Annotated in this window: 101 protein-coding genes, 9 tRNA genes, 2 pseudogenes and 1 riboswitch (2 of these 113 cut by a window edge); of the genes and pseudogenes, 43 read left to right on the top strand and 69 right to left on the bottom strand. The window is 67.0% G+C overall.

Annotated features, from left to right (window positions below):
• Together HH110_RS05555 and HH110_RS05550 are read right to left on the bottom strand one after the other, a co-directional pair.
• A protein-coding gene (locus HH110_RS05555) for a hypothetical protein (protein WP_176988730.1) crosses the window boundary here: on the bottom strand, positions 1–281 show its 5' portion. 154 nt of this gene lie to the left of the window's left edge; 281 of the gene's 435 nt are visible here — the first part of the coding sequence; it begins with the start codon at positions 279–281; its stop codon lies beyond the left edge, outside the window.
• Positions 282–407: 126 nt separating this feature from the next.
• Positions 408–875, bottom strand: a complete 468-nt coding sequence (locus HH110_RS05550) for a GNAT family N-acetyltransferase (RefSeq protein ID WP_176988729.1) — start codon at positions 873–875, stop codon at positions 408–410.
• Between the two features lie 28 nt (positions 876–903).
• Here HH110_RS05550 and HH110_RS05545 point away from each other — a divergent pair, with 28 nt between their 5' ends.
• Entirely contained in the window at positions 904–1,752 is an 849-nt protein-coding gene (locus HH110_RS05545) for an AraC family transcriptional regulator (RefSeq protein WP_342589224.1), read from the top strand.
• A 100-nt stretch (positions 1,753–1,852) separates the two neighbouring features.
• A complete protein-coding gene (locus HH110_RS05540; protein ID WP_342589223.1) occupies positions 1,853–2,464 on the top strand; it encodes a LysE family transporter in 612 nt (203 codons plus the stop codon).
• A 60-nt stretch (positions 2,465–2,524) separates the two neighbouring features.
• Here the strand turns inward: HH110_RS05540 and HH110_RS05535 are convergent, their stop codons facing one another.
• The 5 genes from HH110_RS05535 to HH110_RS05515 form a co-directional block, all read right to left on the bottom strand.
• Positions 2,525–5,248 carry a TonB-dependent siderophore receptor gene (locus tag HH110_RS05535; RefSeq protein ID WP_176988727.1) on the bottom strand — a complete coding sequence of 908 codons (2,724 nt, stop codon included), beginning with the start codon at positions 5,246–5,248 and terminating at the stop codon, positions 2,525–2,527.
• A 198-nt stretch (positions 5,249–5,446) separates the two neighbouring features.
• The gene (locus HH110_RS05530) at positions 5,447–6,214 is read right to left on the bottom strand and encodes a SapC family protein (RefSeq protein WP_176988726.1); all 768 of its coding nucleotides are present in this window, start codon (positions 6,212–6,214) and stop codon (positions 5,447–5,449) included.
• A 119-nt stretch (positions 6,215–6,333) separates the two neighbouring features.
• Positions 6,334–7,122 carry a CDP-diacylglycerol diphosphatase gene (locus HH110_RS05525; RefSeq protein ID WP_176988725.1) on the bottom strand — a complete coding sequence of 263 codons (789 nt, stop codon included), beginning with the start codon at positions 7,120–7,122 and terminating at the stop codon, positions 6,334–6,336.
• A gap of 99 nt (positions 7,123–7,221) precedes the next feature.
• Positions 7,222–7,848 (bottom strand): decarboxylase, encoded by a 627-nt coding sequence (locus HH110_RS05520; protein WP_176988724.1) that lies wholly within the window; start codon positions 7,846–7,848, stop codon positions 7,222–7,224.
• A gap of 100 nt (positions 7,849–7,948) precedes the next feature.
• Complete coding sequence (locus tag HH110_RS05515; RefSeq protein WP_176988723.1) at positions 7,949–8,443, bottom strand: DUF1543 domain-containing protein; 495 nt, start codon at positions 8,441–8,443, stop codon at positions 7,949–7,951.
• A 170-nt stretch (positions 8,444–8,613) separates the two neighbouring features.
• Between HH110_RS05515 and HH110_RS05510 the strand changes: the two genes are divergently transcribed.
• Complete coding sequence (locus HH110_RS05510; RefSeq protein WP_176988722.1) at positions 8,614–8,919, top strand: hypothetical protein; 306 nt, start codon at positions 8,614–8,616, stop codon at positions 8,917–8,919.
• A 78-nt stretch (positions 8,920–8,997) separates the two neighbouring features.
• Here the strand turns inward: HH110_RS05510 and dld are convergent, their stop codons facing one another.
• The 7 genes from dld to HH110_RS05475 all read right to left on the bottom strand — a co-directional run bounded on the left by dld (position 8,998) and on the right by HH110_RS05475 (position 16,309).
• The gene (dld, locus tag HH110_RS05505) at positions 8,998–10,725 is read right to left on the bottom strand and encodes a D-lactate dehydrogenase (protein WP_176988721.1); all 1,728 of its coding nucleotides are present in this window, start codon (positions 10,723–10,725) and stop codon (positions 8,998–9,000) included.
• Positions 10,722–11,882: an FMN-dependent L-lactate dehydrogenase LldD gene (gene lldD / locus HH110_RS05500; RefSeq protein WP_176988720.1), complete on the bottom strand. Its 1,161-nt coding sequence runs from the start codon at positions 11,880–11,882 to the stop codon at positions 10,722–10,724. The genes dld and lldD overlap by 4 nt, the downstream gene beginning before the upstream one ends.
• 3 nt (positions 11,883–11,885) lie before the next feature.
• Positions 11,886–12,650, bottom strand: coding sequence for a transcriptional regulator LldR (gene lldR, locus HH110_RS05495; RefSeq protein WP_176989133.1), 765 nt, complete (start codon positions 12,648–12,650; stop codon positions 11,886–11,888).
• 67 nt (positions 12,651–12,717) lie between these two features.
• The gene (gene lldP / locus HH110_RS05490) at positions 12,718–14,376 is read right to left on the bottom strand and encodes an L-lactate permease (protein ID WP_176988719.1); all 1,659 of its coding nucleotides are present in this window, start codon (positions 14,374–14,376) and stop codon (positions 12,718–12,720) included.
• Positions 14,377–14,561: 185 nt separating this feature from the next.
• Positions 14,562–14,996 carry a VOC family protein gene (locus HH110_RS05485; RefSeq protein ID WP_176988718.1) on the bottom strand — a complete coding sequence of 145 codons (435 nt, stop codon included), beginning with the start codon at positions 14,994–14,996 and terminating at the stop codon, positions 14,562–14,564.
• Positions 14,993–15,451 carry an MgtC/SapB family protein gene (locus HH110_RS05480; protein WP_121037036.1) on the bottom strand — a complete coding sequence of 153 codons (459 nt, stop codon included), beginning with the start codon at positions 15,449–15,451 and terminating at the stop codon, positions 14,993–14,995. The genes HH110_RS05485 and HH110_RS05480 overlap by 4 nt, the downstream gene beginning before the upstream one ends.
• A gap of 99 nt (positions 15,452–15,550) precedes the next feature.
• The gene (locus tag HH110_RS05475) at positions 15,551–16,309 is read right to left on the bottom strand and encodes an SDR family NAD(P)-dependent oxidoreductase (RefSeq protein ID WP_176988717.1); all 759 of its coding nucleotides are present in this window, start codon (positions 16,307–16,309) and stop codon (positions 15,551–15,553) included.
• 208 nt (positions 16,310–16,517) lie between these two features.
• On the opposite strand from HH110_RS05475, the gene HH110_RS05470 reads away from it, so the two are divergent.
• Positions 16,518–17,612, top strand: coding sequence for an alkene reductase (locus HH110_RS05470; RefSeq protein WP_176988716.1), 1,095 nt, complete (start codon positions 16,518–16,520; stop codon positions 17,610–17,612).
• Positions 17,613–17,623: 11 nt separating this feature from the next.
• On the opposite strand, the gene HH110_RS05465 is transcribed toward HH110_RS05470, so the two are convergent.
• From HH110_RS05465 to HH110_RS05450, 4 genes are all read right to left on the bottom strand, one after another.
• Positions 17,624–19,486, bottom strand: a complete 1,863-nt coding sequence (locus HH110_RS05465; protein WP_176988715.1) for a hypothetical protein — start codon at positions 19,484–19,486, stop codon at positions 17,624–17,626.
• Between the two features lie 131 nt (positions 19,487–19,617).
• Positions 19,618–21,513, bottom strand: a complete 1,896-nt coding sequence (locus HH110_RS05460) for a CocE/NonD family hydrolase (RefSeq protein WP_176988714.1) — start codon at positions 21,511–21,513, stop codon at positions 19,618–19,620.
• A gap of 98 nt (positions 21,514–21,611) precedes the next feature.
• Entirely contained in the window at positions 21,612–22,007 is a 396-nt protein-coding gene (locus HH110_RS05455) for a DUF4440 domain-containing protein (RefSeq protein WP_176988713.1), read from the bottom strand.
• The gene (locus HH110_RS05450; RefSeq protein ID WP_176988712.1) at positions 22,004–23,359 is read right to left on the bottom strand and encodes an MFS transporter; all 1,356 of its coding nucleotides are present in this window, start codon (positions 23,357–23,359) and stop codon (positions 22,004–22,006) included. Before HH110_RS05450 ends, HH110_RS05455 begins: the two co-directional genes overlap by 4 nt.
• Positions 23,360–23,463: 104 nt before the next feature.
• On the opposite strand from HH110_RS05450, the gene HH110_RS05445 reads away from it, so the two are divergent.
• Positions 23,464–24,360 carry a LysR family transcriptional regulator gene (locus HH110_RS05445; protein WP_176988711.1) on the top strand — a complete coding sequence of 299 codons (897 nt, stop codon included), beginning with the start codon at positions 23,464–23,466 and terminating at the stop codon, positions 24,358–24,360.
• Between the two features lie 138 nt (positions 24,361–24,498).
• Here HH110_RS05445 and HH110_RS05440 read toward each other — a convergent pair whose 3' ends face one another.
• Together HH110_RS05440 and HH110_RS05435 are read right to left on the bottom strand one after the other, a co-directional pair.
• Complete coding sequence (locus HH110_RS05440; protein ID WP_176988710.1) at positions 24,499–27,318, bottom strand: beta-glucosidase; 2,820 nt, start codon at positions 27,316–27,318, stop codon at positions 24,499–24,501.
• A gap of 267 nt (positions 27,319–27,585) precedes the next feature.
• Positions 27,586–28,029: a helix-turn-helix domain-containing protein gene (locus HH110_RS05435; protein WP_176988709.1), complete on the bottom strand. Its 444-nt coding sequence runs from the start codon at positions 28,027–28,029 to the stop codon at positions 27,586–27,588.
• Between the two features lie 75 nt (positions 28,030–28,104).
• On the opposite strand from HH110_RS05435, the gene HH110_RS05430 reads away from it, so the two are divergent.
• From HH110_RS05430 to HH110_RS05400, 7 genes are all read left to right on the top strand, one after another.
• A complete protein-coding gene (locus tag HH110_RS05430) occupies positions 28,105–29,445 on the top strand; it encodes an MFS transporter (protein ID WP_241696419.1) in 1,341 nt (446 codons plus the stop codon).
• The gene (locus tag HH110_RS05425; protein WP_070425312.1) at positions 29,367–29,801 is read left to right on the top strand and encodes a VOC family protein; all 435 of its coding nucleotides are present in this window, start codon (positions 29,367–29,369) and stop codon (positions 29,799–29,801) included. Before HH110_RS05430 ends, HH110_RS05425 begins: the two co-directional genes overlap by 79 nt.
• 257 nt (positions 29,802–30,058) lie before the next feature.
• Positions 30,059–30,676, top strand: coding sequence for a translesion DNA synthesis-associated protein ImuA (gene imuA / locus HH110_RS05420; RefSeq protein WP_176988707.1), 618 nt, complete (start codon positions 30,059–30,061; stop codon positions 30,674–30,676).
• A gap of 9 nt (positions 30,677–30,685) precedes the next feature.
• Positions 30,686–32,101, top strand: a complete 1,416-nt coding sequence (locus HH110_RS05415) for a DNA polymerase Y family protein (protein ID WP_176988706.1) — start codon at positions 30,686–30,688, stop codon at positions 32,099–32,101.
• Positions 32,098–35,202: an error-prone DNA polymerase gene (locus tag HH110_RS05410; RefSeq protein WP_176988705.1), complete on the top strand. Its 3,105-nt coding sequence runs from the start codon at positions 32,098–32,100 to the stop codon at positions 35,200–35,202. The genes HH110_RS05415 and HH110_RS05410 overlap by 4 nt, the downstream gene beginning before the upstream one ends.
• Positions 35,203–35,312: 110 nt before the next feature.
• A complete protein-coding gene (locus tag HH110_RS05405) occupies positions 35,313–35,819 on the top strand; it encodes a hypothetical protein (RefSeq protein WP_176988704.1) in 507 nt (168 codons plus the stop codon).
• Positions 35,820–35,929: 110 nt separating this feature from the next.
• On the top strand, positions 35,930–36,697 hold the full coding sequence (locus HH110_RS05400) for a YggS family pyridoxal phosphate-dependent enzyme (protein WP_176988703.1): 768 nt from the start codon (positions 35,930–35,932) through the stop codon (positions 36,695–36,697).
• Between the two features lie 55 nt (positions 36,698–36,752).
• Here HH110_RS05400 and HH110_RS05395 read toward each other — a convergent pair whose 3' ends face one another.
• Positions 36,753–37,649, bottom strand: coding sequence for a LysR substrate-binding domain-containing protein (locus HH110_RS05395; protein WP_176988702.1), 897 nt, complete (start codon positions 37,647–37,649; stop codon positions 36,753–36,755).
• A gap of 98 nt (positions 37,650–37,747) precedes the next feature.
• Between HH110_RS05395 and HH110_RS05390 the strand changes: the two genes are divergently transcribed.
• On the top strand, positions 37,748–37,939 hold the full coding sequence (locus tag HH110_RS05390) for a hypothetical protein (protein WP_176988502.1): 192 nt from the start codon (positions 37,748–37,750) through the stop codon (positions 37,937–37,939).
• 313 nt (positions 37,940–38,252) lie between these two features.
• Here HH110_RS05390 and HH110_RS19380 read toward each other — a convergent pair.
• Positions 38,253–38,423: pseudogene (locus tag HH110_RS19380) on the bottom strand (AraC family transcriptional regulator); the annotation flags it as partial.
• A gap of 56 nt (positions 38,424–38,479) precedes the next feature.
• Here HH110_RS19380 and HH110_RS05385 point away from each other — a divergent pair.
• Positions 38,480–39,757, top strand: a pseudogene (locus HH110_RS05385) (chloride channel protein); the annotation flags it as partial.
• A gap of 90 nt (positions 39,758–39,847) precedes the next feature.
• Here the strand turns inward: HH110_RS05385 and HH110_RS05380 are convergent.
• On the bottom strand, positions 39,848–40,834 hold the full coding sequence (locus HH110_RS05380; RefSeq protein WP_176988700.1) for an MDR family oxidoreductase: 987 nt from the start codon (positions 40,832–40,834) through the stop codon (positions 39,848–39,850).
• Between the two features lie 155 nt (positions 40,835–40,989).
• Positions 40,990–41,631: a TetR/AcrR family transcriptional regulator gene (locus HH110_RS05375; protein ID WP_176988699.1), complete on the bottom strand. Its 642-nt coding sequence runs from the start codon at positions 41,629–41,631 to the stop codon at positions 40,990–40,992.
• A gap of 126 nt (positions 41,632–41,757) precedes the next feature.
• On the opposite strand from HH110_RS05375, the gene HH110_RS05370 reads away from it, so the two are divergent.
• Together HH110_RS05370 and HH110_RS05365 are read left to right on the top strand one after the other, a co-directional pair.
• Positions 41,758–44,040 carry a TonB-dependent receptor gene (locus HH110_RS05370; RefSeq protein ID WP_176988698.1) on the top strand — a complete coding sequence of 761 codons (2,283 nt, stop codon included), beginning with the start codon at positions 41,758–41,760 and terminating at the stop codon, positions 44,038–44,040.
• Between the two features lie 17 nt (positions 44,041–44,057).
• Positions 44,058–44,963 carry a tyrosine-protein phosphatase gene (locus HH110_RS05365; protein ID WP_176988697.1) on the top strand — a complete coding sequence of 302 codons (906 nt, stop codon included), beginning with the start codon at positions 44,058–44,060 and terminating at the stop codon, positions 44,961–44,963.
• A 109-nt stretch (positions 44,964–45,072) separates the two neighbouring features.
• Here the strand turns inward: HH110_RS05365 and HH110_RS05360 are convergent, their stop codons facing one another.
• Both HH110_RS05360 and HH110_RS05355 read right to left on the bottom strand, forming a co-directional pair.
• Positions 45,073–45,888 carry a trypsin-like serine protease gene (locus HH110_RS05360; RefSeq protein WP_176988696.1) on the bottom strand — a complete coding sequence of 272 codons (816 nt, stop codon included), beginning with the start codon at positions 45,886–45,888 and terminating at the stop codon, positions 45,073–45,075.
• A 73-nt stretch (positions 45,889–45,961) separates the two neighbouring features.
• Positions 45,962–46,429 (bottom strand): MarR family transcriptional regulator, encoded by a 468-nt coding sequence (locus HH110_RS05355; RefSeq protein WP_342589222.1) that lies wholly within the window; start codon positions 46,427–46,429, stop codon positions 45,962–45,964.
• 66 nt (positions 46,430–46,495) lie between these two features.
• Here HH110_RS05355 and HH110_RS05350 point away from each other — a divergent pair, with 66 nt between their 5' ends.
• Entirely contained in the window at positions 46,496–47,983 is a 1,488-nt protein-coding gene (locus HH110_RS05350; protein WP_176988694.1) for an FAD-dependent oxidoreductase, read from the top strand.
• Entirely contained in the window at positions 47,980–48,720 is a 741-nt protein-coding gene (locus HH110_RS05345; RefSeq protein ID WP_176988693.1) for a hypothetical protein, read from the top strand. Before HH110_RS05350 ends, HH110_RS05345 begins: the two co-directional genes overlap by 4 nt.
• A gap of 43 nt (positions 48,721–48,763) precedes the next feature.
• On the opposite strand, the gene HH110_RS05340 is transcribed toward HH110_RS05345, so the two are convergent.
• The 3 genes from HH110_RS05340 to HH110_RS05330 all read right to left on the bottom strand — a co-directional run bounded on the left by HH110_RS05340 (position 48,764) and on the right by HH110_RS05330 (position 50,844).
• Positions 48,764–49,450 carry a L,D-transpeptidase gene (locus HH110_RS05340; protein WP_176988692.1) on the bottom strand — a complete coding sequence of 229 codons (687 nt, stop codon included), beginning with the start codon at positions 49,448–49,450 and terminating at the stop codon, positions 48,764–48,766.
• A gap of 155 nt (positions 49,451–49,605) precedes the next feature.
• Positions 49,606–49,875, bottom strand: a complete 270-nt coding sequence (locus HH110_RS05335; protein ID WP_088433391.1) for a hypothetical protein — start codon at positions 49,873–49,875, stop codon at positions 49,606–49,608.
• Between the two features lie 135 nt (positions 49,876–50,010).
• Positions 50,011–50,844: a helix-turn-helix transcriptional regulator gene (locus tag HH110_RS05330; protein ID WP_206677531.1), complete on the bottom strand. Its 834-nt coding sequence runs from the start codon at positions 50,842–50,844 to the stop codon at positions 50,011–50,013.
• A 39-nt stretch (positions 50,845–50,883) separates the two neighbouring features.
• Between HH110_RS05330 and HH110_RS05325 the strand changes: the two genes are divergently transcribed.
• From HH110_RS05325 to HH110_RS05315, 3 genes are read left to right on the top strand one after another with little or no spacing between them, the layout of a single operon-like run.
• Positions 50,884–52,350, top strand: coding sequence for an efflux transporter outer membrane subunit (locus HH110_RS05325; RefSeq protein ID WP_176988691.1), 1,467 nt, complete (start codon positions 50,884–50,886; stop codon positions 52,348–52,350).
• A 29-nt stretch (positions 52,351–52,379) separates the two neighbouring features.
• Positions 52,380–53,516, top strand: a complete 1,137-nt coding sequence (locus tag HH110_RS05320) for an HlyD family secretion protein (protein ID WP_176988690.1) — start codon at positions 52,380–52,382, stop codon at positions 53,514–53,516.
• Positions 53,513–55,111, top strand: coding sequence for a DHA2 family efflux MFS transporter permease subunit (locus HH110_RS05315; protein WP_176988689.1), 1,599 nt, complete (start codon positions 53,513–53,515; stop codon positions 55,109–55,111). Before HH110_RS05320 ends, HH110_RS05315 begins: the two co-directional genes overlap by 4 nt.
• Positions 55,112–55,190: 79 nt before the next feature.
• Here the strand turns inward: HH110_RS05315 and HH110_RS05310 are convergent, their stop codons facing one another.
• The 6 genes from HH110_RS05310 to HH110_RS05285 all read right to left on the bottom strand — a co-directional run bounded on the left by HH110_RS05310 (position 55,191) and on the right by HH110_RS05285 (position 62,887).
• Positions 55,191–56,045, bottom strand: a complete 855-nt coding sequence (locus tag HH110_RS05310) for a hypothetical protein (RefSeq protein ID WP_176988688.1) — start codon at positions 56,043–56,045, stop codon at positions 55,191–55,193.
• A 26-nt stretch (positions 56,046–56,071) separates the two neighbouring features.
• Complete coding sequence (locus tag HH110_RS05305; protein ID WP_342589221.1) at positions 56,072–56,344, bottom strand: heavy-metal-associated domain-containing protein; 273 nt, start codon at positions 56,342–56,344, stop codon at positions 56,072–56,074.
• Positions 56,345–56,505: 161 nt separating this feature from the next.
• Positions 56,506–57,972, bottom strand: a complete 1,467-nt coding sequence (locus tag HH110_RS05300) for a TolC family protein (RefSeq protein ID WP_342589220.1) — start codon at positions 57,970–57,972, stop codon at positions 56,506–56,508.
• The gene (locus HH110_RS05295) at positions 57,969–61,145 is read right to left on the bottom strand and encodes a multidrug efflux RND transporter permease subunit (RefSeq protein WP_176988687.1); all 3,177 of its coding nucleotides are present in this window, start codon (positions 61,143–61,145) and stop codon (positions 57,969–57,971) included. The genes HH110_RS05300 and HH110_RS05295 overlap by 4 nt, the downstream gene beginning before the upstream one ends.
• Positions 61,142–62,308 (bottom strand): efflux RND transporter periplasmic adaptor subunit, encoded by a 1,167-nt coding sequence (locus HH110_RS05290; RefSeq protein ID WP_176988686.1) that lies wholly within the window; start codon positions 62,306–62,308, stop codon positions 61,142–61,144. Before HH110_RS05290 ends, HH110_RS05295 begins: the two co-directional genes overlap by 4 nt.
• A gap of 306 nt (positions 62,309–62,614) precedes the next feature.
• The gene (locus HH110_RS05285) at positions 62,615–62,887 is read right to left on the bottom strand and encodes a hypothetical protein (RefSeq protein WP_176988685.1); all 273 of its coding nucleotides are present in this window, start codon (positions 62,885–62,887) and stop codon (positions 62,615–62,617) included.
• 289 nt (positions 62,888–63,176) lie between these two features.
• Between HH110_RS05285 and HH110_RS19375 the strand changes: the two genes are divergently transcribed.
• A complete protein-coding gene (locus tag HH110_RS19375; RefSeq protein ID WP_241696418.1) occupies positions 63,177–63,983 on the top strand; it encodes a hypothetical protein in 807 nt (268 codons plus the stop codon).
• Positions 63,984–64,251: 268 nt separating this feature from the next.
• On the opposite strand, the gene HH110_RS05275 is transcribed toward HH110_RS19375, so the two are convergent.
• The 4 genes from HH110_RS05275 to HH110_RS05260 all read right to left on the bottom strand — a co-directional run bounded on the left by HH110_RS05275 (position 64,252) and on the right by HH110_RS05260 (position 67,708).
• The gene (locus HH110_RS05275) at positions 64,252–65,589 is read right to left on the bottom strand and encodes a hypothetical protein (RefSeq protein ID WP_176988684.1); all 1,338 of its coding nucleotides are present in this window, start codon (positions 65,587–65,589) and stop codon (positions 64,252–64,254) included.
• A gap of 61 nt (positions 65,590–65,650) precedes the next feature.
• Positions 65,651–66,442 carry an alpha/beta fold hydrolase gene (locus tag HH110_RS05270; protein WP_176988683.1) on the bottom strand — a complete coding sequence of 264 codons (792 nt, stop codon included), beginning with the start codon at positions 66,440–66,442 and terminating at the stop codon, positions 65,651–65,653.
• A 158-nt stretch (positions 66,443–66,600) separates the two neighbouring features.
• Entirely contained in the window at positions 66,601–67,260 is a 660-nt protein-coding gene (locus HH110_RS05265; protein WP_342589230.1) for an SDR family oxidoreductase, read from the bottom strand.
• Positions 67,261–67,378: 118 nt separating this feature from the next.
• Positions 67,379–67,708 (bottom strand): nuclear transport factor 2 family protein, encoded by a 330-nt coding sequence (locus tag HH110_RS05260; protein WP_176988682.1) that lies wholly within the window; start codon positions 67,706–67,708, stop codon positions 67,379–67,381.
• Between the two features lie 98 nt (positions 67,709–67,806).
• Here HH110_RS05260 and HH110_RS05255 point away from each other — a divergent pair, with 98 nt between their 5' ends.
• Positions 67,807–68,706, top strand: coding sequence for a LysR family transcriptional regulator (locus tag HH110_RS05255; RefSeq protein ID WP_176988681.1), 900 nt, complete (start codon positions 67,807–67,809; stop codon positions 68,704–68,706).
• Between the two features lie 52 nt (positions 68,707–68,758).
• Here the strand turns inward: HH110_RS05255 and HH110_RS05250 are convergent, their stop codons facing one another.
• Positions 68,759–69,133: a glycine zipper 2TM domain-containing protein gene (locus HH110_RS05250; RefSeq protein ID WP_176988680.1), complete on the bottom strand. Its 375-nt coding sequence runs from the start codon at positions 69,131–69,133 to the stop codon at positions 68,759–68,761.
• Positions 69,134–69,329: 196 nt separating this feature from the next.
• Between HH110_RS05250 and HH110_RS05245 the strand changes: the two genes are divergently transcribed.
• The 4 genes from HH110_RS05245 to HH110_RS05230 all read left to right on the top strand — a co-directional run bounded on the left by HH110_RS05245 (position 69,330) and on the right by HH110_RS05230 (position 73,320).
• Complete coding sequence (locus tag HH110_RS05245) at positions 69,330–69,737, top strand: H-NS family nucleoid-associated regulatory protein (RefSeq protein ID WP_194243620.1); 408 nt, start codon at positions 69,330–69,332, stop codon at positions 69,735–69,737.
• A gap of 11 nt (positions 69,738–69,748) precedes the next feature.
• On the top strand, positions 69,749–70,105 hold the full coding sequence (locus tag HH110_RS05240) for a VOC family protein (protein WP_176988679.1): 357 nt from the start codon (positions 69,749–69,751) through the stop codon (positions 70,103–70,105).
• A 14-nt stretch (positions 70,106–70,119) separates the two neighbouring features.
• Complete coding sequence (locus HH110_RS05235) at positions 70,120–71,085, top strand: hypothetical protein (protein WP_241696417.1); 966 nt, start codon at positions 70,120–70,122, stop codon at positions 71,083–71,085.
• Positions 71,086–71,265: 180 nt separating this feature from the next.
• The gene (locus HH110_RS05230; RefSeq protein WP_176988678.1) at positions 71,266–73,320 is read left to right on the top strand and encodes a TonB-dependent receptor; all 2,055 of its coding nucleotides are present in this window, start codon (positions 71,266–71,268) and stop codon (positions 73,318–73,320) included.
• 48 nt (positions 73,321–73,368) lie between these two features.
• Here the strand turns inward: HH110_RS05230 and pnuC are convergent, their stop codons facing one another.
• The 5 genes from pnuC to HH110_RS05205 all read right to left on the bottom strand — a co-directional run bounded on the left by pnuC (position 73,369) and on the right by HH110_RS05205 (position 80,229).
• The gene (gene pnuC, locus HH110_RS05225; protein WP_176988677.1) at positions 73,369–73,965 is read right to left on the bottom strand and encodes a nicotinamide riboside transporter PnuC; all 597 of its coding nucleotides are present in this window, start codon (positions 73,963–73,965) and stop codon (positions 73,369–73,371) included.
• A complete protein-coding gene (locus tag HH110_RS05220; protein WP_176988676.1) occupies positions 73,962–76,127 on the bottom strand; it encodes a TonB-dependent siderophore receptor in 2,166 nt (721 codons plus the stop codon). The genes pnuC and HH110_RS05220 overlap by 4 nt, the downstream gene beginning before the upstream one ends.
• A gap of 67 nt (positions 76,128–76,194) precedes the next feature.
• Positions 76,195–76,290, bottom strand: a riboswitch (TPP riboswitch).
• Positions 76,291–76,329: 39 nt separating this feature from the next.
• Complete coding sequence (locus tag HH110_RS05215) at positions 76,330–77,466, bottom strand: phosphotransferase enzyme family protein (RefSeq protein WP_176988675.1); 1,137 nt, start codon at positions 77,464–77,466, stop codon at positions 76,330–76,332.
• 102 nt (positions 77,467–77,568) lie between these two features.
• Entirely contained in the window at positions 77,569–79,767 is a 2,199-nt protein-coding gene (locus HH110_RS05210) for a hypothetical protein (RefSeq protein WP_176988674.1), read from the bottom strand.
• A 72-nt stretch (positions 79,768–79,839) separates the two neighbouring features.
• Entirely contained in the window at positions 79,840–80,229 is a 390-nt protein-coding gene (locus HH110_RS05205; protein WP_176988673.1) for a RidA family protein, read from the bottom strand.
• Positions 80,230–80,368: 139 nt separating this feature from the next.
• On the opposite strand from HH110_RS05205, the gene HH110_RS05200 reads away from it, so the two are divergent.
• Entirely contained in the window at positions 80,369–81,283 is a 915-nt protein-coding gene (locus tag HH110_RS05200) for a LysR family transcriptional regulator (protein ID WP_176988672.1), read from the top strand.
• Between the two features lie 29 nt (positions 81,284–81,312).
• On the opposite strand, the gene HH110_RS05195 is transcribed toward HH110_RS05200, so the two are convergent.
• Positions 81,313–81,690, bottom strand: coding sequence for a hypothetical protein (locus tag HH110_RS05195; protein WP_176988671.1), 378 nt, complete (start codon positions 81,688–81,690; stop codon positions 81,313–81,315).
• A 184-nt stretch (positions 81,691–81,874) separates the two neighbouring features.
• On the opposite strand from HH110_RS05195, the gene HH110_RS05190 reads away from it, so the two are divergent.
• Positions 81,875–83,011 (top strand): sensor histidine kinase, encoded by a 1,137-nt coding sequence (locus HH110_RS05190; protein ID WP_176988670.1) that lies wholly within the window; start codon positions 81,875–81,877, stop codon positions 83,009–83,011.
• Positions 83,008–83,784 carry a LytTR family DNA-binding domain-containing protein gene (locus HH110_RS05185; RefSeq protein WP_176988669.1) on the top strand — a complete coding sequence of 259 codons (777 nt, stop codon included), beginning with the start codon at positions 83,008–83,010 and terminating at the stop codon, positions 83,782–83,784. The genes HH110_RS05190 and HH110_RS05185 overlap by 4 nt, the downstream gene beginning before the upstream one ends.
• A gap of 4 nt (positions 83,785–83,788) precedes the next feature.
• Here HH110_RS05185 and map read toward each other — a convergent pair whose 3' ends face one another.
• The 9 genes from map to HH110_RS05140 all read right to left on the bottom strand — a co-directional run bounded on the left by map (position 83,789) and on the right by HH110_RS05140 (position 94,187).
• Positions 83,789–84,556 (bottom strand): type I methionyl aminopeptidase, encoded by a 768-nt coding sequence (map, locus tag HH110_RS05180; protein WP_176988668.1) that lies wholly within the window; start codon positions 84,554–84,556, stop codon positions 83,789–83,791.
• Complete coding sequence (locus tag HH110_RS05175) at positions 84,553–84,765, bottom strand: ParD-like family protein (RefSeq protein ID WP_088433419.1); 213 nt, start codon at positions 84,763–84,765, stop codon at positions 84,553–84,555. Before HH110_RS05175 ends, map begins: the two co-directional genes overlap by 4 nt.
• Before the next feature lie 71 nt (positions 84,766–84,836).
• Positions 84,837–85,739: a cation diffusion facilitator family transporter gene (locus tag HH110_RS05170; protein ID WP_176988667.1), complete on the bottom strand. Its 903-nt coding sequence runs from the start codon at positions 85,737–85,739 to the stop codon at positions 84,837–84,839.
• Between the two features lie 28 nt (positions 85,740–85,767).
• A complete protein-coding gene (locus tag HH110_RS05165; protein ID WP_176988666.1) occupies positions 85,768–88,056 on the bottom strand; it encodes an Orn/Lys/Arg decarboxylase N-terminal domain-containing protein in 2,289 nt (762 codons plus the stop codon).
• A gap of 21 nt (positions 88,057–88,077) precedes the next feature.
• A complete protein-coding gene (gene adiC / locus HH110_RS05160; protein WP_176988665.1) occupies positions 88,078–89,427 on the bottom strand; it encodes an arginine/agmatine antiporter in 1,350 nt (449 codons plus the stop codon).
• A gap of 51 nt (positions 89,428–89,478) precedes the next feature.
• Positions 89,479–90,912, bottom strand: a complete 1,434-nt coding sequence (locus HH110_RS05155; RefSeq protein WP_176988664.1) for a DcaP family trimeric outer membrane transporter — start codon at positions 90,910–90,912, stop codon at positions 89,479–89,481.
• A gap of 432 nt (positions 90,913–91,344) precedes the next feature.
• The gene (dsbG, locus tag HH110_RS05150; RefSeq protein ID WP_176988663.1) at positions 91,345–92,166 is read right to left on the bottom strand and encodes a thiol:disulfide interchange protein DsbG; all 822 of its coding nucleotides are present in this window, start codon (positions 92,164–92,166) and stop codon (positions 91,345–91,347) included.
• A gap of 41 nt (positions 92,167–92,207) precedes the next feature.
• On the bottom strand, positions 92,208–93,008 hold the full coding sequence (locus HH110_RS05145) for a TlpA disulfide reductase family protein (protein WP_176988662.1): 801 nt from the start codon (positions 93,006–93,008) through the stop codon (positions 92,208–92,210).
• A gap of 114 nt (positions 93,009–93,122) precedes the next feature.
• Complete coding sequence (locus tag HH110_RS05140; protein WP_176988661.1) at positions 93,123–94,187, bottom strand: helix-turn-helix domain-containing protein; 1,065 nt, start codon at positions 94,185–94,187, stop codon at positions 93,123–93,125.
• Between the two features lie 210 nt (positions 94,188–94,397).
• On the opposite strand from HH110_RS05140, the gene HH110_RS05135 reads away from it, so the two are divergent.
• The 10 genes from HH110_RS05135 (at position 94,398) to HH110_RS05090 (ending at position 98,505) form a co-directional block, all read left to right on the top strand.
• Positions 94,398–94,796 (top strand): heavy metal-responsive transcriptional regulator, encoded by a 399-nt coding sequence (locus tag HH110_RS05135; RefSeq protein WP_176988660.1) that lies wholly within the window; start codon positions 94,398–94,400, stop codon positions 94,794–94,796.
• Between the two features lie 92 nt (positions 94,797–94,888).
• Positions 94,889–97,150, top strand: a complete 2,262-nt coding sequence (locus HH110_RS05130) for a heavy metal translocating P-type ATPase (RefSeq protein WP_176989126.1) — start codon at positions 94,889–94,891, stop codon at positions 97,148–97,150.
• Between the two features lie 81 nt (positions 97,151–97,231).
• Positions 97,232–97,307, top strand: a tRNA-Ala gene (locus tag HH110_RS05125).
• A 53-nt stretch (positions 97,308–97,360) separates the two neighbouring features.
• Positions 97,361–97,436, top strand: a tRNA-Glu gene (locus HH110_RS05120).
• A gap of 224 nt (positions 97,437–97,660) precedes the next feature.
• Positions 97,661–97,736: transfer RNA gene (locus tag HH110_RS05115), tRNA-Ala, on the top strand.
• A 52-nt stretch (positions 97,737–97,788) separates the two neighbouring features.
• Positions 97,789–97,864, top strand: a tRNA-Glu gene (locus HH110_RS05110).
• 133 nt (positions 97,865–97,997) lie between these two features.
• Positions 97,998–98,073, top strand: a tRNA-Ala gene (locus HH110_RS05105).
• Positions 98,074–98,123: 50 nt separating this feature from the next.
• Positions 98,124–98,199 (top strand) — tRNA-Glu (locus tag HH110_RS05100).
• Between the two features lie 105 nt (positions 98,200–98,304).
• A tRNA-Ala gene (locus tag HH110_RS05095) sits at positions 98,305–98,380 on the top strand.
• A gap of 49 nt (positions 98,381–98,429) precedes the next feature.
• Positions 98,430–98,505: transfer RNA gene (locus HH110_RS05090), tRNA-Glu, on the top strand.
• 49 nt (positions 98,506–98,554) lie between these two features.
• On the opposite strand, the gene HH110_RS05085 is transcribed toward HH110_RS05090, so the two are convergent.
• The gene (locus tag HH110_RS05085) at positions 98,555–98,971 is read right to left on the bottom strand and encodes a GNAT family N-acetyltransferase (protein ID WP_176988659.1); all 417 of its coding nucleotides are present in this window, start codon (positions 98,969–98,971) and stop codon (positions 98,555–98,557) included.
• 105 nt (positions 98,972–99,076) lie between these two features.
• Between HH110_RS05085 and HH110_RS05080 the strand changes: the two genes are divergently transcribed.
• Positions 99,077–100,033: an SOS response-associated peptidase family protein gene (locus tag HH110_RS05080; RefSeq protein ID WP_176988658.1), complete on the top strand. Its 957-nt coding sequence runs from the start codon at positions 99,077–99,079 to the stop codon at positions 100,031–100,033.
• 9 nt (positions 100,034–100,042) lie between these two features.
• Here HH110_RS05080 and HH110_RS05075 read toward each other — a convergent pair whose 3' ends face one another.
• On the bottom strand, positions 100,043–100,423 hold the full coding sequence (locus HH110_RS05075; protein ID WP_176988657.1) for a response regulator: 381 nt from the start codon (positions 100,421–100,423) through the stop codon (positions 100,043–100,045).
• A gap of 124 nt (positions 100,424–100,547) precedes the next feature.
• On the opposite strand from HH110_RS05075, the gene HH110_RS05070 reads away from it, so the two are divergent.
• Positions 100,548–100,634: transfer RNA gene (locus tag HH110_RS05070), tRNA-Leu, on the top strand.
• Between the two features lie 93 nt (positions 100,635–100,727).
• Here the strand turns inward: HH110_RS05070 and HH110_RS05065 are convergent.
• The 11 genes from HH110_RS05065 to HH110_RS05015 all read right to left on the bottom strand — a co-directional run bounded on the left by HH110_RS05065 (position 100,728) and on the right by HH110_RS05015 (position 112,667).
• Positions 100,728–101,138 (bottom strand): DUF4189 domain-containing protein, encoded by a 411-nt coding sequence (locus tag HH110_RS05065; protein WP_176988656.1) that lies wholly within the window; start codon positions 101,136–101,138, stop codon positions 100,728–100,730.
• A 129-nt stretch (positions 101,139–101,267) separates the two neighbouring features.
• Complete coding sequence (locus HH110_RS05060) at positions 101,268–103,124, bottom strand: methyl-accepting chemotaxis protein (protein WP_241696416.1); 1,857 nt, start codon at positions 103,122–103,124, stop codon at positions 101,268–101,270.
• Between the two features lie 281 nt (positions 103,125–103,405).
• Positions 103,406–105,553: a PAS domain-containing protein gene (locus HH110_RS05055; RefSeq protein WP_176989124.1), complete on the bottom strand. Its 2,148-nt coding sequence runs from the start codon at positions 105,551–105,553 to the stop codon at positions 103,406–103,408.
• Positions 105,554–105,781: 228 nt separating this feature from the next.
• Positions 105,782–108,157, bottom strand: a complete 2,376-nt coding sequence (locus HH110_RS05050; protein ID WP_176988655.1) for a Tex family protein — start codon at positions 108,155–108,157, stop codon at positions 105,782–105,784.
• A gap of 206 nt (positions 108,158–108,363) precedes the next feature.
• Positions 108,364–108,579 (bottom strand): hypothetical protein, encoded by a 216-nt coding sequence (locus tag HH110_RS05045; protein WP_176988654.1) that lies wholly within the window; start codon positions 108,577–108,579, stop codon positions 108,364–108,366.
• A 134-nt stretch (positions 108,580–108,713) separates the two neighbouring features.
• Entirely contained in the window at positions 108,714–109,178 is a 465-nt protein-coding gene (locus tag HH110_RS05040) for a hypothetical protein (RefSeq protein ID WP_176988653.1), read from the bottom strand.
• The gene (locus tag HH110_RS05035; RefSeq protein WP_123729552.1) at positions 109,175–109,378 is read right to left on the bottom strand and encodes a PspC domain-containing protein; all 204 of its coding nucleotides are present in this window, start codon (positions 109,376–109,378) and stop codon (positions 109,175–109,177) included. The genes HH110_RS05040 and HH110_RS05035 overlap by 4 nt, the downstream gene beginning before the upstream one ends.
• Positions 109,379–109,425: 47 nt before the next feature.
• Positions 109,426–109,797, bottom strand: a complete 372-nt coding sequence (locus HH110_RS05030) for a YfeK family protein (RefSeq protein ID WP_176988652.1) — start codon at positions 109,795–109,797, stop codon at positions 109,426–109,428.
• Positions 109,794–110,864, bottom strand: coding sequence for a class III poly(R)-hydroxyalkanoic acid synthase subunit PhaC (locus HH110_RS05025; RefSeq protein ID WP_176988651.1), 1,071 nt, complete (start codon positions 110,862–110,864; stop codon positions 109,794–109,796). The genes HH110_RS05030 and HH110_RS05025 overlap by 4 nt, the downstream gene beginning before the upstream one ends.
• Complete coding sequence (phaE, locus tag HH110_RS05020) at positions 110,861–112,000, bottom strand: class III poly(R)-hydroxyalkanoic acid synthase subunit PhaE (protein WP_176988650.1); 1,140 nt, start codon at positions 111,998–112,000, stop codon at positions 110,861–110,863. Before phaE ends, HH110_RS05025 begins: the two co-directional genes overlap by 4 nt.
• A 52-nt stretch (positions 112,001–112,052) precedes the next feature.
• On the bottom strand, positions 112,053–112,667 hold the full coding sequence (locus HH110_RS05015; protein WP_176988649.1) for a phosphatidylcholine/phosphatidylserine synthase: 615 nt from the start codon (positions 112,665–112,667) through the stop codon (positions 112,053–112,055).
• Between the two features lie 376 nt (positions 112,668–113,043).
• Here HH110_RS05015 and HH110_RS05010 point away from each other — a divergent pair, with 376 nt between their 5' ends.
• The gene (locus HH110_RS05010) at positions 113,044–113,694 is read left to right on the top strand and encodes a class I SAM-dependent methyltransferase (RefSeq protein ID WP_241696415.1); all 651 of its coding nucleotides are present in this window, start codon (positions 113,044–113,046) and stop codon (positions 113,692–113,694) included.
• A 19-nt stretch (positions 113,695–113,713) separates the two neighbouring features.
• On the opposite strand, the gene HH110_RS05005 is transcribed toward HH110_RS05010, so the two are convergent.
• Positions 113,714–114,036 carry the 3' portion of an 8-oxo-dGTP diphosphatase gene (locus HH110_RS05005; protein ID WP_088435401.1) on the bottom strand. 166 nt of this gene lie beyond the right edge of the window, so 323 of the gene's 489 nt are visible here — the last part of the coding sequence; its start codon lies beyond the right edge, outside the window — the gene reads right to left on this strand; its stop codon occupies positions 113,714–113,716.

Raw genomic sequence — 114,036 nt, 5'->3', positions numbered from 1 at the left:
CCGGAAGCCGGTGCCCCGCGGGGGCGCTGCGCGCGCTTCTGACGCGTGGGTGCAGCGTCCGCGCGCCGCCTGGCCTGGAGCTCCTGCCGCAGCGACTCGATATGCATGTCATTGGCCCAGGTGTCGGCAGGCGGCGGCATCTCGCGGATGCGTTCGGTGGGACCCTGGCACGGGGTGGACTGGTAGTGGCGCGCGCCGTCCACCAGGCAGGTGTGAACCTGTCGAGTGGGCGGCTCCACCGTGGTGGCACTCATCATCAGGGTCAGCAACCACGCAGGCATCGCATCGCTCCGTGCAGAGGCATCCAGCATGTCCCGGTGCCGGTACCGCTGTCGTGACCGGCTGCACAATGACCCACCCATGCGCATGAACCCGACACGGAATCACTGGCACGCCCTACCACGATCCTACGGTGTGGCGCCCACGTGCAGCTCGAGCACCTCATCGCCCAGCGCATCGATCTCGCCGGTCGGCCGCCAGCCGAGGTAACGATAGAACCCGTGCGAGCGAACCGCCGGATCCGCTGCACACCCCAGGATCAGCCGCGAATGACCCGCCTCGACCAGATCGGCAATGGCCAGATCCAGCAAGTGCCGACCGATGCCCCGCCCTTCATAGGCCGGCAGCAACGCCAGGACCAAGATCTCGCCGCCTTCGCGATCGCCAAAGCAGTAGCCGACCATCCGCTCACCTTCGAGTGCGATATGCCCCGGCAGTGCATCGTCACGGATACCGGCCGCCCAGCTGTCTTCCGTGATGCCGAGCTCGACGAGCTGGGCGGCGGAGAACGCGTTCTCGCGGGTGCGACCGCGCAGGTCGATGCAGGCCGCGGCATCGTCGGGTACGGCGCGGCGGTAATGGATGTGATTTACCATGGCTCATGGATTGCAGTGAGTTCAGGCGGTGAGCATACGCGAGCGCGACCCTTCCGGCCGCATGGCCTCGGATAACGCGTTCTGGCGCGATCCCCAGCTGCCGTGGGTCGAGTCACGCCGCGCGTGCAACAGCCGGGCCTGTTACCGCCCGCACAGTCATCCCACCTGGTCGATCGGCGCCGTGGATGCCGGTGAGAGCATTTTCAGCGGCGCACCGGGTGGACAGCACCGCCTTCAGCCAGGCACGTTGGTCATCGTGCCAGCGCACCGTGTCCATGCCTGCAATCCAGCGCCCGACACCGCCTGGAGCTATCAGATGCTGCATCTGGATGCGGCATGGATGGCGGCGGTCATGGCTGACAGGCAACCCATCGAGGCAGGGGCTGCAACGGCGCCGCCGATCCGCATTGACGGCAGCGTGGCGCGCTACCGGACGTTCTGCGACATGAATGACCTGCTGTTCTCCGGCGCCGATCCCGCAGAGAAAGAAGCCGCCGTGGTCGCTTTCATCGACGATCTCGAGGTCGCTGCCGGGATTCCGATCCCCGCCCCGCACACAAGCCCGGAGCTGCGCAGGCGACTGCAGCCGGCCTTCGCCCTGCTGGATGCCGCGCCTGTGTCAGGCGTATCGCTGGCCGACCTGGCTACATGCACCGGGATGAACCGCTACGCGGTGATCCGTGCGTTTCGCAGCGCCACCGGACTCACCCCGCATGCCTGGCAGCTCAATCGACGGGTCAATGCCGCGCGGGAGCGACTGGGCCGGGGGCAAGCGCTGGCCGACGTCGCCCACGCACTCGGCTTTGCAGACCAGAGCCATTTTCAACGCCTGTTCAAGGCACACGCCGGCATTACCCCAGGTCGCTATCGCCGCTGAGCGCTGCGCAATATCGTGCAATACAGCATCACGCAGGACCGGCACAGTCACGCGCCCCGTTGACGCCTGCCCCATGGAACAGTTTCTGCTCGTTGCTGCTGTGCACTTCCTGGCGCTGTTGTCGCCCGGGCCGGACTTCTTCCTGATCGCGCGCACGGCGATCCATCAGGGCTGGCGCATTGCCAGCGGCGCGTGCATCGGCGTTGCCCTCGCCAACGGCATTTACATTGCGCTGGCTTTCTCCGGGGTGGCAGAGCTGCAGTCCGGCAGCGTGCTGTTTCAGGTGATCCAGGTGGCGGGCTGCGTCTTCCTGCTGTACGTAGGCGCGCTGTTCGTGCGCCATGCGGGTGCGGCAGCGCTACCATCGATGGCAGAACAGCCGACATCAGCGTCCGCCCATCGCGCCTCATCCAGGTGGGCCCGTGCCTTCGCGCTGGGCGGAATGTCAGCCCTGTTGAATCCCAAGAATGCCCTGTTCTACGCCAGCCTCGCGGCGATGTTGAGCGTACCCGGCACTACTGCGGGTACGCGGGTGTTCTATGGGCTGTGGATGTTCTCGGTGGTGCTGGGCTGGGATCTACTGGTCGCGGGCCTGGTCGGCCGTGCCTCCGTGATGCGACGATTCAGCAGCGCATTGCCGTGGATCGAGCGCCTGTCCGGTGTCCTGCTCATCGCACTGGCCCTGGCGGTGCTGGGCGGGATGATGCTCTGAGCGCCAGCGATACCTGCATCCAAACGCAGCGGGCCCGGCATTGCCGGGCCCGCGAGGCGATTACAGGAAGCGGTAGTCGAACTCCAGCCACAACTGGCGGCCGTACGGATCGTAGTTGCCGACCGGATAGAACGGCCAGCCACCGCCGTTCTTGTCCGCGGGCGGACGGCTGTCGCGCAGGTTGTTGACGATCAGGCCGAGCGTGGCGTTGTCGTTGAGCTTGCGATACAGGCTGGCGTTGTAGGTCATGTACGGGGCGATGCGGCCGCTGCCGTCGGTCTTCGGCAACGAGCCGTAGCGCATGCCGTACAGCGTGGCGGTCCAGTCATTGATCGCCCAGGTCACGCTGCCGTTGACCTTGCTGCGCCACTGGTAGGAATCCAGCGAGTTGCGCTGGTCCTGGACCTCGTCACCGGCGAACTGGCGGTAGCTGTGATCGATCACCAGCGAGTACGCCGCTCGCGCGGAGAAGCGACCGTAGCGACCGGCATCCCAGCGCAGGTTCGACTTCAGGTCGATGCCGCGCACGGTTTCGGAAGCGGCGTTGATCGGGTTGATCAGCACGCGCACCACCTGGTTCGGCTGCACCGCGGCATCGGCCGGGTTGCGGATCACCCGGCGCAGCGCGTCCTGGCACTGCGCCGAGCCGATATCGCGCGCGTCGCCGCCCACGGTCTGGCCGAGACGGCAATCTGCTTCATCCTTGAGGATGCGCGTGGCGTCGAGGTTGGTGACCTCGTCGTCGATGCGGATGTCGTAGTAGTCGGCAGTGAAATCCAGATTCGCCGACGGCGACCACACGAAGCCCAGGCCATAGGACTTCGCGGTCTCCGGCTGCAGCTGCGGGTTGGCGCCGCTGGTGTAGTCGATCGCCAGTCCGCTGAAGTCGCAGTCGTCATAGGCCTGGCCGGCACTGCGGCAGCGCCAGTAGTCGGTCATGCCGGGGTTGTAGCCGCGCGTTTCGGTCGCGAACACATAGTTCATGTCCGGCGCACGGAAGCTGGTCGCCGCACTGGCGCGCAGCAGCAACGTATCGAACGGGCGGAACTCCAGGCCGGTGCTCCAGGTCGCCTTGCCCAGGTGGTCCCCGGCCGCGCGGTACTGGTCGTAGCGGCCGGCGACAGTCGCGGTCAGGCGCTCCAGCAACGGCAGCTGCAGCTCCACGCCGGCCGCATAGCGATCACGTTCGCCACCGGCGGGAATGCCGGCATTGAGGTTCCAGAACACGCCCTGGCCCAATGCCGGGTCCGGGCGGTTGCTGTAGCCCTGGCTGCCGGCCTCGACCACCGCTGCCAGCGCGGCACGGCCGCCGGGCAGATCGAACAGCTGGCCGTTGACGCTGACGCTGGCGGTCTGCAGCCACGCCGCGTTGCGGCTCTCGTAACGGTCCGACAGACCGTCGTACTCACCCGGGGTCAGCGGCTGGTACAGACGTGACGGATCGGGTGCATACACCTCCACCCCGTTGCGGGTGCCCAGCTGCGGGCCGAGCAGATACTCGTTGATGCCGACCAGCAGGCCCGGACGCTGCGTCCTGTTCTCATAGCGCGAGCGGCTGTAGGCCGCTTCGTAGTCCCAGTCCGAGCCGCCGATGCTGCCGCGCGCACCAACGTTGAACGACCACGACTGCTCCAGGAAGCGGTTGGCGTTGCGCTGTACGCCGCCGATCTCTTCCGGCGCGAACCGCCGGTACCAGCTTTCCAGCTGACCGCTGTTCTGGTTGTAGAAGTAGTTGCGCGAAGAGGTCCAGCTCGGCGCACGCGTGTTGTTGTAGATGCGCGCAGTGCCGATGGCCGCATCGGCGAACAGTTCCTGGCGATCGTTCAAACGCCAGGTCACGGCGCTGTAGGCATCGATGTTGCGCTTCTCGGTCTGCACGGTCCAGAACGTCGGCGAGGCTTCATTGCTGCCGCAGTACCAGCCCTGGCGCGGGTTCTGCGCGCGGAACACACTGCCGCCGTAGAGCGTGCTGGAGGCATCGCAACCGTCGGTGCCGGGATCGATGTAGTTGTTGGTGGACGCGTTGCGGCGATAGACCACCGCCGTTGCCAGCGGGTCCACGCCACGCGGGTCGTCGGTCAGCGAGTCCATGAAATCGCGCTGCGAGCCGTAGATGGCCTTGCGGTTGGCGATCTCCAGGCCGAAGATCGCGTCCCACTGCTCGCCCGAACCGCCGCCCACGGCCTGCAGGCGCTGGTTGTCACCGCCGCCCTGCTCGGTGGTACCGGCACGGACATTGATGCCGACGCCGTCATAGGTTTTCTTGAGGATGATGTTGACCACGCCGGCGATCGCATCCGAGCCGTACACCGCCGACGCACCACCGGCCAGCACTTCGATCCGGTCGATCAGCGCACTCGGGATGTTGGCCAGGTTGACCACGTTGACCGAGCCTTCGTAAGCCAGCGGGTAATCGGACTGGCGGCGGCCGTTGACCAGCACCAGCGTGCGGTTCGGGCCCAGGCCACGCAGATTGATCGTATTGGCTGCCGGGGTGAAGGTGTTGCCGAAGTCCTCGCCCTGCACGTTGCCGGTGTTCTCGGTCAGCGCGCTGAGTGCTTCGAATGCGCTGCGATAGCCCTGCGCCTCGATCTGCTCCTGGGTGATCACCGTTACCGGGGAGGGGCCTTCCACGCTGGCGCGGGGGATGCGCGAGCCGGTGACCGTGACCGCATCGAGCTGGGTCGGCGCATCGGCGGCGTGGACCAGGGAGCCTGCGCCAAGCAGGGGCAACAACGACAGAACCAGGGCCCGCCGACGCAGCGGGCGATACAGCACAGACATGCAGAATTCCGGTAAAGAGCTACGTCCCGTCGCGGGCAGGCCCGTGCCGGAGCGTAGTGAGGAAGGGGCCGTGATTCTGCTGAACAGGCGGAAAAGGGGGAAATGACCGCCCGGGATATGCTTATCGATATTTCGCCTAAGCAACGAAAAACGGCGGCCCTGCGGCCGCCGTCTGCGTGACTTCGCGTGCGCCTGGGCTCAGGCGTCGGCAGGCAGTGCGCTCTGGCGGTTCACCAGCGCGCTGAAGCGTGCGAGCGAGCTCAGGTGGTGATGCACCAGCGCCAGCCAGCCGTTGCGGTGCCAGGCCACCACGGTGGCATCCGGCAACGCGGCGAATTTCTCCACGTCCACGACCTGGAAACCGTTGATCGACATCTGCCGGCCATCGGCCAGGGTGACGTCGATATTGCGGTCGATCAGCAGGCTGTTCTCGATCAGGGCTGCAGTGAAGCGACGGGTCGCATCATGCTCGCGGGTGTAATCGCCGCAGAAGCGCATGGCGTTGTCGACCACCTCGGTCGCCTTGCCATCCTGGAACAGCGGCAGGCCGTCCTCGCTCTGGCCCTGGTTGACCTGCCGGGCGGCCGAGTCCAGCGCGAGCACGTACTCGTCCTGCTCGCCGGCCTGCATGAACACGAACGGGTAGCGACGCACGTAGGCGGGCACGTAGCTCTGCTCATCCCACAGGTCATTGGCAACGAACAGATTGCGCTGGGCCAGACCCACGGCCACCAGCGGCATCGCATCCTTGCCGGTGAAGATGATCGGGTAATGCTGGGCCAGCGAGCCGAACTCGCCGATCACGGCGGGGATCGCATTGGTATCCGCAGCAAAATGCGCGGTGTCGGGCACCAGGCGCCAGGCGGCATGCAGATCCGAGCGCAGCGGCACGGGCGCTTGGTAGAACAGCGGACCGGTGGCCTGGGACGGCGCAGCGGCGGGCGGAGTCGTGGTTTCAGCAGTCATGGAATCAGTCGGATACGACGCGCCAGTCAGCCCGGGCGCGAAAGCGGGAACCGCATTGAACGGCCACTATAACGTGCCACGTCCGCGGTTTTTGTTTCAATCGTGCGATCTGCCACGCCTCACAGCACGCCATCCAGCGGACCAGCCGCGCCGGTCAGCACGGCGCACGCATGGTCCTGAAGTTCCTCGCCGCTGGCCTTGTTGCCGGCTGCCAGGTCAAGCCGGGTGGCCAGCAACACGAAGCCAGGCGCGCCGGCTGCATCGGTCCGTCCCGCCACCACCAGCGACCAGTTGCCGATATCGGCGGGGTCGGCCAGGTGGGCCGCCAGCAGGCGCACCGGATTGGCGGTGAGCTCGGCACCCGGCAGCTGTCGGGCCAGATAGGCATGTCCGCGCAGCGGCTCCGGCAACGGCTGCCAGTCGCTGCCGATGGCAGGCTGCAGCCGGCGCAGCTGGCCCAGGACATCGGCACGCAGGCAATCCACGTGGATGTGCAACTGGTGCTGGGAGCGGCCATGCGGGGAGTTCAAGGCCAGGCTGGCCACATCGCGCGGCAGCGCCCGGCCCAGTGCCTGCTCGGTGTGGCTGCGGGCGGCCCAGGCGGCGGCGAAGTAGTTCGGCGCACCGGCCCTCAGCAGCGCCGGGCTTTCGATGCCCGAGACCCGGTCCAGGGGCAGCAGCAGAAATTGATAGTGGCCATGCGAGTCCTTCAGCAGTACATCGCGGCGATGCGCCTCGGCGGCTACCGCCAGGCAGCTCCCGCGCGGCGCTGCATCGCCCGCGCAGTCGCGCTGGATGATGCCCCACAGCGCGTCCGGATTGGCAGGCAGTTTGGCAGGCGGTGCGGCCGGCGGCCGGGCCGGCGTGGCGCAGGCGGCCAACAGCAGCAGCGCGCAGGACAGGGACAATCGGGCGATCACGGACAGGCTCGGACAAGGAAACAGGCCCGCAGCAGCGATGCCGACGGGCGGGCGCGATTGTACCGTGCCGGTTCTGTCGCTTCCGTGTCAGTACGTGCTGTAAGGCACCTCGACCACCACCGGCGCGGCGGGTGCCGGCGGCTGCAGGGTGTAGCGATCCAGCGCGCCATTGTCATCGGCGAAGCGCTGCGACTGCGCCTGCAGCCGGTAGCGGGTGGCGCCAAGCTTGATGCTGCCGCCCTCTTCCAGCGCAGCACCCGCAGGCAGCAGCAGACCGCCGAGGTCGCTGTAGCCGCCGCCGTCCTGCGAGAAGACGTGGTCGACCAGCTCGCCCTCGCGCTTCATCGCGAACACATGCGGGTCGCCGTGCCGGCGGTTGTAGTCCTCGTTGCCAAGCAGGTCGGCGATCCAGACCCCGGGCAGCCGGTAGCGGGTTTCCAGCGCGATCGCATCCAGGCGCTCACTGTCGACCACCAGGCAGCACACCACCTGCTTGTTCTCGCGGTCGAGGATCGCGAAACGCTCGCCCTTGGCGACCTCGCGCGGCAGGATCGCAAACGGCTGGTTGCGCAGGACCGGCTCGGCGCCACTGGCCGAATGCAGGTTGCGCCAGCCACCGAAGACCGGCGCGTCCGGCTCGGCCGCAGCGGCGCTGCCCGCCATCGTCATTCCCAGTGTCACGATCAGCGCGGCCGTGATCTTCCTGCTCTGCATGTTCTACTTCCGTTGGTTGATCTGTCGCGGCGACAGCGCCGGACCTCATAGGACCGCGACACTATGCGCCAGCGGCATGGCCGCGGGCAATCGGGTCCGCTCAGCCGATCACGATGTAGTCACTGACCAGGGTGATCCCGCGGTGCCCGCCGCGCTCGAGCTGCACATGGCGGCCGCCGACCTGGTCGATGGCGATGCAGTCATCCACCTCCAGCAGCGCGTCGGTATGCGGCTTGAACCAGCTGGCATCACGCAGGCCCTTGGCCTTGCGCTTGGCCTCCTCGACATCGGTGGCGACCAGCAACCGGTAGTCATGCGCCTCGCCCAGCGCGCCTGCGGCGTACCCGCCGAGATTGAGGAAATACAGCCGCGGCGCGCCGGCCGCAGGTGCGACATCGGCAAACCGCACCCGGTACTCCTCCACCCCATCCACCGCGAGCCAGCCATCGACATGCAGCCCCCTGCGTTCGCCGAACCAGTCCTGGCGCAGCTGCGGGTAAGCCTCCTCGATGGCATCGACATTGGCGAAGGCGACGTCGTGCACCTCGATCCGGGCCCGGGCATGCCGCCCGCCAAGCATGAACACGTGCAGCACCCGCGACTCCCGGCATGGCCGATTCTGAGAGGGGCCAGTGTAACGCCCAGGGCGAAGCGCCCTGCCCCCGCACGCCGACCCGGCTGCGTCGAACGGTCGCGGGGCGGCCACCACGCGACGATGCACGTGGCGGTGGTATGGTCGGCGCCTGACCCCGCAGGAGCGACCCGATGGCACCCCTTTCCCGTTATCCCCTCGCCGCGATCATGCTCGCAGGCACCCTGTCGCTGACCGCCTGCGTCAGCTCGCCGGGGCCGGAAATCAAGGGCCCGGGCCTGTGCAAGGCCGACGAACTGGGCTGGGCCATCGGGCAGCCGGCCGACCAGGCGAACATGCGCAAGCTGCTGCTGCAGAGCGGCGCCGGCCTGATCAACCCGATCGGCCCGGCCACGATCACGTCGCGCGACCTGCGCCAGGATCGCCTGCGTGTGTTCATCGACAAGGACAACGTGATCACCGCTGTCCGTTGCGAATGATTCTCCGCAGGTAGAGCCACCCCATGGGTGGCTGCTCTGAAACCTGCGATACGCCGCACAGCCACCCATGGGGTGGCCCTACCCGGGGTGGGTGCAGTCGCAGCTGCCCCTGCCCCAGCCGCGCGTCTTCTCGGTCTGGCCGATGCCCGGATTGAACGTATTGCTCGGATCCAGCTGCTGATAGAACGCCGCCAGGGCCGGCTTGGCCGGGTACAGATGGCCCACGTTGTGTTCGGCCGGGTACTCGGCGCCCCGCGCGTCCAGCAAGGTCCACATGGCATGCTCGATCGCCAGCGGATCTTCGCCTTTGCGCACGATGTAGTCCTGGTGGAACACGTGGCAGAAGAAGTGCCCGTAATACAGCTTGCCGGCCAGCTTGGCGTCGATGGCCGCCGGCAGCTGTTCGACCCATGCGCGGTCGTCGCGCCGCAGGGCCACGTCCAGCGCCACGATGTCCTCGACCTCGCGCCGATGGACTTCGCGGTAGCGCACCGCCGCGCCGGCGACGGCGAACCGATGCAGGAATGCCTTGCGCCCCTCCTCGGCCGTGCATTGGAAGAAGTCCCCTTCGCTATCGGCGAAGTGATTGCGCAGGAAAGTCTCGGTCGCCGAGGCATCCACCGCTGACACCTTGAGCAGCAGGTGGTGCTCGTAGCGATCCCGGAACTGCCGCATGCGTGCCGGCAGATGGCCGGGCAGGCACTGCATCGCAAGCTGGATCACCCGGTCGGTGACCCCGCGCAGGCCCAGACTTTCGAACCAGCCGTCGACCCGGCTCTTCAGCGCGAACGCCGCCGGCACCCGGGCGGTGCCGAAGCGGTCGATCAGCAGGAAGGTGTCCTTGCCGTAGCGTTCGCCGATGTCGTACGCCTGGCGGTGCAGGTACTCGCCGGAGATCGGCAGGCGCTCGAAGGCAGTCAACAGGTGGCGACGGATCGCGGTGAGGTCCTCCATCGCATTGCTGCCGATGTAGAACACCTCGCCCGGCTCGCGCGCGAAGGTGTCCAGGCGCACCGCGAACACCGCCAGCTTGCCGGCCGAGCCGGAGGCTTCGTAATGCCGCGCGGGATCGGCGTTGTAGCGGGCCGGGGTGGCCGCATCGACCTGGCGTACCTGCTCGGCATAACGCGGATCGGAGGCGGCGCGGTCGTTGTCGTTGTCCACGTCGGCAGCCGCGTAGTCGCCGCGCTGCAGCCGCTCCAGGATCTGCTCGGGGGTGTCCCCCAACGCGATGCCGAGATGGTTGACCAACTGCAGCTGCCCATCGGCATCGACCTGTGCGAACAGCGCCATCTCGGTATAGGCGGGCCCGCGCCGCACCAGCGAACCACCGGAATTGTTGCAGACCCCGCCCAACACCGACGCCCCGATGCACGACGAGCCGATCACCGAGTGCGGTTCGCGATCCAGCGGTGCGAGCACCTTTTCAAGCCGGTCCAACGTCGCCCCCGGCAGGCAGACGACCTGGCGGCCTGCGTTGATCAGCTGCACGCCGGTCAGGCGCAGGGTGCTGATGATCACCACCGGGCGGTCATACTCCGCGCCATCGGGCGTGGAGCCACCGGTGAGGCCGGTGTTGGCCGCCTGCATGATCACGATGGCGTTGGCCGCCACGACCGCCTGCAGGGCGTACCACTGCTCCAGCAGCGTGCCCGGGCGGACGACCGCCAGCACCGGGCCGTCGCCGAAGCGATAGCCCTTGCGGAAGCGCCGGGTCGGTTTGTCGCCGGACAGCACGTGCGCATCGCCGACGACGCCACGCAGCTGCGCCAGCAGTGCCGCCGTGCCCTGGGATGCGCCGCTCACGGCGCGACCGTGAGGCGACGGGTCGCGTCCACCAGCGAATCGCGGCTGATGTCGGCGATGGTCTTCGCGCCGGTGAGCGTCATCGCCACGCGCATTTCCTTGGCCATCAGGTCCAGCAGGTTGGCCACGCCGGCCTCGCCCTGCGCCGCGAGGGCATACACGAACGCCCGGCCGAGCAGCACGCTGTCCGCGCCCAGCGCGATCATGCGGACCACGTCCAGACCCGTGCGGATGCCCGAATCGGCCAGGATCTTCAGCTCGCCCTTGACCGCATCGGCGATCGCCGGCAACGCCCGTGCGGTGGAAAGCACGCCGTCCAGCTGGCGGCCGCCGTGGTTGGAGACCACGATGCCGTCGGCCCCGAACCGCACGGCATCGCGCGCATCCTCCGGATCGAGAATGCCCTTGATCACCATCGGGCCGGTCCAGAACTCGCGGATCCACTCCAGGTCTTTCCACGAAATGGAGGGATCGAAGTTGTTGCCCAGCCAGCCGATGTAGTCGGCCAGACCGGTCGGGCTGCCCCGGTAGGTGGAGATGTTGCCGAGGTCGTGCGGGCGGCCGAACAGGCCCACGTCCCACGCCCAGCGCGGATGCGTGACCGCCTGCAGCATGCGCCGCGCCGCCGCGTTCGGGCCGCTCATGCCCGAGTGCGCATCACGGTAGCGCGCGCCCGGCGTGGGCATGTCCACGGTGAACACCAGGGTGGTCACGCCGGCAGCCTTGGCCCGCTCCAGCGCATTGCGCATGAAGCCGCGGTCCTTGAGCACATACAGCTGGAACCACATCGGCCGGTCGATGGCCGGCGCCACTTCCTCGATCGGGCAGACCGAGACGGTGGACAGCGTGAACGGAATCCCCCGGCTCGCCGCCGCCCTCGCCGCCTGCACTTCACCGCGGCGCGCGTACATCCCGGTCAAGCCGACCGGCGCCAACGCGACCGGCATCGCCAGGCGTTCGCCGAACAGTTCCGTTTCCAGGCTCAGGTCGGACATGTTGCGCAGGATGCGCTGGCGCAGCGCGATGTCGGACAGGTCCGCGACATTACGCTTCAGGGTGTGCTCGGCATACGCGCCGCCATCGATGTAGTGGAACAGGAACGGCGGCAGGCGACGTTGCGCCGCTGCGCGGTAATCGGTGGAGGCGGAAATGATCATGGGTCAACCGTGGGAAGAAGGAAGCCGTGACGCGCGGGCGCGGCGGGCTTCGTTGTCGTCGAGCGTGCGCAGGGAGGTGTGCACGAATTCCAGGTGCGCGTGCGCAGCGGCACGCGCGCGTTCGGCGTCGCCGGAAAGCACACCGTCCATCATCTCGCGGTGCTGGGCCGACAGCGGCTCGAAGGTGCGGGCGGAGGTGTAGAGCTTCTCGCGGCTCTGCGAGATGTTGGTCTGCAGCAGCTCGAAGAGGCCGCGCATGACCTGCAGCAGCACCAGGTTGTGCGAGGCCTCGGCGATGGCCAGGTGGAAGGCCGCGTCGGCCTGCGCCTCGCCGGCCGGATCGTCCTTGCCGTGCGCGGCCATCATGGTATCGAAGGCCTCGCGGATCCTGGCGCGGTCCTCGTCGGTGGCCCGCAGCGCCGCATGCCAGGCGGTCGCCCCTTCCAGCGCGTGGCGAATCTCCAGTACGTCGAAGCGGTATTCCGGGTCGCCCTGGAACAGCGGCAGGTACGGCATCAAGGGCTCATCGATGGTCTGCCGGGCGCGGGCCGCCGGCTCGCTCACGTAGGTGCCGCCGCCGACCCGCGCGCTCAGCAGGCCCTGGCTGGCCAGCTGTGCGATCGCCTCGCGCAGCGCCGTGCGCGAGACCCCCAGCTGCACCGCCAGGGGACGCTCGGCCGGCAGGCGGTCGCCGGGCTGCAGGTTCTGCTCACGGATCAGGCCACGCAGCTGCGCGGCCACCTTGTCGGACAGGCGTTCGTTCTTCATGGCGCCATTGTCGCCCGCGTCGCGGGCGATGGGGTCGATGCCGGTGGCCGGGATGCCGCGCATGGGCTCAGGGAATCATCCAGGTGAGCCAGTAAGCCTGCACCGTGGTGATGATGCCGACCATCACGGTGAAGATCAGGCTGTGCTTGACCGTGAAGCGGAACAGGTCCGACTCCTTGCCGGCCAGGCCGACCGCCGCGCAGGCAATCGCGATCGACTGCGGCGAGATCATCTTGCCGGTCACGCCACCGGTGGTATTGGCCGCGACCAGCAGCACCTCGGACACGCCGATCTGCTGGGCCGTGGTCGCCTGCAGCGCCGAAAACAGCGCATTGGACGAGGTATCCGAGCCGGTCAGGAACACGCCCAGCCAGCCCAGGAACGGCGAGAAGAACGTGAACGCCTTGCCGGTATGCGCCAGGGCCAGTGCCAGCGTCGCCGACAGCCCGGAGTAGTTGGCGATGAAGGCGAAGGCCAGCACCATGCCGATCGAGTAGATCGGGACCTTGAGCTCGTTGGCGGTTTCCCCGAACGTGCGCAGCGCCGCGGCCGGGCGCATCTTCAGCAGCACGATCGCGATCACCGCGCCGAGCATGATCGCGGTGCCGGTGGCCGAGACCGCATCGAACTTGTACACCGCCTCGTAACCGGTTGGCACCGGCACGATCGGCGGCATTTTCTGCACCAGTTGATCCAGAGACGGCACCGGAATCTTCAGCACCCAGTGTTCCAGCGCGCCCCCGGCGGCGAACAGCGCCTTGAACGGCTTGACGCTCCAGATCGTGACCATCGCGGTCAGGATCAGGAACGGCGACCACGCCTTGACGATCTGGCCGGCGGAGTAACGCGGGGCCTCCCGTGCCTGGGCAGCCGCCTCGGCGCTGGTTTCGGTATCGAAGCGGAAGATCCGCACCGGTGTCCACCTGCGCAGGAACAGGGTCAGGCACACCAGCGAGGTCAGCGAGGCGGTGATGTCCGGCAGCTCCGGACCGATGAAGTTGGAGGTCAGGTATTGCGCGATGGCAAACGAACCGCCGGCCACGAGCACCGCCGGCCAGGTTTCCTTGACACCGCGCCAGCCATCCATGATCGCCATGATCCAGAACAGCACGATGATGGTCAGGAACGGCAGCTGGCGTCCAGCCATCTGACCGATCTCGAAGGCATCCAGCCCGGTCACCTGCCCGGCCACGATGATCGGAATGCCCATCGCGCCGAAGGCCACCGGCGCTGTGTTGACGATCAGGCACAGCCCGGCCGCATACAGCGGCTTGAAACCCAGCCCGACCAGCAGCGCGGCGGTGATCGCCACCGGGGCACCGAAGCCGGCCGCCCCTTCCAGGAACGCGCCGAACGCGAAGCCGACCATCAGCATCTGCAGGCGCTGGTCTTCGGTGACCGAGAGGATCGAGGCGCGGATGATGTCGAACTGGCCGGTCTTGACCGAGACCTTGTACAGGAACACGGCGCCCAGAATGATCCAGGCAATCGGCCACAAGCCGTACACGAAGCCATAGCCCGCCGCCGCGAACGCCTGCGACAGCGGCATCCGGTAGAACAGCAGCGCCACCGCCAGCGCGATGGCGACGGTGATCGTGCCGGCGAGCCAGCCTTTCATGCGCAGCACAGCCAGCGCAACGAAGAAGAAGGCGATCGGCAGCAGCGCGATCAGGCTGGACAGCCAGAGGTTGCCAGCGGGGTCATACAGTTGTTGCCAGGCCTGCATCGGCGGATCTCATCAAGACGGACAGGGGTCCGCGCGGTCAGCACCGCGCGAGCCGAGAACGCTCAACCGGCGTTATTGGTATGACCAATAATTGGAACGCCCGTTGAAACTGCCCGCATTGAAACGCCAAACGCAGGGCGAGCCTATTAGACCATAGGTCTAGGCTCGCTTATTGGTATTACCATTTAGCAGCCGCAGTCGCTGGAGCGCCCCTTGAGCTCGACCGAATTGCCGTCGGGGTCGCGCAGTCGCAGCGACAGCCCATCGCCCTCCGCGCCATAATTTCGCTCGGCCGGCCCACTCAGCTCCACATCCAGTTCCTGCAGATGGGTGCGCACCTGTTCGGCATCGAACGGCTCGACGCGCAGGCAGACATGCTCGACATTGCGCCCTTCCCGCCCCGGCGCCGCGCCACCTTTCAGCCCCAGAGGACCATCGACACTGATCAGATCGATCAGCGACTCACCGGCATGCAGATGCACCATGCCCAGTGAGGGCCGCTCGCGCGCGACCGTGCAGCCGAGGACGTCGCAGTAGAAACGCACGGCACGCGGCAGATCCTGCACGCGCAGCACGACGTGATCGATGCGTTGAATGTCGAAGGGACGTTTACTGCTCATGACGACTCCAGTTTCTTGGCGATACGGCTGAACACCACCAGCACGATCAGGCACAGCACGCTCACGCCGACGGCGATCACGTACTCGCCGATGCCGACCGCGATACCGATCGCGGCGGCCATGATCAGCGAACTCGCGGTGGTCAGGCCGCTGACCTGATCGTCGCGCGACCCCCGCAGGATCGTGCCGGCAGCAACGAAACCGACGCAGGCCACCACTGCTTCGATCAGACGCACCGGGTCGACCTGCAGGAGGTCGCGATAGCGCTCCTCCTGGAAGTGCTCGGCGATGCTGTCGCCCAGGCCCACGATGAGGGCGGCCGCCCCCGCGATGAGCATGTGGGTGCGCAGACCGGCGGCGTGCTTGCCCATCTCGCGCTCGATGCCGAGCGTGGCGCCCAGCAGCATGGCTACGGCGATCCGCAGCAGGATCGATAGATCTTGTTCCAGTCCCATCCGCGTCTCTCATCCGGCGATGGAGGGAGCGTCGCAGACAAGGGCGTCTGGGCACCGTGAAGCCAACGGCAGGCCAGGGTGAGCCTGCCGCCGCAGGGCTTACTGCGCCAGGTAACCGCCATCGATGGCGTAGTACGTGCCGGTCGCAAAGCCTGCATCGGCGCTGGCCAGCCAGGCCACCAGCGCGGCGACTTCTTCCGGTTTGCCCAGGCGCCCCAGCGCATGTTTGCTTTCCAGTGCCTGCTTCACCTTCGGGTCCATCTTGTCCAGCAGCGGCGTGGCAATGAAGCCGGGGCCGACCGCGTTGATGCGGATGCTGTCCGCGGCGTGTTCCCACGCGGCCGTCTGGGTCAATCCGACCACACCGTGCTTGGCCGCGACATAGGCCGCTGAATTGTTGAACCCGACCTGGCCGAGGATGGAGGCCATGTTGATGATGCTGCCGCCCTTGCCCGCGCTGCGCATCGCCTGGATCTGTGCGCGTTGGCACAGGAACACGCTGGTGAGATTGACGTCGATGACGTTCTTCCAGCCCTCCACGGGATAGTCGCCACTGGTGGCCGACGGCCCGCCGATGCCAGCGTTGTTCACCGCGATGTCCAGGCCGCCAAGCTCCTGCACCGTCCGCTTCACCGCGGCCTCCACCGCCTGCTCGTCGGTGACGTTCAACGCGATGCCGATCGACTTCACGCCTTTCCTGCGCAGCGCCTCGGCTGTCTTTTCGACAGCGTCGGCCTTGAGATCCCAGACCGCCACCGCCGCGCCGGAATCGGCCAGCAGCTCGGCCACTGCCAGGCCGATGCCCGAGACGCCGCCGGTGACGATGGCGACCTTTCCCTTGAGCTGATAATCAATCATCGCGTTGTTCCTCGTGTTGGAAAAAGGCTGCGGGCCGTGCCTGCCCATGCATCGACCATACGCCGCGAAAACGTTACAGAACGTGCACAGCGTGCTACGCAACAATCCTTCCCATCGCTGCAACGCACCCGGGCCTATGCTCGGGGTCGTACGTCCACCTCCCATCTTTCATCCGCCAATGGCGGCAGCCCTCCCCCAAGGTAAACCCATGACAGAGTCCAGTGACGGCCAGTTGTTCTCCCCCACCCGTCTGGGGGCCATCGACGTCGCCAACCGCGTCGCAATGGCACCGCTGACGCGCAACCGCGCGATCCACGACCGCATCCCCAATCCGCTTGCGATCCAGTATTACGAGCAGCGCGCCAGCGCCGGCCTGATCATCGCCGAGGCCACCCAGATCAGCCCGATGGGCCAGGGCTACCTCGACACCCCCGGCATATACAGCCAGGCGCAGATCGACGCCTGGAAAAAGGTCACCGATGCGGTGCATGCACGCGGCGGCAAGATCGTGCTGCAGCTGTGGCACGTCGGCCGCATCTCGCACACCAGCCTGCTGCCCGAGGGCGAAGTCCCGGTCGCACCGAGTGCACTGCGTGCCAACACCAAGACGTTCACCGCCAACGGGTTTGAAGATGTCTCCGAGCCGCGTGCCCTGCGCCTGGACGAGATTCCCGGCCTGATCCAGGACTTCCGGCAGGCCGCGCGCAACGCGATCACCGCCGGCTTCGACGGCGTGGAAGTGCATGCCGCCAACGGCTACCTGATCGACCAGTTCCTCCGCGATGGCAGCAACCAGCGCACCGACGAATACGGTGGCAGCATCGAGAACCGCACCCGCCTGCTCGATGAAGTGGTCCGTGCGATCGCCTCGGAAATCGGCGCGGAACGCACCGGTGTGCGCCTGTCGCCGGTAACCCCGGCCAACGATGCCGCCGACTCCAATCCGCAGCCGTTGTTCGAACGCGCCGTCGAACGCCTGGATGCCATCGGCCCGCTCGCCTTCATCCATGTGATCGAAGGGGCGACCGGTGGTCCACGCGACAACATCGCCTTCGACTATGCCGCCCTGCGCGCCAAGTTCACCGGTGCCTGGATCGCCAACAACGGCTATGACCAGGCACGTGCGGAAGCAGCGGTCGCGTCGGGCTATGCGGACATGATCGCCTTCGGTCGGCCGTATATCGCCAATCCGGATCTGGTCGAGCGCTTCCGTCTGGGCGTGGCGTTGTCCGATCTGGACCAGGACACGCTGTACGGCGGCGGTGCGCACGGCTACACCGATTACCCCAGCGTTTCCGGCTGATCCGCGGGCCGTTACCGGGCGCGCATCGCATCGGTCACATCGCCGCCGGCAAGCACCGGCAGCAGCGCCCGGGGCAGCTTGCAGGGGCGCGTGGGCACACTGTCCACGCGCCACCCCCGCCCGAGCAGGACGCCCTTCCCCTTCGAGGGCGGGCCATTACCGGGCGCCGGACAGCTGATGTCACTGAGCAGCACCTGTCCGTTGCGATCCAGCCATTGCTGGACAAAGTACTCACCATCGGCAAAGCGCATCGTCCCGAGATTCAACTGCGTCAGCGGCTGACTTTCCACGTCGCCCTGCCAGGTGGACTGCAGTTCCACACCACTGAACAGCAGGCGTCGTCGCAGCAGCACCTGGTGGTTGGCATCCAGCAGGACCAGTTCCTCATCGCCCCCGTCCAGATAGCGGCGCGTCCAGGTGCGGTCCGTGCCCCAGGGCAGGATATCGAAGCTCTCTGGCGGCACCGGTTCGCTGCCATCGGCCAGCATCATGCCCAGCTTCCCGTCCCGGCGGAATACCACGCGGTCAGCGTCCATGCGCACCACACCTTCGAAGGGACGACCCACGATGCGGCCATGCGCGAGGTTGTACAGGTGGTTGACGCCGGCGCCCTGCTCCCGGAGCAACAGCAACGGCGGGGTGACGTGGTTTTCGTCGATGGCCATCTCGGCAGGCACCGTGTAGGCCGTGCGGCCATCCCACCACAGCCGGGGTGAGGACTCGTCGCCGAACCTTCCCAGCAATCCGCTGCCAACGGCATCCAATCGGGTCACGCCTGAGGGAGCGAAGATCACCTTGCCATCGCAGTCCAGTACCGCTGCGGTCTCGGTATCGGTGGGATGGCGCACGCGCCATGGCGGTGCCTGCCGCTGTTCGGCATCGGGCTCGTCCAGCACCACTGCCAGTGCGGCCGGGGCGGCGGTGGGCGGGTGGGTGCCCTCCTTGTCCAACACCTGCCAGCGGCCACCGCAGTAGTCCAGGCGGACGTTGCCGCGCTGTGCGGCAAAGTGTCCATCGGCCATCAGCCAGCCGGGCTCGGGCGTGTCGTCGGCGCTGCCGGTAGCGTGCCGGTGGACCTGCTCGGGCCAGTCACGCCGCCCTGCGGTGCCGCCGTACTGTCGGTAGCGGGGATACAGGCCATCCTGCTGGTAGCGCGCGATGTCGGTCGCCCTGCCCTGTGCATCCACGCGCCGCCACAGCTCGCCCTGACGCAGCCACCAGCCACCGTCGCTGACCGGCAGCAGTGCGTCGATATCATCGGAGAACAGCGTCGTGCCGTCTTCATCCAGCACGTTGCAGTGCTCAGGCACCTGGACACTGCAGGCCACATACACAGGGCGGCCGGCGAACGGTCCGGCGACCCACTGGAACTGGCGCTCGTCCAGTTCCATGACCGGGCGCCCGTGCAGGTCATGGAAGCGAAGCGGACCATGTCGGGGATTCCACAGCACGCGATCGGGCGCCGCCAATGGCACCCACTCGCCATCGTTCAGTGCCGGCAGGCGCACCTGGCCCAGCGCATCGACCACGCCCCAACCGCCGGTGGGTTCTCCGTCCGGCTTGATGAACGCCTTCCACAACGGATCCCCGGGGGCGGTCTGGCGCAGCACGAACCGTTCCTGGTACTCGGTGTAGCCGCGGTCCTCGCGCAGCAGCCGGCCTGCATCGTCGTACCACTGTTGCGGCGTGGACGTGTGCTGCGCGCGCATCCAACGGTCAGCAGACAGGCGCTGCATGCGCGCGCCATTGGGCGGTACCAGCAGGCGGCCATCGACGGACACCAGCGCCTCGGCGCCGAAGCTGTTGCCCAGCACAGTGAACGACTGCGCCTGCGCGCCGCCTGCCAGCGACACCAGCGCGGCTACAACGAACATCCTCTTCATCGGTCACATCGTACAAAGCGGAGCTGCACGCTACCGCCTGTCCAAGGACGATGCAATGCAACCGGCGCGACCCCGCACGCGGCGTGCCAGCGCAGCCGCGTGGCGAAGCAGGCCGTGTCCGCTCAGTACACCGGCAAAGAAATGAAGCTGGCCTGCTGCGGCGCGTGCCAGATCTGCTGCGTCGCCTTCTGGTAATCGCCCGGCTTGGCCAAGTAGATGTTCGGCACGAACGTCTGCGGATTGCGGTCATACAGCGGGAACAGGCTGGACTGCACCTGCACCATGACCCGATGACCTGGCTGGAACACATGGTTCGCGGTCGGCAGACCGAACGTGTAGTCCAGGACCTGATTGCTCGCGATCGCCTTCGGATCGCTGAAGCTCTCGCGGTACCGGCCACGGAAGATCGCCATCGAGACCGACAGCTCGTAGCCGCCCATCTCGGGCGTCGACGGCGTCTGGTCCGGATACACATCGATCAGCTTCACCACCCAATCGCTGTCGCTGCCGCTCGTCGCCGCCTGCAGATTGACCTGCGGCGCACCACCGATCCGCAGCGGTTCGGTCAAGGGCTCACTGACGAACGTCAGCACGTCCGGCCGGCCGTCCACGAAGCGCTGATCCTTCACCAGCCAGCTGGTCCACATATCGCGGTCGGCGAACCGCACCGGGCGCGGCACGAACGGCACCGGCTTGGCCGGATCGGACACATAGGCTTCGAACGTGGCCTCCCCCGCCTGCGGTGCCTCGAAGGACAGCTTGCCGCCCGCGCGCAGGTACAGCGGCCTGGACTGCGCCACGCTGCGCGGCCACTGCTGCAGCTTGTCCCAATGGTTCTCGCCGGTGTTGTAGATCAGCACCGGCGGTGTCTGCGCCTTGGGCGCGCCATCGACCAGGTACTGATCGAAGAACGGCTTGAGCACATCGCGGCGGAACTGCAGCGCGGTATCGCCGTCGAACTTCAACGGCCCCAGGCTGCTGCCGTCATAGTTGACCTGGCTGTGCCGCCACGGGCCCATCACCAGATAGTTCAGCGTGTTGCCGGTGTCGCGCGGCTCCATCGCCGCATAGCTGTGCACCGCGCCCCACATGTCTTCCTGGTCCCACAGGCCCTGCAGCCACATCGTGGGCACCTTCAGTTCGGTCTTGGCCATGCGCGCGTCCAGCGCCTGCTCCTGCCAGAACGCGTCGTAGCCCGGATGCTCGATCAGCTTGTGCCACCACGGCAGCTGGTCCAGCCCGTTGGCCTTGGCGTAGTCGCCCGCCGAGCCGGCGCGCAGGAAGGTCGTGTAATCGTCGTAGCCCACGCTGGGGATCGACGGCCCCTTGCCGCGCTTGGCCAGCTGCCCGGTGAAGTAGCCGAAGTTGACCTGCCGGAACGCCCCGTAGTTGAGCCAGTCGTCGCCCATCCAGCCATCGATCATCGGGCTCTGCGGCGCGGCGACCTTCAACGCCGGGTGCGGGTTGGTCAGCGCCATCACCACGGTGAAGCCCTCGTAGGATGAGCCCAGCATGCCGACCTTGCCGTTACTCTCGGGCACGTGCTTGACCAGCCAGTCGATGGTGTCCCACGCGTCGGTGGCGTGGTCGACCTTGGTGTTGTTGAGCGGCCCGCGCAGTGGCCGGGTCATCACGTAATCGCCCTCGGAGCCGTACTTGCCACGGATGTCCTGGAACACCCGGATGTACCCGCCATCGACGAACACCTCGTCGCCCTGCGGCAGGATGTCGCGCATGTTCGGCGAATCCATGCGCTTGGCGCGGTTGGCGGCATCGTAAGGCGTGCGGGTCAGCAGGATCGGCGCGTTCCTGGCGCCCTTGGGCACCACGATCACCGTGTAGAGTTTCGTTCCGTCACGCATCGGCACCATCACCACGCGCTTGTCGTAGTTGTCCTGCGCCGTGGGCGTCACGAAGCCCTTGGCGGGAATGTCCGGGGTCATCGGCGAGGTCTGCGCCGACACACTGGCCGCAACCATCAGGCTCAACAGCGCAACTGGCACTACACGCACACGCATGGGGCTCTCCCGGCAGTGATGGCAACTCCCGCAGCCTAGCGCTGCGGGCGCTGCCCCGGTAGATGCCGATCGGCCTGTTCCGTGGCCATTTCGCGCATTCAGCTGCCAACCACCGTTTCATGCAAAGCCTGCCAGGCCAGCGTGCCGTCAGCGCTGTCCACCAGAATGGCCAAGGCTTCGCGGCCATGGCCCGCGCCACCGGCCTCGCTCTGGTCTTCGCGGTAGCGCACCGCGCAGGCGTTGGCACCCAACGGCAGATACTGCAACGCATCGACGGTGATCTGCAGGCCTGGCCGGCTGCCATGGGCCGATCCGAAGAAGCCTGCCAGCGCCGGCTTGTCCAGGCGCACGCCCCGGATGCCGACCATGCTGAAGTCGTCGTTGAAACGGGCGAGCAGCGCGTCCAGTGCAGCCACCGGCGCGCGGCCGGTGAACCAGTCTTCGATCAGCACATGCAGGTCATGGATTTCGGTGAAGGCACGCGTGTCATTCATGGGGAGGTTCTCAAGGAAAGGGAGGACGCCGGCAGGCGCCACAACAGCAGGATCGGCAGCAGGCTCATGCCGGCCGCCAGCATCAGGGTGAGCGTGAATGCCTGTGCCGGCAGGACGGCGGAGAGCAGCGCCAGGACGCAGGCCAGCAGTGCGGCAGCCAGGCAGAAGCTGAGCTGGCGGTTGAGGTTCCACAGCGCGCTGCCCGGCAGCAGCTCCGCATCCGCCAGGCCCTGGAAGGCGAGCGTCTGCGCACTGCTGCTGCACAGGCTGCCACCCAGCCCCATCAGCGCGAACGCCAGCACCGGCAACCACGGGTGGCCGGCCTGCACGCCGATCAGCAGCGCGATGCCGAGCGCCTGACATCCCATGCCGAAGCTCAGGAGTGGGCGCGCGCCGATGCGTGGCAGCCAGTGCCGGGTGGTGGCAATCGCGCAGGCCGAGGCGATCGCCCACGGCAACATGAAGCCACCGATGGCGGCGGCCCCGTAGCCTTGCCGATGCAGCAGCAGCGTCGCCACCAGCTGGGTGCCGATGAAGGTGCCGGGCACCAGCAGATAGACCAGCATCGCCAACCGCAGTGAGGCATGCCGCAGCAGCGACCACTGCAGCACCGGCTGATCGGTCCGACGCGCACTGCGGGCGTAGAGGAACAGCACCACGGCGGCGGCAACCAGCAGCCCGGCGCCCACCGGCCGCTGGCCCGGTTCGGCGATCAGGCTCAGCGCGACCAGCAGCACGCTCAGCCCCACCGAGCCCAGCAGCAGCCCGCGCCGGTCCAGCGCTGGCGCGGACAGCGGCGCACCCGGACGCACCCAGCAGGCCGCCAGCGCCAGGGCCACCACGGCCAGCGGCACACTGACCAGCAGCACGCCCCGCCACGAGCCCCACTCCACCAGCACGCCCCCCAGGGTCGGCGACAGCGCCGGCACCAGCAGCGCGACGGCCATGATGCGGGCGGTCAGGCGTGCGCGGTCGGCCGGCGGGCATTCGCGATAGGCCATCGCCTGCCCGACCGGAATCAACAGGCCCCCACCCAGCCCCTGCAGCAGGCGCCAGCCGATCAGCCACTCGATGCTGGGGGCGGTGCCTGCCAGCACCGCGCCCAGGGTGAACAGCGCCAGCGACACGCACAGCAGCCGGCGCTCACCCAGGCGTGCCGCGAGCCAGCTGCCGAGCGGAATGACCAGGGTCAGGCCGAGCATGTAGGCGTTGCCGATCCACGCCAGCTGCGGCACGGAGGCCTGCAGGTCGGTCGCGATGGCCGGATAGGCGACCGTGCCGATGAACATGTTCACCAGGTCCAGCGAGAATCCCAGCAGGTACAACGTTTCCACTCTCGCCCGGTAGGTCATGGCGCGCTCCGATTGCAAGGCGGCAGCATGCGCGTTGCCAGTGGCTGGATATACGGGCAATCGAGTGCAAGACTGTCAAACCATTTTTGACAGACACGGCAGCCATGGTCAGCCTGGACCGCTTCGAAACCTTCAAGGCGATTGTCGATGCCGGCAGCCTGACCGCGGCCGCGGAGCGCCTCGGCCAGAGCCGGGCCGTGGTGAGCTTCAATCTCAAGCGGCTGGAGCAGGAACTGGGCGTGACCCTGCTGGTGCGCAATACCCGCAGCCTGGCGTTGACCGAGGCCGGCGAACGCTTCTACCAGCACTGTACCGCCCTGCTGGCGACTGCCGAGCTGGCGATCGAGGAGGCCCGCAGTGAACAGCTCCAGTTGCGTGGCACGCTGCGGCTGACCACCACGCCGGAGTATGCGATCGCCCGGGTCGTGCCGGTGCTGGAATCGTTCCGCGCCCTGCATCCCGAGCTGCGCCTGCACCTGTCGACCTCACCGGCGCCGGCGGACCTGATCCCCGAGCGGTTCGATCTGGCGATCCGGCTGGGGCGCCTGCAGGACTCGCAGCTGCGCGCGACCCTGCTGGACGAGCACGCGCTGTGCGCGGTCGCCTCACCCTCGTTGTTGTCCACGTTGCCCGACGATGCGGCACGCGACGATCCGGACTGGATCCGCACGCTGCCACGGTTGGGGTATCCGCGCCTGGCGGACCTGCCGCTGGTGGCCCCCGATGGGAGCACCGCGCTGTTTGCCTGCAACCCCGCCCATGCGGTGGTCACGGTCGACAACGCCTCCACGCTGCGCGCCTTCGCGCTGGCCGGGGCCGGCGCGACCGTGTTGCCGCAGTGGTTGATCGATGACGATCTGGCGCAGGGCCGGCTGCTGCCGATCCTGCGCCACCATCGGTTCCCGCGCCAGGGCGTGTATGCGGTGTTTCCGAACACCGCCCAGCCCTCGCGCCGGGTCCGGCTGCTGCTGGCGCACCTGCGCGAGCACCTGCCGGGGTGACCGGTGGCACGACCAACGGTCGTGGCCTGCCCGTCAGAACGTTGGCACGACCAACGGTCGTGCCCTACCCCGTAACGCGCCTCGGGTCCGATCCGCGGTAGGTACCGACCGTTGGTCGGTACCGGCGCGTCCGTCAGCTCAGCGGACGACCTGCTCGGCCAGCTCCAGCGGCACGCGCTGCACCGGTGCGTTGGCCGCGCGCGACAGCTGCACTTCGTACTGCCCACCGGCGATCTTCCACTGCTTGTCGGCGGTGTCGAAGCTGGCCAGCGTCTTCGGCTCGGCTTCGATGCGGATACGGCGGCTTTCGCCCGGCTGCAGCGTCACCTTCTGGAAGCCGATCAGGCGGATCGGCGTGGTGCTGCCCTGCGGCAGCTGCAGGTACAGCTGCGGCACGTCCGCACCGGCGACCTTGCCGGTGTTGCGCACGTCCACGCTGGCGACCACACGCTGGCCTTCCACCACCACCTGCAGGTTGTCGTAGCCGAAGCTGGTGTAGGACAGGCCATGGCCGAACGCGTACTGCGGAGTCAGGCCCTTGGCGGCGAACCACTTGTAGCCGACGTTGGCGCCTTCGATGTCGTAATCGATGGTGTCATCCGGCTTGTTCTTCGGGTTGAAGCCCAGGCCGTTGACGTGCGGGCGCGGCAGCTGGCTGACATCCACCGGCCAGGTCACCGGCAGGCGGCCGGACGGATTGACCTTGCCGGTCAGCAGCGCGGCGATGCCTTCGCCACCGCGGATGCCCGGGTACCAGGCCTGCAGGATGGCCGGTACCTGCTGCAGCCACGGGAGCTCGACCGGGCCATTGGTTTCCAGCACCACCACGGTCTTCGGGTTGGCCTTGGCCACCCCGGCGATCAGCTTGTCCTGGTTGTCCGGCAGCTGCATGTGCGGCAGATCGACCGACTCGGCCGACCACTGCGTGGCGAACACGATGGCCACATCGGCGGCAGCGGCAGCGCGCGCGGCGGCAGCCACGTCACGGCCATCCACGTAATCGATGCGGGCATCCGGACGTTCGGCACGCAGCGCTTCCAGCGGCGAGGACGGGTGGAAGATCACCGGGCCCGGCCAGGTGGTCGGCATCACACCCGGCACCGCATTGGTGCCGCGCGCGGTCCAGCCCACCATCGAGGAACCGCCGCCACCGATCACGCCCTTGTCGGCATGGCCACCGATGATGACGATGCGCTGCACGTCCTTGCCCAGCGGCAGCAGGTCACCGGCATTGCGCAGCAGCACGCTGCCTTCTTCGACGGTGCGCTGCGCGGCGTGGAAGCCGGCGTCGTCGTCGATCGGCTCATGCACCGGCGGTAGGTCGAAATTGCCGTGCGCGAACATGGTGCGCAGGATGCGGCTCACCATGTCGTCCAGGCGCGCCTGCGGCACCACGCCACCGGCCACGGCCAGGCGCAGCGGTTCGTCGAAGTAGACCGCCTTGTCGAACACTTCACCGGCCGACTGCTGGTCCAGGCCGGCCAGCGCCGCCTTGGAGCCGCTGTGCACGCCGCCCCAGTCGGACATCACGAAACCGGGGAACTTCCATTCCTGCTTGAGCACCTCGTTCATGAGGTAATCGTGTTCGCAGCCGTAGGTGCCGTTGATGCGGTTGTACGAGCACATCGCCGAACCGGGCTTGCCGATGTCGATGGCGATTTCGAAGGCCAGCAGGTCCGACTCGCGCATCGCCTGTTCGCCGATCTCGGCGCTGTGGAAATTACGCGAGGTCTCCATGTCGTTGAGCGCGAAGTGCTTCATCGTGGAGATCACGTGCTGGCTCTGCACGCCGCGGATCGATTCGCCGACCAGCACACCGGCCAGCAGGGGATCTTCACCGGCGTATTCGAAGTTGCGGCCATTGCGCGGGTCGCGCTGCAGGTTGACGCTGCCGGCCAGCAGAATGTTGAAGCGCTGCTGCCAGGCTTCACGGCCCATGGTGGCGCCACCGGCGAAGGCGATATCCGGGTTCCAGCTCGATGCGGTGGACGGACCGGACGGCATCGCGGTGGCGTGGTCGCCCTTGCGCAGGCCACCCGGGTTGGTCACGCCGACGCCGGCATCGGCCGACTGCTGCGAAGGAATGCCCAGGCGCGGCACGCCCGGCACGAAACCGGCCGAACCGACCGCGCCTTCCGGCAGCGGACCGCCGTCCTTGCCCAGCCCGAAGTAGCTGTGCAGCATCTGGAACTTCTCGTCCACGGTCATCTGCGCGAGCAGGGCCTTGGCACGGGCATCGGCGTTCAGGGCGGTGTCCATCCACGGCGTCTCGCCACCGACCGGCGCGGCATAGCCCAGGGTCAGCAGCGTGGCCGCGGTGGTGCCCTTCCTGCCGTCATGGGTGCGCAGCTTGATCGGGGCCGAGCTGGCCGACTGGAAGCCGTCACTGAAGTAGCTCTCGTTGGCTTCCAGCGCCACGCGCGACGGATCGAAGCCGGCGGTGGTGGCCGCATCGGCGCTGACCGCGCCCAGCAGCACGGCCGGTGCGCCCAGGCGCGAACGGGTGACCAGCGGCGGCAGTGCGGCGGCATCGGCAGCGCTGGTGTACAGCGCGACGACGTGGCGGCCATCGTTGAGGCGCAGGTAATTCAGCGACGGCTGTTCGGTGCCCGACTCGGCTTCGATCGGCAGGCGGGTCAGCACGACGCTGCCGGTCTGCTGCGCGGCGGCAGGATCGGCGGTCACGAAACGATAGTGGTAGCCCAGCGCGTCGGCCAGGCCCTGCAGCGGGTCCACGCGGTCGGCGCGGCGTTCGACGTTGCGCACGGTCAGGGCATCGACCTGCAGCTGCTCCAGCTGCGCGGCGACCACGGCCGCATCCAGCTCACCCGGGGTCTGTTCCAGGGTCAGCACGGTGAACGCGTCGGTGGTGGCAACCGGGGCGGCAGCCCAGGCGGAAGCGCTCAGCGAGAGCGCGATGGCGGCCGTCAGGGCCAGGGGCTTTGAAATCGTTTTCATGAGCGGACGAAACACCTTTGCTTGCGCAATAAATCCAGGGAGTCTTGCCGCAGAAGGGTGCAGCGCCATGTCGGCGGGAACCACGCGCAGGCGCGCGGAACCGTTTACAACGCAAGGCGATGACGGCTACGTCCAGGCCCCTCCGCCCGTCGTGACAGCCGCACCACCCGGGAGCCCGTTACCGGCACTCCACCCCGGAAGAGTGGGCGAGCCTGTTCATGCCTGTCAACAGGATGCTTACATTTGGGACACTCTGGGGCTGGGGATTCACGCCGAAACTGGCTTGATGACACGGGTCTGGGCGGCCTCCACCACCTGCCCGCGCTGATCGCGCGGCTGCATCAGCGCCAAGGGGCGATCGTCGCTGTCGGCCTGCAGGACCGAGCGTGGTTCGCCCGGCGCGAACAGGAAGGCTTCGCCCCATTGGCGCAGCGCCACCACCAGCGGGAACAGCGCGCGGCCACGTTCGGTGAGCACATATTCCTGATAGCTGCGGCCTTCGGCCAAGGGCTGCTGCACCAGCACCTCCGCCTCCAGCAAGGCCTGCAGGCGCTGGCTGAGCATGCTCCGCGACATCCCCAGGCGGCGCTGGAAATCGCTGAAACGGCGCACCCCGTCGAAGGCCTCGCGCACGATCAGCAGCGACCAGCGGTCGCCGACCAGATCCAGCGCGCGCCCGACCGGGCAGGTTGTCATCGACTCGGTGGCCATCAGGATTCTCCGCTCAAGGTTTCATTTTAGAACCACATGCCGCAGAATCAACTGGTTCTATTTTGAGACTGAATGATGGCGACCACCGCCCCCGGCATTTCCCCTTCCCCGCTTCCCTCCGCCCTGCTGATGCTGTTCGCCTGCGCCGCCGGGCTCAGCGTGGCCAATGTCTATTACGCGCAGCCCTTGCTGGATGCGCTGGCGGCCGATCTGCAGATCAGCACCGGCCGCATCGGCGCGGTGATCGCCGCCACCCAGCTCGGCTCGGTGGCCGCCCTGCTGTGGGTGGTGCCGCTGGGCGACCGCATGGAGCGTCGCCGCCTGATGGCGATCCAGACAGTGGGCCTGGTGCTCGCCCTGCTGGCCGTCGCGATGGCCGCGCAGGCCTGGAGCCTGTTGCTGGGCATGCTGGCAGTGGGCCTGCTCGGCACCGCGATGACCCAGGGGCTGATCGCCTATGCGGCCGCCGCCGCAGGCGAGCACGAGCGCGGCCGCGTGGTTGGTGCCGCACAGGCCGGCGTGGTGGTCGGGTTGCTGTTGGCGCGCGTGGTGGCGGGCGCGGTGGCCGATCTGGGCGGTTGGCGCGCGGTGTATCTGCTCTCGGCGGCGCTGATGGTGGTGACGGGCACCCTGCTGTGGGCGCGCCTGCCGCGGCTGCCGGTGCCCATCACGTCCAGCGCGCGGACCGGCGTGATCGCCCTGCTGCGGCAGCAGCCGGTGCTGCGCCAGCGCGGCGTGCTGGGCCTGCTGCTGTTCACCGTGTTCGGGCTGTTCTGGAGCAGCATGAGCCTGCCACTGAGCGCACCGCCGTATGCGCTCAGCCACACCGGCATCGGCGCCTTCGCGCTGGTCGGCCTGCTCGGTGCCTTGGCGGCGGCACGCAGCGGGCACTGGAGCGACCGTGGGCATGCCGGTCGGGTCACCACCGGCGCCCTGCTGCTGATGCTGCTGAGCTGGGCACCGATCGCGGCGATGTCCCACCACCTGGGCTGGCTGGTGCTTGGCGTGCTGCTGCTGGACCTCGCCGTGCAGGCGCTGCACGTGACCAACCAGAGCCGGATCCTGGCCGCGGCCCCGCACGCACAGGCGCAGGTGATCGCCGCGTACATGCTGTTCTACGCTGCAGGGAGTGGATTGGGTGCGCTGGCCGGCAGTGCGCTGTATGCCGCCCATGGCTGGAACGCGGTATGCGCGGCCGGTGCCGGCGTGTCGCTGCTGGCACTGCTGGCGTGGTGGGCGATGACGGGTTATCACGCCATCACCGGTGGTCATGAGCCCTGCCCGGTTCCCGGCGGAGCGCGGATCGATAATGACTGCTCACGTCCCGGAGCAACCGCATGCCCCCACACCGCCACTTCGATCAACTCTGGCGCGACCGCAATGACACCTCCCGGCAACGCAGCCCGCGGGTGCTGATCCGGGTGTTCGTCGGCCCGGGCGAACTGGAAGCGCGGGTGGCGTTCTACGAGCAGTTGCAGGGCGTGGTCGCCGATGCGGGTTTCCCGTTCCCCGAGGCCGGCCTTCGCCTGGCGATGGTCGGGGCGTTCCTGCTGATCGAAGGAGCGCCGGACAAACTGGCCCCGTTCACCTCCACCACCGGGACGCTGCTGGTCGATGACGTGCAGCCGTATTACGACCGGCTGGTGGCGGCCGGGGCGCAGATCATCTTCCCGCTGCAGGTCGTGCCTACCGGCGCGGCCTTCAATGCGGTGCATCCGGACGGCACCGTGGTCGAGTACGTGCACCACCGGCCCGATCCACAGGGGCGCTGAGTAGATCCACGCCATGCGTGGATGCCCTCCATTACGCACTTGGCCATCCCGTCTGGCGCGCTGCCATTCTGCTCTCGCTGAAGCATTCAGCACCCCCAACCGGTTCGGAATCGGGCGGCCGAATTCGTTAGCATTTTTACTAATTGCGGGTAGGATTGTCGGTCTCAGCCTTTGACACGCGTGCTGCCGATACTCGCCGCCATGCCCTTGTTTCCCGCCCGTTTCCGCCTGCTCCAGCCCTGCCGGGAGGCCCGCTGATGGGCGCCGTGCTGGCCCTGGACCGGCTGCTGGAAACCCGCCGGGTCTGGCGGGGGCAGCCACGTGCGGCCTTCCCGGAGGTGGCCCCGCACCCCACCGGTCACCCGGCGCTGGATGCCCGCCTGCCCGGCGGTGGCTGGCCGCCTTCGGCGTTGTCGGAGGTGCTGCTGGCTTCGCCCGGGGTCGGTGAGCTGGCCTTGGTCTGGCCGATCCTGGCACGGCTGAGCCAGCAGCAGCAGACCGTGGTGCTGATCGCTCCGCCGCACCTGCCGCATGCCCCGGCCTGGGCCCGCGCCGGGCTGGCGCTGGGCCAGGTGCAGGTGGTCCAGGCCAGCCCACGCGATGCGCTGTGGGCCGCCGAACAATGCCTGCGCTCGGCCGCCTGCGCGGCGGTGCTGTGCTGGCCGCAGCAGGCCGATGACCGGGCGCTGCGCCGGCTGCAGGTGGCGGCTGAAACCGGCCAGTGCCTGGGTTTTTCCTTCCGCGATGCCCGGCATGCGCGCAACCCCTCTCCGGCCGCGCTGCGCCTGCAGCTCGACGATGGCCAGGTGCGGGTGCTCAAGTGCCGTGGCGGGCTGGCACCGGCGCAGCCCTTGCCGCTGGCCGTGGCCCATTGAGCCGCCGCCGTGGACTGGGCCTGCCTGCTGCTGCCGCACCTGGCGCTGGACGCTGCCCTGCGCCAGCAACCGGATCCGGCCGCGCCGCTGGTGCTGGTCACCGGGCCGGCGCAGCGGCGCGTGCTGCATGCGGTCAGTCCCTCGGCACGGCAGCTCGGGCTGCGCCGCGGCATGCTGCTCTCGGCCGCGCAGGTGCTCACCCGCGACATGCTCAGCGTGGAGTACGACCCACGCGCCGAGCAGGCCACCCGCCAACTACTGGCGAGCTGGCTGTACGGCATCAGCTCGCAGGTCAGCCTGGATTTCCCGCACGCGCTGGCATTGGAAATCCGGGCCAGCCGCGCCCTGTTCGGTGATTGGCCGAAGGTCGAGCAGCGCCTCACCCGCGGCTTGACCGAGCTGGGCTTCCGGCATCGGCTGGTGGCCGCACCGAATCCGCATGCCGCCAGTGTGCTGGCGCGCGTGCATGGCCGGCTCGGCGTGGATGCGCACCAGCTGGACGCGGCCCTGGCCCAGGTGCCGATCGAACGCAGCGGGCTGCCGGTCGAGGCGGTCACGGTGCTGGCGCGGTCGGGCCTGCGCACACTGGGCGCCGCGTTCGGCCTGCCACGGGAGAGCCTGGCGCGGCGTTTCCCGCCGCAGGTACTGGCGCACCTGGATGCGCTGCGTGGGATCAGCACGCCGCCGCTGCGCTATTTCCAGCCACCGGACCGCTTCGATGCGCGCATCGAGTTCGAGTACGAGGTCGAGTCCACGCAGGCGATGCTGTTCCCGCTGCGGCGGCTGACCGCCGACCTGGCCGCCTTCCTGTGCTCGCGCGATGGCGGCGTGCTGCAGTTCGATCTGTGGTTCGAACACGAAAACCACCCGGATACGCGGCTCTCGATCGGCCTGCTCGCGCCCGAGCGCGAACCCGCGATGCTGTTCGAGCTGGCCCGCAACCGTGTCGATCACCTGCAGTTGCCGGCGGGCAGCCGCGGCCTGCGGCTGCAGGCCGAGCAGCTGCCGCCGTTCGTGCCGGCCGCACGCGATCTGTTCGACCCCCGCCCGCAGCAGGCGATGCCGTGGGAGCAGCTGCGCGAACGCCTGCGTGCGCGGCTCGGCGATGACGCCGTGCAGGGGCTCGGGCTGCGCGCCGAGCACCGGCCCGAACGCGCGAGCGGCGATGCCCAGGGCGCCCCGAAGGTCCGGCCCCCGGTGCTGCCGATGCGTCCGGGCTGGCTGCTGGCGCAGCCACAGGCGCTGCAGGACCCGCACCTGCGCATCCTGTCCGGGCCGGAGCGGATCGAATCGGGCTGGTGGGATGCCGGCGACATCCGCCGCGACTATTACGTCATCGAAACCGGCCAGGGCCAGCGCGGCTGGGCCTATACCGCCGCCGATGCACGCAGCGGACCTTTCATGCTGCACGGCTGGTTCGCATGAGCGCGCCGCCGTTGCCCGGGTATGCCGAGCTGCACTGCCTGTCGGCCTTCAGTTTCCAGCGCGGCGCGTCCATCGCCGAGGAGTTGTTCGCGCGCGCCAAGGGCCAGGGTTACCGTGCGCTGGCGATCACCGATGAGTGCTCGCTGGCCGGCATCGTGCGCGCCTGGCAGGCCGCGCAGAAGCACCAGCTGGCGCTGATCACCGGCGCCGAATTCCAGCTGGAGGACGGCCCCAAGCTGGTGCTGCTGTGTACCGACCAGGGCAGCTACGCCGCGCTGTGCCAGCTGATCACCACCTGCCGCCGGCGCGCGCCCAAGGGCGAGTACCGCTGCCTGCGCAGCGACATCGGATCGTTGCATGCCGGCCTGCTGTGCCTGTGGGCCGACGCCACCCCGGGCATCGAGGATGCACAGTGGCTGCAGGCCTGCTTCCCGCAGCGGCTGTGGCTGGCGGTTGAACTGCACCGCGAGGCCGACGACCGCGCGCGCCTGCTGCGCCTGCGTCGTTTCGGCCGCGACCAGGGCATTCCATTGGTGGCCAGCGGCGATGTGCACATGCATGTGCGCCGCCGCCGCGCGCTGCAGGACACCCTCACCGCGATCCGCCACCACTGCACGCTCGGCGACGCTGGCTGGCGCCTGTTCGCCAATGGCGAGCGCCACCTGCGCACCCGCCAGGCCCTGGCCACGCTGTACCCGCCCGAGCTGCTGGCCGAGACGCTGCGCATCGCCGAGCGTTGCCACTTCGATCTCAAGCAGCTGCAGTACACCTATCCGCGCGAACTGGTGCCGGCCGGCCACGACCCGGCCAGCTGGCTGCGGGTGCTGGTGGAGGAAGGCATGCGATGGCGTTGGCCAACGGGCGCGACGCCCCAGCAGCGCCACCAGATCGAACACGAGCTGGCGCTGATCCACACCAAGCAGTACGAGTCGTACTTCCTGACCGTGCACGATATCGTGCGCTTCGCGCGCAGCCAGCAGATCCTCTGCCAGGGCCGTGGCTCGGCCGCCAATTCCTCGGTGTGCTACGTGCTGGGCGTGACCGAGATCGACCCCAGCGAGATGGCGCTGCTGTTCGAGCGCTTCATCTCCGCCGAACGCGACGAGCCGCCGGACATCGACATCGATTTCGAACACGAGCGCCGCGAGGAAGTGCTGCAATACGTGTTCAACCGCTACGGCCGCGAACGCGCCGCCTTGACCGCGGTGGCGATCAGCTACCGTGGCCGCAGCGCGGTGCGCGATGTGGCGCGGGTGCTGGGCCTGCCGCCGGACCAGGTCAACGAACTGGCCGCCTGCCTGGACCGCTGGAGCAGCCACGAGCCGCTGCCCGAGGCATTGCGCGAGCGCGGCTTCGATCCGGAGACGCCACTGATGCGGCGCGTGGTCGCCCTGACCGCCGAACTGGTCGACTTCCCGCGCCACCTGTCCCAGCATCCGGGCGGCTTCGTGATTTCCGAACATCCGCTGGCCACGATGGTGCCGGTGGAGAACGCGGCCATGGCCGACCGCACCGTGATCCAGTGGGACAAGGACGATCTGGATGTCACCGGCCTGATGAAGGTCGACTGCCTGGCGCTGGGCATGCTCACCGCGGTACGCAAATGCCTGGCGATGCTGGAAGCGCATGGCGGACCGCCGATGACCATGGCGAAGATTCCGCAGGGCGATGAGCCCACCTACGACATGATCTGCCGCGCCGACACCTTGGGCGTGTTCCAGATCGAGTCGCGCGCGCAGATGGCGATGCTGCCGCGCATGCAGCCACGCTGTTTCTACGATCTGGTGATCGAAGTGGCGATCGTGCGCCCCGGCCCGATCCAGGGCGACATGGTCCATCCGTATCTGAACCGACGGAAGAAGCTCAAGGAAGAAGGCATCGAAGAGATCGACTATCCCCCCGCGCTGGAAAAGGTGTTCAAACGCACCCTCGGCGTGCCGCTGTTCCAGGAGCAGGTGATGCAGCTGGCAGTCGCCGCCGCCGATTTCAGCCCCGGCGAGGCCGATGCGCTGCGCCGTTCGATGGCCGCCTGGAAGCGCCACGGCGGGCTGGAGCCGCACCGCGACAAACTGCTCGCCGGCATGGCCGCCAACGGCTACAGCCGCGAATACGGTGAGCGCCTGTTCGAGCAGATCAAGGGATTCGGCAGTTATGGCTTCCCGGAAAGCCACGCGGCCAGCTTCGCGCTGATCACCTATGTCAGCTGCTGGCTCAAGTGCCACCACCCCTCCGCGTTTGCCGCCAGCCTGATCAACAGCCAGCCACTGGGCTTCTACACCCCGGACCAGATCCTGCAGGACGCGCGCCGCCATGGCGTGCCGGTGCTGCCGGTGGACGTGCGTTACAGCGCGTGGGACTGCACCCTGGTCCCGCCCACCTCGCCAGGTCGCCCGTTCGGCATCCGCCTGGGCCTGCGCCTGGTCGATGGTTTCAGCGAGGCGGTCGCCAAGGGACTGGTACAGGCGCGCCACCGCGCGCCCTTCGACAGCGTCGCCGACCTGAGCCAGCGCGCGCAGCTGGACCGTCGCCACCAGGGCCTGCTGGCCGATGCCGGCGCACTCAAGGGCTTGAGCGGCCATCGCCATCGCGCACGCTGGGAGGTTTCCGGCGTGGAGAAGCCACTGCCGCTGTTCGAGACCGCGCGCGCCACCACTGAAACCGCCGTGCCGCTGCCGCTGCCGAGTGCCTTCGAGGACATGCAGGCCGACTACAACAGCACCGGCACCACGCTGGGCCGGCACATGGTGTCGTTCATCCGCAGCCAACTGCGCCAGCGCCGTTGCCACCGTTCCGACGAACTGAGCGCACTGCCGCACGGGCGCAGTGTGCGGTTTGCCGGCCTGGTGCGCATGCGCCAGCGCCCACAGACCGCCAGCGGCGTCACCTTCCTCACCCTGGAAGACGAATGCGGCATGGTCAACGCGGTGGTCTGGCGCAAGATCGCCGACCGCCAGCATCGGGTGCTGGTCGAAGCGCAGTTGATGCAGATCGATGGCCGGCTCGAACGCGTGGACGGCGTGCAGCACCTGATCGTCCGCCAGATGCACAACATCGACAGCCTGATCGACGGCGTGCGCACCCACAGCCGTGATTTCCGCTGAGCCATCTCGTGACCCACTTCACACTCTGAATTCAATTCCAGAGTTTTCCGACTGGTGTCGTGAATGGCCTATCCGGTATGGTCGCACCCTTCCAAGGATCCGGAGACGGTATGTCGCGCGCGCTGACCCTCACCACGCTGGTTGTATCCAGCCTTGCTCTGGTGGTTTCCGGATGGACCGCGCTGCGCCTGCACCAGAGCCAGTCCGATGAGCGTGTCATCACCGCGCGGGGCCTGATCATCCGCGATGCCAACGGCCAGGCGCGGGTGATCCTCGGCGCGCCGGTCCCCGACCCGCTCACCAAGGGCGTCACCCAGGGGCCGCGCGCGTCACCGCTGTCGGGCCTGATCCTGATCGGTGCCGACGGCTCCGAGCGCGGCGGGTACGGCACCGCCGATGTCGGCGACGAGGCGATCCTCACCCTGGACGATGCCACCGGCACCACCGAAGTGTTCAAGGTCACCGCCAACCCGGACCGCGGCGCCACCCTGGTGGTCAAGCACCAGAACAGCACCGGCGCGATGCTGACCTCCTGGCAGGGCAAGCCGGAGCTGATCTTCCTCAACAACGACGAACAGTCGCACTACGTCAGCCCGCACTCCGCTGCGGCGCCGTGACATCGGCGGGCGGTGATTTTCGAGTAGCGCTATGACAACCTGTCCGTTGTCACGGGACCGCCCTGCCGGCGCGCCGACGCGCCGCAGCCGTCCCCGCTTCCGGAGCCCCCATGCCCATCGCTGCCCCCACCTGGCCCCAGGCCACCACCGTCGACGAGATCCGCCACAACCTGGAGGCGGTGCGCGAACGCATCGTCCGCGCCTGTGCACTGGCCGGGCGCGACCCGGCCGGCGTACGCCTGCTGCCGGTCAGCAAGACCGTCGATGAAGCCCGCCTGCGCATGGCGTGGGAAGCCGGCTGCCACGAGCTCGGCGAGAACAAGGTGCAGGAAGCCCAGCGCAAAGCCGCGGCCATGGCCGACCTGCCCGGCCTGCGCTGGTCGGTGATCGGCCACCTGCAGACCAACAAGGCACGTGACGTGGCGCGCTTCGCCAGTGAGTTCCAGGCGCTGGACAGCCTGCGGGTGGCACAGGCGCTGGATCAGCGGCTGGCACTGGAGCAGCGCACGCTGGACGTCTTCGTGCAGGTCAACACCTCCGGTGAGGACAGCAAGTACGGCCTGGACCCGATCGAGGTCGCCGACTTCGTGCAGCAGCTCCCGGCGTTCCCGAACCTGCGCGTGCGCGGGCTGATGACCCTGGCGTTGTTCTCGTCGGACCCGGAACAGGTACGCCCGTGCTTTACACGGCTGCGCGACCTGCGCGAGCGGCTGCGCCCCACGCTGCCACAGGGCATCCGCCTGGACGAACTGTCGATGGGCATGTCGGGCGATTTCGAAATCGCCATCGAGGAAGGTGCGACGGTCGTACGGGTCGGCCAGGCCATTTTCGGCGCACGCTCGACCCCGGACAGCGCCTACTGGCCTGACCCGACATGAGCCGCCATCGCCGGGTCATCGATTCCTACGACCAACCCGCGGCCCCGTTCCACGGTTAGCCCGCGGTACGCATGTGCAATGCATGCTCGGCCGCTTCGGCGTGCAGCCAATCGCGAAAAGCCAGGAAGCCCTGATGCGTCGCCGATCGCGGCGGGTACACCAGCCAGTGCGACCAGCGCGTTTTCAGCCGGTGCGGTGACAGCGCGATCAATTGCCCGGAATCGAGCAGCAGGCGCGCCCGCGTCACCCGCCCCAACGCCACGCCGATGCCATCCAGCGCGGCGCGATGGTGTGCTTCGGAATCATTGAGCATCGCCACATAGCGCGCCGGTGGAGTGTCATCGACCAGCGCAAACCACCGGTCCCACTCGCCATCCGGGTCGCCCAGCAGCGGCCAGTCCGAGATGGGCTGGCCATCCACACCACCCATCTGCTGTACGAGTGCAGGACTGGCCATCGGCACCAGCCACTCGTCGAACATCGGCTCGGCGGTCAACCCCGGCCACTGGCCTGCACCTACGCGCAGCGCCGCGTCGATCTGCAACTGGCGTGCGAAATCAGTGAGGCGTTCGCTGGACTCCAGATTGATCTCGATCTGCGGATGGGCGGCGACGAACCTGCCCAGTCGCGGCACCAGCCAATTGGAGGCCATCGAAGGCAGCGCACTCACCGTCAGGACCCGGTCATGGCGCGCCGCGAACGGCTGGAACGCCTGCCCGATCGCGTCCAGATGGGGTGCGACCTGATCCAGCAACCGCTGCCCTTCCGGCGTGACCCGCACACCGCGTGGCTGGCGCAGCAACAACGGATAGCCGAGGCGCTGCTCCAGTTGCCGCATCTGGTGGCTGAGGGCGCTGACCGTGAGGTTCACCGTCTCGGCCGCGCGGGTCAGGTTGCCCAGCCGCGCCGCGGTGACGAAGTTCTGCAGCGCCTGCAGCGGTGGTCGGGACATCTGACTTGATCTCAGCTCAAGGGTGGCTTGCAGGAATATCGCTTTTTATGCCCGCATCCTGAACTTATCGTCAACTCCATTCAAGTGGAGATACGCGCATGAACCTGTTCGGCGGACTGCTTTTTCTGCAGGGGCACATCACCAATGTTGCGCTGGCCCGGCAACTGGCCGGCGTGGATGCCGTGGACGGCGAGACGGGCGATGGGCCGGAGGACGCCGCAGCAGGCGTATCGCACTGCGGGGAGGTCGCACCGGACATCGTTACAAAGACATGCCCGAGCAACCGTTGATATCACCAAGGCGGCTGACGCGCCCTGGCGCCCTGTCCGCCACCGGATGTGCCATGCTCGCCCCGTTGCAACCAACTGGAGAGCGTCGCCATGGCCAAAGGCCTGAACAAACAGAAAGAGCAGAAGAAGAAACCTGCCAAGACCGCCAAGGAAAAGAAGGCGGAGAAGAACGAAAAGAAGACCACCCGCGGTTTCGCCCCGGTCTGACCGGCGGTTCTACCCGCTCATTGCCCGGGCAACATGGGAGTGCGGCCACACCACGGTGTCCCGCAGCTCCTCCCGCTACATCCCGCCGCAACCGGCACGCCAACGCTCATGCGTCGGCCAACCTCAGTCTCTGCGCATCCGTCGCCGGCGGCATCCCGAACAGCCGCGAACGCGCCTCCCGCTTCCGCAACTGCGCCCTGAACTCCAGCGGGCTCATCGCCGTGACCGACTTGAAGTGCGCATGGAAACTCGAGCGACGCATGCCGGCAATGCGAGCGCAAACCGACAGATTCAGTGAAAAGACCGGCGGATCGCCGTGAGACAATGCGGTGCATGACCTCACCCGACCCTCAACGCCCTCTTCTTTCCAGGGATGCGTGGAAGCGCCGTGCGGCCTTGTGGGGCGGTGCGGTGGCCGTGGCCCTGGTCGCGATCGTGTTCGCCAAGGCCAGCGACGCCGCCTTCAGGGTGTTCCAGTCGATCATCGCCCACTCGATCTGGTGGGCATTGCTGGTGACCCCGGCGGTCTTCGCGCTGCTGGCATGGCTGACCAGTGGCGCACTCAAACCCACGCGGGGCAGCGGAATTCCGCAGGTAATCGCGGCGCTCGATGTGCCGACACCGACGTTTCGGCGGGACAACCTCTCGCTGGGCGTATCGGCAGGCAAACTCGCCCTGACCACCCTGTCCCTGCTCGGGGGCGCCTCGGTGGGCCGCGAGGGCCCTACCGTGCATGTCGGCGCCAGCGTGATGTACATGTTCGGGCGATGGTTCGGATTCCGCGATCCCAAGGAGCTGTCGCACTTTCTGCTGGCCGGGGGCGCAGCCGGTATCGCGGCCGCGTTCAACACGCCGCTGGCGGGCATCGTGTTTGCCATCGAAGAACTCAGCGGCCGTTTCGAGCACCGCTTCTCCGGCACGCTGCTGACCGCGGTCATCGTGGGTGGCGTGGTGTCCCTGGGCCTGCTCGGCAACTACACCTACTTCGGCAAAGTCACCGCGACCCTGCCGCTCGGCCAGGCCTGGCTGGCGATCGTCCTGTGCGGCGTCGTCGCGGGCCTGCTGGGCGGTGTGTTCGCCAACGCCGTGCTGCTGACCATGGCAGGCCGACCACGCTGGCTGGGTCAGCTGCGGCAGCGCCATCCCGTCCTGTTGGCTGCCCTGTGCGGGCTCGCCCTGGTCCTGCTGGCGGCGGCCTTTGGTGCGGGCGCCTTCGGCACCGGCTACGAGCAGGCCAGGGGGCTGGTCCAGGGCGCGCCCTCGGTCGGCCACGAGTTCGGCCTCATGAAGCTCCTCGCCAATCTGGTGTCCTATGTCGCCGGCATTCCCGGCGGGCTGTTCTCGCCCGCCCTGGCCGTCGGCGCCGGTCTGGGCCACAACCTCGCCGCCATCATGCCCTCGGTCGATGAGCGCATCTTCGTCCTGCTTGGGATGTGTGCCTACCTCACCGGGGTGACCCAGGCACCGCTGACCTCCGCGGTCATTTCGTTGGAACTGACGGACAGCAGCGACATGCTGCTGCCCATTCTGGCGACGGTGCTGATCGCGCGCGGCGTCTCCGGCCTGGTGTGCCGCGTGCCGATCTACAAGGCCATGGCCGAACATCTGGTCAAGCCGCTGCAGGGCGCCCACCCGCCGCCGGCGTAGGGCGTTGATCAACCGCAGGCGCGTGCTGCCCCTCGCCCGCGTGTGCGGGCCGGATCACGCGTTGACGTCCACTACGGTGCGGCCCTGCACGCGGCCCTGCAGTACCTGCCCGGCAAGTGCAGGCACCTCGGCCAGCCCGATCACCTGCGTGGTGCGTGCCAGCTTGCCCAGGTCGAGATCGCTGGCCAGGCGCGTCCACGCCTGCTCGCGCGCTGCGTAGGGCGCGTTGACCGAATCGATGCCGGCCAGCGTCACGTTGCGCAGGATGAAAGGCAGCACGGAGCCCGGCAGATCGGCCCCCTGGGCCAGACCGAAGGCCGCCACCACACCGCGATAGCGGGTCTGTGCGAGCACGTTGGCCAAGGTATGGCTGCCCACCGCATCGATCGCACCCGCCCAGCGTTCCTTGGCGATCGGCGCACCCGGTTGGGACAGCGTGGCGCGGTCGATGATCTCGGCCGCGCCCAGCGCCTTGAGATAGTCGGACTCTTCCAGCCGGCCGGTCGAGGCGACCACCCGGTAGCCGAGCGCGGACAACAGCGCGATCGCGATGGAGCCGGCACCACCGTTGGCGCCGGTGACCAGGATGTCACCCTGGTCCGGTGATACACCGCCATGTTCCAACGCCAGCACCGACAGCATCGCGGTATAGCCGGCGGTGCCGATCGCCATCGCGTCGCGGCTGGAGAAGGCCTCGGGAATCTTCACCAGCCACTCGCCCGGCACGCGCGCCTTCTGTGCATAGCCGCCGTGATGGGTCTGGCTCAAGCCCCAGCCGTTGACCAGCACACGGTCGCCGGCGGCGTAACCCGGATGGCTGGAGCTCTCGACCACGCCGGCCAGATCGATGCCGGGGATCAGCGGGAAGGTACGGATCACGGGCGAACGGCCGCTCAGCGCCAGCGCGTCCTTGTAGTTCACCGTGGAATACTCCACGGCAACGGTCACGTCGCCGGGCATCAGATCCTGTTCGGTCAGGTCGACGACGCCAGCCGTGATGCTGTCATCGCTTCGCGTGGCGAGAAGGGCTTTAAAGGACATGGGATCTCCGGTTCCGGTGCATGAGGGGCGTTGCAGAGGAAACCAGTGTGCGCACGGCGCTGTACCGTCCCGTTAAATGGCTGCCGTTCTAGCGTCCACTCATGGGGTAGGACCCGGCACAGACGTCACCCTCCTCGACCCCGGGTGACTACGTCTCACTCGGCCAGCACGCTCGCAATCGCCACCGCCAGCAGCCCCCGCACGGTCTCCGCCGCGAGGTCCGGATCGCGAACGGCACGCATCGCCAGGCCTTCGACCAGCAACCGCATCAACAACGTGCGGCGTTCCAGATCGGCGTCTTCGGGGGTGCGGCCGCGCGCGATGTCGTGCTGCCGCAACCACGCGGTGATCGCCGCACTGGTCAGCCTGTCGTGCCGGCGCAGCACCTCGGCCACCACGGGATCGCGATGCGCTTCGGCGGTGATCTCCGCATACAGCGCGACATTGGCGATGGCATTGCCGCGGGTCTCCAGCGTCTCGCCGCGCGCCCACAGCTGGTAGCAGCGCAGCAGCCCGTCGACCAGATCGGCGGCGGCCGGCATGTGGCCGATCGCCTCCTCGTCGTGCGCGAGCTGCCGTTCGATCAAGGCCAGGATCAGTGCGCGCTTGTTCTGGAAATAGCGGTACATCAAGCCTTGGCTGATCTCCGCCTCCGCGGCGATGTCGCTGATCGAGCCGGCGTGGAAACCACGGGCGATGAAGCAGCGCTGCGCGGCATCGAGGATGCGTTGTCGCTGCGCTTCCGCACGGGCGGCGGCGGTGTCATCGGCGGCGCCGGAAAGGGAATTAAGCGTCATTGCTCGTCATGGCAGGCGTCCAGTTGAGGACGGATGGTACGACAGCCGGCGGCTGAATGAACGGTCATTCATCTGTCATTTTGCGCGCCCAGACTGCGCCGGCCCCCTCCTTCCATGAACACTCCGATGCGCCACGCCCAGCTGCACCGCCACCTGTTAGCCCTCGCCATCGCCACCGCCCTGCCCGGCCTCGCCCTGGCCAACGACGCGGATACCGCCACGACCACCGATAGCGCCGCCCGCGACGTCGTCGCGCTGGATCAGGTGGTCGTCACCGCCCAGAAGCGTGCCACCAATCTGCAGGACACCCCGATCTCGGTCTCCGTGGTAGATGCCGAAGCACTGAAGGACCGCAGCGCGATCTCGATCGGCAGCCTGTCCGATGGCTCGATCCCCTCGCTGCGGGTCACCCCGTTCGCGACCCGCAGCTCGGCGCTGAACATCGGCATCCGCGGCATCGGCGCCTCCGGTGATGCCAACCAGCCCGCACGCGATGCGGGCGTTGGCGTGTATGTCGACGGTGTGTTCATGGGCCGCGCGCAGGGCCTGGGCAGCATGCTGTACGACGTGGAGCGCATCGAGGTGTTGAAGGGTCCGCAGGGCACACTGTTCGGCCGCAACACCGAAGGCGGCGCACTCAGCATCGTCACCCGACAGCCCACCGGCGAGTTCGGTGGCCGCGTGAGCGCAGGCGTCTCCAACTACAGCGGCTACACCACCGGCCTGCACCTGGATCTGCCGAAAGTGGGCGACGTCAGCTTCAAGATCGACGCCGTGCAGGCCACGCGCGGCGGGACCACCGACAACCCGATGCGTGGCGAGCGCGACTTCAACAGTTACGACAAGCGCGGCGCCCGCATCACCGCGCTGTGGCAGCCCAGCGACGACTTCTCCGCGCTGTATGCCTTCGACCGCTCCTACGATGCCACCACGCCGTACCACACCCAGCTGCTGGTCCCGGGCCCCTACGTGAGCCCGCTGCAGAAAGCCGGCGCCAACGAAGATCGACGTGATTCCGCCATTCTCGGTGGCCCGCAGGAAGACAACATCGGCCGCACCAGCGGCCACCTGCTCAACCTCGGCTGGACGCTCAGCGACAGCCTGGAACTGAAGTCGATCAGCTCCTACCGCGAACTGACCCAGGGCCAGTTCGACATGGGCCTGGTCGACGCGATCTCCGCCTATGGCGGCCCGAACACGCCGTTCGGCCGCTACAGCCTGGCCCAGGTCTACCAGCACCAGTACAGCCAGGAATTCCAGCTGATCGGCACCACCTCGCAGGTCCAGTTCCTGGCGGGCGCCTTCTACTATCACGAAACCGCCGGCGACAACGCGCAGACCCCCAACATGCTGCTGTGGGGGCCGGGCGGCAACAGCTACACGCTCAATCCCGCCACCAACCCGTTGAACCTGGGCAACGTGCGCGTCGATCGTGCCAGCAAGGCGTGGACCGACAGCCTGGGCATCTTCGGCCAAGCCACCTGGACACCGGCCTCCCTCGAGCGTCTGCACCTGACCGCCGGTGGCCGCTACACGCGGGATGACAAGAAGGGCAGCCTGTACATCGTCAACGGCGCGGCCACCGATCTTGCCTTCGACGATGCGTGGGGACGCTTCGACCCAATGGTGAACATCGCCTACGACCTCGGCGAAAACGCGATGGTGTATGCCAAGTACAGCACCGGCTTCAAGGCCGGCGGCGCCAACTCGCGCTCCACGACCTACACCGCCTTCGCCCCGGAAGAGGTCACCGCGCTCGAGCTCGGCTTCAAGTCGCAGTTCTGGGACAACCGCGCGCGCCTGAACCTGGCGCTGTTCGATTCGAAGATCGAGCACAAGCAGATGGATTTCTCGCTGCCCTTCGACCCCAACAGCGGCGAGACCCGCACCACGATGGTGACCACCAACGCGCTCAGCAACGGCACCTCGCGCGGTGCGGAGCTGGAATTCAACGTGATGCCGGTGGACAACCTCACCGTCGGCCTGAACTACGCCTACACCCGGATCGATGCGCAGAGCGCGGTCGACCCGTTCGGCGCGGGCGTGCAGGTCACCGTGCAGCCGCTGCTGGCGCCGAAGAACGCCGGCAGCGTGTCGTTGGACTACCTGCTGCCGTTCGCCAATTTCTCCGCGCTCAAGTTCCACCTCGACGGCAACTGGTCCGACGGCTACTACACCAGCGAGTACGACCAGATGCTCACCGACAGCTCCTTCATCGTGAACGCCCGCGTGGCGCTGATCGACGTCCCCCTCAACAGCACGGGCTCGACCCTGGCCGTCTCGCTGTGGGCGCGCAACCTGCTCGACGAAGAACACCTGTTCTACAAGCTCAACAACGCGTCCCTCGGCCAGAGCGGGATCTTCAATGATCCGCGCACCTATGGCCTGGACGTCACCGTCACCTTCTGATCGCCCTGGAGATTCCGATGAAGAACCGAAGCACCCCACTCGCCCTTGCCATGGCCCTGAGCCTGCCGATGCTCACCGGCGCCGGTATCGTACTGGCCCGCGCGCCGGTCGCCGAGACTGCTGCCGCCGCCACGCGCACCACCAACGTGCAGCCGGTCGCCGCCGACGCACAGCGCGTCATTCCGCTGCAGGGCGCATGGAACACGCGCACGTTTGCCGGCCTGCAGGGCACCCATGGGCCGATCCCGGCCAGCGCGTTCGTGCGCACTTCGGACCTCGGTCGCCTGACCGCCGCCGACCGCGACGCACTGGCCGCCGCCGGCGTCACGCTGGATATCGACCTGCGCACCGCCGATGAGCAGGCGCAGTCGCCGGACCTGCTGGCCGACGATCCCCGCTTCGCCTACCAGCGCACCTCGCTGATGGGGACCGAGAAGATGGACCTGCAGAAAATGATGACGACGTTCCCGGACTCGCTCGGCGCGGCCTACGTGCAATGGCTGGATCACAGCCAGCCGCAGTTCAAGCAGGTCTTCCAGCGCATTGCCGCCGAGCGCGACGGCACCGTGCTGTTCCATTGCACCGCCGGCAAGGACCGTACCGGCATCATCGCCGGGCTGCTGCTCGACCTGGCCGGCGTCCCGCGCGCGGACATCGTGCACAACTATGCGATCTCCGCGCATTACCTGGAAGGCCAGCCCAAGGACAGCGCGATGAACGCGCAGATCATGGAACTGATCAGACAGAACCCGGAGATCGGCAGAAAGATGGCCGGCATGTCGGGCACCGCGCCGGAGAACATGGAGATGGTCCTGGTGGCCCTGCATCAGCAGTACGGCGGTGCCGAGGGCTACCTGAAGTCCATCGGCGTCAGCGAGGCGGAGATCGACCAGCTGAAGGTACGGTTGGGTCAGGCGGGCTGATCTGCGCAGCAGGGTGCGTGTGGGCCACGGACGGTCCACACGTGACGCAGCGGACGTCGCGTGGCGACGCTCGCCACTGCCATGACGCGCAACGTCCAGATCGCACTGCCTACGGCTGCTCGGACATCACGCGTTGAATCCAACCCGCGTAGTGGCTCATCCGCACATTGCAGGTCACCTGGCCATAGCGCCCGGGTCGAGCCGTCAGCACATTACCCTGCACGACCTTCCAGGCCCCCTGCCCGGCCAGCAGCCACTGGCCATCGCGCTCGATGAGCACCGGGCCACCGCTGTCGCCGTTGCCCAGCACGCCCTCGAGGGGCAACGCTTCCGGCGGTTCGTCGAACACGTAGCAGAGCCAGCGGTCGTAGGCACTGGTGATCCGGTTGAACGCACGCCGGAGCTCGGTGCGATTGGGGCCGTTGGGAGAATGCCCGGTGGCGCCGGTACCCGTTGCGCCCTTCCCCAGGATTTTCGCGATCTGACCGGCCTCGTCGCTGTCGCTGTACAGGGCCACCGGCGTTACGTCCGTGACCGGCGTCTTCAACCGGATCAGCGCAACATCATCGCCCGAGGCGAGAAACACCACGATCAACATCGCCTCGCCACTGGCCATGGCCTGATCGATCAACGTCTGCGGCAGGGTCCTGTAGCCCGGATGGGTGATGACGCGCTCAACCTCCCGCGCGGTTCCGTTGATCACCACCTGCTTGAGCCCGGCATGCATCGGCAGCGTGTGCGCGGCGGTCAGGACCCACTGTGGTGCGATCAGCGCGCCGTGACCCTCGCCGGGCATGTCCGCGAGAGCGGGAGACTCGCTGGCAGGAACGCGGTACGCGGCATCCTCCACATCGTGGCGAATGACGATGGCACTGGCGGGTAACGACACCGCAAGCAGCAGCGGAAGCAGCAGGAATCCTTTCACGTGTGATGCCTTGAGGTTCTGACAGGGGCGTGCAAGCGACGGGCGGAGGCGCTGAAAGGTCCGCGGTGCGTCGTTACGGCTCCCGCTCGCGGGCTTCCAGCGCGCTGGCGAACTGTGCCATCAAACGGACCAGCTCCGATACATCCTGCGCGGACCACGACGCGAAGATCTCCCTGCCGATCCGCTCGCGTGCCGCGTCCAGCCGATCGGTCATGGCCTTGCCCTTCGGCGCGATGGTCGCCTCACGGATGCGGCGGTCCTCGGGGTTTCCACGACGTGTCACCAGCTCCATCGCCGCCAGTTTGGCGACCTGCCGGCTGATGGTGGTGTAGTCGCGGCCCAGCCGGTCGGCCAGGTCCACTACGCCAATGGGGCCGACCCGCTCGATCACCACCAGCAGGCGGAACAGGGCCTGGTCCAGCGTCACCCCAGCCTCCTGGATCAGCCGCTCATCGTTGCGCGGCCGATTCATCACGCTGGCGAGGCTGACCATGGACAGGTGCAGCGACTTCAGCGCGGCCGAATTATGTGTATCTTGCACCTTCTTTTTCGCAGGCATAGCATCCCCTCCAAGTAAGTGCATATTACACACACCTGGAGCAGCGACATGGGGACGACCCCTGAAGTAGTGATCTGCGGCGCCGGCGCTGCCGGCCTCACCCTGGCCATCGAACTGGCCCGCCGCGGCGTGGCATTCCGCCTGGTGGAGCAGCGTGAACACCCCTTCCATGGCTCACGCGGCAAAGGCATCCAGCCGCGCAGCCAGGAAGTCTTCGAGGACATGGGCATCCTCGATCGGCTGTTCGCGGTCGGTGGGCCCTACCCTGTGTCCCGGATCCATCGCGCCGATGGAAGCAGCATGGACACGGCGGTCGTCGAGGGCGCACCGGCCACGCCCGCCGAACCCTACCGCCAGCCGCTGATGGTTCCGCAGTTCCTCACCGAGGCCGTGATGCGCGATCGTCTGGCCGAGCTGGGCCACCAGGTCGAGTTCGGGCATGGACTGATCGGCTTCGAGCAGGACGCCAACGGCGTGACCGTTCGTCTTGCCACCCCCACCGGGGAGCAGACGCTTCAGGCGCGCTATCTGGTCGGCGCCGATGGCGGCCGCAGCTTCGTGCGGCAGGCACTGGATATCGGCTTTCCGGGCAAAACACTGGGCGTGCGCGCGGTGGTGGCCGACATCGTGCTGAAGGGACTGCCGCGCGATGCCTGGCACAGCTTCAACGAGGACGACATGGCGCGGCGCATCTCGCTGTGCCCGCTCATGGGAACAGCGCTGTTCCAGCTGCAGGCCCCCGTGCCGCTCGACGGTGACGTGGATCTTTCCGTCGACGGGCTGGCGGACATGGTGCGCATGCGTACCGGCCGCGACGATCTCGCGGTGCTCGATGTCTGTTGGGCGTCGGCGTACCGGATGAACGCGCGCTTGGCCGACCGGTACCGCGACGGCCGCGTGTTCCTCATCGGCGACGCCGCCCACACGCATCCGCCGACGGGCGGCCAGGGCCTGAACACCAGCGCGCAGGATGCCTACAACCTCGGCTGGAAACTGGCCGCGGTGTTGAAGGGTGCGCCGCAGGCCCTGCTGGATACCTACGAGGAAGAGCGCCGCCCCATTGCAGCCTCGATGCTCGGGCTTGCCACGACGCTGCTCGCCCAGGCCCAGCGCGGCGACAACCGCCGCGGGCGCGACGTGCAGCAGCTCGATCTCGCCTATCCAGAATCGTCACTCACGCTGCCTGCCGACGCCCGTAGCGGGCGCATCGCGCCGGGCAGTCGGGCGCCGGATGCGCCGCTGCAGGGCGCGGGTGGACAGCGCGTACGCCTGTTCGACGTGCTGCGCGGAACGCATTGGACATTGCTCGGCTACGCCTGCGATCGGTCCAACGCCCCCTCGCGTGCGGGGTTGCGCGTCCACGTCATCGGCCCGGCTGGCGACCTGCACGATGTCGAGGGGCACTTCGTCGAGGCCTATGGCGTGCAACCGGGCGAGTGGCTGCTGATCCGGCCGGACGGCTACGTCGCCGCCGTGGTCGACACGTCACGCATCGAAATACTGGAGGGGCATTTCGGGCACTATTCCTCACGATGAACACCTTCCACATTGCATTGGCTGGCGTGCTGAGCCTGTCCCTGTCAGCGGCAGCCCATGCCGCGCCCGTTCCGTTCACTGACTATGCTGAGTTCTACCGGTCACTAGGCGGCAACCTGTTCCCGGACGCCGGGACACCGTTGGCGCTGCCCTGCGCGGAATCGCCGCGAAACTGCATCTGGGTGACCTCGATGCGCCAGGCACTGAGGCGCTACGATCAGCCGCTGTGGACCACGCCGGGCGATTTGGCCATGTCGCCACCGAAGGGAACCCCCGACGTTGCCTTTGATGGCCAGGCCGTGATGGTGGATGCGCGGCGCTGGCCGCTGGGCAGCGCCGTCAGCCTCGGACCAGAGCGACGGGCCAACGGCGCGCACATCCATCCTGAGAGCGTCGCAGACGTAACAGCCTGGCAGCGCGGCAGCTCGGTGTGTCTGGATGTCCGGCACGCCGGCAGTGGCGCGAGCGTCCGCTACACGACGGTGCTCCTGCTGCACAGTGATCGCCTGTACATCCTGCCGCCGCTGTTTGGCACCTGCGCGGCCGTCCGGGAAGCGCCCCGTGGTGGGTTCAGCTATCCCAGCAATGCCTACCTGGGAGCTGAGCAGGAAAACCATCCGATCGGCCTGCAGGTGGACTATCTGCTGTCCGACGGCAGCACGCGCATCGCGCGCTATCTGCTGCACTTTTCGGATCCGGGCGACCCCTACAGTTTTGAGGCGTCGCTCGACCCATGACAGCAACGGGGGGTGCGTGACGGCCTTGGCCGATCACGCCGGCCTACTTGCCGGTGGCACCCGCGTCTGCTCCATCCTTCGCCTGCGCGGTCGCGCGACTCTTCGCGAACTCAGGGAAGGTCTCCGCTATCGAGGCTTTGTCGGGCAGCACGTAGAACACCCCGCCGCGCTCGAACGTGGATTGAATGATCTGCTCGTAGAAGGCCGGCGAGACATTGATGCAGCCATGGGTGACACGATTGTCGTCCGGCGACGCCGATGCCAGCCGCTCGGCGCGTCGCTCTTTCGGGACGCCCGTCGCCGTCGGGTGGATGGAGACGGCGGAATCGTAGTCCACCCACAAGACGCGGCCCGCGTCAATGGACGGCCCGAAGCCGCCCACAAAGCGCCCGGCGGGCGTCGTGCGATCCCGGCCTGGAATTTCGCGCAGGGCGAGACCGGCGATCCCCGGCGCGATATGGTCGCCGGTCGCCGAGCCGAACAGCCCGGGAGCGGCACCGCGAAGCCGACCTTCGCCGTCGAAGACCAGGATCTGCGCAGCGGCCTTGTCCATGATCGCGAACGGATAGCCTTGGCTGTCCTTGCTCGCGACGATCCAGCCCGCGAGTTCAATCACGGTCTCGGACACGTTCTGCCCTTGCGGAAGCTCATCGACGGCGGCGGCTGGCTGAGCGGGAGCATCCTCGGCGCTGGCCACGCCGATGCTCGTGAACGCCAGCGCTACGGCCAATGCGCCACGCAGGGCCCGGGTTACAGGGTATGAGTGCGTACGGATGGGACAATTCCTTGCATTGAAGACTGTACAACCACAGGAAACCAGTGGCCCGCAAAGGCCACTGGTTTCCGATTCACACGTTACTTGCGTGATACATGGTGCGGGAACGATCAGCCGCGCGGCTTGCGACGCGGTGCTTGTTCGAGCTGCTGGACGCGGCCCTCGATCTGATCGAGACGCTGGTTGGCCTGCTGCGCCGACTGATTGGCGGACTCTGCGCTCTGCGCCGCGCCCTGCACCTTCACGTCGAGCTGGTCGAGGCGGGAGTTGATCGTTGCAAACTCGTCTTTGTAGGTCGCACAGGCACTCAGGCCCACGGTAGCGACAAGCGCCACAGCAAGCGTACGCGCGGTCGTCAGGTGTTGTTTGGTCAGAATCATTGCACTGCCTCCTTCTTATGGGGTGTTCGGACTATAGCGGCCTTTACGCCAGAGCCATGACCGGCATTCAGTTGAAGCTGGGCGACGTAGAGAGAGCGTGAAGGACATCCTCCTCTTCGGCTCAGCCCGAAAACCTCACACTTTGGAGACCAGATACTCCGTTGGTGACACCCCAAGAGAGCGGCGAAACATGGCCGAGAACGCGCTTGGGCTCTGATACCCATGCTCCAGCGAGACCTCGAGGATGGAGACGCCCGAGGCGAGACGCGGCAGGCTGAGCAAAAGGCACATTCGCCGCCGCCAGTCGCCAAAACTCATGCCGACTTCTCGATGGAACAGCCTCGCCACCGTTCGCCCGCTTGTGTTCATCTCGCGCGCCAGGCCTTCCAGCGTTACCGGTTCAGCGGGCTCGGTGATCATTCGTTCGCAAAGGCGCAGCAGCTTGAGATTGCGCGGCAGCGGGACATGCAGTTGAAGCCGGGGAGCCACTTCGATCTCGTCAAGGATCAGGTCCATGACGCGCTGGTCGCGCCCCCCATTGCCGTAATCCAGGCGGATCGCGGTAGCAGCAATGATGGCCTCACGCAGCAGCGCGGATACCTCGATGACCTCGCAGTGGGTGGGAAGGCCGGACCGCACCTGCGGTGCAAGGTAGAGGGTCCGCATGGCGACATTGCCGGCGATGTGGATTCCGTGGACGACATTTTCAGGCATCCACACCGCCCTGCCGGCCGGCACCACCCAGCTTCCAGCAGCGCTGACGACCGTCAGCACGCCGCTGAGTGCATGGATCAACTGCGCCCGCGCGTGGCTGTGCGGACGGATATGTTCACCATGGGGATGTCGCGTGGCCAGGGCTGCGACGGGGCGGTCGGTGGCGTGGCAATCGCTGACAGTGCGTTTTTTGTCCATATCTCGACGATGGTAGTCCGCCAGGCGGGAGAAGGACAGACGTGAGGCTGGTGTCATGGATGCCTTGGCTCCACGACACCCACAAGCCCCTCGTCCATGATCGTTTCCCGTCCTTTCTTGTTGTGTTTGCTGGCTACCACCGCCCTCTCCGGATGCGCCGTGGGTCCAACGCGCTCCCCCCGTTCCACCCTCGACGCAGCGCCATCGTTGAACCCATCAGACAGCACGAGCGTGGGCCTGCCCACCGTGCCTCGATGGTGGAGCCTTTATCAGGACCCCACGCTGGATGCGCTGGTCAGCGAGGCGCTGCAGAACAACCGCGACCTGCGGGTGGCTTCGGCGAATCTCGCCGAAGCCCACGCGATGCTCCTGGAACGCCAGGACAGTCGCCTGCCGGTCACCACCGTGTCCAGCGACATCGGGTATGGCAGCACGGTCAGTGACCAGATCGCAGCCGCGTTGGATCAAACCGGGGTACGCACCGGACCGCGCTACACCGCGGGGCTTTCGTCAGGCTGGCGGCTCGACCTGTTTGGCCAGATCGCCAGCAGCATCCAGGCCGCCCGCGCCGACGAGGCGGCAACCCTGGCCGCTGAAGACAGTGTTCGCGTTGTCGTAGCCGCCGAAACGACGCGTGCCTACCTGGACAGCTGTGGCTTCGCCGCGCGCGCAGAAGTGGCGCAAAGGTCGCTCGCCGTAGTCACGCGCAGCCTGGAACTGAAGACCGCGCTGCGTGATGCGGGTGGCACGACGTCACTGGATGTCGCGCGCTCGGCGGCGCTGATGGAACAGGCACGTGCAGCAATTCCGGCCATCGAAGCCGCGCGGCAGAATGCGTTGTACGAACTGGCCGTGCTGACCGGACGTCCCCCGGATCATCTGTCCCCCCCTGCGACGGGCTGTGTCAGCGTGCCTCAACTGACGGCACCGATCCCGATCGGAGACGTGACAGCACTGCTGCAGCGCCGGCCGGATATCCGCGAGGCGGAGCGGCGGCTTGAGGCCAGTACCGCGCGCATCGGCGTAGCCATGGCCAGTCTGTATCCGACAGTGTCCATCCTGGGTTCCGTAGCCAGTTCCGCGCCGACCATGGACGGCATGCGCGACCACGGCTCGATCGTCTGGGGTGTGGGGCCGGCACTGTCCTGGCACTTTCCCAACCGCAACGCCGCGCGTGCGCAGATAGCCAAGGCCGAGGCCCAGGAAGTGGCCGCACTTGCACGCTTCGACGCCGTGATCCTGACGGCACTCAAAGACGTGAAGCAGGCGCTCGCCACCTACGCGGCGGCAGTGCGCCGGCAGAGCGCCCTGGCAATGGCAGTCCAGCAGAGCCGCGAGGCTGCCCGCCTGGCCGGGGTGGGCCGCCGCGCCGGCGCGATAAGTGAACTGGATGCGCTGGATGCGCAGCGCCGGAATGTCGAGGCGGAAGCGATGCTCGCCTCGGCGGAGGCCGACGTTGCCTCGGACCAGGTGGCCTTGTTCCGCTCCCTCGGTGGCGGCTGGGAACAGGCGCCCGCGGTACGCCGACCTGTGATCACTCGCGCTGTCGATGCGGCGCGCTGAACCCCCTTCCCCCTCCTCTGATAGCCAACATGACCAATACAACTCCTTCCCGCAGCGCACATGCCGATGCGTCCGGTTCGCTGATCCGCAAGACACGCCGCCCCGCGGTGATAGGCGCGATCGCGCTGTGCCTGCTGGCTGCCGGTGGCGCAGGCATTCGATGGTGGACAGCCGGCCGCTTCATGGTCAGCACCGATAACGCCTATGTCCGGGCTGACATCGCCACCATCAGTCCGCGCGTCACTGGTTACATCGTCAACGTGGGGGTGCGTGACAACCAACGCGTCGCCAAGGGCGATGTGTTGGCGACGCTCGATGATCGGGACTACCGCATGCGCGTGGCCCGGGCCGAGGGTGCGGTCGCGGCCGCAAAGGCAGCGTTGGACGCGCAATACGCGGCCATTGCCAATCTTGATGCGCAAGGCGAACGGCAACGCAGTGTGATCGCCGCGACGACCGCAGACGTGCAGGCGCGCCAGGCTGATCATCGCCAAGCAACCCTGGAGTATCGGCGTGAACGAGCGTTGGAGAACCAACAGGCCTCCGATGCACGGCACCTGGAAGCCGCCGACGCCAGTGCGACGCGTACCGCAGCCGCGGTGCAGGCCGCGCGTGCCACCGCCGAGGCGAGCAGAGCCTATGCGAGGGTGCTGACGACAGAGCGACAACGCTCAACTGCCGCGTTGGAGGAAGCGCGCGGAGCGTTGTTGCAGGCCGAAGCCGGCTTGGCGCTGGCAAACCTTGATCTCGAACACACCGTGATCCGCGCGCCGATGGGGGGAACCATCGGCCAACGTGCCGCGCGGGTGGGAGCGTACGTCGGTCCGGGCAGCCCTTTGATGGCGATCGTACCGAACGAGGTCTACGTCATCGCCAACTACAAGGAAGTACAGCTGGAGGGCGTCGCACCCGGCCAACGTGTGGAAGTCGAGGTCGATGCGCTGGGTGGCGGAGTGCTGAAAGGCCGCGTAGAGAGCTTCGCGCCTGCATCCGGCGCACAGTTCGCGCTGTTGCCGCCGGATAACGCCACCGGGAATTTCACCAAGATCGTGCAGCGCATCCCGGTGCGCATCGCCGTGGATGCCGACCAGCCGACGCTCTCCAACCTCCGGCCGGGAATGTCGGTCGTGGCCTCAATCAATACCCGACCGGAATCCAATCCATGACCGCCGCCACTGCACTGCCTGGCGAAGAATCGGTCTCCCTGCGCTCCTGGGTCGCGGTGATCGGCGGCGTGGTCGGGTGTTTCATGGCGGGCATGAACGTCCATGTCACCAATGCGTCGCTGCCCGATGTGCGCGGCTCGCTGGGCGCCACCTTCGAAGAAGGCTCGTGGATCACCACCGCCTATCTCGTGGCGGAGATCATCGTGATTCCGCTGGCGGCGTGGCTGGCGGCGGTGTTCACCGTCCGTCGCGTCCTGATGGTAGGGGCTGCTGGTTTCGTGATCTTCTCGATGGCCTGCTCGATAGCGCCCAACATCAACGCAATGATCCTGGCGCGCACACTGCAGGGTGCCTTTGGCGGCGTCCTCATCCCGCTTTCCTTCCAGCTCATCGTGACCGAGCTGCCCTCCTCGAAGCATCCCTTCGGCATGGCGTTGTTCGCCATTGCAAACAACGTTGCACAGGCCGCGGGGCCCTCGCTGGGCGGCTGGCTGACCGATGCCTATTCCTGGCGCGCGATCTTCTATCTCCAGGTCCCACCCGGGCTGCTGCTTCTGGCTGCGATCGGCTGGTCGATCCGGCCGGAGCCGATGGCGCTGGAGAAGTTCAGGAAGGGCGACTGGGGTGGGATCATCGCCATGGCGCTGGGTCTGTCCGCACTGCAGATCATGTTGGAGGAAGGCGGGCGCAAGGACTGGTTCTCGTCGTCGTTCATCATCGAGGCCTCCCTCGTTGCCGCGGTCGGCCTGGTGGCATTCGTCGTCATCGAGCTTCGCCGCAAGGAGCCCTTCCTCAATCTGCGACTGCTTTCCAGCTACAACTTCGGCTTGGCCAGCCTGATGCAGTTCACCTTCGGTGCCGTGGTGTTCGGGGTGGTCTTCCTCATTCCCAATTACTTCTCCGACGTGCATGGCTACAACGCGCGCCAGATCGGGCTGACCATGATTCCCTACGGCATCGTGCAGTTCATCATGTCCTTCGCTACGCCGCCGCTGATGAGACGCACAAGCGTAAGAACGGCCATCGTGCTGGGCTTCGTCATCATGGCGGTGGGCTGTCTGATGAACATCCACCTGGACGCCAATGCGGCGAGCAACGTCATCGTGCCGTCGCTGATCGTACGCGGCATCGGCCAATCGCTGATCGTGGTCGCGCTCAGCGTGATGGCCGTGGAAGGACTGGAGCGCGCGGAACTGGGTTCGGCGGCGGGGGTGTTCTCGATGGTGCGCAATGTCGGCGGTGCCATCGGCATCGCCGTGGCCAGCCAGTTCATCGTGACCCGGGAACGGCTGCATGCATTGCACATCGCGGAATCAGTGTCGCCGTTCGCGGAGGCGACCCAGGTGCGTGTGGTCGAGCTGGTCAGGATGCTGGCGAAGGTGCCGGTGGATAGTGCGACGGCCCTCTACGGCAGTGGCCTCGCACTGGAGCGGCAGCAGGCCTTCGCGATGCTGGACCGGATCATCCATCGTGAGGCGCTGCTGCTTGCCTACAGCGACGCCTTCCTGGTGGCGGGAGTCGCCATGCTGGGCTGCGCGGCTGGCAGCCTGCTGCTTCGTGGCAGGAAGGCGAGCCCGTCCAGCGTGAAGCAATAGATCTACCAGCGCTGTGCGCCAACAGGTGTGGCCGGGGGTTGACCCCGGCCACGGCTACAGAGAGGTTGGAACCGGTGGCCTACGAGCCCTTCGCAACATCCACGACAAACGGCACCGTGCGGATTTCATCACTCGCCATGAACTGGATCCAGAGTGCATATCGGCCCGCATGAGGCGGCTGTGCGTGGAGCATCATCCGTGCCGACACCGGTCCGGCCTGCGGATGCGCTGCGCCGTGGCCGCCGTGTGCACCTTTGGCGGCATCGGCGGACATCGCATGCGCGTGGACGTAGGCAAGGTCATCGGTGCCCACGAACACCGCATGGGCCGGCACGCCCAGGTACAGGCCCAGGTCCTGCGCCGGCGTGCCGTTCTTCAACACCGTCAGGTTCAACATGCTTTCCTTGCCCGCCTGCAGACCGGCCTTGTCCAGCTGGACGGTATACGGACCATCGGTCCCTTCCCTCGGGGCCGAAACCGGCTGGGAGGAAGTCGCGCCGGCGGGGGCACTCACGTTGACGTCGAATCGAACCACCTGCTGGCCCAGCCCGGTCGGCATTGCGTCGGCGAAGACATGGTAAACGCCGGGCTTGGGGAAGGTCATCGCGACCCGGAACTGACCGTCCGGTCCCGCTTTTCCGGGATGCTCGTGCAGGAAGGTGGAGAATGCGCTGTCGGTCGCGAGCACATGGAGCTCCTGTGTCAGCTCCTCGTCAAACTGCGCGATGCGCTTCCCGGTGGTTTTGTCGGCGAAGGTGATGAGCAGATCGCGGGACAGCGGGCCGGTTTCTTCGATGGACAGTTGGGCGATGACCTTCTCGGTCGTACCGGAAAGCGCAAAGGCGCCTTTGATCGATGCGTCGGACGCCGAAGACGGCACGGCCACGGTACCGAGGGCGGCGACGCCGAAGGTAAGAAGCTGTTTCATGAACATGTGACGTTTCTCCTCGAGAAAGGGAATTACGGGCGCGGCTGCGGCTGGTGCGGGTACCCCGCCTCTGCCAGCACCGCAATGAAGGCGGCCTCGTCCAGCGCGGATTCCACGCGCACCTGTCGCGCCGGCGTGTCGGTTTCGATCTGTGCCAGCGGGTCGACGCTCAGCAGGGCATCTCTCACCGGCCTGGCGCAGGAACCGCACGTCATGTTGGGAATGTGGAACTGGAGCATGGTGTTTTCCTGATTGAGTGGTACAGCAACCACCTTCGGCGTTGACAGCGTGGCAATGTCAATCACCTGTTCTGTGATCTCCGCCCGTACATTGGTTTCCGTTCATGCAGCCGTCTCCGGCGTAAAGAAAACATCGGCGTGGAGATCGTCCTGACGCAGGCGCCCTGCCCTGAGGACACGGTTCGTCCTGCAGCGCGTAGTTCGACGTGTCGGGTCATGGCTGTCGCTCACCCATGTGCGCCACCACAGTCGATCGCTTCCCGCGTGCAGGGCAGCCAGCCACCGCCCAGCGCCTTGTAGATGCTGACGATGGCCAGGCGCTGGTTGGTCCGGGCTACCACCAAGGCACGCCGGCTGGCGAAGTCGGCCCGTTCCGCATCCAGGACATCCAGATAGATGCCCTCCCCGTGGGCGAACTGCGCGCGTGCAAGGTCTGCTGCCTGACCCGTGGCGGATGCTTCCTGGAGCCGGAGCTGCAGCGCATCGCCGGCCGCGCTGAAGGCATCGAACGCGTTGTCGGTTTCCTCCAGTGCACGCAGCACGGTCTGGTCGTAGCGGATCAGCGCTTCCCGGGCTCGTGCTTCACTCGCCGCGATCCGGGCGCGGACCCGCCCGCTATCCAGGAAGGACCAGCGCAGCAGCGGTGCCAGAAGGCTGGACAGCGCCGAACTGCCGCCCGTGGAGCCCAGGCTGCCCGCCACCACGCCAATCGACCCCTGCACCTCGATCTGCGGATACAGCCCCGCAGTCTCCACCCCGATGCGTGCCGTCGCTGCCGCCAGGCTCAACTCCGCCGCTTCGATGTCCGGACGCCGTGCCAGCAGCGCCGCGGGGTCACCCACGGCGATCCTGCGGACCGCCAGCACGTCGCGTGCGGTTGCGGTCGAGGGTGCGGCGAAGGTCTGCGGTGTTTCACCCAACAGGAGGGCGAGCGCGTTCGAGGCCACGGTGCGGCGGTGCGCCAGTTCGGGCGCCACCACCTCAACGGCGCGCAGCGCGGCGTCCGCCCGCAGGCGGTCGACCTCGTTGGCCGAGCCGGCCTCCACCAGCCCCTCGACCAGCCGCAGACTGTCGCGCTGGCTCCGCGTCATCTCGGCAACCACGCCGAGCTCCGCCTCCAGCCCGCCCAGCTCGAACCAGGTGGCCGCAACCGCCGCGGCCACGCTGGCCTGCACATCGCGCACCAGCGCTTCGCGTGACCCGGCGTCGGCCCGTGCCGCTTCCGCCGAGCGGCGGACACGGCCGAACAGATCGATCTCCCAGGAGGCATCGACTGCAGCCCGATAGGTCTCGGTCCGGCGCGCCTGGCCCGGTCCGCGTTCCACCTCGCCCAGCCGGCGGTTCTCATGCCCCACGCCTACGCTGCCTCGCGGCAGGAAGCCCTGCCGACTCTCGCGAAGCATCGCCTTGGCTTCGTCCAGGCGTGCGGCGGCGAGCCCGATGTCATGGTTGGCCGCCCATGCGCGCTGGATCAGCGAGGTCAGCACTGGATCGTCAAAGGACCGCCACCACGCCGCGTCCACCGCACCGGGTGAAAGCCCGGCCGACCCCACGTTGAACTCCGTTGGAAACGGCGCCGACGGCAGGTTGGGCAGCGCCGGCGAGGAGACGTTGGGCCCCACGGACGCGCACGCGGACAGCATCACGCCTGCGGCAAGGGGAAGCAGGAACACCCTGCGACGACGATCGTTCACGACGCACTCTCCTGTGCAGGATGGCTGGCGCCGCGCTTGCGCCTCTCGAAGCGGGACGAAATGTGGCGGATCACCACATAGAACACCGGCGTCAGGAACAGGCCGAACACGGTCACCCCCAACATGCCGGCAAAGACCGCGACGCCCATCGCCTGGCGCATCTCGGCGCCCGCACCGGTCGCCAGTACCAGCGGCACCACACCGGCGATGAAGGCCAGCGACGTCATCACGATGGGACGCAGCCGCAGTCGACACGCCTCCACCACCGCATCCACGGTGGCCCATCCCTCCGCCTCGAGCGTCCGGGCGAACTCGACGATGAGAATCGCATTCTTCGCCGCCAGCCCGACCAGGACGATCAGGCCGATCTGCACGAACACGTTGTTGTCGCCCCCCATCAGCCAGACCCCGCCGATCGCGCTGAGCAGACACATCGGCACGATCAGCAGCACCGACAACGGCAGCAACCAGCTGTTGTACTGCGCGGCGAGGATCAGGTAGGCGAGCAGCACGCACAGCGGGAAGATGTACAGCGCCGCGTCGCCGGCCAGCTTCTGCTGGTAGGTCAGCTCGGTCCACTCAAAACTCACGCCCTCGGGCAGCACTTCCTTGGCCAGGCGTTCCATCACCGCCACGACCTGCCCCGAGCTGACCCCGGGTGGCGCGCCACCGGAGATGTCGGCGGAGGGATAGCCGTTGTAGTGGATGACACGGTCCGGACCCGAGCTCGGCGTGACCGTCACGAATGACGACAGCGGCAGCATCTGACCGGCGGCATTGCGCACCTGCAGTTGACCGATCGCCTCGGCCTGCATGCGATGTTCCGCGTCACCCTGGGCGGTGACCTTGTAGGTGCGACCGAAGCGGTTGAAGTCGTTGATGTACAGCGAGCCCAGGTAGACCTGCAGGGACTCGAAGACATCCGCCAAGGGCACGCCCTGGCTCTTGGCCTTGGTCCGGTCGATCACCACGTCCAGCTGCGGCGCGTTGACATCCAGGCTGGTCATCAACCCGGCAACCTGGCCGGATTCGGTGGCCTTCATCATCAGGATCTGGGTATGCTGGACCAGGGCGTCCAGCCCCACCCCGTCGCGATCCTCGATCTGCATCTTGAAGCCGCCCGTAGCGCCCAGCCCCGGGACAGGCGGTGGCGGGAAGACGCCAAGGAAGCCATCCTGGATGCCGGCAAACTTCGCCTGCAGGCGTCCTGCGATCGCCGTCGCCGCGAGGTCAGGCGACGTACGGTCCTTGAACGGATCGAGCATGACGAACATGACCGCTGCGTTGGGCACGTTGACGAAGCCATTGATGGACAGCCCCGGGAAGGCGACCACGCTCTCGACGCCCGGCTCGGCAAGTGCGAGCTTCGACATCTGCTTGACGACGTCGTCGGTGCGGTCCAACGAGGCCGAGTTGGGCAACTGGGCGATGCCCACCAGGTAATACTTGTCCTGCATCGGCACGAAACCGGGCGGCACCACCTTGAAGCCGAACAAGGTCAGCGCGAGCAATCCACCGTAAACAAACAGCGCTACCCCACTGACCCGCACGAGTTTGCGCACGCCATTGCCATACGCGTCCGGTGCGCGCTCGAAGGGACGGCTGAGTCGCTCGAACACCCGCCCGGCACGGCCACGCAGGCTGCGCGGATCGCGTGGAGGTGCGATCGTGCGCGGTCGCAGCAGCATCCCGGCCAGCGCCGGGCTGAGCGTGAGCGAGTTGACCGCGGACAGAATCGTGGAGATCGCGATGGTCAGGGCGAACTGCCGATAGAACTCGCCCTGCAGGCCGGTCAGGAACGCCGTGGGAATGAATACCGCAGCCAGCACCGAGGTGATCGCGATGATCGGCCCGGTCACCTCGCGCATGGCACGCCGCGCGGCCTCCAGCGGCTCCTCGCCGTCCTCGATATGCCGTTCGACGTTCTCCACCACCACGATCGCATCATCGACGACGATGCCGATGGACAGCACCAGGCCGAACAGGGACAGGGTATTGAGTGAGAACCCCATAAGATGCATCACGGCGAAGGTGCCGATCAGGGATACCGGGACGGCCAGCAACGGGATCAGCGAGGCCCGCCAGTTGCGCAGGAACAGCACCACGACGATGACCACCAGGATGATCGCTTCCAGCAGCGTCGTCGCGACCGATTCCAGCGAGGCCCTCACGAAGACCGTCGGGTCATACGCGATGCGCGACGACAGGCCCTCCGGGAAGTTCTTTTCGAGCCTGGCCATGGTCTCGCGCACGGCAGCCGACACATCCAGTGCATTCGCACCCGGGCTCTGGATGATCTGCAGGGCCACCGCCGGCTCACCGTCGAGCAGGCTGCGCAGCGCATAGGCATCGGCACCCATCTCGATCCGTGCCACGTCGCGCAGGCGGGTGACCTGGCCGTCATCGCCGGTACGGATGATGATGTCGCCGAACTGCTCTTCGTCGGTCAGGCGGCCCAGCGTGTTCACCGTCACCTGGAAGGCAGCGGTGGAATCCGGCGCCTGCCCGACCGAACCGGCGGCGACCTGCACATTCTGCTCGCGCACCGCGGCAATGACATCGCCGGCGGTCAAGCCACGGGCAGCGATGAGGCTGGGATCCAGCCAGAGCCGCATGCTGTACTCGCCCGCTCCCCAGACCAGGACATCGCTGATGCCGGGAATGCGGGACAGCTCATCGCGCACCTGCAGATAGGCATAGTTGGAGATGTAGAGCGGGTCGTACCGCTTGTCCGGCGACAGCAGGTGGACCACCATCAGGATGTCGGGAGACGTCTTCTGGGTCACCACGCCCTGGCGCTGCACTTCCGCAGGCAGGCGCGGCAACGCACGCGATACCCGGTTCTGCACCTGGACCTGTGCCATGTCCGGATTGGTCCCGTCGGCAAAGGTGACGGTGAGGATCATCCGGCCGTCGGTCGCGGACTGCGAAGACATGTACATCATGCCTTCGACACCGGTGATGGCCTGCTCCAGGGGGGCAGCCACCGTCTCGGCGATCACCTTGGCATTGGCACCCGGATAGGACGCCGTGACCTGGACGGTAGGCGGCGTCACCGCCGGATACTCGCTCAGCGGCAACTGGAAGAAGGCGACGATGCCGGCGATCACCATCAGCACCGACAGCACGATGGCAAAGATCGGCCGATCAATGAAGAAACGCGGGAAATTCACTGCGCCACTCCTTTCTTCGCCGGCGCCTTGAGCGGCGTACCGTCAATGGCACTCGCCTGCGGCGTCACCTTCATGCCGGGACGCACCAGGCCCTTGACGACGATGCGATCGCCGCGCTGCAGGCCCTGCTCGATGACCCGCAGCCCATCCACCACCGGACCGAGTTCCACCGGGCGGTACTCGGTCGTATCCCCCTTCCCCACCACCAGCACATACCGGTGGCCCTGATCGGTGCTGATCGACTGATCCGACACCAGTACCCGGTCCTTCGACGGACCCGCCTCCAGTCTTACCTTGGCGAACAGGCCGGGGGTGAGCTGGCCATCGGGGTTGTCGATCACCGCGCGCACGCGCACCGTACCCGTCCCGCGATCGGCTGCGTTGGAGAGGAAATCGAGTCGCCCCTCGCGGCTGTAGTCCTTGTCGGTGACCAGCGCCACCGCGACCTTGGCGGCTGCCGGGCCGGCGGCGGCGTCCTGCGTCCGGCCGGCGGCCAGTGAGCGCAGATAGGTGCGCTCGTCCACGTCGAAGTAGACGTGGAGCGGGTTGATCGACACGATCGTGGTGAGCGGCGTCACCCCGGCGGCAACGAAGTTGCCTTCGGTGACCAGGACCTGCCCCACCCGACCACTGATCGGGGAGGTGACGTGTGTGAAGCCCAGGTCCAGCTGCGCGGCATCCAGCGCCGCCTTGGCCGCGTCCACCTGTGCCTTGCCGGCATTCAACGCCGCCGTGGCCGAGTCCAGCCGGTTGCGGGCCACGATCTTCTGGGCGAACAGCTGCTCGGCGCGTGCGTGGTCGGCCTGGGCGAGCGCCGAGGCCGCTTGGGCTTCGCGCAGACGCGCGGCAGCCGCATCGCGTGCGGCCTGGAACGGTCGCGGGTCGATGTGGAAGAGCGCCTTGCCCTTCTCCACGAAGCTTCCCTCCGGCACGCTGACCTGCTGGATGTAGCCGGCGACGCGCGGGCGCAGTTCCACCTGCTTGACCGCCGTCAGCGATCCGGTGAATTCGGCAAAGGGCGTTACCGGGCGGACGATGACCTCGGCGACCGGCACACCGGGCGGCTGGGCGGAGCCCGCGCCGGGTGCGGTCTCTCTACATCCAGCGAGGGCGAGGGCGGCGCCGATCGCCAGGGTCATCAAGGTGGTGCGCGTGAGTGTCATCGTTGTGCCTTTCGCGACTGCGGTTGGTTGTCTGGATTGCTGAACCGGAACGGCTCCGGCGACCGTTGTCCGGCATGCCACGCTGGGAAGGTCAAGCGGTTTCTGTGTGCGCAACCTGCTGCGCGGATGGCCACGCCAAACCGCAGGCATGGCGATGCCGCCTGGGCTGCGCTCAGGCAGGCCGGGCACGGGGGGCAGTCGTCAGGGTGTCGGGGCGTGGAGCAGCAGTCCTGCCCGGATCAGTCCGGCCATGGGCGCGGGTACAGGCCGAAGCAAGCGTGGCGGCAGCGCCGCCGCTACGGGGTGCTAGCCCCGGGGCCGACCGTACATGTCCTGCCCGGTGAGTTCATTGACCTCACGCAGAAGCGCTTCGGTGGCGGCGTAGGTGGTGCTGGCGTCCATTCGTCGGCTCGCCATGTCCATGCACTCGGAGCGGAGCGTTGCGGTCAGTTCGAAAAGCGCAGACAGCACGGCCTGGTTGTCAGGCATATCACGCAAGGCCGCCTTGCCAACGGCATAGGCCTGCGCATGCTCGCCGGACTGGACGTGCGTACTTATGCGATGCGATGCGTCACTCACAACCGACTCCGTGATACCCAGCATACGATAGCCCACCCACTGTCTCGCCCAGCGCAGCGCCCAGCCTGGTCTTGCTGAGGAGAGCTACGTTGCGTCCTCTGCTGCGAGCTACATCAACGGAATAATTCGTCGCTGATGTGCCGCGTGATCGATTGGATGTGAGGCCCATCCCAGTTCCCATGGCACCTTCCAGAATTCAGTGGCGACAGACGAATTCCTATTCTATGGTCCTTGTGCGGCATCCGTATCGCATTGAGGACTTGCCGCCAATGACGAGGAAAATGATGCGATGAGTACGTCGGCAAAGCAGTTCCGTATTGCAGTACTGTGCACGGCTCTGGCACTGGGTACGGCTTGGGCTCAACCGTTGCCAGCGGAATCCAACGGCGGACTTGAGGAGGTAACTCTGGTCGCGGGTGTCCAGAACGGTCTGCGACACGCACTGGGCACACACTATGCCCGGTTTTCCGTCAACTTCGAACAAATGGCCAATCCCGTCCGACTGAAAGACGGGGGAATCCTGATCGACGGATGGAAAATGGGTCATCCCAACACGCATGCCGCTGCCTTCGTGTACTACGCAGATGGCCGTGTTCATGCTGCCTACCATGATGAAGCTATAGGGCACGTTTTTTACTCTGATGCCTCGGATGGAAAGCCGCATCCCGCGCTACGTGTTTGGGCGGCACGATTCTCCTCGCAAGCAGGGATAAAGCGCCCGCCTGAGCACTCGCATGAGGCTTTTCCCGGCGTCGATATGCATTCGGATATGCCCAGCGACGAGGATCAAGCGGCACTCAGGTCCGTTGCAGCGTCGATCTGGAGTTCCTCGCAGGCCGCCAACTGGAACATGAATGTCGACGTTGGTGACATTCTGGGGACCGTTACCAAGGAAATAATCGACTGTTCAGCAGCCTTCGGTTTGGTGCCCAAGCCGGTTGGATGGATTCCCGGATGGTCGTACATCGCAAAGTCCGCAGGGCAAGTTCTTGCGTATATCCTCGGGGTATCCGCACACAATACCTACAGGACATGCGTCGTGACAGCCTCACTCAGTTGGCGTACCGCGATCGAAATAGCATCCGCGGAACTCTGATTGCGCCGCCGATTCCAAGGGAAACGAACCATGGACTTCATTGGCCACATCTTCAGCGCGCTGTTCGACTCGCTTGGCCAGGCTGGCAGTCGAAGGGCCTGGATATGCCTGGCCGTTTGCGTCCTCGTGATTGTTGTCTCGTGCGCGTGGATGCTGTCAGGGAAGCAAGGGTAACCAGGATGAAGTGCCGGATCGTGAGGAGGGCGTAGCGTGATCCATGAGAGACATCTGCGTCCGGACGCCCAAGCATCGGCTGGCTTCATAACCGTCACGGCAGGGTCTGCAGACGCCATCCTTCTGCGTCCCTTCCGAGCCTCCACCCCTCGCTGAGCTCCAGCGTCCAGCCCGGTCCCGTCCATCTGGAGGCCTCGCCTTCCACTGGGTCGCCGCTGACGCTGAGCAGCGCCCAGTCCTTGGACAGCAGCGCCCCGGATTCCGCCGTCAGCTCTCCCCACTCATCCCGAACCGTCAGGGGCGTATAGACCATCCCCGCGTCATCCAGCGGAAACAGCGAGCGCGGATCGAAGGACACGGAAGGCGTGCGGAGGGAAAGGCGAACAGCATCGTTGCCAAGGAAACGGTGACGATACTCGGCGCTGCGCCGCTCCCGCGCTTTAGCCCGCTCGCGCTCCTCTGTGCGCACTGCGTTCATTCCATAGGTGTCACCGACACGGGCAAGGTCCGTCGCGCTGAGTGGCGCATCAAGCGTCTCTGCCAGCAGCCCGGGCAGGTCCGAGGTGGTCGACAGCCCGCGTCGCCATGACGGCAACCAGCGGTCCAGCAGCATCCCATACGCCGGCCCGGTCGCGTACGCCGCCGAGCGCACGAAACTCTGCGAGGCATCCGCCTTGGCGAGCGCCTCCACAACGGCGGGAGCGGCATTGGCACCGCTGGCAGCCGCGGCGACCACGCGCCCTGTGTACTCGGCCAGGCCTTCGTTGCGTTCGACGTTTGCCTCCTCGGCCAGCGCGCGTTTCGACGAGGGTGGAGACCCGGAGCGAAGCGCCCTGAAGCCCAGCGCCGCGGCAGCGTGCTGACGCGCCTGGCGGTCATCGGCTTCCGCAACGGCCTGTGCCAAGGCGCGCATTTCCAGCCGCAACGCCGTGCGACCGGCTTCGCTGTCCAGATGGGCCGTATCGCCTTCGGCAGCAGGAAGACCGAGGGCCGCCTGCACGCAATGCCACTGCTCGTGCCAGAGCAGCGTCGCCAGCCCATCCGGGTCGGCGGGCAACGGCAGGAGCAGCAGGACACTGGGTACGTCGTTGATCAGTGTGCAGGTGTTCGCAGGCGGCTGATCCTTCCGCAGCGCCACCGGCACCGTTGCCCCTGTCACGGAATTCCGTTGCCAGTTCGTGCCGGAGGCACGGTCATGCACCACCACCGGCGCATCCAGCGGGACACCCCACAGCTTCTCTGCGGCCTGCCTGGAGCCAGGAGCGCCGGCGACGGTGGCAACGCGCTGGAGTACCGCTTCGATCCCAGCCGGTGGGGCCTGGGTCGCAGCTGCAGAGGCCATCATCCCGTTGACGGCCATCGCTGCCGCGACACAACCGCTGAAGCGCCAGCGAAGGCGTTGGTCGTTCCCGGAGCTGTTCGAGATGGACATCCTTGTCATGAGTCACCCGCATCTGCCCGGAAGGCGTTGCTCCGTCGCACCCGCGCGACGCTTATCGGATCGATTGTCCGACCGCCTGGGCCGCCTGGTCAATCGTATCGGCGACGACCTTGGGCTGCGTCATGAAAACGGCATGACTCGCGGCAACCTGGGTGATGCGCGCGTTGATGCGTTTCGCCATGTGGATCAGCATGGCGTGATCGAAGGCCTTGTCCTCGGTGGCAATCACGGCCCAGCTGGGCTTCGTGCGCCAGGCCGCATGGGTCAGTTTCGTGCCGAACGCCGACATGTTGATGGGCACCTGCGAATCACGCAGGAAGGCCGCATCGGCGTCGGTGGTGTCATGGGCAAAGCCTGCCTTGAATGCGGCAGGAGCGATGAAGCCGTAGCCATCACTGCCCGTCTCGATCACAAACTCGGGCGTGGGCGCGGAGCCGGTGTACTGCTGGGCTGTCGTTTCGCCAGCGTCGGGCGCCAAGGCGGACACATACACAAGACCGGCCACCTTGTCGTGGACACCGGCTTCGGTGATGACCGTACCACCCCACGAATGGCCGACAAGCAGGGTTGGACCATCCTGACGATCAAGCACGCGCCTGGTCGCCTTCACATCCTCGTCCAGCGAGGTCAGCGGGTTCTGGACGATGGAGACACGGTAGCCACGGGCGGTGAGGTCCTCGTAGACCGGGCGCCACCCGGTGCCGTCGGCGAACGCGCCGTGCACCAGCACCACGTTCCTGACCTGCGCGCCCTGCGGCACGGGCACGGTGTCCCGACCGTAGGCGGAGGAAGCAAGGCTGGCCGCCAGGGCGACCGCGAACACTGCAGAGATCGGCTTGAACATGGACGTATCCTCGGGTGGATGAACGCACGGCCCGGTGGCCGGCAGAGCCACTATGCACCTCACGTTCGGACGATTTGTTCCTTATAGTCCAGATAACTTGATCGTTCGTTCAAATTGACCGACCTACCCTGCCCCCGGGCGGGTGCAGCCCGGCACGCTCACGCCGTCGGTACCGTTCCACCATCGATGGTGTGTTCCGTCCCGGAGATCGCCGCCGCCCGTGGCGAGATGAGGAAGGCGATGAGGTCGGCGACTTCCTCCGGCTTGGCGGGCCGTCCGAGCGGGATGCCGCCCAGTTGCTGCATGACCAACTGCTTGCCGCCCTCGTGGTCGGTGCCCGCCTGTGCGGCGACACGCGCGACCAGTGCGATGGCAGCCTCCGTCTCGATCCACCCCGGCGATACGCGCACCACGCGCACGCCCTTGGGTGTGACTTCCTTTGACAACGCTTTGCTGTACGTCGACAGCGCGGCCTTGGCAGCGGCGTATGCCGTCGTGGCATCGGGCAGTGGTAATGCATGCTGGATCGAGGTCACATGCAGGATCACCCCGGCCCCTTGGGCGATCATCGCCGGCAGCAGCGCGCGGTCCAGACGCACCGCGGACATCAGGTTGAGGTCGAGTTCTTTCATCCATTCGGCGTCGTCCAGCATGGCAAATCCGCCCACCGGGGCAGACGAGCCGCCCGCCACGTTGATCAGGACATCGATTCCGCCGAGGTGGCGGAGTGCCGCATCCGCTGCATGACGGGCCCCCTCTGCCGTGGAGAGGTCTGCGGCGACGTAGTGGACGGCCTTGTTCCCGCTTGGCGCAGCGATCGCGCCGTTGCCACGATCCGGGCCTCCAGCCGGGCCAGGAGGTTGACGACGGCCGCACCGACGCCGCGCGTTCCACCGGTAACCACTACCCGCGTGCTGGCCAACTGGAGATCGAAGCTCACGGCGCGATCTCCAGCATGGCGATCCGGCCCCGCTTCAGAGTGAAGGTGTAGCGCAGATCCACCGGGCTGCCGGGGAAGTCGCCCGAGACATGACTGGTCACGACATAGGCCTCCCCGTGCTTTTCCAGCCTGCGGGGCGTGGTGGTGTAACGGTAGCGGGTCGAGGCAGCCGCCTTCCAGGCCTCGATCGCGGCGCGCCCCACGTGGGTCCGCCCCTCGTCCATCACGCGTCCGTCGGCGGTGAAGCAGCGTGCGACCGCGAGGGCATCCGTGAGGTCGGCAGCAAAGTAGGCCGTGATCGGCTCGGGCAGGGTCAGGTCGTTCATCGGCGTGCTCCATCGGGTTGATGGGCCTAGCGTGAGCCGTGCCGATAAATAAGAGAATCACCTATTATCGAACCAGGCTATGCAGGAATCAGTACACAATGCGCGGTGCCGAATTTGCGGAGCTCAAGGCCTTCGTGGCGGTCGTGGACCGGGGCAGCTTCGCCCGCGCGGCCGATCACGTCGGGCTGTCGCGATCCGCCCTAAGCCAGATCATTCGCCAGCTGGAGTCTCGGCTGGGCGTTCGGCTGTTGAACCGGACCACGCGCAGCGTCTCGCCGACGGAGACCGGGCGAAGCCTACATGAGCGGATCGCCCCGATGTTCCGCGAGATGGACGAGGCGGTCGCGCAGGCAGTCGCCGCCCACGCACGTCCTGCGGGCACGCTGAGGATCAACACGCTCAGCATGGGCGCACGGAAGGTGATCGCCCCACGCCTCGGACGTTTTGCAGCAGCGCATCCTGACGTCGTGCTCGATATCGTGATCGACGATGGCCTGACCGACATCGCCGGGGAAGGATTCGATGCGGGCATCCGCGTGGGGGGCCGCCTGCAGAAGGACATGGTCGCTGTTCGGCTCACACCGGACGTGCAGCTGTTGGCGGTGGCGTCGCCCGACTATCTGGCCCGACACGGCGAACCGCGATCACCCGCAGACCTGGATCGTCATGCCTGCATCAACTGGCGATTTCCGGGCAGCGGCAAAGTGGCTGGCTGGGATTTCAGGAACGGCGCGCAGGCCGTCGAGTTTTTTGGCGAAGGCGCGGTCATCGCCAACCACCAGGACATCGTGGTCCCCGCAGCACTGCAGGGTCTTGGCGTGTTCTACGCTTACGACGACGAAGGAATCGCAGAGGCCCTGGCGGATGGGCGGCTCAAACTCATCCTGGCGGACTGGTCGCCAATCGTGCCTGGCCTGTACCTCTATTACTCCAGCCGGCGCCACCTGCTGCCCGCACTGCGCGCCTTCATTGATTGCCTGCTGGATCGGGATCGTTGAGGCACCGCCAAGCGGATGCCTCAACGCGCGGTTGCTGCCTGTCGGCCAGCCGTCAGCGCCAGCCGCGGTTGTGGTGGCGACGGTCCTGGTTCCAGCGGCGCTGGTCATGACGGCGGTCGTGGCGGCTGCTGCGCTCGTAACGGTGGTCGCGGTCATAGCGGCGATCACGGTCGTAGCGATAGTCACGGTCGCGGCGATCCTTGGTGGTCACGTTGCCGATCGCACCGCCCGCCACTGCACCACCTGCGGTCATCAGCGGATCGCCGTTGGACAACACGTGCCCGGCGACGCCACCCACCACGGCACCCACCAGCGTGTTCTTGTCCTTGCGCGACATCGCATCGGCATTGCCTGCGGCGGTCACGCCGGCGGTCAGGGCCAACGCGAGGGCCAGGCCACGGAAGCTGAAAGCGGTCGAGGTAAGCATCGTTGGATCCTTTGAGTAGAACGGTGTTGAATCGAATCTGGTTGCCGAAGATTGCCGGAACATTGCGCACCCGCAGATGAACCTCCCCCTGTTCAGTTTGGCGAAAGTACAGCTTTCCCCTCGCGCCGATCTGCGATGGCTTCACGCCGGCATTTGCTATCGTGCCCTCCGTCAGTCCCACCTACCCTGGAATCCCATGCCCCGAACGCCCTCCACTGCCCGCTCCGCATCCAAGATCAACGCCAGCTTGGCAGCGGCGGTCGCGCGATCGGGCATGGATGAGCAGGCACTGCTGAAGGCCGCCACCCGGGAGGCCTACGAGCGCGTCACCCTGCTGCTGAGCACCAGCTTCGCTGACTTCACTCCGGAGCAGCAGCGCAGGATCCAGGCACTGGTGGGAACCGAAGGCCCGGCCAGGCGTAAGAAGCCCGCCAAGGCCGCCAAAGAAGATCTGCCACCGCGTTTCTGGTTGCCGCACAGCGGCGCCACCTGGTCGGGCCGCGGCCGGGTGCCCAATGCCTTCCTGTCCTGGGAAGGCACGGTGGCGCATACCGAATGGAAGAAGACCCACCCGGATCAGCGGTTCCCGGCCTACCCGGGCTGAGGCGATCACTGATGCAGCAGACCGTCATCCCCCAGCTGCGCATGACCGATGCCACGGTCAGCGTGCCCTTCTACCAGCGGCTGGGGTTTGCAATCGACTGGGAACACCGGTTCGCCCCGGACATGCCGCTGTTCGTGCAGATCAGCCGTGAGGGCCAATCGTTGTTCCTGAGCGAGCATGCCGGCGACTGCGAGCCTGGCGGCGCTGTCTATTTCCACGTCCCGGACGTGGATGCACTGCACGCTGCGTTTGTCGCGGCCGGAGCGCCGGTGTTCCGACCGCCGGCGGACGTGCCCTGGGGCGGGCGCGAGATGGTGGTGATCGATCCGGACCACAACCGGCTGCGGTTTGCGACGCAGGGCGACTGATCGAAGCGACTATGATGGTCGCCATTGAAACGAAGCAGTGGTTGCAGATGAGTCGCGGAATCAAGATGCGCAAGGCGGTGGGCACGCACGGCACCCTGCACCGGGTGGGCGACCTGCAGAAGCGCCATGACGCGCAGCAGACCCTGCCGACCCTGTTGTGCGATGGCTGCAACGTGCCGGTGCGGTTCGTCCCCGAGCACAGCAGGCCCGGCGTGGATCGTGCCCCGCCCCTCCTGGTCCCCGCCTACATCGCGCTGCAGAAAGGCACCGAGCATCTTCCCGGCTGCCGCTACAACGCCCCCGGGCACCTGCAGGCCCTCCTTGCCAGCGGAGCCGATCCCGAGTTCCTGTCCGCCGTGGACGATGGCAGGCATGAGCTTCGCCTGTTGGTCCTCCAGCAGGCCCTGAAACGCGGCAGCGCCGGGCCGACGGCTGTCACGGCGGCGGATCCGCGGATCGAGGGCTGTCTGCGCGCCCTCGCCGACCTGCTCACGCTGCGCGCCATGGACGAGAGCGACGCCTTGCTCGCTGCACACCTCACCCTGCGGCTGGGCAAGAAGAAGGTCGACTGGGCCAATTTCTTTTACGCACTGGACCGCTACGACGAGGCGTGGGAGCGCCTTGGCGCGTCCTCCAGCGAGCTGCCGATGGCCTTGCTCGGCACGGTGCGGTCGCACCGATCACCGCAGCCGGCTGACCCCCATGGCGTCACCTACCTCAACTGCGCGCCGAAGTATCAGCAGACGGGTGTAGTGGACCGTCGTGATTTCTTCGAGGTCAGCGTCGGCCACGCCGACGCCGCGTGGCTGCGCTCCTATCCGCTGGGCGCGGAGATCGTGATGTTCGGGCTGTGGCGCCAGGGCAGGAGCAGCACCGCGTCCCGGCCGCACCCGACCGACCCGCGCCGGACGATCACCAGCGTCACCCACAAACTTGCCCTGCGGCCGAGTTTCAGGCGTCAGCTGACCCTGGTCGAATAAGTCGGTCGACAAGCGTCCACCCGCCCCGCGCGACAGCGGCGCTGCGGGCCGCCGCACCGTGTATCACTACATTTCAAATGCGAATGGTTCGTGATACGATTGTTAAGATTTCTTGAAACCCCTACACGGACGTCCCCAGCCATCGCCAGCGGGCTCCCATAGCCACGGAGTATTTTCGCGATGTCGCACCCCTCCCCCTCTTCCCGCCGTTCCGCCGCCACGCTGGCCGTTGCCATTGGCCTGGTACTGACCGCCCAGGCGCATGCAGACGCTTCCGCGGACGCCGCCGCCTCGCCCCGCCAGATGGACACCGTCGTGGTCACCGCCACCGGCGCCCAACAGTGGATCAAGGACGCCCCGGCCAGCATCAGCGTGATCACCCGCGAGGAGATCGAACGCAAGCCGGTCAGCAGCATCGGCCAGCTGCTGAGCACGGTTCCCGGCGTGACCGGTGGCTATGCGCTGTCCGGCGCGCAGTCCAAGATCCGCCTGCGCGGCCTGCCCGAGCAGTACACGCTGATCCTCATCGACGGCCGCCGCCAGGGCAATTCCTCCGGCGTGAATTACCGCGATGACCTGGGCCCCCAGGATCTGAACTGGCTCTCGCCGGACATGATCGAGCGCATCGAAGTGGTGCGCGGGCCGATGTCCTCGCTGTACGGTTCCGACGCCATGGGCGGCGTGATCAACATCATCACCCGCAAGATCGCCGACGAATGGGGCGGCTCGGTCACCTTCAACTACAGCAAGCCCGATTCCCCCACCCGCGGTGATACCACCCAGATGGGCGCGTTGTTCAGTGGCCCGCTGACCGAAAACCTGGGCCTGCGCGTCGGTGCCAATGTCACCAACCGCGAATCGGATACCGGTCGCCGGCAGACGCCTGGCAACAAGGCCGAGAACGCCAACGCGCTGCTCAACTGGCGCATCAATGACGACCACACCGTGGGCTTCGAGGCATCGCGCGGCGAACAGCGCAACAGTGGCGCCGGTGACGTCGGTGCCTGGGGCCTGTCCAAGCTGGTGCAGACCGGCTACGTGGTCATGCACGATGGTCGCTACGGCGATGCCGCCACGTCCAAGACGACGTTGGTGCAGAACGATTACGAAGACAAGGGCAGCGCCGTCGGCAACCACTCCAAGGAGACGGTGTTCGATACCGCGTTCACCCGCAGCTTCCATTGGGGCTTCGAGCAGAGCCTGAACGTGGGCGGGCAGTGGAAGCGCGAAGAGCTGAAGAACAGCGACACCATCGGCACCGTACCGGTGACCTGGACCGGCACCGGCCGCATCAGTCCGGTCAGCGAAGCCGATTCCTGGGCGCTGTTCGCCGAAGACCACATCACGCTGCACGAGCGTTTCATCCTCACCGTGGGCCTGCGCTGGGACAACACCGACAACTACGACGACAACCTGAGCCCGCGCGTCTACGGCGTGTGGCACCCGTCCGATGACTGGACCGTGCGCGGCGGTGTCTCGCAGGGCTTCCGTGCGCCCACGCTGAAGCAGGGCACGGCCGGTGCGGCGACGCAGTCCGGTGGTAACGGCTGCACCGCCCTGACCGCCGAAGGCTGGACCAACCGCTCGGTCAGCGCCGATGGCACCACCGGTTGCTACATGGCCGGAAATCCGAACCTGGAACCGGAAACCAGCACCAACTACGAGCTGGGCGTCGGCTTCGACAAGAACGGCTGGTCGGCGTCGGCCACCTACTTCCTGACCGATTTCGATGACAAGATCCAGCAGGTTCCGCTGCGTGAAATCCCCGGCCAGACGACCAGCTTCGTCAACGGATTCTGGTGGACGGTCGCGCAGAACATCCAGAAGGCCCGCACCCGTGGCGTCGAAGCCAGCGTCACCGTGCCCCTGCATGAGCGACTGAACTGGACCACCAATGCCACGCGCATGCTGGAATCGAAGAACCGCACCACCGGCGCCAGCCTGCTGGTGGTTCCCAAGCTGACCGCCAATACCTCGCTGGACTGGCAGGTCACCGATGCCTGGTCGCTCAACCTGAGCGCGCAGCACATCGGCGAGCAACTGGTGTCCTCCACCAGTGCCACGTTCGCCAAGGCGTACACCACCTGGGACCTGGTCACCGGCTACGACGTCAACGAGCACCTGACAGTCCGTGCAGGCGTGCTCAACCTGGGCGATGTCTCCACCATCGAAGAAGGCAACAACTACGACGGCGGTGCCCGCACCTTCTTCGTGGGTGCCACGGCGCGGTTCTGACTGCGCCGGGTCGAGTGCAGACCTGAGGTGACCAAGGGCGGCGCGGACTTATCCGCGCCGCCCTTCTACGTTGTGAAACAGCGCGTCGTTGCGCGCCACCGTCCATGCCCGCAACCCCATCACGGCCAGGCCCACGAAGACCAGATACAGCGCCGCCGTGACATGCAGTGACTTGACCAGGTACATCCCGACGTACACCACATCGACCAGGATCCACAGCCACCACGCCGCCGTGTGCCGGCGCGCCTGCCACCACTGGGCGACCAGGCTCAATGCGGCCAGCATCGCATCCAGCCACGGCAGCGCTGCATCGGTATAGAAGTGCATCGCCGCACCAAGCGCGATACCGAAGGCCACGCCGATGCCCAGGTCACGCCACAACGCGAGCCGCGCCAGCGGCAGGATCGCAACCCGGCCATCGTCTTCGACTTGGCCGCGCCAGCGCACCCATCCATAGACGAGGAAACCGCCGAACACGATCTGCAGCAGCGTGTCCGAATACAGCCTGGCCTCCACGAACACCAGCGCGTACAGCGCGACCGACACCAACCCGACCGGCCAGGCCAACGGCACCCGGCGCGTCATCAGCCACACCCCGAGCATGCTGACAGCGGCCGCCGACCATTCCAGGATCGCCGGGTTCATAGCGCGAAGGTCACCGACAACCGGGCCTGGCGCGGCGCGCCCGGGAACAGGTAGTAGTCACCCGAGCTGCTGCCGGTATCGCGCCAGTAGAAGCGGTTGAACAGGTTGTCCACCGAAAGGTTCCAGGTCACCGGGTGCTCGCCCACCTGATGCTTGAAGCGCAGGCCGGCGTCGAACACGCTGTAGGCCGGCGCGCTCATGCGGCCATCGGCCGTGGCCACGTTGGACGCGGCGTAGCGCCAGCTACCGGTCACCCCGAGTCCGGTCACGAACGGCAGCTGGTACTCCGCGTGCACCGTCGCGCGGGTCTTCGGTACGTTGATCAGCTGGTGGCCCTCGTAGTCCGGCGTGCCGGCATCGCGTGCACGGGCGCGCAGGAAACTGGCGCTGGCGGTCAGCGACAGGCGCTCGCTGAGCTGCCCCTGTGCGGTGAGCTCCAGCCCGGTGTGGGTCTGCTGCCCTTCTTCGACGAAGGTGTAGCCCGCATCGCTGCCGTCCGGCTTGGCGTACTGGAACGGCTGCGAGGTACGGAAAAGCGCCGCGCCGAGGGTCAGCGCGTCGCCGGGGACGAACTTGACGCCCACTTCGACCTGGCGCGACAGCACCGCGGGCAGGAACGTGCCTTCGTTGGACGTCCAGAACGGGGCCTCCTGGCCGAGCGAGATGCCGCGCACGTAGCTGACGTAGGCGTTGACCTCATCGGTGGCCTTCCAGACCAGCGCGGTCTGCGGCAGGAAGCGCGACAGGCGGCTGTGGCGCTCAGGCGTGCCGCGCTTGTCGTAGGCCCGCTCGTCCAGGCGCACGAAACGGCCCCCGGCCAGCCACTGCCAGTCGCCGAAGCTCATGCGGTCCAGCGCGAAGACCGCCGTCTGCGCGCTGTCCAGACGCCGCGCGGACGCACCCGGCATCAGCGGCGACGGCGCGAACTGCGGCACCTGTGCGTCGTGGATGTTGGCCGTGCCCACGTACTCGTTGACGTTGCGGCGCTTGTCCACGGTACGCTCGAAACGATCCGCGCCAATGCTCAGCGCGTGACTGACGGCACCCGTGTCGAACGCACCCCGCAGCTCGCCACGGAACTCCAGGTTGCGGCGGGTGTCGTCCGGACTGCGGTAATCGTAGATGTCGTAGTCGCCGTTGGGCGCGAAGTAGTTGCCCGGCACGCTGCCATCGGCGCATCCGGCGGCGTAGTAGCAGCCATAGGCGAAGGCGACGTTGTCGTCGATCACCGAGCGGCTGTAGCTGGCCGACACGCGCGACTGCCAGCGCGTGCTGAAATCGTAGGTATGCAGCGCGGTCAGGTTGGTGCTGTCGATACCGACCGGCCGCTGCCAGGCCTGGTAACCCAGCAGGTGCTTGCGGTCCACGCCGCGCGGCAGTTCGGTGGCGCCCAGCAGCTGATAGCCCGAGGCCGAGCGCTGCGCGCTGGTCTGGTAGTTGGCATCCACTTCCAGCTTGCCGCGTTCGCCGATCAACCAGTCAGTGGCCAGCGAGTAGAAATTGCGGCGGCCATCGGCATGGTCGATGTAGGAATCGCTGTCTTCCCAGGCCGCATTGAAGCGCACGCCGAAACGCGGCGACAGCCAATGGCCGAGATCCACCGCGGTGTAGCGCGAGCCTTCCGAGTCGGTGCCGAGGGTGACGTTGCGGACCTCGGCCGGGCGCTTGCCCACGTAATTGATGATGCCGCCGGGCGCCATGACGCCCGCGGCGAGACCCGCCTCGCCCTTGAGTATCTCCACTGACTGGATGTTCTCCAATGCCAGGCGCTGCTCGCCGGTGATGGCCAGCCCGTTGAAGCGGTAGCCGGTGCCGGTATCCAGCGGGAAGCCGCGGATGGCGATGTTCTGGTAGTAGCCGACCGGGGCGTAGCTGTCGCCCAGCGAGGCATCGTTGCTGGCCAACTCGGACAGCGTACGGACCTGGCGGCTGTCCAGCAGGTCGCGGTCCAGCACGTTCACCGAGGCCGGGGTGCTCTTCCAGTCACCGGCGCCGAAGCTGCTGGTCTGCGTGGCGGTGGCCGCCGGCTGATGTGCCTGCACGCGCACGGCAGCCAGTTCGGTCGGCGAGCGCTCGGGCGCATCCGCGGGTTCGTTGGCATGGAGAGGCAGCGCGGCGCAGAGGGCGGCGGACAACAACGTGGGGCGGAAGCAGCGGTTCATTCGATTCGTCATCAGCGAGGGGAGACGAAGCGAAGGCGCGCACGCGCACCGACCCATCACGGCGGTATGCCTGCTGCTCAAAGCTCCCTACGCCGGTGCAAACCGGATCAGGTTCCAAGGGACTCTCTCAGCCTGGTTTCGCCAGGCACCCCCGCTTCTGCGACTATTTCACTACAAACCGTACGGATTTGCGAGCCTGCCCTCAGGCGGCGGCGTGCAGCGCCTTCAGCAGGCCCTGGCCTGCGGCGGTGCTGAACCAGTCAGCATGCCCCAGCAGGAAGGTGTGGTACGCCACGTCCGCATTGGCCGGCGAGTGGGTCACACCCTCGAAGTACTCCACCTCCGACAGCGCGAAATCCAGCTGCACCACCGGCAGCAGATCGGCCAGCAGGTGCACGCGCTCGGCTGACAGCGGCACGATCTCGCGATAGCCCGCGAGCAGCGCCAGTGCGATATCCACGCGCACGGCCTCCTCCTCCTGCTCCAGCGCCAGCCAGGCGATGGCATTCCGTTCGATGGCCGTGGCCAGATCGAACAAGGCACTGGTCGGTGAGGCCAGGCCGACATCGAGCACGGTCGCGACCACGGACGTATCGCCGTGCGGGCGCCACAGCAGGTTGGAGACATGCCAGTCGTTGTGCGCCCACAGGCGCGGCTCGCCCTGCAGGCGTGCGGCCAGCCCGGCATGCCACGGCAGCACCGCACGCTGAAGATCGGCCTGCCAGTCCTGCCGTGCCAGATAGGCCGCCAGTCCGGGGCGATCACCGAGACCATCCTGGAGGGCGGCGACGGGATCGGCGGCGCGGATCAGATCGTCGCGCGCGACCAGCAGATGCGTGCTCCGCTGGGGTGCGCGGTAGCTGGCCGACGCGCGATGCAGCGTCGCCAGCATCCGTCCCGCCTCGCGTGCCTGCGCGGCATCGGTCAGCAGCGTCCACGACGGCGCGTCGCGGTACAGGTCGTGACCACGGCCCACGCTATGCAGCTCATAGGTCCACCCATCGTGCTCGACCGCGGTTGCACCGTCGCGGTCACGCAGCACCTCGACCACGGGCACGCCGTGCCCGGCCAGGTGCTGCAGGAACCGATGCTCCTCGGCCAAGCCGACCGCCGTGCGGACGCTGCCGTGGTGGCGCTTGACGAACACCCTGCCGCCCTGGCTTTCCACGATGGCGGCGGCGGACAGCGGCCGCGGGCTATGCCACAGCAGCTGGCACTCCCCGTCCAGCTGGGCGAAGCGCCCGCGCAGCCAGGCGATCTCGCGATCGGTGATGGCGGGCCAATCGGCCGCCACCTCATCGTTGTTGAGGCCTTGGACGCGGTGGGTGCTGTTGCTCATGGGATAACGGGTCGATGACGGCGAGAAAGCACGCTGTCACCAGACAGTGGGCGCGGCGAGGATACCAAGCCGGGCCCCGCAAGGGGGAGCAGCGGCCGTCGGTCAGGGCGTGCCGTTGCCCTGCTTCGCTGCGGCAGGCTTGGCCGGCAGCAACCGCGGCTGCTCCGCATACCAGTCGCGGGCCCCGGCGAGGTGCCACTTGCGCTGTTCGCCCTGCAGCTCGATGCCGGCCCCGAGCACGCCCCAGCGCAGATACAGATCACCCCGGCGTTTGGCGTGACTCAGATCCAACCGCGCCTGCAGGGACAACCGCTCGTTCTCGGCCTTCAGGTCCTCCACGATCAGCTCGCCACTACGCCAGCGCAGCTGGCCACTGGCCTGCACTTCGCCCGAGTCCAGCATGCCGAGCACCCAGCGCGGGTATTCACTGCGCTGGGCGAACACGCCGAGCAAGGGCCCGGCATCGCGCAGGCGCAGGTCGGCCAGCCCATCGACCTGGAACGGCGCGGCCGCATCGATGTGGCCGCTGCGGATCGCGACCTTGCCCCACCAGCGTCCATCACTCTTCTCATCGCCCACGTGGATGTTGCGCAGGTCCACCGTGGTGCCGCCGAGGTCGAACTGGCGGCTGTCGAAATCCGCTCGCTGCAGGCGCGCCTGCAGCTGCGCATCGCCGCGCATCGCGATGCCCGCCACGCTCAGGCGGGCGCCGGTGCCGCGCAGATCGGCCCTGCCCTTGCCGACCCGGCCGGACGCATCCAGCGACACATCACCGCTGAGCAGTCCGGTGCCGCCGAGCAGGCGCACGTTGTCGTTGCCGAGATACCGGTTGTAGGCCGTCAGGTCCGGCACGCGTGCATCGGTAAAGCGCAGCTGCGCGCGCATGCCGTCACTCAACTGCTTCAGGCGCGCATCGCCCTGCAGGGTGAGCGCGAGCTCGCGCCCATCGAACAACAGCGCTTTGGGCGCGTTGGTCGGCGCGGCCTGGAACCGCGGAATCTGCACCTTCAGCTCGGCCTGCGCCGGCGTGCCCTCGACAATCCGGCCCTGCGCCTGGGCATCGCCACGCATGCGGACGCCGGCCACTTCGGCCACGGCCGCCACCTGCGGAATATCCACCTTGCTGCCCGGTGCCAGCTCACCCTCGGCCAGGAGCACATCGGCCTTAAGCAGGCCACCGCCGTCCAGATGGAACCAGGGCTTTTTCACGAACAGGTCGCTGATCCAGTTCAGCGACTGGAACTGCCACGCGCCCTGCACCCTGCCGGACAGTCGCGGCAGCAGCTCGGCCGGCGCCTGGAACGGTATCTTACGGCCGGTCACGCGGACATCGGCGTTGATCTCGCTGCCCGTCTCCGGGTCGCGCGGCAGCCGCGCCTGCACCCGCATGTCCTGCGCCACGTCCAGCTGCAGGGACAGCAGGCCACGGTCATCGGCGTGCACGCCGGCATGCAGCGGCAGCCGCCAGACCAGACGGCTGCCGGGTCGCAGCGCGCCGTCCTCCAGGGTCACATCGGCCTTCAGCCGCGCATTGGAGAACGCGCTGCCAACCTTGACGTGCGGGCCGCCGGTGTCGATGCGCAGTCCCTGGCTGCGGGCGTCGATCTGCAGCTGTGCCCAGGTGATGCCGAGTTTCTGCAGCCCCGGCGCGTCGTCACGATAGTGGCGCGGGAAGTGGAAGCGCGCGGCGATATGCGCATCGTCCAGCACGTTGACCCCATCGAAGCTGACCTGGGCATCGTCGAAGCCTGCCGTGGAATCGAACAGCTCCGAAGGGCCGCCCTTGAGCTGCTTGAGGAAACCGACCGTGCCGTGGCCCTGGCCGACCACCAGCAGCTTGCCGAAACGGCCGCTGCGGATGGTGTCGCTGTGGATGGCATCGAAGCGCAGGGTCCAGCCGCGGTCGCCGCGCGGCGGTGGCGGGATGGCCTTGTCGACCCGCTCGACCTCGGCTTCCACCCCGGTCGCGTCAATGCGCGGAATGCGCACTTCCTTGCGGAACAGCGCCGGCAGGTCGATCCACGCACTGGCCCGGTCGGCGCGGAACACATACTGCGTGCGGTTGGCCTGGCCACGCATGCGGATGTTCCAGACCACGGCCTGGCCCGGCATCAGGGTCAGCGCCGGCCCGGTCTGCATCGTGAATTTTTCAGGTTTGCGGTTGGTGACCGCATCGAACAGCGGCGTATTGAGGAATACGTTGCCTGCCAGCAGGTACAGCACGTACAGCGCCAGCAAGGAGAGCAACGCCACGCGCCACGGCCGGGGCCAGCGCTGGACGCGCTCGGGAATCAGGGGCATGTGGATCCGCAACAGGAAGCAGGATGACGGCCCACTATCGACAACGTGCGGCCGTCACCGCGTGAAGGCGTGCTACGGCAGCTTCGCAATCACCTTGATTTCCACGTCGAATCCGTACAGCCAGGTCACACCGATCCCGGTCAGCGTCGGATACGGCGCCTCGCCCCAGTAGTCCGGCACGATGGCCCATACGCGCTCGAAGATCTGCTCGGGGTTGACCAGGAACACGGTGACGTCGACCACGTCCTCGAACGTGCAGCCCGCCGCGCCGAGCACGGCGTTGAGGTTCTCGAACGCGCGCCGCACCTGCGCCTCGAGGTCGGGTTCGGGCGAGCCATCCTCGCGGCTGCCGACCTGGCCGGACACGAACAGGAAGCCGTTGGAGCGCACGGCCGGCGAATAGCGGTTGCGCTCGTACAGGGCCTGGCGGCCCGGCGGGAAAACGACATCACGTGTTGCCATGATCAACCTCTGCCCTGGGCCGACGAACGGCCCGTCACGAATGAAGCGCCACAGTAGACCGGGAGGGGCGCGGGATAAACGCGGCCTCCCCGCCAACATTGTTTGTAGAATCCAAACAATCAGCCCCCGTGGAATGCAGATGGACCGGTTCGACGCAATGCAGGCCTTCGCCCGGGTGGTGGAAACCGGCAGCTTCACCAAGGCCGCCGACACGCTGCACATGAGCCGCACCACGGTCACGCAGCTGGTGCAGCACCTGGAGGCCCGGCTGCGGGTGCGCCTGTTGAACCGCACCACCCGGCAGGTGAACGTTACCGCCGATGGCGCGGCCTACTACGCGCGGGTGATCCGGCTGCTGGCCGACATCGACGACGCTGAAACCAGCCTGTCCACAGCGGCGGCGCCGCGCGGGCGTCTGCGGGTGGACGTGCCCGCCCCATTCGCGCGGCTGGTGCTGGTGCCCGCCCTGCCCGACTTCCTTGTCCGCTATCCGGAGATCCAGCTCGATCTGGGCGTCAGCGATCGCCACGTGGACCTGATCGACGAAAACGTGGACTGCGTGATCCGCGGCGGACAGATCACGGATCAATCGCTGGTCGCGCGCCATATCGGCGATCTGCAGGCCGGCATCCACGCCTCGCCCGCCTACCTGCAGCAGGCGGGCATCCCCGCGCATCCGCAGGACCTGGAGCAGGCCCCGCATCGCGTGGTCGGCTACCTGCGCTCGCGCAGTGGCACGGTGCTGCCCTACACCCTCCAGCGCGGCGACGAACAGGTCACGGTGAAGGGGCGCCACCTGCTCGCGGTCGATGATGGCAATGCGTATCTCGCCGCGGGCGTGGCGGGCCTGGGCGCGCTGTGGCTCCCCGACTACATGGCCGCCCCGCATGTGGCCACCGGCGAACTGGTCCGGCTGTTCCCGGAGTGGCGCATCGATGCGATGCCGCTGCACCTTGCGTTCCCCCCGAACCGGCATGTCAGCGCCAAGCTGCGCGTCTTCATCGACTGGATCGCGGCCTTGGTGGAGCAGCGCATGCCACGTGCGCGTCCGTAAGCGCGGGACGCACTGGCTGCACGCCACGGTTATCGGCTACGGGATGCACGCTGTGGCTCCAGCGCAACCGCACGATCATCGAGTGTTTTCTTCAGCGGCGCGATGACCAGCGTATCGCCCCTGCATACATCCACATCCCGGTAGATCACGCGCCGGCCGTTGCGGAACGCCACGCGAAGGTCGAACCGGCAGCCTTCGTCGGCCAACCGGACCGTAGTGCCGACACCACCACCCGCCAAGGCATCGATCGACCGCGGAGCGAAGGCCTCCGTCCCGGCAGGCGCGACGTCCAGGGCCACGACACTGTCATGGGCCCGGTTGAGCAGGCCGAGGTAGCGTGCCTCCGCACCGTGCGCGGTACCGGCGAGCATCAGCGAAACCATCAGGAAGGGGCGGATCAAGGTCATGGCAGCGTCTCCAGGCGGGTGATGAACCTCTGCATCACGCGCCCGCGCGCCCTCGCCGCCAACCGATCCGGGACGAATCGTCGCTACGGCCAGGCCAATCGTAATGGGCCGTCATGGCGCTTCCCGCCCTCCCGCCGCCTGCCTAAGATGAGCTTCGCAAGAGATGCCTGGCCCGGAATCGACCATGTACATTCGCCTCGGCAGCACCCGGATCCGCCTGTCCCGCTACCTCGCCCTGTGGACGGCGGTGGCCGTGGTGTTCGCCCTGCAGACCTCGATCAACGCCGGCCTGCCGAACAGCCGACAACCCCTCTGGGATCTCATGCGGTGGTCGCTGATCCAGTGGTACACCTGGGCTGCCCTCGCACCCACGGTCTTCCGCCTCGCCGAGCGCTTTCCGGTGCGCGGCAGCGGGCGCCTGCACGGGCTCGGCACGCAGCTGGTGGCCAGCTTCTGCATGACGTTCATCGCCATGGTGGTGGGCGCGATCGTCTCCACCCTGTTCGAGCCCAGCGGTTTCTTCGAGCAGCTGGGCTATTTCCTGGAACAGCATTTCGCCATCGGCCTGCTGACCTACTGGACCCTGTTCGCGATCCAGCAGGCCATCCACTTCCACGCCGAGAAAGCCCGCCGTGAACTGGAGGCGAGCCAGCTGGCCACCGAACTGGCGCAATCGCGCCTGCTCTCGCTGAAATCCCAGCTGCAGCCACATTTCCTGTTCAACACGCTGCACGCGATCATTACCCTGCTCGACGAGGACAAAGTCTCGGCCGAAGACATGCTGCTGCGCCTGAGTGAACTGCTGCGCGCGTTCCTTGAAGATTACGACGGCCAGGAAATCAGCCTGCGCCAGGAACTGGACCTGATCGAGCTGTACCTGGGCATCCAGCGCACGCGCTTCAAGGATCGGCTGAGCACCCGCACGTACATCGCCCCGGGCACGCTGGACTGCGCGGTGCCCAGCCTGATCCTGCAGCCGCTGGTGGAGAATGCGCTACGCCATGGCATCGGCCAGCGCGTGGGCAGCGACACCATCGAGATCGAGACCCGCCGCGATGGCGACACGCTGTGCATCGAAGTCCGCAACCGCAACAGTACCTTGTCGGCGGCACCGACCGCGTCGGCCGGGCACGGCATCGGCATGTCCAACACACGCCTGCGCCTGAAGGAGCTGTACGGCGATGCCGCCGACGTCCGGCTGGACATGCTCTGGCCGGAAGGCGTGGCCTGCCGCATCCGCGTGCCGTTTCGCGCCCTGGACGGCGCCGACGAGGCACCCGAATTCACCCCGGGGACAACGCCGGGGATCGCACCGGCATGAGCCTGACCGTGCTGGTGGTCGATGATGAGCCCATCGCGCGGCATGCGATCGTGCGGTTGCTGCGGGATGATCCCGGGATCGAGATCGTCGGGGAATGCGGCGATGGCATCTCGGCGGTCGCCGCGATCCGCAGCCACTCACCGGACCTGGTATTCCTGGACATCCAGATGCCTGCGATCACCGGCATGGACGTGGTGGCCACCATCGGTGCGGCGCGGATGCCGGCCACCGTGTTCGTCACCGCCTACGAGCAGTACGCAGTGAAGGCCTTCGAGGCCAATGCCGTGGACTATCTGGTCAAGCCCTTCAGCCGCGAGCGCTTTGCCACCACGCTGGAACGGGCCAAAGCCCGGGTGTCGGCGTCAAGCGCGATGGGCACCCGGGCCTCGGCGCAGATCCTGCAGGCGCTGGATGCGCTCCGGCAGCGTGACGACTACCTGCAGCGCATCCCGGTGCGCGTCGATGAGCATGTGGTACTGGTGGCGGTGGAGGACATCGTCTGGATCAAGGCGGCACGCAACACGGTCGAGATCCACCTGTTCGACCGCATGCACGAGCTGCGCGAGACCATGACCACCCTCGCCGCGCGGCTGGACCCGCGGCATTTCGCGCGCGTGCATCGCTCGGCGATCGTCAACGTGCGCCGGGTCAAGGCGATCCATCCGTGGTTCAACGGCCACCATGTGGTGACCATGGACACCGGCCAGCAGCTGCGCATGAGCCGGTATCAGAACGAGGCGTTCCTCAAACTGGTCTCCACGCGCAGCGAATGACGGTTCACTCCGGCATCCGCTCGCCCGCACGCAACGTCAGCACCTCAACGCCCTCGGCGGTGACCAGCACGGTGTGCTCGGCCTGCGCCGACAGCTTCCCGTCGCGGGTGGTCACGGTCCAGCCGTCGTCACTCATGTCGATGGCCGCGCGGCCCTGGTTGATCATCGGCTCGATGGTGAAGGTCATGCCTTCTTCCAGCTCCAGCCCATCGCCGCGGCGCCCGTAATGCAGCACCTGCGGTTCCTCGTGCATCTCCTGGCCGATGCCATGGCCGCAGAATTCGCGGACCACGCTGTAGCCATGCGCCTTGGCATGCTGCTGGATCGCAAAACCGATGTCGCCCAGCGTCGCGCCCGGACGCACCACGCCGATCCCCTTCCACATCGCCTCGCGGGTGACCCGTACCAGCCGCTTGGCCGCGTAGTCCACCTCGCCGATCAGATAGGTCTTGCTGGAATCGGCGATGTAACCGTCCTTCTCCAGGGTGATGTCCAGGTTGACGATGCTCCCGCTGCGCAGGATGTCATCGGCGGAGGGCACCCCGTGGCAGACCACGTTGTCGATCGAACTATTGAGTACGTAAGCAAAGCCATACTGGCCCTTGCTCGCCGGACGGGCGTGCAGCTGATCGACGATGAAACGCTCGACCCAGTCGTTCACCTGCAGCGTGCTCATGCCCTCCAGCGACAGCTCGTCCAGCGCTTCGAACACCTGTGCCAGCAGGCGTCCCGATGCGCGCATCAGCGCCTGTTCTTCAGCGGTCTTGATCATGCTTCGGCCACCCGCAGCGCGCCCGGTTCGACCCCGGCCGCACGCAGTTCACGGCTGACGATCTCCTGGTAGCTCATGCCCGGATTCATTTCGCACAGCATGCCGATCTTGATCCAGAAACCCGCCTGGGCGTTGATCGAGCGGCCCGAGACGCCGCTGGCGCGGCGCAGGTTGTCGTGCAGTTCGTCGTCGATGTTGACGATGCCCATGGGCGAGCCCTCTGAAGTGATATACACATCATATATGTTTCGTATATCGAGAGCCAGCGCCGGACCTCCGCTCAGGTCCAGGCCGGATCGGCCGTGAAATCGATGGTCAGCCAGAACTCGCTGCCGCGCGCATCCAAGCGCTCGGCGATCTCGTCGCGCATCGCGTCCACGTTGCCGATGGTGCCGATCACCGTGTCCGGATGGGTCAGGATGTGGATTTCCACGAACCGCATGCGGCCCATCTTGGCCACGTGGCTGGTGAAATCCAGATAGCCGTGCTCGGCGACGAAGTCCTTCATCACCGCCTGCACGCGCGCATCCAGCGTATCCGGCGCCACCTGCAGGACTTCGCGCATGGCCTTCCAGGCGCTGCGGAGGGGTACCGGCAGCACCGCGACGCTGATCGCGGCCAGCACCAGCGGATCCAGATAGGGAATCCAGTGGGTGTGCTCGCCACCGCGCAGCAGCAAGGCGATCGCGAACGCCAGCACCACCGCCAGGCTCATCAGCCCGCTGAGCAGCCAGGCGCGCACGTCCAGCCACAGCAGGGCCGAATGCAGCTGCATCGCGCGGATACGCACGAACGCCGCCATGGCCAGGTTGCTCACGCACAGCAGGGCCGCCCACAGCAGCGCAGGCCCGGCCTTGACCTCGTGCCCGCCGGTGGTCAGCCCGATCACCGAGTTGGCCAATGCATAGATGCAGGCCAGCGACAGGATCGCGCCGCCGAGGGCCTCCACCATCGGCTCCAGATGCCAGTACCCATACTGGAAGCGCGGGCTTTCTTCCCGCGCCACCAGCCGCAGCACCGACAACGCCACCAGGGTCAGCGCCACGTCCACCAGGCTGTAGACGCCGTCGAACAGGATGGCCTGCGATCCCACCAGCAGGCCCCCGATGAAGCCGACGGCGCTGACCGCCATCGTCACCCCGATGGAAAACGTGAGGACCCGCTGCTCGCGTGCTGTATCCATCGCTGGCCGAGGGTCCTCCGCGCGGGCGTCAGACCTTCAGCACCTCCACCTTGTAGCTCGGCGCATCGCCGTCGGTGTCGATGATAAGCCCGTGCACATCCGACTCGAAGCCCGGGAAGCGCGCGTTCTGCTCACGGGCGATCCGCAGCGACTGGATGATCGGCTCATCGCTGGCACCGAAGCGCTCGCCCGGCATGATGGTCGGGATGCCCGGCGGGTATGGCACCAGCATGGTGCCGGCGATGCGGCCACTGATCTGCTCGATGTCCACCCGCTCGATCTGGCCGCGCACCAGGTGGTCGTAGGCCTCGGCCGGGGTCATCACCGGCTCGGGCAGGTCCACGTACATCGCGCGCATCACCTGGGCCACGCCGAACTCGGCGTTGAAGGCGTGCAGTGCATCGCACAGGTCGCGCAGACCCCAGCCGGCGTAGGCGATCGGGAACTCGGCGGCGAGCTGCGGCAGTGCACGGGTCAACGGCGCGTTGCTGTCGTACAGCTCCTTGAACGCCATCAGCTCGGTCACCAGGGTGCTCCACTTGCCCTTGGTGATGCCCATCGAGAACAGGAACAGAACCGAGTACAGGTTCGTCTTTTCCACGGTGATGCCGCGGGTCCACAGGAACTTGCTCAGGACCGCAGCCGGAATACCCCGCTTGCCCATCTCGCCGTCCATCGACAGCCCGGGGGTCAGCAGGGTCACCTTGATCGGATCGATCAGCACGTAGTCGTCGACCAGGCCCTCGAAACCGTGCCAGTGCGCGTCCGGCTGCAGGTACCACTCGCTGCGCTTGGCCACCATCGGGGCCGGTGCGTCGCCCTTGGCCAGCGAGCGCTCCAGCTTGTCCGGCTGCCAGACGCTGAACCACCAGTCATCCCGACCCAGGTCCTCGCGCACATGCAGCATCGCGCGGCGGAAGGCGATCGCCTCGTCGTGCATTTCCTGCACCAACGATTCACCGGCCGCGCCCTCCATCATCTTGGAGGCCACATCGCAGGCCGCGATCACCCCGTAATGCGGGCTGGTCGTGGTGTGCATCATGAAGGCTTCGTTGAAGCGCTCGGCATCCAGCTCGCGGGAGGCCGCATTGCGCACGTGGATCATCGAGGCCTGCGAGAACGCAGCCAGCAGCTTGTGCGTGGAGTGCGTGGTGAAGATGATCGCATCCTGTTCGCGCGGCTTGCCCTTGGCCATGCCGTAGTGGTTCTCGTAGAACGGATGGAAGGCGGCGTAGGCGTACCAGGCTTCGTCGAAATGCAAGTAGTCGACCGCGCTGCCGATTTCCTCGGCGATCTTCTCGGCGTTGTAGCACAGCCCGTCGTAGGTCGAGTTGGTCACCACCGCGATGCGCGGCTTGGAGCCGGCCTTGTAGGCCTTGCTGGCCAGCGGGTTGGCGGCGATGGCCTGCTGCAGCGATTCGGGCGTGAACTGATCCAGGCTGATCGGGCCGATGATGCCGTGCGCGTTGCGGCTCGGGGTGAAGTACACCGGAATGCCACCGGTCATGATCAGCGAGTGCAGCAGCGACTTGTGGCAGTTGCGGTCGACGAACACCACATCGCCGCGCCCCACGGTGCCATGCCAGACGATCTTGTTGGCGGTGGAGGTGCCGTTGGTGACGAAGAAGGTATGGTCGGCACCGAAGTTGCGCGCCGCCTCGTTCTCGGCTTCCTTGATCGGACCGGTGTGGTCGAGCAGCGAACCCAGCTCCGGCACCGAGATCGACAGGTCGCTGCGCAGGGTGTTCTCACCGTAGAACTGGTGGAACGCGCGCCCTACCGGTGATTTGGTGAACGCCACGCCGCCGGCATGACCGGGCGTGTGCCAGGAATAGTTCGACTCGGCCGTATGGTGGATCAGCGCCTTGAAGAACGGCGGCAGCAGGTTGGCCATGTAGTCTTCGGCCGCGCGCATCACCTGGCGCGAGATGAAGCTCTTGGTGTCTTCGAACAGGAAGATGTAGCCGTGCACGAACTTGAGCAGCTTGCTCGGCACCTTCTCGATCGTGCGCCGCTCGCCGTACAGGAAGACCGGCAGGTTCGCGCGGCGGGCGGTCTGCTCACGCAGGAACCCGAGCAGGCGCTGGAACTGCTCCGGGTTCTCCTCGGTGCCGTCGATGGAGATCAGCACTGCCGAAGCCGCCACATAGGTGCGCGCACCGGCCTGGGCGTCGGCCAGCGTGAGGCCACACAGCACGCGCTGGTCGTTCTTGCGAAGCTCGTCCACCAGCGCACGGATCAGGATGCCGCCGATGCGCGGGGATTCGTAGTCGTCGTCAATGACGATGATCGGGTAATCAAGGGACTTGAAGTACACAGGGATTCTCCTGGGGGAAGATCACGAAAGCGTCGTGCGGACGGCGGCGTCGAGCGCGGGAAGCTGGCCGCGCTGGCGGCGACGCTCCTCGCTGAAGAACGGATAGAACACCGTGATGAACAACACGAACAGGAAGGCGTACTGCACGATGTTGCCGGCCGAGCCGAAGATCGCCCACAGGCAGTACACGACGGTGACGCTGGTCAGCAGCCAGAACGCGCCGGTATGCACCAGCGTGTGCGAGCGCTCGACCACGAAATAGCAGGCCACGCAGGAGTAGATGTACGGCAGCAGGGTCAGCACCACCGCGGCCGAGGTGATCACGTCGAACTGGGCCGAGGCGGTCTTGGAGGTCGAGGTGACCAGCACCGCCAGGGTCATCAGCACGGCCACGATCAGCACGCCCTTGACCGGCACGTCGTCCTTGTTGGTCTTGCTGAAGATGCTCGGGAACAGGCCATCGTCCGATGCGGCCTTGGCGCTCTGTGCGGTCAGCAGGATCCAGCCGCCGAGCGAGCCGGCCGCGCCCACGAAGGCGCACAGGCTGACCAGCGCCCCGCCCCATCCGCCCACCGCATTGGCCGCAGCCAGCGCGAACGGCGCATCGGAGACCTGCAGGTCGCCATTGGGCACCATGCCCATGATCACCGAGGAGCTGGCGATGTAGGCGATCGCCGCCAGGAACACGCCGGCGAGCGTGGCGCGGGCGACGTTCTTCTCCGGATTCTCCACCACACCGGCGGTCACCGAGGCCGATTCCACGCCGATGAAAGCCCACAGGGTCAACGCCGCGGCGCTGGAGATCGCGCCGAAGTTGGATTCACCGGACACGTTGTAGGCGCCCTTGAAGATCGTCGGGTCGAAGAAGAACCAGCCGAAGATCGCGATGCCCAGGATCGGCACCAGCGCGAAACTGGTGGTCACCGTCTGCAGCTTGCTGACGAACGACGGGCCGATGACGTTGGCGAAGCTCAGCGCCCACACCAGCGCCAGCACCGCGATGCAGCGCGGCACCGGCTCGGACAGGATCGGGAAGAAGTAGCTGAAATAGCCCACCGCCGCGATCGGAATGGCGACATTGCCGATCCAGTTGGCGAACCAGTAGACGGCGTTGGTCTGGAAGCCCATGTAGGGCCCGAACCAGTCACGCGCATGGGCATACGGACCACCCGCCTTGGGCGCCAGCTTGCCGAGCTTGGCGAAGACGAAGGCCAGCAGCAGCGCGCCGGCCGTGGTGATCAGCCAGCCCCAGATCGAGGCGGTGCCGATCTTGGCCAGGCTGGAGGGCAGCAGGAAGACCCCCGACCCCATCATGTTGCCGGCCACCAGGAAGGTGGCCCCGACGACCCCGATTTTCTTTGCTTGTGCCATGACGCTTGCTCCTTTGCCAGGCAGGGACCCGGTCATGCCGGGCGGTGGGAGTTACTTGATGAAGTTGTATTGCAGGCTGCCCTGCAGCCGCACCGTGTCGCCGCGCTGTCCGCCCTGCTGCTCCAGCTGTCCGTAGAGCAGTTCCATGCCCATCGTCCACGACGGCGCCGGGCTCCACAGCAGGTTGAAGACGCCGTAGCGGCTCTGGCGGAAGGCGTCGGCGGCCAGCGCATCGTTGCGCGCGCTGGTGAGTTGCCCGTAGATCAGGTTCGATCGCCACAGCGGCGACCAGTAATGCGTGTATCCGACGAAGCCGCCATACAGCGACAGCGCCTGCAGGCGGCCATCGGCCGTCACCACCGCATCCATTCCCGACCCGGTCAGGTCGGCCGTATAGCGCGCCAGTCCTTTGCCACCGAGCATGCCGAACAACAGCAGGTCCTGGTCGCCTACGGACGCCGAGCCGCTGAGCTGCAGGCCACCGGCAAAGCGCCGGCCATCGCCGGCATCGCCGTCGTAGCCCAGGCTGCGCGCGACACCGCCCAGCTGCAGGTGTCCCCAGTCGCGCTCCATGCGGGCGGTGACGGTGACATCGGGGAGCTGGTCGACCGGCATGATCCCCTCGGCGGGGTTGCTCAACTGGGTATCCGGATCCTCGGCGGCCACGGTGAGCGTGTTGCCCTTGCCCATCGCGAAGCTGTGGTGGATGCCGGCCACCAACAGGTAGCCCGCACCGCCCGGCCCGGCGAAATCCAGGGTGTCAGGCAGGCTGTCGGCATCCATGAAGCTGGAATAGCCATAGCCGGCATACGTGTTGCCGAGCTGGCCATAGGCGTGGCGCAGGCGGAACTGATAGCTGTCGCTGCTGCCGAAGAAGTCATTCTCCAGGTAGAAGCGCAGGTTGCCGTGCGTGGTCGGGCGCCGCGCTTCGAAGCTGAAGCGGGTCTGCTTGGCATGCAGCGTGAAGTTGGACACATCCCGGTGGGCGCTGCCGACCGGAATGGACGAGGTGATGAACTGCTCCTGGTCACCGGCCGCTCGTGAATCGGCGATCGCATCAAGCTTGGCGTAGCCGCCGATGCGGATCAGGGTATCGGTGTTGGGGATCGCGAAAAAGCCTTTCAGCTCGGGATCGGTCGGGCCGGCGGCGCTGTCCGGACGGGACGCGGCGGTGGACGGATCGGAAACGGAATCACGTTGCGGGAGGATGGCCTGGCCCATGCCCGGCACCTGGGCCTGGGCGGTCAGCGGGGCCGGCGACGGCAAGGGCACTGCCGTCGTGCCCGGCGAAGGAATCGCCGTGGCCACCGGCGAGGTGGGAGGAGGCTTCCCGGATTCGATCGCTTCCAGGCGTTTCTCCATCTGCTCCAGGGTCTGTCGCAGTGTCTGGATGTCCTGCCGCAACGCGGCCGCCGAATCCTGCGCGTACACCGGCGCCGCAGCCGTTGCTGCCACGCACGCGACCATCAACACAGCCAAGCGCATCACATCCTCCTTGAAACGCACACAGTCCCGCGCGTCCGCGCCGGCCGGCATCCTGGATGCCGCAGGCCGCGGGCGCGCAGCCCGGCACTGCAATGCGCGCGACCATCTCGCCCGCACGGGATCCCCTCATCCCTGATGACCAACGCGCTCACGCATGTCGACCAGCGCCTTGAGTAACAATCGCAAAGTGAGAATGCCGTGAACGTTGTCAGGCAGTTTTCTGACCGTGAGGCCACGCATCCGATGCGTGCGGGGGAATCCGTGGGAGAGCGCATGGAGCCCAGCGTAGCGATCCAGGCGATTCCGGCCTTGATCCAAATCAAGCCGAAGGCTTTTGCCCCTCTGGAGATACTGGACTGCAGCGCGAAGCCGAAACGAAATGCGCCGGGCATGGCCCGGCGCGAGGTGTGGCGTGTAACCGGCCGCGCTGGCTCAGCGTGGGCCGAGCACCACGGTCATGTCATCGCCCTGCGGCATGCCGGAGCGGCGTTGCACCATGCCCTGGGCATCCTTGAACAGAATGCCCGGCGTGCCCTGGAAACCAAGCTCGATCATCAACACCTGGTTCGCATCCAGCTTGTTGGCGACCTCTGCCGTCAGCGATGCCGCCGGCTTGATACCGCCGCGATCGAACAGTCGCTCGTTCTCCAGCAGTGCAGCACTGGGATTGGGCGCGGTGAGAATCGCGGCCGCCTTGGCCGGGCTGTCTTCGCGGATCACGCCAACCATGACGTGGCGCAACTGCACCTTGCCGGCATCCACCCACGGTCGTGCCGCTTCCCAGAAGCGATGGCAGTAAGGGCAGTTCGCATCGCTGAAGGTGTAGACCACGCGCGGCGCATCGGCACGGCCATCGCGCACCCAGGCGCTCTCGTCGAGCTTCTTCCAGCTGCGCTCGGACATCGGCTTGGCCACCAGCTTCTCCAGCGGCGCCGCACCCACGTCCTCACCGCTGGCATCGAACAGACTGCCGACGACCACGTGCTTCCCATCCGCAGTGACATACGCCGCCGCGGGTTGCTGCCCACCGACCACGCCGGCGAAACCGCGCAGGCCACCGGGCGCATCAAACTCGCCGATCACCTCGAAACCATGCTTTTCAATGCCCTTCAGTACCGCCGGACGATCTCCACCCGCCTTCGCCGCAGCGGCATCACCAGCCTTCGGCGTCTGTGCCTGGCTGCACCCGGCCAAGGCCATCAGCAGCGACACGGCAAGCACGGTGCCCAGCGGGCGCGAGGACTTCAATTTCATGGTGACTCCTGGATTCAATAAACATGACAACGCGACCACCGTTACAGGCTGTCGAGCTTGGATTGCAGGCCGGCGGCACTCAGTTCACCCAGGTGTATCTGCCGCAGCCGGCCCTGCCCATCGAAGAACAGGGTAGTCGGATAGGCGTGCACCTGCAGCCGCTCGGCGGTGAGCGCGTCCTCATCCAGCAGCACATTGGCCAGCGTCAACCGCTCGGCGGCCAGGAAACCCTCGACCTCCTCACGGGTTTCACCCTGGTTGACGAACAGGAAACGGATATCCGGATGGCGCTGCTGCGCGCGGGCCAGTACCGGCATCTCGCGACGACAGGGGCCGCACCAGCTCGCCCAGAGATTGACCACCACCGGCGTGCCCTGCGTGTCGGCCAAGGCCGTTGGCGCGCCCTCCAACGAGGTCAGGGTGATCGCCGGCAGCGTCACCCGCGATTGCTGCAGCCAGCCAGCACCGCTGGACAGTACCGCCCAGCCGAGCACACCGGCCAGGGCACCAGCCCATACCGGCCGCCGCAGCGAAGGCCATCGGCGCAGGCGCCATGCGCCCCACCCCAGCCCAGCCACCAGGGCAGGCCACAGAAGGAAGCCGCCATCGCCGATGCGCAGGACGCCCCAAGGGTCCTGCGCATAATCGCCCACATGCCAGAGCACGAATGCGGCGCGACCGGCCAGCAGGCCCAGCAACAGCATGTCCACCACCACCGATCGCGGGCGCGGCGCGCCCTCGATCGCCGGCGCACGCACCACGCTGGCGACCAGCATCGCAATACCGACGGCCACCAACACCCACACGACCGCAAGCGGTACCGGGCCTACACTGCTGATCATTGATTCTCTCCGCCATCGCTCGGGGTCTGCCACGCTGCGACGGCTGTTGCTTCGGGCCCGCCGGCATGGTCCCAGCAAGAGGTCAATGGAGCAAGCGTGCCGGTGGCGCGCGATTCAGGCCACGGAGCGGACCGCCTCGACCATCCGTCCGACCGGTCGCGAAGCGGCCCGCTCGCGCTGTTGCGCGGCCACCTGACGCCGATAGCGCGCCGGTGTCAGCCCGACGATGCGCAGGAACAAGCGGCGGAATGCGCTCTGGTCGGAGTAACCCACCATCCATGCCACCTGGTCGACCACGCCACCGCCCTGCAGCAACAGCTGCGCCTTGGCGATGCGCAGGCGCTGGCAGTACTCGATCGGGCGCATCCCGGTGGCTTTCAGGAAACGGCGCTGCAATGTGCGCGGCTCCAGGCCGGCCTGCGCGCAGATGTCCTCCAGCCCGACACCGCGTGCGGCGATGCCGTGCAGCCAACGCTGCGCCTTGAGGATGCATCTGTCCCCGTGCGCGAAGTTCGGGCTGAAGCGCTCCAGATCGTCCAGTTCGGTACGCGGGATCACCAGCTGCAGCTGCTGGATGACGGTATTCATCACGCTCTGCCCATACACGCGTGCGAGCAGGCGCAGGCTCAGGTACTTCCAGGCATCCTGGCCGGCGGCGGTCAACAGATCCCCGTCATCGACCAGGGTGCGCTCGCTGGGCAACCAGCTGGGCACCATCATGCGCAGCGGCGGGCAGCGCGCGGGATCGGGCACGCTGACGGAACGCCCGGCCAGCACACCCGCTGCCGCCAGCAGCAGGCCGCCTTCGTCGCAGCCGGCCAGCAGGCTGCAGCCCTCGTGACATTCCCGTAGCCAGGCCAGCAGGCGTTCGTCGGGCGGTGCCATGGTCCAGCTCGATTCGCTCCCGGGCACGACGATGATGGTCGGTAGCGCATCGCCGAACAGTTCCGTCCCGGCGACGCGCTGCATGCCACGGGCGGACATCGTCCACCGCGTCACCAGCATGCGTGCGCCGGTGCGGCGACCGGCGGCCACCGTGCGGTTGCAGCGTTGTGCCAGCTCGGAGAGCACCGGGGCGGCGGCGCGCAGGCTGCCGGGGAATTCCACCACCCCGACTTCCATCAGGGCCGGCTTGTCCGGCCGGCGATCCGGCTGCAGCGTGTTGCGGGGTGCGTCCATGGCCATTCTCCTGGAACAGTGCCTGCCGGCGCAGGCCGGGCAGAACGGGTCGATACATAAGATGGCCTGAGGCTACGGACGTCCCGGGAGGAGGACCATGCAACTAGTTGCAAATTTCACACCGGCTGAACTTCCAGTGGGGTTTGAGCAAGGCTTGACCCTGGAGCGCACTCCAAGGTTCAGAATGAGCCGGTCATCCACGAGGTGCTCATGAACATTGGACAGCTCGCGCGCCTGGCCGGCGTGCCCATCGACACGGTGCGTTATTACGAGCGGCAACAGCTGCTGCCGACCGCCCGACGCAGCGCCGGCGGCTACCGGGTCTTCGGTGAGTCCGACCTGACCCGCCTGCAGTTCATCCGCCGCGCCAAGACACTGGGCTTCAGCCTGGACGAAATCGCCGACCTGCTCGGCTTCAGTGATCAGCGCGGCCAGGACATGGCGCAGATCCGCGACAGCGCGGTGAACAAACTCACCGATATCGAGCAGCGCATCGGCGAGCTGCAGCGCATGCACAGCGCGCTCAAGCACCTGGTCGACGCCTGCCCCGGTCATGGCGATCAGGAACGGTGCCCGATCCTGACGGCGTTGACGGACGCACGCCCATGACCCCCGCACACGATCCGCGCAAGGCCACGGATTCGGCCTGCTGCAGCAGCACGGCAACGGGCGTCAGCACGGCCACCGATCCGGTCTGCGGCATGATGGTCGACCCGGCCACCACGGCCCATCATGCCCGCCACGACGGCAGCGACTACTACTTCTGCAGCGACGGCTGTCGTCGCAAGTTCATCGCCGACCCGCAGCGTTACCTGGCTGCGTCTTCCCGTCCTTCCGAAGCGCCCCCCGCCGGCACGCTCTACACCTGCCCGATGCATCCGGAGATCGTGCAGGACGGTCCAGGCACCTGCCCGCTGTGTGGCATGGCGCTGGAGCCGAGCCTGCCCCGCCTGGATGACGGGGAGAATCCCGAGCTGACCGACTTCCGTCGCCGCTTCTGGTGGAGCCTGCCGCTGAGCGTGGCGACGATGGCACTGGCGATGCTGGCGATGACTCCCCTGCTGCAGGGACTCTCACCCGACCTGCGGGTGTGGATGGAGCTGGCATTGGCGACACCGGTGGTGCTGTGGGCGGGATGGCCGTTCCTGCAGCGTTGGGCGCACTCGATCCGCAACCGCAGCCCGAACATGTGGACCCTGATCGGCACCGGCGTGTTGGCCGCATACTGCTATAGCGTGGTCGCGACCCTCGCCCCGGGACTGTTCCCGCCCTCGTTCCACCAGCATGGCCATGTCGGCGTCTACTTCGAAGCCGCTGCGATGATCGTCTCGCTCACGCTGCTCGGCCAGCTGATGGAGCTGCGTGCGCGGGCAAAGACCTCGGCGGCGATCAAGGCGCTGCTCGGGCTGGCACCGAAGACCGCGCGCGTACTCCACGACGATGGCCGGGAAGAGGACGTCGAGATCGCCGCGCTGCACCCCGGCGATCGCGTGCGCGTGCGGCCGGGTGAGCAAGTGCCGGTGGATGGCACCGTGCTCGAGGGCGGCTCCTCCATCGACGAATCGATGCTGACCGGTGAGCCGGTTCCGGTCGGCAAGACCATCGGCGATACGGTCATCGGTGCGACGCTCAACGGCACCGGCAGCCTCGTGGTCCGTGCCGACCGCCTCGGCGATGACAGCATGCTGGCGCAGATCGTACAGCTGGTCGCACAGGCGCAGCGCTCGCGCGCGCCGATGCAGCGCATGGCCGACAGCGTGGCCTATTGGTTCGTACTGGCGGTGTTGTCGGTCGCTGTGCTGACGTTCTTCGGCTGGGGACTGTTCGGCCCGGAGCCGGCCTGGACACACGCGGTACTGAGCGCGGTGGCGGTATTGATCATCGCCTGTCCGTGCGCCCTGGGGCTGGCCACACCGATGACGATCATGGTCGCCACCGGCCGCGCCGCGCAGCACGGCGTGTTGTTCCGCGATGCGGAGGCGATCGAAGCACTGCGCCAGATCGACACGCTGGTGGTGGACAAGACCGGCACGTTGACTGAAGGGCGGCCGGCGTTCCGTGACGTGCAGGCGGTGGCGCCCTTCAGCGCCGATCAGATCCTGCACTGGGCGGCGAGCCTGGACCAGGGCAGCGAGCATCCATTGGCCGCTGCGATCGTCGCCGAAGCGCGCGCACGCGGGGTGAGCCTGGGCAACGTGGAGGACTTCGATTCGTTGACCGGTCTGGGCGTACAGGGCGTGGTCGCAGGCAAGGCATTGCTGCTGGGCAACATCACGCTGATGGAGGAACACGGCATCGCGCTGGACGCGCTGCGCGAGCGTGCCGGGCAGCTGCGCAGCGCGGCGGCGAGCGTGATGTATCTCGCGGTGGACGGCCGGCTGGGTGGCCTGCTCGCGGTGGCCGACCCGATCAAGGCGTCCACCGCCGAGGCGATCACGCAGCTGCACCGCGATGGCCTGCGCATCGTCATGGCCACGGGCGATGGCACCGCCACCGCCGAGGCGGTCGCGCGCGAACTCGGCCTGGACGAGGTGCACGGCGAAATGCGCCCGGCCGACAAGGCCGCATTGATCCGCTCGCTGCAGGCACAGGGCCGCAAGGTCGCGATGGCGGGCGACGGCATCAATGATGCGCCCGCCCTGGCCACGGCCAATGTCGGCATCGCGATGGGCAATGGCACCGACGTGGCGATGTCGAGTGCGCAGGTCACCCTGGTCAAGGGCGATCTGCGCGGCATCCTGCGTGCGCGCCGCTTGTCGACCGCGAGCGTGCGCAACATGCGCCAGAACCTCGGCTTTGCGTTTCTTTACAACGGCCTGGGCATCCCGGTTGCCGCCGGCGTGCTGTATCCCCTGGGCATCGTGATGTCGCCGATGTTGGCGGCGGTGGCGATGAGCCTGAGTTCGGTGTCGGTGATCGGCAATGCACTGCGATTGCGCCATCAACGACTGCCTGGCGAATGAGCGCGCGTGCATGACGAAATTTCTTCACTTTTTCCTTGCCAATCCAAAACGTCGTCGCTATGATTTCGCTCCTCACGACGTGGGGCCATAGCTCAGCTGGGAGAGCGCCTGCATGGCATGCAGGAGGTCGGCGGTTCGATCCCGCCTGGCTCCACCAATCCGATCATTAGGCCGATCAGATTGCAGTGACAAAATTTGAAGTTTTCGTGCGTCCCCATCGTCTAGAGGCCTAGGACATCACCCTTTCACGGTGGCGACCGGGGTTCGAATCCCCGTGGGGACGCCAGTTTCAAGCAGACAGCCCTGACCTCGGTCGGGGCTTTTTGTTTGTAGCGTGCCGTTCAATGACACGGCACGTGCGATCTTTTTTTTGGTTTGCGTGACGATACGGACTGCCGGGAACCGCCGACATCGATGGTCGAGTGGCTGCGTGCATTCTTTCTTCGGTGTTTCAGAAAAAAAACTTGGCGAACGCTTCACGGCCGCGTAGAATTCCGCCTCCAGCATCGTGGGGCCATAGCTCAGCTGGGAGAGCGCCTGCATGGCATGCAGGAGGTCGGCGGTTCGATCCCGCCTGGCTCCACCACTCCGGACATTAGGCCGTCCGGGTGTGCTGAACAATTTGATGAGATTCATGCGTCCCCATCGTCTAGAGGCCTAGGACATCACCCTTTCACGGTGGCGACCGGGGTTCGAATCCCCGTGGGGACGCCACTCATCAGAAGAACACCGAGGCCCGGCATGCCGGGTCTTTTTGTTCACCGCCTACTGCGGTTGCGTTGCGGATCCCGAAAGGCTTCCACAAACGTGAACAGGCAGATATACTAGGCGGCTCGCGGTACAACGTGGGGCCATAGCTCAGCTGGGAGAGCGCCTGCATGGCATGCAGGAGGTCGGCGGTTCGATCCCGCCTGGCTCCACCACTTCTCCGGACACAGGCCGTCCGATAGAAGCCAAAAATTCGGTTTAACGCGTCCCCATCGTCTAGAGGCCTAGGACATCACCCTTTCACGGTGGCGACCGGGGTTCGAATCCCCGTGGGGACGCCAGCTTCAAACAAACAGCCCTGACTTCGGTCGGGGCTTTTTGTTTGACACCCCCCCTTCCCATTCGGCAAAAGCGCCGCTATGATAGGCGGCTCGCAGCACAACTGTGGGGCCATAGCTCAGCTGGGAGAGCGCCTGCATGGCATGCAGGAGGTCGGCGGTTCGATCCCGCCTGGCTCCACCACTTCTCCGGACACAGGCCGTCCGATAGAAGCCAAAATTCGGTTTAACGCGTCCCCATCGTCTAGAGGCCTAGGACATCACCCTTTCACGGTGGCGACCGGGGTTCGAATCCCCGTGGGGACGCCAGCTTCAGACAAACAGCCCTGACTTCGGTCGGGGCTGTTTGTTTATGGGCCTACGCCACCACCTTCGCCATGCCCACCGAGCGCGGTGCGGTCAAGGCGAAGCCGAACTGCGCATACAGCCGATGCGCCTCCCCATCGGCGATCAGGCTCACGTAGGCACCGACGGCATTCGCGCGCAGCCAGCCATCCAGCTGCTGCATCACGGCCTTGCCCAGGCCCTGCCCCTGGCGGTCCGGTACCACCGCGATATCCACCACCTGCAGGAAGCAGCCACCGTCGCCGATGATCCGGCCCATGGCCAGCAGCCGGTCGCCTTCGCGCAGGCTCACGCCGAACACCGTATTTGGCAGGCCACGCGCCGCCGCCTCGGCCGTTTTCGGGCTCAGGCCGGCCAGCACCCGCAGCGCGCGGTACTCCTCCACGCTGGGCGGTAACGGAATGCAGTGAACACCGACGGGCAGCGACATGACGCGGATCCAGCACTGAATGTGCGCTCAGCATGCCCGAACGGATTCGCAGGATGTGCGACCCATGGGCCTATTCTGTCCCCCTGCCCACCCTGCTCTCCCACCATGTGCTATTCCGCCCAGATCCGCGCCGACTACACCAAGCTGGTCCGTGAGTACGGCGCCATGATGTCGCTGGACGAGTTCGCCCAGCTCTATGCCCACGATGCCGGCAAGCAGCGCCCGAAGACCCCCAAGGCGATGGACGATGGCTTTGCCGGCGCCCGCACCGCGCAGGGCCAGGAGATCGTGGCGCGGATCCAGCAATGGCATGCCGAGGAAATGCAGGCACTGGATGAGGAAGTGCGCCTGCAGGGTGCGCGCTTGAAAGCGGCGGAGGAACAACTGGCTACGCGCCCCACGCAGAAGGCGCGCACCGAGGTGCGCGTGGCCGGCAACCGCATCGAGCGCGCGCAGACGCGCCTTTCCGATCTGCAGCGCGCGGGCCTGGTGCCGCGCGACAGCCGCATTTTCCCGGGGGTCTACGCGCCGGTGATCGTGTCCGAGCACGGACAGCGCGTGATCAAACCGATGCGGTATCAGTGCCGGCTGCCGGACAAGCCCGCGCGCAACGACGCGCTGTATCCCGGTACGTACAACGCACGCCGGGACAGCCTGGAGGCGTACTGGAAATCCGCGTTCGGCCATCGGCATGGCGTGGTGGTGGTGCAGTCGTTCTACGAGCACGTACCGCGGCACGCACTGGAGCAGCGCCCGCTCTCACCCGGCGAGAAAGCCGAGAACGTCGTCCTGGAGTTCAGCCCGCAGCCGCCGCGCGATCTGCTGATCGCATGCCTGTGGTCGGAGTGGGAAGGACCGGAAGGTCGCCTGCTGTCGTTCGCCGCGATCACCGACGATCCGCCTGCCGATGTGGCGCGGACCGGCCACGACCGCTGCATCGTGCCGATCCGGCGCGAACATCTGGATGCGTGGCTGAATCCGGACCCGCAGGATCTGGCGGCGCTGTACCGGATCCTGGACGACCGCGAACCGGTCGCCCTGGCACACGCCGAAGCAGCGTGAGGTCGCCGCTCAGCCGGCGACGGAGTCGCCCACCCGGGCGCGCTCCAGCGCGGCGTTCAGGTCGGCCGTCAGGTACGGCTTGGTCAGGATGACACCCGATCGGAAAGCCTCGGGCAGATGCTCGGTTGCCATGCCGGTGGCCAGCACGAAGGGAATCTGGCGCGCCGCCAGGGCAGCGGCCACCGCTTCGCTGGTCTCGTTGTTGGCCAGGCGATAATCCAGCAGGACCACCTGTGGCTGGGTTTCGGCGAGCAGGCGCAGCGCCTCGGCGACCGAGGCCGCCAGTCCCACCACCACGGCGCCGGACTGCGCCAGCTGCATCTGCAGCAGGGCCGCACTCATTTCGTCGTTCTCGACCACCAGCACCCGAAGATCCTGCAGCGCGCTCATGACGACTCCCTGTATGGTTCAGCGCGATGAGTATAGCGTCCTGCGTAGGTGAAACCCTGACAGGAACTTAAGCATTCAGGTCTGCACAAATGTCGACATCTTGTATACACTACGCGGCCAGCCAGCCGAAGTGGCGGAATCGGTAGACGCAGCGGACTCAAAATCCGCCGCCCTTAAAAGCGTGTGGGTTCGAGTCCCACCTTCGGCACCATGGAAAACCAGAACGCCCCGGATCGACGGATCCGGGGCGTTTTTCATTACAAAGCGGCAACCCTGTCTTCGTGAATCGGCAGCGCCGCGATCGCTACTCCACCGGTTCGAACGCTGGCAGTGGATGTGCGGGGATCGGTGGTACGGGCGGCACGGGCGGCACCTCCGGCTCCTCGCGCCAGAGCAACGCCAGGCGGCAGTCCCCCGCCTTTCGCCGGCACATCGTCTCAGCCTTGCGCTGAGCAGCGCCATCGTCCTGTGCGGACAGGGCAATGCCCACGGCACCGGTGCCCGTGTACAACGCCGAGTAACCGCCCAGCGAAGTACTGGCCTGATTGCTGCAGTTCAGTGAGTGCTGTACGCAATACCCCAGTGCCTGCTGCATGGCTGCGCTGACGCTGCGCTTGTTCATCGAATAGCCGTAGGCGCCGGTGTCGGCGTCATAGAACACCGCCGACGCCGCGCCCGCAGTGCATGGCAGGGCCATCCCCATGACCAGCAGCATCCTCAACCGTGGTGCAATCCGCATTTGTGATTCTCCGACCTGTCCTTGGAAGGTCAAGCATCTCCAAAGCCGCACGCCGTGTGCATCTCCATTCACCGCGGCGCGCGGTAAGAGTTTCCCGCACTGCGGTCAGACCAAGCGCAATGCGGGCTGGCCAGTAGCAGGGTTCAGCTGCACCGAACGGTGCGTGCCCGCCCCCGTCACCCGGAACGCCGCCACCGTCTGCAGCAGCTGGGTCGACTGCTCTTCCATGCTGCGTGCGGCCGCCGAGGCCTCTTCGACCAGCGCGGCATTCTGCTGGGTGCTCTCGTCGATATGCTCGACCACCTGGTTGATCTGCTCGATGCCTTCGCTCTGCTGCTGGGCCGCGGCGCTGATGTCGGCCATGAGATCGCTGACACGCTTCACGCTGACCACGATCTCGTCCATGGTGCGCCCCGCGCTCTCGACCTGGCGCGTGCCTGCCCCGACCTTCTCGACCGAGTCGCCGATCAGCTGCTTGATCTCCTTGGCGGCCTCGGCCGAACGCTGCGACAGCGAGCGGATTTCCGAGGCGACCACGGCAAAACCGCGTCCATGCTCACCCGCGCGGGCTGCCTCCACCGCCGCGTTGAGGGCCAGGATGTTGGTCTGGAACGCGATGCCGTCGATCACCCCGATGATGTCGACGATGCGGCGCGAGGAATCGTTGATCAGCGACATGGTCGAGACCACCTCATGCACCACCTGTCCACCCTGCGCGGCCACTTCCACCGCGCCGCCGGCCAGTTGATTGGCCTGGCGGGCATTGTCGGCGGTGCGACGCACCGTGGCGGTCAGGCCCTTCATCGAAACAGCGGTTTCCTCCAGCGAGGCGGCCTGCTGCTCGGTGCGCACGGACAGGTCACTGTTGCCCTCGGCGATCTCGCTGGCACCGACCGCGATGGTGTCGGCGGCCAGCTTGATCTGGGCGATGATCCCGGCCATCGCCTCCACCAGCGCATTGATGCCCTGGCACAGCTCGGCGATCGGGCCGGACTTGTCTTCGGTGACGATATGGCCGGTCAGGTCGCCGGCCTGCGCCGCGGCGACGACCTCGCGCGTCTGCGCGACGGCCTGCTGCAGCGCCAGGGTGTCACGCACCTGCGCGGTGATGTCGGTGGCGTACTTGACGACTTTGAACGGGCGTCCGTTCATGTCGTAGATCGGGTTGTACGAGGCCTGGATCCAGACCTCGCGCCCGCCTTTGCCCAGCCGTTTGTACTGGCCGGCATCGTACTCGCCGCGGCCGAGCTTGGCCCAGAACGCACGGTACTCCGCACTCTGCCGATAGTCGGGCTCTGCGAACATCGCATGATGCTGCCCGCGCACCTCGTCCAGTGCATATCCCATCGCGGCGAGGAAATTCTCGTTGGCGGCCAGGATGCGGCCCTCTAGGTCGAACTCGATCACGGCCTGCGATTTGTTGATCGCCGCCAGCTGGCCGGCGAAATCGGCGGCCTGGAATTTCTGCGCGGTGATGTCGGTGGCGAACTTCACCACCTTGTAGGGCCGCCCGTGGCTGTCGAAGACCGGGTTGTAGGATGCCTGGATCCAGATTTCGCGGCCGCCCTTCCCAAGCCGCCGATACTGGCCCGCCTCGAACTCACCGCGGCCCAGGTTGGCCCAGAAGTCCCGGTATTCCCTGCTCTGCGCATATTCGGCATCGACGAACATGGCGTGATGCTTGCCCTGGATTTCCTCCAGGGTATAGCCCAGTGTCTGCAGGAAATTGTCGTTGGCGTGCACGATGGTGCCGTCGAGATGGAACTCGATCACCGCCTGCACCCGGTGCAGCGCCTTGACCTGATCTTCCAGCTCGGCCTGCCGCTGCAGCGCGGCAGATGCCGCGGCGCCATGGGCGGCGCGACGGGAAACGAACAATGCGGTGAGCGAACGCCACAACGAGCCTGCATCGGCGTCGCTGTCACGACCTGGCACATGCGTGTGCAAGCCTGAAGTAATCATCTTTAGACCTCGGTGTCCGGTTAGCGAATAGGTCAGCGCCGGGCGGTGGCCCGGTGGCGGTATTCCGTTGGCTGGGACTCACGAAGATCGTCAGTGGGAATGACGTCGCTTCGATGGACTGCAAACACCGGGCAGGCCGGTGAACATGAACCATTTAAAGAAGGTGTACGGCCAGGTATCCACGTGAGCAGACAGGCAGCAACTGCGAGTCATATAACGGCGCGTCTTCTGAAAGCTTTAGGGCCATCATCGTCGCGCCGTGGCGCAGGCTGGGCCGGGGTCTACTCGCCGCTTTCGCTGGCATCGAGCGCGTCCAACGGGTCGATCGCGCCCAGGGCCTGGGCTTCCACCTGCACGTTGTCGCGCCCCAGCGCCTTGGCCCGGTAACACTGCGCATCCGCCGCCGCCACGGCGTCATCCACGCTCATGCCGCCGAACAGGGGCGCGATGCCGATGCTCGCGCCCACGCTCAGCCGGCGCTGGTCCCAGGGGATGGACAACCCACGCATCGCCTCGAGCAGGTCGATGGCGATGCGGCGGGCACGCTTGAGCGAACAGCCGGCCAGGATCACCGCGAACTCATCGCCGCCCAGCCGCGCCACGATGTCCGAATCACGCACCCCGTGCCGCAATACGCTGGCCACGGCCCACAGCACCGCATCACCGGCGAGATGGCCATGGGTGTCGTTGACCGGCTTGAAGTGGTCCAGGTCGATGTACATCAGCGATGCGGACTGGCCGGTCCGGGCGACCCGGGTGATGGCCTGCTGCAGGTGTGCCTCGAAGCCGCGCCGGTTGCTCAGCTCGGTCAACGGGTCGATCTCGGCCAGGTGGCGGGCCTCGCGCTGGCGCGCGCGTTGCTGGGTGACGTCACGGATCACCCAGACCGCGCCGCTGGTCAGCCCGTCCTCATCGCGCAGCCAGGCACGGGTCAGGTCGACCGGCAGCAGGTGGGTTCCCACCGCCAGCAGCAGGTCCGAATGCAGGTCGACCGCATTGCTGTCCGGGTCGAGCAGCACCGCCACGTCCAACGGCGAGCGCGGCGCGTACTCGGTGGTGAGCTCCATCACCTCCTGCAGCTGGCTGCCGGCCAGTGCCTCCGCGCCGTCACCCGCCAGCGCGCGGGTAGCCGCTGCGTTGGCGTACTGGATGCCGCCGTGCAGGTCCAGGGTCAGCACCATGTCGGCCACCGCATCCAGCGTGACCCGGGTGCGCTGCTCGGATTCGCGCAGCTGCTGGCCGCTGAGCCGTTGCGCGGTCACGTCCTGGATCTGGGAGACGAAATGCAGCGGCTCGCCATTTTCCGTGCGGACCAGCGAGACCGACAGCCGCCCCCAGACCAGGTTGCCCGCCTTGCCCAGGTAGCGCTTCTCCATGTGGTAATGCTCGCGGCGGCCGGCCAGCAGATCGCCAAGCAGGGCGAGGTCGGTATGCAGGTCGTCCGGATGCGTCAGCGTCTGGAAATCGATCAGCAGCAGTTCGGCACGGGTATAGCCGAGGATGCCGCACAGCGAATCGTTGACGTCCAGCCAGCGCCCTTCCAGCGACACCAGGGCCATGCCCAGCGCCGCCGACGAGAATGCCCCGGCGAATTTTTCCGAGGCCAGGAACGCCTGTTCGCGGACCTGCAGCAGCGGGGTCAGGTCGACCGCCATGCCGACGTAGCCGATCCGGTTGCCGCCGGCGCAGTCCAACGGACTGATCGACAGGCGCACCTGGCGGCGCCCGCCGTCCTTGCGCAGGAACGTCCACTGATGCGACCAGGTGCCCTGCGCCGCCCGCGCGCTCAACGCCTCGAACACGGTCGGCAGGCGTCCGTCCGCCCCCATCTGGGGCTGCAGGTAGGCGCGCATCTCCTCCGGGTCATGGAACAGGCCCGGGTTGACCCGTCCGATCACTTCATCGGGGCGGTAGCCGAGCAGTTTCTGCGCACCGGTGTTGAACAGATTGATCACTCCGTCGATGTCGGTGGCGATCACCGCCACCTCGTCGGAGGCGTCGACCACCGCCTGCAGCCGCTGGCGCATGTTGGCCGCATCCTGCCGGGCCTCCTGCAGCTCGGTGACATCGGCATGCGCGCCGGCCATCCACAGCGGCCGGCCCTGTGCATCGCGTTCGTAGACGCGGCCACGGTCCTGCACCCAGATCCAGTGGCCCTGCTTGTGCCGCATCCGGCACAGGCTGTCGTAACGCGGCGAGCGGCCCGCCAGGTGCTCCTCGAGCAACGCGTTGGACTGGGCCAGGTCGTCGGGATGCACCAGCCGGAAGAAGGTGTCCGGCGTGATCGGCGCCAGTTCCTCGCGGGTGTAGCCCACGATCTCCGCCCAGCGTTCGTTGACCCGCATCTGGTTGCCGGGGATGTCCCAGTCCCAGGTGCCCGCCGCGGTGCCTTCGATGATCATTTCCAGCCGGTGGCGCTGTTCGGCCATCTCGCGCAGCGCGGCGCCAGCGCGGTCATCGGCGCTGCGGCCCGCCCGGTCGCCCGGTCCTGCCTGGTCGTCTGTCATCGGGGCTCCCCGCCGTCCACCTACCCTACGGGCATTGAACGCGAAGTGTGCGTAAACCCGGGCGAAACCAGAAGTGCCTCCGTCCATCGGCAGGGACCAGAAACGCCAAGGGCCGCCCGAAGGCGGCCCCTGGCAGGCAGCGGGAGGCGCTCAGCCGCCGCGCTTGGCCCGGGCGAAGGCGTCGGCCAGTGCATTGTTGGCCGGCGGCGCGGCACTGCCCGGGCGCGGCCCGGAGGGGGTGCCACGGCCGCCATTGCGCGGGCCGTTGCCTGCCCCGCCCTCCCGGCGACCGCCACCGGCCGGGCGCGCATCGCGCTCGCCGGGTGCCTTGGCCGGGGCCGGGGTGTCGTCCAGGCGCCGGGTCAGCGCGATGCGCTTGCGCGCCACGTCGACCTCCAGCACCTTCACCTTGACGATGTCGCCGGCCTTGACCACGTCGCGTGGATCCTTGACGTAGGTGTCCGACAAAGCGGAGATGTGGATCAGGCCGTCCTGGTGGACGCCGATGTCCACGAAGGCACCGAACGCGGCCACGTTGCTGACCACGCCCTCCAGGATCATCCCGACCTTGAGGTCCTTCAGTTCTTCGACCCCGTCAGCGAAACGCGCGGCCTTGAACTCGGGGCGCGGATCGCGGCCGGGCTTTTCCAGTTCCTTGAGGATGTCGCGCACCGTCGGCACACCGAAGGTTTCGTCGGTGAACTGCTCGGCTTTGAGCCCACGCAGGAAGCTGCCGTCGCCGATCAGCGCCTTGATCGGGCGTGCGGTGGCGGCCACGATGCGCTCCACCACCGGGTAGGCTTCCGGGTGCACCGAGGAGGCATCCAGCGGCTGGTCGCCATCAGCGATGCGCAGGAAGCCGGCGCACTGCTCGAAGGTCTTCTCGCCCAGGCGCGGCACCTTGAGCAGGTCCTTGCGGCGTTTGAACGGACCGTTGTCGTCGCGGTGGCGCACGATGTTCTCGGCGACGGTGGACGACAGCCCCGACACGCGCGAGAGCAGCGCGGCCGAGGCGGTATTGACGTGCACGCCGACCGCGTTGACGCAGTCTTCCACGCGCGCATCCAGCGCGCGCGCCAGCCGGTACTGGTCCACATCGTGCTGGTACTGGCCCACGCCGATCGCCTTCGGGTCGATCTTGACCAGTTCGGCCAGCGGGTCCTGCAGGCGGCGGGCGATCGACACCGCGCCACGGATGGACACGTCCAGGTTCGGGAATTCCTTGGCCGCGAACTCCGAGGCCGAGTACACCGATGCACCGGCTTCGCTGACCACGATCTTCTGCACCTTCGTATCACCCAGTGCCTTGATCACCTCACCGGCCAGCTTGTCGGTTTCGCGGCTGGCGGTGCCGTTGCCGATCGCGATCAGGTCCACGTTGTGCTGCACGCACAACTGCTTGATCGCGTGCAGCGACTGGTCCCACTGGCGGCGCGGTTCGTGCGGGTAGATGGTGTCGGTGGCCACCAGCTTGCCGGTGGCGTCTACCACCGCGATCTTGCAGCCGGTACGGATGCCCGGGTCCAGGCCGAGCACGGCCTTGGGGCCGGCCGGGGCGGACAGCAGCAGGTCCTTGAGGTTGTCGCCGAACACCGCGATCGCCTCGGCCTCGGCCTTCTCGCGGGCCTGGTTGAACAGGTCCAGCAGCAGGTGCATGTGCAGCTTGGCGCGCCAGGTCAGTCGGCAGGCGTCCAGCAACCAGCGGTCGCCGGGGCGGCCGGCGTCGCGGATGCCGGCGTTGTGCGCGACACGGCCTTCGGCGTACAGATTGCCGGCCTCCGCATCGCTGCCCGGGTCCAGCTCCAGGAACAGGATTTCCTCGCGCCGCGCACGGAACAGCGCCAGCAGCCGGTGCGACGGAATCTTTGCCAGCGACTCCGAATGCTCGAAGTAATCGCGGTACTTGGCCCCCTGTTCTTCCTTGCCCTCGGCGACACGTGCCCGGATCACGCCGTTCTCGCCCAGCCAGGTGCGCAGTTCGCCGACCAGCGCGGCATCTTCGCCCCAGCGCTCCATCAGGATCGCCCGGGCGCCCTCCAGGGCCGCCTTGACGTCGGCCACGCCATTGTCGCCATCAACAAAGGTCGCGCCGAACACCTGCGGGTCCAGGCCGGGATCGGCCAGCAGCCCATCGGCGAGCGGCTCCAGGCCGGCTTCGCGCGCGATCTGCGCACGGGTGCGGCGCTTGGGCTTGTAAGGCAGGTACAGATCTTCCAGGCGCGACTTGGTGTCCGCGCCGAGGATGTCGTTGCGCAGTTCGTCGCTGAGCTTGCCTTGTTCGTCGATGCTGGTCAGCACCGCGGCGCGGCGGTCCTCCAGCTCGCGCAGGTAGGTCAGGCGCGTTTCGAGGTTGCGCAGCTGGGTATCGTCCAGGCCGCCGGTGACTTCCTTGCGGTAGCGGGCGATGAACGGAACGCTGGCGCCTTCGTCCAACAGGGCGATGGCAGCGAGGGCCTGGGCGGTCTGGGCACCGATCTCATCGGCGATGGTCTGGGCGATCTGCTGCGCGAGCTTGATGTCAGGCATTGCTTCCGGCCGGAGCCGCTTTGCGGAAAGAACCCATTCTGGCGATGCCGGGCGGCGGGGGAAAGCCGTTGACAGGCCGGGCCGAACCTGTCGCCCCGTGGCAGTCACCCCACGAGGGGTCCTGCGTTCACGCCGGCATCCTGCGCGGGGCTGGGATGCCGGCGCGGGCGCCCGCGACAACCGGGCGCCTCCACGGTGTGGCTCGCTTACCGGTAATGCACCGCAGCACGCTGATGGACGATGTCGTCGCGCATCGACTCCAACGCCATCACCCGCACCCTGCCCACACCCTGCAGCTCCATGAACCGCTCGGTGTAGATCTCCGGGCCCAGCTCGGTATCGGCCTGGGACTTGCTGAAGCCATGGGGCACGAGGCCCTTGTCGCCATCCTTGCTACCACCGACATAAAGAACGATTGCCATGTGATGTATTCCTCCAGAAAAACGTTGTTGCTCATACAGCGATGCAAGTTTACCCCGGCAAACCTGACTGATTCGTCATGCAGGCTAATAACGTTTTTTTGCATGCAGATGACGTCGCGTTGTCGACATTTTTCTTACATGGATTTAACGCGGAAATAACGGGGCCACCAGCCTCGCCCCTGCAGCGCATACACATCGGCCGCCCGTTCAAACGGATTGCGTGCGCTCACGCCACCGCAGAGCAGATACACCGGCAGATACAACGGCCCCAGCACCAGATACTGGTAGACATGCGCACGCTCGTGGTCGTGCAGGCCGATCACCGGCTCGCTGGCGTGGCCAGCTTGGTGCGCGTAGGTACGGCACGGCACGTCCAGCACCGGTCCGGTATGCAGGATGACATTGCCCAGCGTGATCGCCCCACCCGGCCCCCACGGAAACTCGCGGAACACGATCGCGCAGTCGCGCGCGTTCCACGACGGCCGCGCACCGGCCAGCATCCCGGCGGTGCCGGCGGCCAGGCCGATCAGGGTGTTGGGTGACGTCCACAGCGCGCCCACCCCCTGCAGGACACGCAGCAGCAGCGGCGACAGGCTCAATCGGCCTCGTTGGGGATCAACAGCCACAGGATCAGGTAGACCAGGATGCCCGGGAAGGCGGCCGAGCCGATCGAGATCAGCACGAACAGCACCCGCACCAGGGTGACGTTCCAGCCGTAGCGATGCGCGATGCCGCCCATCACCCCGGCGATCATGCGGTCGTTGAGCGAACGGGACAGCGGGCGCGGCGGTGTGTTCATGCACGGGGTCTCGAGCCGGTAGGTGCCGACTCTAGCGCGAACCGTGTCTACGGGGTGCGTTGGCGCAGGGCCTTGAGTCGCGCCCCGAACCAGACCGCGGCGGTCTGCTCCGGCTGGCCCGGGCAGGCGATCCGGTACGGCTTGCCGCTCATGCTGCTCTGGCTGGCGGCCCGCTCGATGAACTGCTCGGCGGTGTCCACCTTGTCCTTCTTGAGCAGGTAGTCGTACTTGCGCTGCAGGTGGGCCCGCGCCTCGGGCGCATCGTGCCAGCTGCCGTTGCGCTGGAAGCGGCAGTTGGAGCCATCCAGGGCGCCGATCAGGCCGGCGATCTCGCGGCGGGCGGCCTCGCTGGGGGTGGCCTGGGCGGTACCAATGCCCGACAGACCCAAGGCCAGCCAGAGAAGGGGACGAATGTTCATTGCGCGCGCTCGTTCAACCAACCGGTGATGGTCGCCGGAACCTCGCGCTGCGCGCGCCCGGAAACGTAGATGCCGATATGGCCACCGCGGAAACTGCTCTCGGTGTAGTCCGTGCTGCCGATCCGGCCGCGCAGCGCGCGCGACGCATCCGGCGGGACCAGATGGTCCTGCTCGGCATAGATGTTCAGTACCGGCAACGTGACCTGCTGGAGGTCGACCGTTTCTTCTCCGATGCGGACGCCGTCGTGCATCAGGCCATTGCCCTGGTAGAACTGCTTGATGAAGTCACGGAACGCCTCGCCGGCGAGATCGGGCGAGTCGAAAATCCACTTCTCCATGCGCAGGAAATCTTCCAGCGCGTCCTTGTCGTCGAGGATGTCGAGCAGGCCCACGTACTTCTGTACGTTGAGGCGGAACGGCTTGAGCATCAGGTAACTGGCATTCATCAGGTCGGCCGGGATGTTGCCCAGCGTGTCCACCAGCAGGTCCACATCCACCTGCCGCGCCCAGTGCGAGAGCATGTTGTCCGGGGTGTGGAAATCGACAGGGGTGACCATGGTGATCAGGTTCGCCAGCTTGGCCTGGCGCAGCGCGGCATAGCACAGCGCGAACACGCCGCCCTGGCAGATGCCCAGCATGTTGATCGGCTCACCGCCATTGTGCGCCTGCAGGTGATCCACCGCGCCATCCACGAAGCGCAGCAGGTAATCCTCCAGCGTCTGGTAGCGCTCGGAGCGGTCCGGGTAGCCCCAGTCCAGCACATAGACATCGTGGCCGAGCGCCAGCAGTTTCTGCACCAGCGAGCGGTCGGTCTGCAGGTCGACCATGTACGGCCGGTTGACCAGCGCATAGACGATCAGCAGCGGCGTGCGGTGCACCGGCGGCTCGGTACCGACGAAGCGGTACAGCGTGACCTTGCCGTCGCGCCAGATCTCTTCGCGGGTGGTCACGCCGTAATCGACATCGTCCACCGAAGGCAGCAGCTTCAGGCCATCCATCAGCTTGCGCTGCATGGCGAGGGTTTCCTGCAGCAGGTCTTCGGCGTTGAAGCCCAAGGGGCCTTTCATGCGCTGCGCTTCCGGGGCTTGGTGGTGGGCTTGGTGGTGGGCTTGGTGGCAGGCTTGGTGGCAGGCTTGGTGCCCTTGGCCGGCGTGGAAACGTTGCCTGCGCGTTTGCTCGCGGCGGCTGGCGTTACCGCGGGCCTGCTCGCCTTGGCCTTACCGGCAGGTGCCGCAGCCGCACGCGCTGCCGCAGGTGCCTTGCCCTGCTTCGGTGCTGCCTTGCCGGCTGTTGCCGTGTTGGGCCCCGCCGTACCCGCGCCGCTGGCCATGCGCCGCACCAACCGCTCCAGCTCGGCGATCCGGCGATGCGCCGCATCCATCTCCGTGCGCGTCGGCAGCCCGAAGCTCTCGGTCAGCCGTTCGATTTCCTGCTGGGTGGCCGCGCGCAGCCGCATCTGGGCGTTGCCCAGCGAGGCATAGACCGTCTGGAACGGCTCGGACAGCGCAACCTTGGCATACGCTTCCTCGGCCGCGTCGATCCACAGATCGAACATCGCCCGCGCACTGGTGAGCTGGTTGCCCGGCTGTTCGTGCTCGGCCAGGCGCTGCTCGAACAGGGTGAACGCATCGTCCAGCGCCTGCTTGATCTGATCCACGTAATCGCGCGAGTGCGCCTGATACTCCTGCTGCGCGCGCAGCAGCGCCTGCCAGCGGGCCTGATGCTCGCGACCGGGACCGAAGGCGGGACTCTGCAGCCACGGCCCAAGCTGGCGCTGCAAGGTCTCCAGCAACTGAAGAAGGTCCGGACCCTCGGCATGCGTGTGTCCGCGTGCGCCCTGCAGCATCCACTGCAGCAGTCCGTTGCCCTGCCCCAGCACGGCTTTTCGCCAGGCCTGCGCGACGTCGGCGCTGGTGGTGTCGCGACCGGCGAACTGCGCGGCCACCTGCTGCATGGCGCCGTACCAGCCACCGGCCTGCTCACGGAAGCGATGCACGGCCTCGTCGGCCGGGCCGCTGGCGGCGTTGGGCATCATCTGCGCCCACCCGTCGATCGCCTGCTGCCAGTTGCCCTGGCCCTCGGGGCCACCCGCATGGCCCGGTGGTGCCGCAGCGTGCCGCAGGGCATCGCCCCAGGCACTGAAATACTGCCGCGCCAAGGCCTCTACATCGCCTGCGCCGCTGCCGCTGCCCGCCGTGGTCATGACCGTCCTCCCGTCTCGGGAAACGATGATAGCAATGGCTCGCCGCGCTGCCTCACGGCTTGGGGATGCGCAGGGTCTTGCTGATCATCAGCGAGCCGGACAGCGCGAACAGCAGCACCAGCGGGTGCAGCTGCCACGGGCCAAGCTGCCACTTGCCCAGCCACAGGTCCGCGCCGGTCGCGCCGACGCTCGCCGCCACGGCCAGCACCACCACCAGCGCCAGGCTGGTCGGAATCGGGGTGCCCTCGAAGTACGGCACCTTGTCGCCTTCGCCGGCCAGCGCCTCGGCGGTCACGTTGTAGCGCGCCAGGCGGCTGACGCCGCAGCAGACGAAATAGCTCAGCACCAGCCAGTCCCAGCCGCCCTGCATGCCGCAGGCGTAGGCCAGCGCCGCCGGGGCCACGCCGAAGGAAATGATGTCCGACAGCGAATCCAGCTCGCGGCCCAGCGTGGAGCTGGACTTGCGCCAGCGGGCGATACGCCCGTCCAGTGCGTCGAAAATGAAGGCCAGCGGGATCAGCGCCATGCCGAACAGCAGATAGCTGCGCTCGCCGTCCTGCAGGTAGCGCATGGCGGCGAAGACCGCGCCGGTGCCGCAGAACGCGTTGGCCAGGGTGAACCAGTCGGCCAGGTGGAACTCGCGCAACATCGAGAAATGACGTTTCATGGAAGATCGGGTGGCGGCAATCCCAAGAGAGTACCGCGAGCGGCCCGCGCCCGGACAGCCCACCCTACGCCACCGTACCCGGCCTTGCCGCGCCGTTCACGCGGGGACGACCTGCGGTGAATTTTTGACCACCCATCTTGACAGCGAGCGCCAGCGGGGGCCGGAGGCGCTTATCCACAAACTTGCCCACGAGTCATCCACACCCCCTGTGGACAACTCAGTCTCAATAGACGCGACCTTGGTGATTTGTTGATCACCGATCTTCATCGTGGCTGGCCGATCGACCTTCACAGGGGCGCCCATCGGGGCCGCGCGTGGGCTAAGCTGGTGGATGGACTCCGCCGCCGCCAGGTCCTGCCGCCCACCGACAGGAGTCTTGCGCGTGCTTTCCCCCGACCATCTGGCCGCCCAGTTGCGCCACCCGCAAGGTGAGCACGCGCTCCTCGTGGCCGAATCGATGAACCGCAGCAACGGCGACCTCAACCGCGCCGCGATCGCCCTGCTGGCGGTCACCGCGGGCGAACAGGTGCTGGAGATCGGCCCGGGCAATGCGGCCTTCGCGCCCGATCTGCTGCGTGCCTCGGGCAGCCTCTACCTGGGGCTGGATGTCTCGGCGGCGATGGTCGACGCGGGCAACACAGTGCTGGCCGCACACGGGCTGCAGGATCGCGCCGAGGTCCGGCTCGGCGATGCCCAGGCCCTGCCCCTGGACGCGGCCTGCATCGATGCGGCGCTGGCAGTGAATACCCTGTACTTCTGGGACGAATTGAAATTCCCGTTCGCCGAACTGGCCCGCGTGCTGCGGCCCGGTGGCCGTCTCTGCCTGGCCTTCGGCGATGCCGCCTTCATGCGCACGCTGCCGTTCACCGCGCATGGCTTCCACCTGCACGAACTGGCCGAGGTCGAGCAGGCCCTGCGCAGCGCTGGGTTGACCGTACAGGGCTGGCGCGCCCATCACGAAACCGGGCGCAGCAACGACGGGCGCGAGGTCAGCAAGCATTTCCACCTGCTGCTCGCCCGCAGGTAGTGACGGCCGCTGGCCGGCATTACAGCCGGGTGTAGCTCCAGGACTGCATGGCGCCATCGCGGTACGGCATCACGCCATGGAAGGCGCGGGGCTCGTCGTCGAAGACCAGCGGCAGGAAGCTGCGATCGCCTTCCCACAGCGGCAGGCTGTCGATCTTGTCCACGTCCACCCATTCCAGGGTTCCCTCCGGATTGGAGGTCAGCGGCGTGCCGGTGAAGTCATCGATGACGAACACGAAACCGAACCAGTCCTCGCCGTTCTTGCCGAAGCCCGGCCAGCTGATCGTGCCGCGCAGGCGCATGGTCCCGCACTCGATCCCGGCTTCTTCGCGGATCTCGCGGC

It is taken from the genome of Stenotrophomonas sp. SAM-B (assembly GCF_013387485.1).
Classification (GTDB): Bacteria; Pseudomonadota; Gammaproteobacteria; order Xanthomonadales; family Xanthomonadaceae; genus Stenotrophomonas; species Stenotrophomonas maltophilia_AA.
This window is presented reverse-complemented; position numbering and strand designations above follow the sequence as displayed.

Bases quoted from the DNA above. Each gene is read 5' to 3' on its own strand.
- HH110_RS05550 (WP_176988729.1), bottom strand. From the start codon at position 875: ATGGTAAATCACATCCATTACCGCCGCGCCGTACCCGACGATGCCGCG.
- HH110_RS05535 (WP_176988727.1), bottom strand. From the start codon at position 5,248: ATGTCTGTGCTGTATCGCCCGCTGCGTCGGCGGGCCCTGGTTCTGTCG.
- HH110_RS05530 (WP_176988726.1), bottom strand. From the start codon at position 6,214: ATGACTGCTGAAACCACGACTCCGCCCGCCGCTGCGCCGTCCCAGGCC.
- HH110_RS05520 (WP_176988724.1), bottom strand. From the start codon at position 7,848: ATGCAGAGCAGGAAGATCACGGCCGCGCTGATCGTGACACTGGGAATG.
- HH110_RS05510 (WP_176988722.1), top strand. From the start codon at position 8,614: ATGGCACCCCTTTCCCGTTATCCCCTCGCCGCGATCATGCTCGCAGGC.
- lldD (WP_176988720.1), bottom strand. From the start codon at position 11,882: ATGATCATTTCCGCCTCCACCGATTACCGCGCAGCGGCGCAACGTCGC.
- lldR (WP_176989133.1), bottom strand. From the start codon at position 12,650: ATGAAGAACGAACGCCTGTCCGACAAGGTGGCCGCGCAGCTGCGTGGC.
- lldP (WP_176988719.1), bottom strand. From the start codon at position 14,376: ATGCAGGCCTGGCAACAACTGTATGACCCCGCTGGCAACCTCTGGCTG.
- HH110_RS05485 (WP_176988718.1), bottom strand. From the start codon at position 14,996: ATGAGCAGTAAACGTCCCTTCGACATTCAACGCATCGATCACGTCGTG.
- HH110_RS05480 (WP_121037036.1), bottom strand. From the start codon at position 15,451: ATGGGACTGGAACAAGATCTATCGATCCTGCTGCGGATCGCCGTAGCC.
- HH110_RS05475 (WP_176988717.1), bottom strand. From the start codon at position 16,309: ATGATTGATTATCAGCTCAAGGGAAAGGTCGCCATCGTCACCGGCGGC.
- HH110_RS05470 (WP_176988716.1), top strand. From the start codon at position 16,518: ATGACAGAGTCCAGTGACGGCCAGTTGTTCTCCCCCACCCGTCTGGGG.
- HH110_RS05465 (WP_176988715.1), bottom strand. From the start codon at position 19,486: ATGTTCGTTGTAGCCGCGCTGGTGTCGCTGGCAGGCGGCGCGCAGGCG.
- HH110_RS05460 (WP_176988714.1), bottom strand. From the start codon at position 21,513: ATGCGTGTGCGTGTAGTGCCAGTTGCGCTGTTGAGCCTGATGGTTGCG.
- HH110_RS05455 (WP_176988713.1), bottom strand. From the start codon at position 22,007: ATGAATGACACGCGTGCCTTCACCGAAATCCATGACCTGCATGTGCTG.
- HH110_RS05450 (WP_176988712.1), bottom strand. From the start codon at position 23,359: ATGACCTACCGGGCGAGAGTGGAAACGTTGTACCTGCTGGGATTCTCG.
- HH110_RS05445 (WP_176988711.1), top strand. From the start codon at position 23,464: ATGGTCAGCCTGGACCGCTTCGAAACCTTCAAGGCGATTGTCGATGCC.
- HH110_RS05440 (WP_176988710.1), bottom strand. From the start codon at position 27,318: ATGAAAACGATTTCAAAGCCCCTGGCCCTGACGGCCGCCATCGCGCTC.
- HH110_RS05435 (WP_176988709.1), bottom strand. From the start codon at position 28,029: ATGGCCACCGAGTCGATGACAACCTGCCCGGTCGGGCGCGCGCTGGAT.
- HH110_RS05430 (WP_241696419.1), top strand. From the start codon at position 28,105: ATGGCGACCACCGCCCCCGGCATTTCCCCTTCCCCGCTTCCCTCCGCC.
- HH110_RS05425 (WP_070425312.1), top strand. From the start codon at position 29,367: ATGCCCCCACACCGCCACTTCGATCAACTCTGGCGCGACCGCAATGAC.
- imuA (WP_176988707.1), top strand. From the start codon at position 30,059: ATGGGCGCCGTGCTGGCCCTGGACCGGCTGCTGGAAACCCGCCGGGTC.
- HH110_RS05410 (WP_176988705.1), top strand. From the start codon at position 32,098: ATGAGCGCGCCGCCGTTGCCCGGGTATGCCGAGCTGCACTGCCTGTCG.
- HH110_RS05405 (WP_176988704.1), top strand. From the start codon at position 35,313: ATGTCGCGCGCGCTGACCCTCACCACGCTGGTTGTATCCAGCCTTGCT.
- HH110_RS05400 (WP_176988703.1), top strand. From the start codon at position 35,930: ATGCCCATCGCTGCCCCCACCTGGCCCCAGGCCACCACCGTCGACGAG.
- HH110_RS05395 (WP_176988702.1), bottom strand. From the start codon at position 37,649: ATGTCCCGACCACCGCTGCAGGCGCTGCAGAACTTCGTCACCGCGGCG.
- HH110_RS05390 (WP_176988502.1), top strand. From the start codon at position 37,748: ATGAACCTGTTCGGCGGACTGCTTTTTCTGCAGGGGCACATCACCAAT.
- HH110_RS05380 (WP_176988700.1), bottom strand. From the start codon at position 40,834: ATGTCCTTTAAAGCCCTTCTCGCCACGCGAAGCGATGACAGCATCACG.
- HH110_RS05375 (WP_176988699.1), bottom strand. From the start codon at position 41,631: ATGACGCTTAATTCCCTTTCCGGCGCCGCCGATGACACCGCCGCCGCC.
- HH110_RS05370 (WP_176988698.1), top strand. From the start codon at position 41,758: ATGCGCCACGCCCAGCTGCACCGCCACCTGTTAGCCCTCGCCATCGCC.
- HH110_RS05365 (WP_176988697.1), top strand. From the start codon at position 44,058: ATGAAGAACCGAAGCACCCCACTCGCCCTTGCCATGGCCCTGAGCCTG.
- HH110_RS05350 (WP_176988694.1), top strand. From the start codon at position 46,496: ATGGGGACGACCCCTGAAGTAGTGATCTGCGGCGCCGGCGCTGCCGGC.
- HH110_RS05345 (WP_176988693.1), top strand. From the start codon at position 47,980: ATGAACACCTTCCACATTGCATTGGCTGGCGTGCTGAGCCTGTCCCTG.
- HH110_RS05335 (WP_088433391.1), bottom strand. From the start codon at position 49,875: ATGATTCTGACCAAACAACACCTGACGACCGCGCGTACGCTTGCTGTG.
- HH110_RS05330 (WP_206677531.1), bottom strand. From the start codon at position 50,844: ATGACACCAGCCTCACGTCTGTCCTTCTCCCGCCTGGCGGACTACCAT.
- HH110_RS05325 (WP_176988691.1), top strand. From the start codon at position 50,884: ATGATCGTTTCCCGTCCTTTCTTGTTGTGTTTGCTGGCTACCACCGCC.
- HH110_RS05320 (WP_176988690.1), top strand. From the start codon at position 52,380: ATGACCAATACAACTCCTTCCCGCAGCGCACATGCCGATGCGTCCGGT.
- HH110_RS05315 (WP_176988689.1), top strand. From the start codon at position 53,513: ATGACCGCCGCCACTGCACTGCCTGGCGAAGAATCGGTCTCCCTGCGC.
- HH110_RS05310 (WP_176988688.1), bottom strand. From the start codon at position 56,045: ATGTTCATGAAACAGCTTCTTACCTTCGGCGTCGCCGCCCTCGGTACC.
- HH110_RS05290 (WP_176988686.1), bottom strand. From the start codon at position 62,308: ATGACACTCACGCGCACCACCTTGATGACCCTGGCGATCGGCGCCGCC.
- HH110_RS19375 (WP_241696418.1), top strand. From the start codon at position 63,177: ATGAGTACGTCGGCAAAGCAGTTCCGTATTGCAGTACTGTGCACGGCT.
- HH110_RS05275 (WP_176988684.1), bottom strand. From the start codon at position 65,589: ATGTCCATCTCGAACAGCTCCGGGAACGACCAACGCCTTCGCTGGCGC.
- HH110_RS05270 (WP_176988683.1), bottom strand. From the start codon at position 66,442: ATGTTCAAGCCGATCTCTGCAGTGTTCGCGGTCGCCCTGGCGGCCAGC.
- HH110_RS05260 (WP_176988682.1), bottom strand. From the start codon at position 67,708: ATGAACGACCTGACCCTGCCCGAGCCGATCACGGCCTACTTTGCTGCC.
- HH110_RS05255 (WP_176988681.1), top strand. From the start codon at position 67,807: ATGCGCGGTGCCGAATTTGCGGAGCTCAAGGCCTTCGTGGCGGTCGTG.
- HH110_RS05250 (WP_176988680.1), bottom strand. From the start codon at position 69,133: ATGCTTACCTCGACCGCTTTCAGCTTCCGTGGCCTGGCCCTCGCGTTG.
- HH110_RS05245 (WP_194243620.1), top strand. From the start codon at position 69,330: ATGCCCCGAACGCCCTCCACTGCCCGCTCCGCATCCAAGATCAACGCC.
- HH110_RS05240 (WP_176988679.1), top strand. From the start codon at position 69,749: ATGCAGCAGACCGTCATCCCCCAGCTGCGCATGACCGATGCCACGGTC.
- HH110_RS05235 (WP_241696417.1), top strand. From the start codon at position 70,120: ATGGTCGCCATTGAAACGAAGCAGTGGTTGCAGATGAGTCGCGGAATC.
- HH110_RS05230 (WP_176988678.1), top strand. From the start codon at position 71,266: ATGTCGCACCCCTCCCCCTCTTCCCGCCGTTCCGCCGCCACGCTGGCC.
- pnuC (WP_176988677.1), bottom strand. From the start codon at position 73,965: ATGAACCCGGCGATCCTGGAATGGTCGGCGGCCGCTGTCAGCATGCTC.
- HH110_RS05220 (WP_176988676.1), bottom strand. From the start codon at position 76,127: ATGAACCGCTGCTTCCGCCCCACGTTGTTGTCCGCCGCCCTCTGCGCC.
- HH110_RS05215 (WP_176988675.1), bottom strand. From the start codon at position 77,466: ATGAGCAACAGCACCCACCGCGTCCAAGGCCTCAACAACGATGAGGTG.
- HH110_RS05210 (WP_176988674.1), bottom strand. From the start codon at position 79,767: ATGCCCCTGATTCCCGAGCGCGTCCAGCGCTGGCCCCGGCCGTGGCGC.
- HH110_RS05205 (WP_176988673.1), bottom strand. From the start codon at position 80,229: ATGGCAACACGTGATGTCGTTTTCCCGCCGGGCCGCCAGGCCCTGTAC.
- HH110_RS05200 (WP_176988672.1), top strand. From the start codon at position 80,369: ATGGACCGGTTCGACGCAATGCAGGCCTTCGCCCGGGTGGTGGAAACC.
- HH110_RS05195 (WP_176988671.1), bottom strand. From the start codon at position 81,690: ATGACCTTGATCCGCCCCTTCCTGATGGTTTCGCTGATGCTCGCCGGT.
- HH110_RS05190 (WP_176988670.1), top strand. From the start codon at position 81,875: ATGTACATTCGCCTCGGCAGCACCCGGATCCGCCTGTCCCGCTACCTC.
- HH110_RS05185 (WP_176988669.1), top strand. From the start codon at position 83,008: ATGAGCCTGACCGTGCTGGTGGTCGATGATGAGCCCATCGCGCGGCAT.
- map (WP_176988668.1), bottom strand. From the start codon at position 84,556: ATGATCAAGACCGCTGAAGAACAGGCGCTGATGCGCGCATCGGGACGC.
- HH110_RS05175 (WP_088433419.1), bottom strand. From the start codon at position 84,765: ATGGGCATCGTCAACATCGACGACGAACTGCACGACAACCTGCGCCGC.
- HH110_RS05170 (WP_176988667.1), bottom strand. From the start codon at position 85,739: ATGGATACAGCACGCGAGCAGCGGGTCCTCACGTTTTCCATCGGGGTG.
- adiC (WP_176988665.1), bottom strand. From the start codon at position 89,427: ATGGCACAAGCAAAGAAAATCGGGGTCGTCGGGGCCACCTTCCTGGTG.
- HH110_RS05155 (WP_176988664.1), bottom strand. From the start codon at position 90,912: ATGCGCTTGGCTGTGTTGATGGTCGCGTGCGTGGCAGCAACGGCTGCG.
- dsbG (WP_176988663.1), bottom strand. From the start codon at position 92,166: ATGAAATTGAAGTCCTCGCGCCCGCTGGGCACCGTGCTTGCCGTGTCG.
- HH110_RS05145 (WP_176988662.1), bottom strand. From the start codon at position 93,008: ATGATCAGCAGTGTAGGCCCGGTACCGCTTGCGGTCGTGTGGGTGTTG.
- HH110_RS05140 (WP_176988661.1), bottom strand. From the start codon at position 94,187: ATGGACGCACCCCGCAACACGCTGCAGCCGGATCGCCGGCCGGACAAG.
- HH110_RS05135 (WP_176988660.1), top strand. From the start codon at position 94,398: ATGAACATTGGACAGCTCGCGCGCCTGGCCGGCGTGCCCATCGACACG.
- HH110_RS05130 (WP_176989126.1), top strand. From the start codon at position 94,889: ATGATGGTCGACCCGGCCACCACGGCCCATCATGCCCGCCACGACGGC.
- HH110_RS05085 (WP_176988659.1), bottom strand. From the start codon at position 98,971: ATGTCGCTGCCCGTCGGTGTTCACTGCATTCCGTTACCGCCCAGCGTG.
- HH110_RS05080 (WP_176988658.1), top strand. From the start codon at position 99,077: ATGTGCTATTCCGCCCAGATCCGCGCCGACTACACCAAGCTGGTCCGT.
- HH110_RS05075 (WP_176988657.1), bottom strand. From the start codon at position 100,423: ATGAGCGCGCTGCAGGATCTTCGGGTGCTGGTGGTCGAGAACGACGAA.
- HH110_RS05065 (WP_176988656.1), bottom strand. From the start codon at position 101,138: ATGCTGCTGGTCATGGGGATGGCCCTGCCATGCACTGCGGGCGCGGCG.
- HH110_RS05060 (WP_241696416.1), bottom strand. From the start codon at position 103,124: ATGATTACTTCAGGCTTGCACACGCATGTGCCAGGTCGTGACAGCGAC.
- HH110_RS05055 (WP_176989124.1), bottom strand. From the start codon at position 105,553: ATGGCCGAACAGCGCCACCGGCTGGAAATGATCATCGAAGGCACCGCG.
- HH110_RS05050 (WP_176988655.1), bottom strand. From the start codon at position 108,157: ATGCCTGACATCAAGCTCGCGCAGCAGATCGCCCAGACCATCGCCGAT.
- HH110_RS05045 (WP_176988654.1), bottom strand. From the start codon at position 108,579: ATGGCAATCGTTCTTTATGTCGGTGGTAGCAAGGATGGCGACAAGGGC.
- HH110_RS05035 (WP_123729552.1), bottom strand. From the start codon at position 109,378: ATGAACACACCGCCGCGCCCGCTGTCCCGTTCGCTCAACGACCGCATG.
- HH110_RS05030 (WP_176988652.1), bottom strand. From the start codon at position 109,797: ATGAACATTCGTCCCCTTCTCTGGCTGGCCTTGGGTCTGTCGGGCATT.
- HH110_RS05025 (WP_176988651.1), bottom strand. From the start codon at position 110,864: ATGAAAGGCCCCTTGGGCTTCAACGCCGAAGACCTGCTGCAGGAAACC.
- phaE (WP_176988650.1), bottom strand. From the start codon at position 112,000: ATGACCACGGCGGGCAGCGGCAGCGGCGCAGGCGATGTAGAGGCCTTG.
- HH110_RS05015 (WP_176988649.1), bottom strand. From the start codon at position 112,667: ATGAAACGTCATTTCTCGATGTTGCGCGAGTTCCACCTGGCCGACTGG.